The organism is Bacillus sp. FF-1, assembly GCF_028548245.1.
GTDB classification, from domain to species: domain Bacteria; phylum Bacillota; class Bacilli; order Bacillales; family Bacillaceae_G; genus Bacillus_A; species Bacillus_A paranthracis.
On record NZ_JAQQGG010000001.1, the window covers coordinates 575878 to 691220 of the forward strand.

At 34.5% G+C, this 115343-nt stretch carries 112 protein-coding genes, 4 pseudogenes, 1 riboswitch and 1 other annotated feature (2 of these 118 only partly in view); of the genes and pseudogenes, 84 read left to right on the top strand and 32 right to left on the bottom strand.

What is annotated here, in order from left to right; translation table 11 throughout:
• Positions 1-280, bottom strand: the 5' portion of a protein-coding gene (locus tag PQF83_RS03090; protein WP_001219678.1) for a flagellin N-terminal helical domain-containing protein. Its footprint begins 521 nt before the window's first position; the window shows 280 of its 801 coding nt (coding positions 1-280); it begins with the start codon at positions 278-280; its stop codon lies off the left edge, out of view.
• Positions 281-520: 240 nt separating this feature from the next.
• Positions 521-1861 carry a flagellin N-terminal helical domain-containing protein gene (locus PQF83_RS03095; protein WP_001222362.1) on the bottom strand — a complete coding sequence of 447 codons (1341 nt, stop codon included), beginning with the start codon at positions 1859-1861 and terminating at the stop codon, positions 521-523.
• A gap of 424 nt (positions 1862-2285) precedes the next feature.
• Between PQF83_RS03095 and PQF83_RS03100 the strand changes: the two are divergent.
• The 16 genes and pseudogenes from PQF83_RS03100 to PQF83_RS03175 all read left to right on the top strand — a co-directional run.
• Positions 2286-2882: pseudogene (locus tag PQF83_RS03100) on the top strand (lytic transglycosylase domain-containing protein); the annotation flags it as partial.
• An 84-nt stretch (positions 2883-2966) separates the two neighbouring features.
• Complete coding sequence (locus tag PQF83_RS03105; protein WP_000775712.1) at positions 2967-3191, top strand: flagellar motor switch protein FliN; 225 nt, start codon at positions 2967-2969, stop codon at positions 3189-3191.
• Between the two features lie 14 nt (positions 3192-3205).
• Positions 3206-4192: a flagellar motor switch protein FliM gene (fliM, locus tag PQF83_RS03110; protein ID WP_000012188.1), complete on the top strand. Its 987-nt coding sequence runs from the start codon at positions 3206-3208 to the stop codon at positions 4190-4192.
• 10 nt (positions 4193-4202) lie between these two features.
• A complete protein-coding gene (fliN, locus tag PQF83_RS03115) occupies positions 4203-4562 on the top strand; it encodes a flagellar motor switch protein FliN (protein WP_000680025.1) in 360 nt (119 codons plus the stop codon).
• 12 nt (positions 4563-4574) lie between these two features.
• Positions 4575-4895 carry a hypothetical protein gene (locus PQF83_RS03120; protein WP_000121176.1) on the top strand — a complete coding sequence of 107 codons (321 nt, stop codon included), beginning with the start codon at positions 4575-4577 and terminating at the stop codon, positions 4893-4895.
• Positions 4892-5650: a flagellar type III secretion system pore protein FliP gene (locus PQF83_RS03125; RefSeq protein WP_001220586.1), complete on the top strand. Its 759-nt coding sequence runs from the start codon at positions 4892-4894 to the stop codon at positions 5648-5650. The genes PQF83_RS03120 and PQF83_RS03125 overlap by 4 nt, the downstream gene beginning before the upstream one ends.
• A 33-nt stretch (positions 5651-5683) precedes the next feature.
• Positions 5684-5959, top strand: coding sequence for a flagellar biosynthetic protein FliQ (locus PQF83_RS03130; RefSeq protein ID WP_001098085.1), 276 nt, complete (start codon positions 5684-5686; stop codon positions 5957-5959).
• A 15-nt stretch (positions 5960-5974) separates the two neighbouring features.
• Positions 5975-6736: a flagellar biosynthetic protein FliR gene (locus PQF83_RS03135; RefSeq protein ID WP_001055694.1), complete on the top strand. Its 762-nt coding sequence runs from the start codon at positions 5975-5977 to the stop codon at positions 6734-6736.
• Positions 6737-6746: 10 nt separating this feature from the next.
• Entirely contained in the window at positions 6747-7793 is a 1047-nt protein-coding gene (gene flhB, locus PQF83_RS03140; protein ID WP_001030101.1) for a flagellar type III secretion system protein FlhB, read from the top strand.
• A 23-nt stretch (positions 7794-7816) separates the two neighbouring features.
• Positions 7817-9883, top strand: coding sequence for a flagellar biosynthesis protein FlhA (flhA, locus tag PQF83_RS03145; protein ID WP_000472546.1), 2067 nt, complete (start codon positions 7817-7819; stop codon positions 9881-9883).
• A gap of 14 nt (positions 9884-9897) precedes the next feature.
• Positions 9898-11208, top strand: a complete 1311-nt coding sequence (flhF, locus tag PQF83_RS03150; RefSeq protein ID WP_000446188.1) for a flagellar biosynthesis protein FlhF — start codon at positions 9898-9900, stop codon at positions 11206-11208.
• Between the two features lie 42 nt (positions 11209-11250).
• A complete protein-coding gene (locus PQF83_RS03155; RefSeq protein WP_001013943.1) occupies positions 11251-12024 on the top strand; it encodes a flagellar basal-body rod protein FlgG in 774 nt (257 codons plus the stop codon).
• 160 nt (positions 12025-12184) lie between these two features.
• Positions 12185-13021, top strand: coding sequence for a TrmB family transcriptional regulator (locus PQF83_RS03160; protein WP_000343379.1), 837 nt, complete (start codon positions 12185-12187; stop codon positions 13019-13021).
• Positions 13014-13739 (top strand): AzlC family ABC transporter permease, encoded by a 726-nt coding sequence (locus tag PQF83_RS03165; RefSeq protein ID WP_000029966.1) that lies wholly within the window; start codon positions 13014-13016, stop codon positions 13737-13739. Before PQF83_RS03160 ends, PQF83_RS03165 begins: the two co-directional genes overlap by 8 nt.
• A complete protein-coding gene (locus PQF83_RS03170) occupies positions 13730-14041 on the top strand; it encodes an AzlD domain-containing protein (RefSeq protein WP_000425940.1) in 312 nt (103 codons plus the stop codon). The genes PQF83_RS03165 and PQF83_RS03170 overlap by 10 nt, the downstream gene beginning before the upstream one ends.
• Before the next feature lie 62 nt (positions 14042-14103).
• Positions 14104-14274 (top strand): DUF3951 domain-containing protein, encoded by a 171-nt coding sequence (locus tag PQF83_RS03175; RefSeq protein ID WP_000602230.1) that lies wholly within the window; start codon positions 14104-14106, stop codon positions 14272-14274.
• Positions 14275-14299: 25 nt separating this feature from the next.
• Here PQF83_RS03175 and PQF83_RS03180 read toward each other — a convergent pair.
• The 3 genes and pseudogenes from PQF83_RS03180 to PQF83_RS03190 form a co-directional block, all read right to left on the bottom strand.
• Positions 14300-14658, bottom strand: a pseudogene (locus PQF83_RS03180) (hypothetical protein).
• A complete protein-coding gene (locus PQF83_RS03185; protein ID WP_000727634.1) occupies positions 14659-15264 on the bottom strand; it encodes a dienelactone hydrolase family protein in 606 nt (201 codons plus the stop codon).
• Positions 15265-15266: 2 nt separating this feature from the next.
• The gene (locus tag PQF83_RS03190; RefSeq protein WP_000794574.1) at positions 15267-15602 is read right to left on the bottom strand and encodes an antibiotic biosynthesis monooxygenase family protein; all 336 of its coding nucleotides are present in this window, start codon (positions 15600-15602) and stop codon (positions 15267-15269) included.
• A gap of 286 nt (positions 15603-15888) precedes the next feature.
• On the opposite strand from PQF83_RS03190, the gene PQF83_RS03195 reads away from it, so the two are divergent.
• From PQF83_RS03195 to PQF83_RS03210, 4 genes are all read left to right on the top strand, one after another.
• Complete coding sequence (locus PQF83_RS03195) at positions 15889-19215, top strand: isopeptide-forming domain-containing fimbrial protein (RefSeq protein ID WP_000556177.1); 3327 nt, start codon at positions 15889-15891, stop codon at positions 19213-19215.
• Between the two features lie 40 nt (positions 19216-19255).
• Positions 19256-20917 carry a SpaH/EbpB family LPXTG-anchored major pilin gene (locus tag PQF83_RS03200; RefSeq protein ID WP_000821081.1) on the top strand — a complete coding sequence of 554 codons (1662 nt, stop codon included), beginning with the start codon at positions 19256-19258 and terminating at the stop codon, positions 20915-20917.
• 91 nt (positions 20918-21008) lie between these two features.
• A complete protein-coding gene (locus PQF83_RS03205; RefSeq protein ID WP_000827791.1) occupies positions 21009-21809 on the top strand; it encodes a class C sortase in 801 nt (266 codons plus the stop codon).
• 21 nt (positions 21810-21830) lie between these two features.
• Complete coding sequence (locus tag PQF83_RS03210) at positions 21831-22655, top strand: class C sortase (RefSeq protein ID WP_033671938.1); 825 nt, start codon at positions 21831-21833, stop codon at positions 22653-22655.
• A 58-nt stretch (positions 22656-22713) separates the two neighbouring features.
• On the opposite strand, the gene PQF83_RS03215 is transcribed toward PQF83_RS03210, so the two are convergent.
• Positions 22714-22893, bottom strand: coding sequence for an H-type small acid-soluble spore protein (locus tag PQF83_RS03215; protein WP_001025740.1), 180 nt, complete (start codon positions 22891-22893; stop codon positions 22714-22716).
• A 66-nt stretch (positions 22894-22959) separates the two neighbouring features.
• Positions 22960-24171 (bottom strand): helix-turn-helix domain-containing protein, encoded by a 1212-nt coding sequence (locus tag PQF83_RS03220; RefSeq protein ID WP_000212358.1) that lies wholly within the window; start codon positions 24169-24171, stop codon positions 22960-22962.
• A gap of 117 nt (positions 24172-24288) precedes the next feature.
• On the opposite strand from PQF83_RS03220, the gene PQF83_RS03225 reads away from it, so the two are divergent.
• Both PQF83_RS03225 and PQF83_RS03230 read left to right on the top strand, forming a co-directional pair.
• Positions 24289-25557, top strand: coding sequence for an MFS transporter (locus tag PQF83_RS03225; protein WP_000390434.1), 1269 nt, complete (start codon positions 24289-24291; stop codon positions 25555-25557).
• Between the two features lie 105 nt (positions 25558-25662).
• Positions 25663-26187: a DUF4398 domain-containing protein gene (locus PQF83_RS03230; protein ID WP_000736435.1), complete on the top strand. Its 525-nt coding sequence runs from the start codon at positions 25663-25665 to the stop codon at positions 26185-26187.
• A gap of 40 nt (positions 26188-26227) precedes the next feature.
• Here the strand turns inward: PQF83_RS03230 and PQF83_RS03235 are convergent, their stop codons facing one another.
• Positions 26228-27121 (bottom strand): LysR family transcriptional regulator, encoded by an 894-nt coding sequence (locus tag PQF83_RS03235; protein WP_001050628.1) that lies wholly within the window; start codon positions 27119-27121, stop codon positions 26228-26230.
• 160 nt (positions 27122-27281) lie between these two features.
• Between PQF83_RS03235 and PQF83_RS03240 the strand changes: the two genes are divergently transcribed.
• From PQF83_RS03240 to PQF83_RS03260, 5 genes are read left to right on the top strand one after another with little or no spacing between them, the layout of a single operon-like run.
• Positions 27282-28274: an ABC transporter ATP-binding protein gene (locus PQF83_RS03240; protein ID WP_000351825.1), complete on the top strand. Its 993-nt coding sequence runs from the start codon at positions 27282-27284 to the stop codon at positions 28272-28274.
• Positions 28252-29277 carry an ABC transporter substrate-binding protein gene (locus PQF83_RS03245; RefSeq protein WP_000714696.1) on the top strand — a complete coding sequence of 342 codons (1026 nt, stop codon included), beginning with the start codon at positions 28252-28254 and terminating at the stop codon, positions 29275-29277. Before PQF83_RS03240 ends, PQF83_RS03245 begins: the two co-directional genes overlap by 23 nt.
• A 12-nt stretch (positions 29278-29289) precedes the next feature.
• Positions 29290-30960, top strand: coding sequence for an ABC transporter permease (locus tag PQF83_RS03250; RefSeq protein ID WP_000248129.1), 1671 nt, complete (start codon positions 29290-29292; stop codon positions 30958-30960).
• The gene (locus PQF83_RS03255) at positions 30957-32219 is read left to right on the top strand and encodes an MBL fold metallo-hydrolase (RefSeq protein ID WP_033671937.1); all 1263 of its coding nucleotides are present in this window, start codon (positions 30957-30959) and stop codon (positions 32217-32219) included. The genes PQF83_RS03250 and PQF83_RS03255 overlap by 4 nt, the downstream gene beginning before the upstream one ends.
• Before the next feature lie 20 nt (positions 32220-32239).
• Positions 32240-33073, top strand: a complete 834-nt coding sequence (locus PQF83_RS03260; RefSeq protein WP_000843592.1) for a hypothetical protein — start codon at positions 32240-32242, stop codon at positions 33071-33073.
• Between the two features lie 285 nt (positions 33074-33358).
• Here PQF83_RS03260 and PQF83_RS03265 read toward each other — a convergent pair whose 3' ends face one another.
• Positions 33359-34807: a serine hydrolase domain-containing protein gene (locus PQF83_RS03265; protein ID WP_000751379.1), complete on the bottom strand. Its 1449-nt coding sequence runs from the start codon at positions 34805-34807 to the stop codon at positions 33359-33361.
• A gap of 268 nt (positions 34808-35075) precedes the next feature.
• On the bottom strand, positions 35076-35522 hold the full coding sequence (locus PQF83_RS03270) for a YfmQ family protein (protein WP_000214587.1): 447 nt from the start codon (positions 35520-35522) through the stop codon (positions 35076-35078).
• A 198-nt stretch (positions 35523-35720) separates the two neighbouring features.
• Between PQF83_RS03270 and ucpA the strand changes: the two genes are divergently transcribed.
• The 7 genes from ucpA (at position 35721) to PQF83_RS03305 (ending at position 40760) form a co-directional block, all read left to right on the top strand.
• Positions 35721-36515: an SDR family oxidoreductase UcpA gene (gene ucpA / locus PQF83_RS03275; protein WP_000517016.1), complete on the top strand. Its 795-nt coding sequence runs from the start codon at positions 35721-35723 to the stop codon at positions 36513-36515.
• Positions 36516-36726: 211 nt separating this feature from the next.
• Entirely contained in the window at positions 36727-36888 is a 162-nt protein-coding gene (locus PQF83_RS03280; protein WP_000109006.1) for a hypothetical protein, read from the top strand.
• A gap of 159 nt (positions 36889-37047) precedes the next feature.
• Positions 37048-37683: a cupin domain-containing protein gene (locus PQF83_RS03285; RefSeq protein WP_000098971.1), complete on the top strand. Its 636-nt coding sequence runs from the start codon at positions 37048-37050 to the stop codon at positions 37681-37683.
• 98 nt (positions 37684-37781) lie between these two features.
• The gene (locus PQF83_RS03290; RefSeq protein ID WP_001023517.1) at positions 37782-38873 is read left to right on the top strand and encodes a serine hydrolase; all 1092 of its coding nucleotides are present in this window, start codon (positions 37782-37784) and stop codon (positions 38871-38873) included.
• Positions 38874-38923: 50 nt separating this feature from the next.
• Positions 38924-39565: a DUF3885 domain-containing protein gene (locus tag PQF83_RS03295; protein WP_001239358.1), complete on the top strand. Its 642-nt coding sequence runs from the start codon at positions 38924-38926 to the stop codon at positions 39563-39565.
• Between the two features lie 158 nt (positions 39566-39723).
• A complete protein-coding gene (locus PQF83_RS03300; RefSeq protein ID WP_000208295.1) occupies positions 39724-40299 on the top strand; it encodes a histidine phosphatase family protein in 576 nt (191 codons plus the stop codon).
• Between the two features lie 89 nt (positions 40300-40388).
• Complete coding sequence (locus tag PQF83_RS03305; protein WP_000461770.1) at positions 40389-40760, top strand: hypothetical protein; 372 nt, start codon at positions 40389-40391, stop codon at positions 40758-40760.
• A gap of 18 nt (positions 40761-40778) precedes the next feature.
• On the opposite strand, the gene PQF83_RS03310 is transcribed toward PQF83_RS03305, so the two are convergent.
• The 3 genes from PQF83_RS03310 to PQF83_RS03320 are packed head-to-tail and all read right to left on the bottom strand — an operon-like array spanning position 40779 to position 42399.
• Entirely contained in the window at positions 40779-41615 is an 837-nt protein-coding gene (locus tag PQF83_RS03310) for an alpha/beta hydrolase (RefSeq protein WP_001997188.1), read from the bottom strand.
• Between the two features lie 60 nt (positions 41616-41675).
• Positions 41676-42005 (bottom strand): DUF3147 family protein, encoded by a 330-nt coding sequence (locus tag PQF83_RS03315; RefSeq protein WP_000545628.1) that lies wholly within the window; start codon positions 42003-42005, stop codon positions 41676-41678.
• Positions 41989-42399, bottom strand: a complete 411-nt coding sequence (locus PQF83_RS03320) for a MarR family winged helix-turn-helix transcriptional regulator (protein ID WP_000651920.1) — start codon at positions 42397-42399, stop codon at positions 41989-41991. The genes PQF83_RS03315 and PQF83_RS03320 overlap by 17 nt, the downstream gene beginning before the upstream one ends.
• 124 nt (positions 42400-42523) lie before the next feature.
• Here PQF83_RS03320 and PQF83_RS03325 point away from each other — a divergent pair, with 124 nt between their 5' ends.
• The gene (locus tag PQF83_RS03325; RefSeq protein ID WP_002163702.1) at positions 42524-43351 is read left to right on the top strand and encodes a protein phosphatase 2C domain-containing protein; all 828 of its coding nucleotides are present in this window, start codon (positions 42524-42526) and stop codon (positions 43349-43351) included.
• Positions 43352-43392: 41 nt separating this feature from the next.
• Here the strand turns inward: PQF83_RS03325 and asnB are convergent, their stop codons facing one another.
• Positions 43393-45216, bottom strand: a complete 1824-nt coding sequence (gene asnB / locus PQF83_RS03330) for an asparagine synthase (glutamine-hydrolyzing) (protein ID WP_000334039.1) — start codon at positions 45214-45216, stop codon at positions 43393-43395.
• Positions 45217-45480: 264 nt separating this feature from the next.
• On the opposite strand from asnB, the gene PQF83_RS03335 reads away from it, so the two are divergent.
• Positions 45481-46047 (top strand): sigma-70 family RNA polymerase sigma factor, encoded by a 567-nt coding sequence (locus PQF83_RS03335; protein ID WP_000840044.1) that lies wholly within the window; start codon positions 45481-45483, stop codon positions 46045-46047.
• On the top strand, positions 46044-47150 hold the full coding sequence (locus PQF83_RS03340; protein ID WP_000653152.1) for a DUF4179 domain-containing protein: 1107 nt from the start codon (positions 46044-46046) through the stop codon (positions 47148-47150). Before PQF83_RS03335 ends, PQF83_RS03340 begins: the two co-directional genes overlap by 4 nt.
• Positions 47151-47189: 39 nt before the next feature.
• Here PQF83_RS03340 and PQF83_RS03345 read toward each other — a convergent pair whose 3' ends face one another.
• Entirely contained in the window at positions 47190-48263 is a 1074-nt protein-coding gene (locus tag PQF83_RS03345) for a WD40/YVTN/BNR-like repeat-containing protein (RefSeq protein ID WP_000825336.1), read from the bottom strand.
• 189 nt (positions 48264-48452) lie between these two features.
• Here PQF83_RS03345 and PQF83_RS03350 point away from each other — a divergent pair, with 189 nt between their 5' ends.
• Positions 48453-49352, top strand: a complete 900-nt coding sequence (locus PQF83_RS03350; protein ID WP_000510072.1) for a cation diffusion facilitator family transporter — start codon at positions 48453-48455, stop codon at positions 49350-49352.
• Positions 49353-49546: 194 nt separating this feature from the next.
• A complete protein-coding gene (fbpA, locus tag PQF83_RS03355; RefSeq protein ID WP_000098302.1) occupies positions 49547-49717 on the top strand; it encodes a Fur-regulated basic protein FbpA in 171 nt (56 codons plus the stop codon).
• A 56-nt stretch (positions 49718-49773) separates the two neighbouring features.
• Here fbpA and PQF83_RS03360 read toward each other — a convergent pair whose 3' ends face one another.
• Both PQF83_RS03360 and PQF83_RS03365 read right to left on the bottom strand, forming a co-directional pair.
• The gene (locus PQF83_RS03360) at positions 49774-50445 is read right to left on the bottom strand and encodes a GntR family transcriptional regulator (protein WP_002163700.1); all 672 of its coding nucleotides are present in this window, start codon (positions 50443-50445) and stop codon (positions 49774-49776) included.
• Positions 50446-50461: 16 nt separating this feature from the next.
• Positions 50462-51427 carry a DMT family transporter gene (locus PQF83_RS03365; RefSeq protein WP_033671993.1) on the bottom strand — a complete coding sequence of 322 codons (966 nt, stop codon included), beginning with the start codon at positions 51425-51427 and terminating at the stop codon, positions 50462-50464.
• Positions 51428-51680: 253 nt separating this feature from the next.
• On the opposite strand from PQF83_RS03365, the gene PQF83_RS03370 reads away from it, so the two are divergent.
• From PQF83_RS03370 to fumC, 3 genes are all read left to right on the top strand, one after another.
• The gene (locus PQF83_RS03370; RefSeq protein WP_001104685.1) at positions 51681-52340 is read left to right on the top strand and encodes a class I SAM-dependent methyltransferase; all 660 of its coding nucleotides are present in this window, start codon (positions 51681-51683) and stop codon (positions 52338-52340) included.
• A gap of 332 nt (positions 52341-52672) precedes the next feature.
• Positions 52673-54076, top strand: a complete 1404-nt coding sequence (nhaC, locus tag PQF83_RS03375; protein WP_000843974.1) for a Na+/H+ antiporter NhaC — start codon at positions 52673-52675, stop codon at positions 54074-54076.
• Positions 54077-54330: 254 nt separating this feature from the next.
• Positions 54331-55719 carry a class II fumarate hydratase gene (fumC, locus tag PQF83_RS03380; protein ID WP_000456628.1) on the top strand — a complete coding sequence of 463 codons (1389 nt, stop codon included), beginning with the start codon at positions 54331-54333 and terminating at the stop codon, positions 55717-55719.
• 64 nt (positions 55720-55783) lie between these two features.
• On the opposite strand, the gene PQF83_RS03385 is transcribed toward fumC, so the two are convergent.
• Positions 55784-56206 carry a PH domain-containing protein gene (locus PQF83_RS03385; protein ID WP_000669080.1) on the bottom strand — a complete coding sequence of 141 codons (423 nt, stop codon included), beginning with the start codon at positions 56204-56206 and terminating at the stop codon, positions 55784-55786.
• Between the two features lie 688 nt (positions 56207-56894).
• On the opposite strand from PQF83_RS03385, the gene PQF83_RS03390 reads away from it, so the two are divergent.
• Both PQF83_RS03390 and PQF83_RS03395 read left to right on the top strand, forming a co-directional pair.
• Positions 56895-57659 (top strand): DUF2087 domain-containing protein, encoded by a 765-nt coding sequence (locus PQF83_RS03390; RefSeq protein ID WP_001280289.1) that lies wholly within the window; start codon positions 56895-56897, stop codon positions 57657-57659.
• A 98-nt stretch (positions 57660-57757) separates the two neighbouring features.
• Positions 57758-59167 carry an MATE family efflux transporter gene (locus tag PQF83_RS03395; protein ID WP_000804168.1) on the top strand — a complete coding sequence of 470 codons (1410 nt, stop codon included), beginning with the start codon at positions 57758-57760 and terminating at the stop codon, positions 59165-59167.
• Between the two features lie 55 nt (positions 59168-59222).
• Here the strand turns inward: PQF83_RS03395 and PQF83_RS03400 are convergent, their stop codons facing one another.
• On the bottom strand, positions 59223-59921 hold the full coding sequence (locus tag PQF83_RS03400; protein ID WP_061184843.1) for a peptidase E: 699 nt from the start codon (positions 59919-59921) through the stop codon (positions 59223-59225).
• Between the two features lie 393 nt (positions 59922-60314).
• Between PQF83_RS03400 and PQF83_RS03405 the strand changes: the two genes are divergently transcribed.
• The 5 genes from PQF83_RS03405 to PQF83_RS03425 all read left to right on the top strand — a co-directional run bounded on the left by PQF83_RS03405 (position 60315) and on the right by PQF83_RS03425 (position 63360).
• A complete protein-coding gene (locus tag PQF83_RS03405; RefSeq protein ID WP_001983153.1) occupies positions 60315-60713 on the top strand; it encodes a DUF3942 family protein in 399 nt (132 codons plus the stop codon).
• A 107-nt stretch (positions 60714-60820) separates the two neighbouring features.
• Positions 60821-61234, top strand: coding sequence for a BlaI/MecI/CopY family transcriptional regulator (locus PQF83_RS03410; protein WP_000495066.1), 414 nt, complete (start codon positions 60821-60823; stop codon positions 61232-61234).
• Between the two features lie 4 nt (positions 61235-61238).
• On the top strand, positions 61239-62051 hold the full coding sequence (locus PQF83_RS03415; protein WP_000871912.1) for a M56 family metallopeptidase: 813 nt from the start codon (positions 61239-61241) through the stop codon (positions 62049-62051).
• Positions 62052-62107: 56 nt separating this feature from the next.
• Complete coding sequence (locus PQF83_RS03420) at positions 62108-62662, top strand: TlpA family protein disulfide reductase (RefSeq protein WP_000733159.1); 555 nt, start codon at positions 62108-62110, stop codon at positions 62660-62662.
• Positions 62663-62679: 17 nt separating this feature from the next.
• Positions 62680-63360 carry a prolipoprotein diacylglyceryl transferase family protein gene (locus PQF83_RS03425; protein ID WP_000454864.1) on the top strand — a complete coding sequence of 227 codons (681 nt, stop codon included), beginning with the start codon at positions 62680-62682 and terminating at the stop codon, positions 63358-63360.
• 50 nt (positions 63361-63410) lie between these two features.
• Here the strand turns inward: PQF83_RS03425 and PQF83_RS03430 are convergent, their stop codons facing one another.
• A complete protein-coding gene (locus PQF83_RS03430; protein WP_000427635.1) occupies positions 63411-63956 on the bottom strand; it encodes a helix-turn-helix domain-containing protein in 546 nt (181 codons plus the stop codon).
• A gap of 149 nt (positions 63957-64105) precedes the next feature.
• On the opposite strand from PQF83_RS03430, the gene PQF83_RS03435 reads away from it, so the two are divergent.
• Positions 64106-65437 carry a D-serine ammonia-lyase gene (locus PQF83_RS03435; RefSeq protein ID WP_000675900.1) on the top strand — a complete coding sequence of 444 codons (1332 nt, stop codon included), beginning with the start codon at positions 64106-64108 and terminating at the stop codon, positions 65435-65437.
• Between the two features lie 156 nt (positions 65438-65593).
• Positions 65594-66841 carry a DUF445 domain-containing protein gene (locus PQF83_RS03440; protein WP_000058287.1) on the top strand — a complete coding sequence of 416 codons (1248 nt, stop codon included), beginning with the start codon at positions 65594-65596 and terminating at the stop codon, positions 66839-66841.
• 30 nt (positions 66842-66871) lie between these two features.
• On the opposite strand, the gene exsE is transcribed toward PQF83_RS03440, so the two are convergent.
• Genes exsE through PQF83_RS03460 form a run of 4 tightly spaced genes read right to left on the bottom strand, consistent with a single transcriptional unit; the run spans position 66872 to position 69816 of the window.
• A complete protein-coding gene (gene exsE, locus PQF83_RS03445; protein ID WP_001261402.1) occupies positions 66872-67834 on the bottom strand; it encodes an exosporium protein ExsE in 963 nt (320 codons plus the stop codon).
• A complete protein-coding gene (locus PQF83_RS03450) occupies positions 67831-68901 on the bottom strand; it encodes a hypothetical protein (RefSeq protein ID WP_001039081.1) in 1071 nt (356 codons plus the stop codon). The genes exsE and PQF83_RS03450 overlap by 4 nt, the downstream gene beginning before the upstream one ends.
• On the bottom strand, positions 68894-69337 hold the full coding sequence (locus PQF83_RS03455) for a hypothetical protein (RefSeq protein ID WP_000972367.1): 444 nt from the start codon (positions 69335-69337) through the stop codon (positions 68894-68896). Before PQF83_RS03455 ends, PQF83_RS03450 begins: the two co-directional genes overlap by 8 nt.
• Positions 69334-69816: an RNA polymerase sigma factor gene (locus PQF83_RS03460; RefSeq protein WP_001195469.1), complete on the bottom strand. Its 483-nt coding sequence runs from the start codon at positions 69814-69816 to the stop codon at positions 69334-69336. Before PQF83_RS03460 ends, PQF83_RS03455 begins: the two co-directional genes overlap by 4 nt.
• 283 nt (positions 69817-70099) lie before the next feature.
• Between PQF83_RS03460 and PQF83_RS03465 the strand changes: the two genes are divergently transcribed.
• The 6 genes from PQF83_RS03465 (at position 70100) to cls (ending at position 76521) form a co-directional block, all read left to right on the top strand.
• Positions 70100-70738 carry a response regulator transcription factor gene (locus PQF83_RS03465; protein WP_000694106.1) on the top strand — a complete coding sequence of 213 codons (639 nt, stop codon included), beginning with the start codon at positions 70100-70102 and terminating at the stop codon, positions 70736-70738.
• A 4-nt stretch (positions 70739-70742) separates the two neighbouring features.
• The gene (locus tag PQF83_RS03470; protein ID WP_000397646.1) at positions 70743-71843 is read left to right on the top strand and encodes a sensor histidine kinase; all 1101 of its coding nucleotides are present in this window, start codon (positions 70743-70745) and stop codon (positions 71841-71843) included.
• Between the two features lie 123 nt (positions 71844-71966).
• Positions 71967-72905: an ABC transporter ATP-binding protein gene (locus PQF83_RS03475; protein WP_001093819.1), complete on the top strand. Its 939-nt coding sequence runs from the start codon at positions 71967-71969 to the stop codon at positions 72903-72905.
• Positions 72906-72942: 37 nt separating this feature from the next.
• On the top strand, positions 72943-74052 hold the full coding sequence (locus PQF83_RS03480; protein ID WP_001020164.1) for an ABC transporter permease: 1110 nt from the start codon (positions 72943-72945) through the stop codon (positions 74050-74052).
• Position 74053: 1 nt separating this feature from the next.
• On the top strand, positions 74054-75199 hold the full coding sequence (locus tag PQF83_RS03485; protein WP_000651873.1) for an ABC transporter permease: 1146 nt from the start codon (positions 74054-74056) through the stop codon (positions 75197-75199).
• 110 nt (positions 75200-75309) lie between these two features.
• Positions 75310-76521 (top strand): cardiolipin synthase, encoded by a 1212-nt coding sequence (gene cls / locus PQF83_RS03490; protein ID WP_000591919.1) that lies wholly within the window; start codon positions 75310-75312, stop codon positions 76519-76521.
• A 54-nt stretch (positions 76522-76575) separates the two neighbouring features.
• On the opposite strand, the gene pyrH is transcribed toward cls, so the two are convergent.
• Positions 76576-77319, bottom strand: a complete 744-nt coding sequence (gene pyrH, locus PQF83_RS03495; RefSeq protein ID WP_001248049.1) for a UMP kinase — start codon at positions 77317-77319, stop codon at positions 76576-76578.
• A 376-nt stretch (positions 77320-77695) separates the two neighbouring features.
• Between pyrH and PQF83_RS03500 the strand changes: the two genes are divergently transcribed.
• The 6 genes from PQF83_RS03500 to PQF83_RS03525 all read left to right on the top strand — a co-directional run bounded on the left by PQF83_RS03500 (position 77696) and on the right by PQF83_RS03525 (position 87830).
• Positions 77696-78967 (top strand): cation:dicarboxylate symporter family transporter, encoded by a 1272-nt coding sequence (locus tag PQF83_RS03500; RefSeq protein ID WP_000713289.1) that lies wholly within the window; start codon positions 77696-77698, stop codon positions 78965-78967.
• Positions 78968-78991: 24 nt separating this feature from the next.
• On the top strand, positions 78992-80431 hold the full coding sequence (aspA, locus tag PQF83_RS03505; RefSeq protein WP_000224209.1) for an aspartate ammonia-lyase: 1440 nt from the start codon (positions 78992-78994) through the stop codon (positions 80429-80431).
• Positions 80432-80507: 76 nt separating this feature from the next.
• Positions 80508-82220 carry an oxaloacetate-decarboxylating malate dehydrogenase gene (gene malS / locus PQF83_RS03510; RefSeq protein WP_002163698.1) on the top strand — a complete coding sequence of 571 codons (1713 nt, stop codon included), beginning with the start codon at positions 80508-80510 and terminating at the stop codon, positions 82218-82220.
• Positions 82221-82284: 64 nt separating this feature from the next.
• Positions 82285-83583: a sensor histidine kinase gene (locus PQF83_RS03515; protein ID WP_073541813.1), complete on the top strand. Its 1299-nt coding sequence runs from the start codon at positions 82285-82287 to the stop codon at positions 83581-83583.
• A gap of 2 nt (positions 83584-83585) precedes the next feature.
• Positions 83586-84518 carry a response regulator gene (locus tag PQF83_RS03520; RefSeq protein WP_000500307.1) on the top strand — a complete coding sequence of 311 codons (933 nt, stop codon included), beginning with the start codon at positions 83586-83588 and terminating at the stop codon, positions 84516-84518.
• Between the two features lie 117 nt (positions 84519-84635).
• The gene (locus tag PQF83_RS03525; protein WP_000011077.1) at positions 84636-87830 is read left to right on the top strand and encodes a DEAD/DEAH box helicase; all 3195 of its coding nucleotides are present in this window, start codon (positions 84636-84638) and stop codon (positions 87828-87830) included.
• Between the two features lie 91 nt (positions 87831-87921).
• Here PQF83_RS03525 and PQF83_RS03530 read toward each other — a convergent pair whose 3' ends face one another.
• A complete protein-coding gene (locus tag PQF83_RS03530) occupies positions 87922-88056 on the bottom strand; it encodes a DUF3934 domain-containing protein (RefSeq protein WP_000047591.1) in 135 nt (44 codons plus the stop codon).
• A 100-nt stretch (positions 88057-88156) separates the two neighbouring features.
• Here PQF83_RS03530 and PQF83_RS03535 point away from each other — a divergent pair, with 100 nt between their 5' ends.
• The 4 genes and pseudogenes from PQF83_RS03535 to PQF83_RS03550 all read left to right on the top strand — a co-directional run.
• Positions 88157-88330, top strand: coding sequence for a hypothetical protein (locus PQF83_RS03535; RefSeq protein WP_033670848.1), 174 nt, complete (start codon positions 88157-88159; stop codon positions 88328-88330).
• A 131-nt stretch (positions 88331-88461) separates the two neighbouring features.
• Positions 88462-88720 (top strand) — a binding site (T-box leader).
• Between the two features lie 70 nt (positions 88721-88790).
• Positions 88791-89774, top strand: coding sequence for an aspartate--ammonia ligase (gene asnA, locus PQF83_RS03540; protein ID WP_000284909.1), 984 nt, complete (start codon positions 88791-88793; stop codon positions 89772-89774).
• Between the two features lie 142 nt (positions 89775-89916).
• The gene (locus tag PQF83_RS03545; RefSeq protein ID WP_000051967.1) at positions 89917-90030 is read left to right on the top strand and encodes a helix-turn-helix transcriptional regulator; all 114 of its coding nucleotides are present in this window, start codon (positions 89917-89919) and stop codon (positions 90028-90030) included.
• A gap of 128 nt (positions 90031-90158) precedes the next feature.
• A pseudogene (locus tag PQF83_RS03550) lies at positions 90159-90500 on the top strand (helix-turn-helix domain-containing protein); the annotation flags it as partial.
• A 207-nt stretch (positions 90501-90707) separates the two neighbouring features.
• Here the strand turns inward: PQF83_RS03550 and PQF83_RS03555 are convergent.
• On the bottom strand, positions 90708-91163 hold the full coding sequence (locus PQF83_RS03555; RefSeq protein WP_000041939.1) for a VOC family protein: 456 nt from the start codon (positions 91161-91163) through the stop codon (positions 90708-90710).
• Positions 91164-91512: 349 nt separating this feature from the next.
• Entirely contained in the window at positions 91513-92742 is a 1230-nt protein-coding gene (locus PQF83_RS03560; protein WP_000448048.1) for an aspartate kinase, read from the bottom strand.
• Between the two features lie 199 nt (positions 92743-92941).
• Positions 92942-93128, bottom strand: a riboswitch (Lysine riboswitch).
• Positions 93129-93319: 191 nt separating this feature from the next.
• On the opposite strand from PQF83_RS03560, the gene PQF83_RS03565 reads away from it, so the two are divergent.
• From PQF83_RS03565 to PQF83_RS03575, 3 genes are read left to right on the top strand one after another with little or no spacing between them, the layout of a single operon-like run.
• Positions 93320-94228, top strand: coding sequence for a DoxX-like family protein (locus PQF83_RS03565; RefSeq protein ID WP_000676654.1), 909 nt, complete (start codon positions 93320-93322; stop codon positions 94226-94228).
• A gap of 3 nt (positions 94229-94231) precedes the next feature.
• Entirely contained in the window at positions 94232-94837 is a 606-nt protein-coding gene (locus tag PQF83_RS03570; protein WP_000002644.1) for a DUF4166 domain-containing protein, read from the top strand.
• Positions 94838-94842: 5 nt separating this feature from the next.
• Positions 94843-96468, top strand: a complete 1626-nt coding sequence (locus tag PQF83_RS03575) for a YndJ family protein (RefSeq protein ID WP_000789550.1) — start codon at positions 94843-94845, stop codon at positions 96466-96468.
• A 29-nt stretch (positions 96469-96497) separates the two neighbouring features.
• Here the strand turns inward: PQF83_RS03575 and PQF83_RS03580 are convergent.
• Positions 96498-96987: pseudogene (locus PQF83_RS03580) on the bottom strand (8-oxo-dGTP diphosphatase).
• Positions 96988-97157: 170 nt separating this feature from the next.
• Between PQF83_RS03580 and PQF83_RS03585 the strand changes: the two are divergent.
• The 4 genes from PQF83_RS03585 (at position 97158) to PQF83_RS03600 (ending at position 101837) form a co-directional block, all read left to right on the top strand.
• The gene (locus PQF83_RS03585; RefSeq protein ID WP_000797229.1) at positions 97158-98402 is read left to right on the top strand and encodes an N-acetylmuramoyl-L-alanine amidase; all 1245 of its coding nucleotides are present in this window, start codon (positions 97158-97160) and stop codon (positions 98400-98402) included.
• Between the two features lie 255 nt (positions 98403-98657).
• Positions 98658-100070 carry an S-layer homology domain-containing protein gene (locus PQF83_RS03590; protein ID WP_000756004.1) on the top strand — a complete coding sequence of 471 codons (1413 nt, stop codon included), beginning with the start codon at positions 98658-98660 and terminating at the stop codon, positions 100068-100070.
• Positions 100071-100266: 196 nt separating this feature from the next.
• The gene (locus PQF83_RS03595) at positions 100267-101529 is read left to right on the top strand and encodes an MFS transporter (protein ID WP_001161150.1); all 1263 of its coding nucleotides are present in this window, start codon (positions 100267-100269) and stop codon (positions 101527-101529) included.
• A gap of 29 nt (positions 101530-101558) precedes the next feature.
• On the top strand, positions 101559-101837 hold the full coding sequence (locus PQF83_RS03600; RefSeq protein WP_000905834.1) for a hypothetical protein: 279 nt from the start codon (positions 101559-101561) through the stop codon (positions 101835-101837).
• 19 nt (positions 101838-101856) lie between these two features.
• On the opposite strand, the gene PQF83_RS03605 is transcribed toward PQF83_RS03600, so the two are convergent.
• From PQF83_RS03605 to PQF83_RS03615, 3 genes are all read right to left on the bottom strand, one after another.
• Complete coding sequence (locus tag PQF83_RS03605) at positions 101857-102321, bottom strand: hypothetical protein (protein ID WP_000823326.1); 465 nt, start codon at positions 102319-102321, stop codon at positions 101857-101859.
• Between the two features lie 602 nt (positions 102322-102923).
• Positions 102924-104027 carry an ABC transporter ATP-binding protein gene (locus PQF83_RS03610; protein WP_000829437.1) on the bottom strand — a complete coding sequence of 368 codons (1104 nt, stop codon included), beginning with the start codon at positions 104025-104027 and terminating at the stop codon, positions 102924-102926.
• A 102-nt stretch (positions 104028-104129) separates the two neighbouring features.
• Positions 104130-104993 carry a PucR family transcriptional regulator gene (locus tag PQF83_RS03615; RefSeq protein WP_000615934.1) on the bottom strand — a complete coding sequence of 288 codons (864 nt, stop codon included), beginning with the start codon at positions 104991-104993 and terminating at the stop codon, positions 104130-104132.
• A gap of 435 nt (positions 104994-105428) precedes the next feature.
• On the opposite strand from PQF83_RS03615, the gene PQF83_RS03620 reads away from it, so the two are divergent.
• From PQF83_RS03620 to PQF83_RS03665, 10 genes are all read left to right on the top strand, one after another.
• A complete protein-coding gene (locus PQF83_RS03620; RefSeq protein WP_000758671.1) occupies positions 105429-106679 on the top strand; it encodes an ABC transporter substrate-binding protein in 1251 nt (416 codons plus the stop codon).
• A 53-nt stretch (positions 106680-106732) separates the two neighbouring features.
• A complete protein-coding gene (locus PQF83_RS03625) occupies positions 106733-107677 on the top strand; it encodes a carbohydrate ABC transporter permease (protein WP_000389885.1) in 945 nt (314 codons plus the stop codon).
• Positions 107670-108503: a carbohydrate ABC transporter permease gene (locus PQF83_RS03630; RefSeq protein ID WP_002163696.1), complete on the top strand. Its 834-nt coding sequence runs from the start codon at positions 107670-107672 to the stop codon at positions 108501-108503. Before PQF83_RS03625 ends, PQF83_RS03630 begins: the two co-directional genes overlap by 8 nt.
• Positions 108504-108529: 26 nt before the next feature.
• Entirely contained in the window at positions 108530-109795 is a 1266-nt protein-coding gene (locus PQF83_RS03635; protein WP_000626886.1) for a Gfo/Idh/MocA family protein, read from the top strand.
• A gap of 164 nt (positions 109796-109959) precedes the next feature.
• Entirely contained in the window at positions 109960-110679 is a 720-nt protein-coding gene (locus tag PQF83_RS03640) for a GntR family transcriptional regulator (protein ID WP_000560690.1), read from the top strand.
• Between the two features lie 77 nt (positions 110680-110756).
• The gene (locus PQF83_RS03645) at positions 110757-111944 is read left to right on the top strand and encodes an SIS domain-containing protein (protein WP_000924264.1); all 1188 of its coding nucleotides are present in this window, start codon (positions 110757-110759) and stop codon (positions 111942-111944) included.
• 6 nt (positions 111945-111950) lie between these two features.
• Positions 111951-113114, top strand: coding sequence for an N-acetylglucosamine-6-phosphate deacetylase (nagA, locus tag PQF83_RS03650; RefSeq protein ID WP_001110428.1), 1164 nt, complete (start codon positions 111951-111953; stop codon positions 113112-113114).
• Between the two features lie 4 nt (positions 113115-113118).
• Positions 113119-113964: a tagatose-bisphosphate aldolase subunit GatY gene (locus PQF83_RS03655; RefSeq protein WP_000961489.1), complete on the top strand. Its 846-nt coding sequence runs from the start codon at positions 113119-113121 to the stop codon at positions 113962-113964.
• 12 nt (positions 113965-113976) lie between these two features.
• Positions 113977-114900, top strand: coding sequence for a 1-phosphofructokinase (gene pfkB / locus PQF83_RS03660; protein WP_000562120.1), 924 nt, complete (start codon positions 113977-113979; stop codon positions 114898-114900).
• Between the two features lie 19 nt (positions 114901-114919).
• A protein-coding gene (locus PQF83_RS03665; protein ID WP_000521671.1) for an ROK family protein crosses the window boundary here: on the top strand, positions 114920-115343 show its beginning. It continues 518 nt past the right edge of the window; only the first 424 of its 942 coding nucleotides appear in the window; its start codon is at positions 114920-114922; its stop codon lies beyond the right edge, outside the window.

A 115343-nucleotide genomic window follows, 5' to 3' on the forward strand; every position in this document is an offset into this window, starting at 1 on the left:
CTAAATCACGCATACGCTGTAAAACATTCGTCACAGTTTGAAGTGCAGCTTCCGCTGTACGAAGCATCGATATCGCATCCTCATTATTACGAATTGCTACGCGCATACCACTCGCTCTCGCATGCATACGAGTTACAATTGCAACATTCGCAGGATTATCAGAAGCATGGTTTAACTTCTTACCAGTCGCCAAATGCTCCATCGCAACATTCATACGCTTCTCATTCTCATACAACGACTGCCTAGCATTTATACTTAAAACATTCGTACCAATACGCATAATAGACACTCCTTATAGATTGATATAGTTAGTGGTTTAAAGCTAATAAACGGTCATGAAAAGATAAAAGGCTTATGCTTATTTGCTATTTATGTTTTAACTTAAGAGGGGGATTAAAATAGGCACTGACCGCTTCTACGCCACGCAGATGCTCTCTTCCATCAAAAAAAGGAAGGTTTTACAAAAAAATAAACCTCTCCGCAAGCAGAGAGGTTTATTTAAGAAACTAACTCAAATGGATTATTGTAATAATTTAGAAACCATTTGTGGAGTTTGGTTTGCTTGAGAAAGCATGCTGATTCCAGCTTCGTTCAAGATTTTGAACTTAGTCATTTCAGACATTTCTTTCGCCATGTCAGCGTCTTCTACTTGAGAAGCAGCAGATGCCATGCTAGATTGTTGGCTCTTAAGGTTGTTTACGTTAAAGTCAAGACGATTTAATGTAGCACCTAGAGTTGCACGATTGTCAGCAATTGTTTTTAGAGCTGCATCAATAGCTCTAATAGCTTGTAGTGGGTTTGCTGCAGAATCATCACTTGACTTAGCTACAGACAAATCAGTTGCTGGGAATTTACTTGCAATATCACTACCTTGTTTACCAGAAGTTCCAGCTGTTGTGTCCGTTCCGTCAAACGCTTTAAATGCATTTTCTAAGGCTGTTCTATTAGGTTTTGATAAATAATCTTTAATTTTATCAAAATGTTCTCTAGCAGCCGCAACTTCTTTACCTGTAGAAGTTGCTTTTAAACCTTTGATAGCAGTCTTAGCATCAGTGTATACATCCTCAGATACCTTAGCCATACTAAAGTTTGTAATAGTGTCGTATACGTTTTTAATCTCTGCAGCTTTAGCACCTTTCTCTCCAGATGCAGCGTTATCATAATTTTCGAAAGCTTGTGCAAGAGCCTGTGCATCAGCGTTGCTTATTGCACCTTTAATTTGATCAAAGGATTTTTTCGCAAGGGCAACCGCTTTATCGTCCGAACCACTTGTTAATCCTCCGATAGTGTCAGTGGCATGGTCTTTTGTTGCCTCAGTTATTTTACTTGAGCCAATATTTAATGTATCAATGCCTAATGCTTTAGTAGAAGCACTACCTAACTCAATGCCGATTTGTCTTGAACCGTCTTCTGAATCAAGAGTTTGGATGTTAATTGTTTTGTTAGAACCATCTAATAGGTTTTTATCGTTAAATTGTGTATTACTTGAAATATAATCAATCTGTTTTTGTAATTCACTAAATTCTTTTTGTAGTGCAGCTTGGTTTTTGTCAGTATTCGTACCATTTGCAGATTGGTTAGCCAGGTCACGCATACGAAGTAAGATGTTAGATACTGAGTTCATTGCTGAGTCAGCTGTACGGATTAATGCCATACCGTCTTGTGTGTTGTTAGCAGCTACGTTTAGACCGCTTTCACGTGCACGCATACGAGTTGCGATTGCAAGACCTGCTGCATCGTCAGAAGCGTTGTTGATACGTTTACCGCTTGATAAACGGTCCATAGCGTTACTCATTTTAGCTTGGTTTTGGCGCATGTATTCTTGCGTACGCATGCTATTAATGTTTGTATTAATTCTCATGTTAAGAACCCCCATTTTTTTATATTGAGTTTTCTGCAAATTGAAAAACGGTAATATGCAAAAAAAACAATTTCGAATTTATTGTAAGCCTTGCTATAATGGGTGTCAACTGAAAATTTGAATTAATAAATATAAAAAAATAACAGTTTAACAATTTAGTCGTTTTTTTATTACAATATAATTGCAAAGGATTATTGCAAACTTTACGAAAAAACTCTAATATTAGATTATCTTTGTTTACCGAAAAGGTGATATTATGGTAGTTGGAAATATAGTAAAAGAAGTACTTGCATATAAAAAAGGACAGTTTCAGCAAAAGTTAAGTAGTCCGGAGGCTTTCGTTAGTAGTCGCTTTCAAGAAAAGTTGCAGAGCGAACCTATGAAGGAGACGAAGGCTACTACGCAGCCGGCTAAAGTAGAAGATATGAGTCAGCCGGTACAATCTACGAAAATAGAAGCGGTTGTGAATAAACCGGAAGCATCTATTCATAAAGTAGAGGAAGTAAGTAAGCCGGAAGAAAAGCCTGAAACGAAGAAAGTTGATGACGTGCAAGTCGCGCAAAAAGAGTTTGAACGACGTTTCACGGAAACGAAAAATGAGGCAGTTGATACGTGGGGATTAACGAAGAAGTATAATATTCAAAAAATACGTTCTTCAAATGAAGGGAAGTATGAGGATATTATAGATAGAGTAAGTCGTACATACGGAATTCCGAAAACGTTAATTCAAAAAATGATTGAAGTAGAGTCTAATTTTAATCCGAAAACGGTGTCGCATGCAGGGGCGATGGGCCTTATGCAGCTTATGCCGGCGAATGTAAAAGAGATGGGTATAAAAAATCCATTTTCACCAGCTGAAAGTATTGAAGGCGGTGTGAAAGAGTTAAGCGGTTATTTAAAGAAAAATAACGGTGACTTAGTATTGGCGCTTGCTTCTTATAATGCTGGTCCTGGTAATGTGAGAAAGTACGGAGGGGTGCCTCCATTTAAAGAAACGCAAGGATATATTAAAAAAATATTAAATATCGACGTTTCAAAATAAGAGATTTCATTATATAGAGAGAACATGAAATTTTCGTGAACATGATATGGGAGTTGGCTAGATTTGAAATTACAAGATGATATTCCGTTAACAATTTATTTTGAAATCGGAAATACGAAAAAGAAAATTGAAGATCTGCTTCATATTACGAAAGGTACATTGTATCGTCTTGAAAATTCAACGAAAAATACGGTGCGTCTTATGCTTGAGAATGAAGAGATTGGAACCGGGAAGATTTTGACGAAGAATGGAAAAATGTACGTTGAAATCGTTGAATTGAAAAGGTAGGGAAGGGGATTTTCATGAGTGGCGATAAATTAAGCCAAGAGCAAATTGATGCCCTGCTGAAGGCGGTAAATGAAGGCGAGGAAATGCCAGCTTTCGCACAAGAAGCAGGGAAGCAAGATAAATTTCAAGAGTATGATTTTAATAGACCAGAGAAGTTCGGTGTTGAACATTTACGTAGTTTGCAAGCGATTGCTTCTACGTTTGGTAAACAGACGTCACAGACGTTATCTGCGCGTATGCGTATTCCGATTGACTTAGAGCCTTCGACAGTGGAGCAAGTTCCATTTACGAGTGAGTATGTGGAGAAAATGCCGAAAGATTACTATTTATATTGCGTCATTGATCTCGGACTTCCAGAGCTTGGAGAAATTGTTATTGAGATTGATTTAGCATTTGTTATTTACATTCATGAGTGCTGGCTTGGCGGAGATAGTAAGCGTAATTTTACGATGCGTAGACCACTGACGGCATTCGAGTTTTTAACGCTTGATAATATTTTTGCGCTTCTATGCAAAAATTTAGAGCAATCGTTTGAAAGTGTTGTAGCGATTAAACCGACATTTGTAACGACAGAGACAGATCCAAATGCACTTAAGATTACGACAGCGAGTGATATTATTTCATTAATGAACGTAAATATGAAAACAGATTTTTGGAATACGACAGTTCGTATCGGTATTCCGTTCTTATCTGTTGAAGAAATTATGGATAAGTTAACGTCTGAAAATATTGTTGAACATTCTTCAGATAAACGTAAAAAGTATAGGTCTGAAGTGGAAGTGAAAGTAAATCAAGTGTACAAACCTGTTCACGTTGCAATTGGTGAGCAGAAGATGACAATGGGTGAGATTGAGCAAATTGAAGAAGGCGATATTATTCCGCTTCATACAAAGGTTTCAGACCAGTTGCGTGGTTATGTAGATGGAAAGCATAAATTTAATTGTTTTATTGGAAAAGACGGAACGCGTAAGGCGCTCCTATTTAAAAGTTTTGTAGAGTAGGAGGATCCATATGAAACATGAAGTATCTCCTGTGTCATTAATGGGGTTAGAAGAATTTGCAGGAAAGCGAAATGAAGCAAGTAAAGCACATATTGATACTGTTTCAGATATTTCGATTGAACTTGGTGTAAAGCTTGGGAAAACATCTATTACGCTCGGTGATGTGAAACAGTTAAAAGTGGGCGATGTTCTGGAAGTAGAGAAAAACTTAGGACATAAAGTAGATGTATATTTAAGTAATATGAAAGTCGGCATTGGGGAAGCGATCGTAATGGACGAGAAGTTCGGTATTATCATTTCTGAAATTGAAGCTGACAAGAAGCAAGCTGCGCTTATGAAAGCGCAAAGTCAAATGCAAGATAAAGAGTAGAGGAGGAGTCATATGTCGTATATGACGACCTTATTTCAAGTCGTTTTACTGTTTGGTGCGCTCGGCTACGGTGCATATTATATGACGAAAAAGACGCGCAAACAGCAGTTTTTTAAACAAGGTGAAAATGGCCATATTCAAGTGAAGGACGGTGTTTATTTAAATCATCAAACGAGCGCCTTTTTATTTGAAGTGGATGGTAAGCAAGTGTTCACTGTTATTAGTAATAACGGTGTTCAATCTGTGCAATTAACAGGAACAGGAAATCAGTTTCAACAAGCGCTAGAAGACGCGGTGAAGAGTGAAACGAAAAAAGTAGAGGATCCATCATGAGAATAAAGAAACAGTTATCGTTATTAGCCGTTATTTTCGTATTTTCTATCGTTTTTTCAATTATTTTTGTAAATCCAGCGTATGCAGCCCAAAACGGTTTTATTAATTTCGAAAATGGAAAAGAGTTTACGAGTAACTCAAGTGTACAGTTATTTGCGCTCGTTACCCTTTTATCATTATCTTCATCTATCGTTCTATTATTTACACATTTTACTTATTTTATGATCGTTCTTGGGATTACACGTCAAGGGCTTGGGGTAATGAATTTACCGCCGAACCAAGTGCTCGTTGGACTTGCCTTGTTTTTATCACTCTTTACGATGCAGCCTGTTCTTGGGCAGCTAAAGAGCGATGTGTGGGATCCGATGACAAAAGAGAAAATAACGGTAAGCCAAGCTGCGGAAACGACAGCGCCGATTATGAAAGAGTATATGTCAAAGCATACGTATAAGCATGATTTAAAAATGATGCTGAAAGTACGCGGAGAAGAGTTGCCGAAAGATTTAAAAGATCTTTCACTATTTACGCTCGTCCCATCCTTTACGTTAACGCAAATCCAAAAGGGATTATTAACGGGGATGTTCATTTATTTAGCGTTTGTATTTATAGATTTGATTATTAGTACACTGTTAATGTACCTCGGGATGATGATGGTACCGCCGATGATTTTAAGTTTACCATTTAAAATACTCGTTTTCGTATATTTAGGTGGATATACAAAAATCGTCGACATTATGTTTAAAACGGTCGCCTGAAGCGTTTGATGCTATGTGATAGGAGTCATATAAATGAATACGTCACCAATTATAGATATTTTTCAAACCTTTTTTTATAAAGGGGTTATGATTTTAATGCCGGTTGCCGGTGTTAGTATGATTGTCGTTATTATCATCGCTGTCATTATGGCGATGATGCAAATTCAAGAACAAACGCTGACGTTTTTACCGAAAATGGCGAGTATTGTACTCGTTATTATCATTTTAGGTCCGTGGATGTTTCAAGAGTTAACGACGCTTATTTTAGATTTATTTGATAAAATTCCATCGCTATTGCGTTCGTACTAAGTTAGGGGAACTGAAATGAATATGGAATTATGGGCGGCGACGTTTTTTGCGTTTTGCCGCATTACTTCATTTTTATATTTTTTACCGTTTTTCTCAGGGCGATCCATTCCAGCTATGGCGAAGGTTACATTTGGACTTGCTCTTTCCATTACTGTTGCCGATCAAGTGGATGTCTCTCACATAAAGACAACTTGGGACGTTGCAGCTTATGCTGGTACGCAAATTGTAATTGGATTATCACTTTCAAAAATTGTAGAAATGCTGTGGAACATTCCGAAAATGGCCGGGCATATTTTAGACTTTGATATCGGTTTATCACAAGCAAGTTTGTTTGATGTGAATGCAGGTTCACAGTCTACTTTACTATCAACCATTTTTGATATATTTTTTCTCATTATTTTTATTTCACTTGGCGGCATTAATTATTTCGTTGCCACGATTTTAAAGTCGTTTCAATATACAGAGGCGATTTCAAAATTGCTGACGACTAGTTTTTTAGATAGTCTACTCGCAACGTTATTATTTGCGATCACATCAGCGGTTGAAATTGCTCTTCCGCTTATGGGAAGTTTGTTCATCATTAACTTTGTTTTAATTTTAATCGCAAAAAACGCTCCGCAATTAAACGTTTTTATGAATGCGTACGTTATTAAAATTACGTGTGGTATTTTGTTTATTGCAATGAGTGTACCGATGCTCGGTTATGTATTTAAAAATATGACGGATGTATTGCTTGAGGAATATACGAAACTATTTAACTTTTTCTTAACGAAGTAGGGGGACGCGCATGGCAAAGGATAATAAAACAGAAAAGGCCACCCCGCAGAAGCGTAAAAAATCGCGTGAAGAAGGGAATATTGCCCGGAGTAAAGATTTAAATAATTTATTTTCCATTCTTGTATTAGCAGTTGTCGTTTACTTTTTTGGAGATTGGCTAGGGTTTGAGATTGCCAATTCCGTATCGGTGCTGTTTGATCAAATTGGAAAAAATACAGATTCGACCGAGTACTTTTATTTAATGGGGATTTTACTATTAAAAGTATCAGCTCCCATATTAATACTCGTATACGCTTTTCATTTATTCAATTATATGATTCAAGTCGGTTTCTTATTTTCTTCTAAAGTTATTAAGCCGAAAGCGTCACGTATTAACCCAAAAAACTATTTTACGAGATTGTTTAGTCGTAAAAGTTTAGTAGATATTTTGAAATCACTATTTTATATGGGATTAATCGGTTATGTTGCTTACGTTCTTTTTAAAAAGAATTTAGAGACAATCGTTAGTATGATTGGATTTAACTGGACAGCGTCACTTACTGAAATTATTAGGCAAATTAAATTTATCTTTTTAGCTATTTTAATTATATTAATCGTTCTTTCTATTATTGATTTTATTTATCAAAAATGGGAGTACGAACAAGATATTAAGATGAAAAAAGAAGAAGTAAAACAAGAGCATAAAGATAATGAAGGGGACCCGCAAGTAAAGGGGAAACGAAAAAACTTTATGCATGCCATATTGCAAGGAACAATTGCGAAGAAGATGGATGGCGCAACGTTCATTGTAAACAATCCGACTCATATTTCGGTCGTACTCAGGTACAATAAACACGTTGATGCAGCACCAATTGTCGTTGCAAAAGGGGAAGATGAACTCGCATTATATATACGAACGCTTGCCCGTGAACAAGAAATACCAATGGTGGAAAACCGTCCGCTTGCTCGTTCTTTATATTATCAAGTCGAGGAAGATATGGCGATTCCAGAAGATTTATACGTAGCTGTAATTGAAGTTATGCGCTATTTAATTCAAACGAATGAACTTGAAATATAATAGCGCGTTTGGAGGAGATCTCTTTGTTTAAGATAGATTCTGCAAGAACCTATTTTTCTATCTTTTTAGCAGCGTCATTCGTAGTGGCGCTCTTAATTCCACTTCCACCATTTATACTTGATATCATTATCGTTTTTCTACTAAGTATGTCAGTGCTTATTTATATGCGAGCGACAAGTATTAACGAGTGGGATGAATTAAAGTCATTTCCGACGATGTTGTTATTAATCGGAATTTTCCGCGTATCGATTAACGTATCGACGACGCGAGCGATTTTGACAAACGGAAATGCCGGTCATGTTATTGAAGAGTTCGGTCAATTCGTAATTGGCGGGAACTTATTAATTGGTATCGTTATTTTTACAGTATTAATCATATTCCAGTTTATCGTTGCAAATGGTGCATCTCGTACAGCTGAAGTTGCAGCTCGTTTTACACTTGATTCTTTACCAGGGAAACAAATGTCAATCGATGCTGATTTAAACCAGCGTATTATTTCAGAAAAAGATGCACAAGCGAAGCGAAAAAAATTAAATATGGAAACAGAGTTTTACGGAGCGATGGATGGTGCCGGAAAGTTCATTAAAGGGGACGTTATTTTCGGGATCGTCATTTTATTCGTAAACATTATTTTCGGTTTAATTGTCGGCATGATGCAGCAAGGAATGAGCTTTGGTGAAGCAGCTCTTCATTATACACAGCTAACTGTCGGTGACGGAATTGTAAACCAAATTGGTTCGTTAATGCTTGCGATTTCAACTGGTATTATCGTAACGCGTGTATTTGACGGCTCACCGGATACGGTAACGGAAGGTATCTTTAAAGAGTTATTAGCGCATGAAGTCGTTGTATATGCGCTTGGCGGTTTATTTATCGCAATGGGTATTTTTACTCCGCTACCATTTCTACCATTCGCACTCGTTGGTGGAACAATTATCTTCTTAGGAATTCGAAATAAAAACCGAATGAAGAAAGAAAAAGAAGATGAGCTTCAAAAAGAATTAGAAATGATTCAAGGCGAAGATGAGCAACTGCAACAAGTGGAAGATTCATTTGGCGTATTTACAGATAAATATCCAATTATTGTAGAACTAGGTTTAGATTTAGCAGCACTTGTAAAGCAGAAAATTAACGGGGAAACAGCTCGTGATAAAGTTGTTCTTATGAGGAAGTCAATTATTACCGACCTTGGTATTAACGTTCCTGGAATTAATTTTAAAGATAATACGAGTTTTAGACCACGCGGACGTTACATTATTCGCATTAAAGGTGCGAAGGCAGCTGAAGGTGTTTTGAAATCAGGTTACTTATTAGCACTGAAAACACCGAACGTAATGGCCGATTTAGATGCAGAACCAGCGAAAGATCCGATTTTTGGCGAGGATGGATATTGGATTTTAGAGCATATGGTACAAGATGCACAAATGAAAGGCTATCAAGTATTAGAGCCACTTAGCATATTAATTACGCATTTAGATGTTGTCGTTAGACGTAATCTTCATGAGTTAATTCAGCGTCAACATGTAAAAGACTTAATTAATTCGCTTGAAAATGATAACGGCGTTTTATTAGAAGAGATTAAGAAGAAAGAAATTGACTTATCACTCGTTCAAAATGTTATTAAACAACTACTAAAAGAAGGTATTTCTATTCGTGATTTACCAACCATTATTGAAGGTATTATTGACGGAAAAGAAATTTATCAAAATCATGTTGACGGCGTAACGTCATTCGTCCGTGAATGTATTTCAAAAGTTATTTGTGAAAATGCGAAAAATCCTGACGGTAAAATATATGCGGCACTCTTCTCAGATACAATTGAGTTAGACGCAGACGTTGTGAACAATTCTTATCAAGGTTATTTATTAAACTGGGATTTAGATTTAGAAACGCGAGTCGTTGAGCAAGTACAACGCGTATTGAAACAAGCGAGGTTAATGGGAAGAGAACCAGTATTATTAACGCGTAGAAAAGATTTCAGATTTGCGATTGTAAGACTTCTTGAGCGCTATCAAGTAGAAGCGCAAGTACTTTGTATTAGCGAATTAGCACCAGAAATTGTTGTAGATCAAATTGCCTATATTGAATAGTAGGGGGTGAAGTAATGGAAAGTACAGAAAAGAAAGAAGCGTTAATGCGAATAAAAGCAGCTTCGAAAAATGAATTGTATCGAAAGTTATTTGACCAATATGGTACAGATTATTATTACGTTGTCGATGAAAGTGTAAAACGAAATATCCCGTTTTTTTGGAAAAAGAATTATGAAATGTTAGTTGCTTTTCCAGAGGATAAACAGGAAGAAGTGAACGAAGGTACAGCTGAATTTCATGAACAATTAATGGATGTTGTGAATGATCCTTCAGAACAAATTGTGAAGGCGAACGGAATTCAATCGGTACTGCACAATTTAGAAAACGTGACGACTCCTATGTCGTACGCGGCAATGCAAACAGGAAATAGTGAAGAATGGGCAAGAAAGAAAGAGAAACTATTAAAGCTGTTTGAAAAAGGGATCGTCGTTGTGAAACAGACGGAAGAAACGAAAGTAACGAAAAAGCAAAAAGCTGTGAAAAAAGTCGTTCCTGTCAAGAAAGAAGAAGTGGTTGTAAAAAAAGAAAAGCAAGAATCTGTACCATTTATTATTCAAAAAGTAATTCGCATGCTAGAGCAAAACGATGTAGAACAATATTTCATTCATGCATATGCTGAAAAGCTAAAAGTGAAGTTTGAGAATGCAACGATGATTACAGAAGAAGAAGTAATCGAATATATATTGGAAGATATGAGATCTCATTTCAACACAGAAAACGTATTTGAAAAAGAAGTACAAACAATTGCATTAATCGGTCCAACTGGTGTTGGAAAAACGACGACACTTGCGAAAATGGCGTGGCAATTTCACGGTATGAAAAAAACGGTTGGTTTTATTACGACAGACCATTCGCGCATTGGAACAGTGCAGCAACTGCAAGATTACGTAAAGACAATTGGATTTGAAGTAATCGCTGTGCGTGATGAAGCTGCAATGACAAGAGCGCTTACGTATTTTAAAGAAGAAGCGCGCGTCGATTATATTTTAATTGATACAGCTGGGAAAAATTATCGTGCGTCAGAAACTGTGGAAGAAATGATTGAAACGATGGGACAAGTAGAGCCAGATTATATTTGTTTAACGTTATCAGCTTCGATGAAAAGTAAAGACATGATCGAAATCATTACGAACTTTAAAGATATTCATATTGATGGTATCGTCTTTACGAAATTTGATGAAACAGCAAGTAGTGGTGAATTGTTGAAAATTCCAGCAGTATCATCAGCTCCTATTGTATTAATGACAGACGGACAAGACGTGAAGAAAAACATACATATCGCTACAGCGGAACATTTAGCGAAACAAATGTTACAAACATCATAGAAAAGAGGTGAAGGATAAGGCGATTGCCTTATTCAAACGAGTATGAACGGTCTTTATATAGGTTCTATGGGTATGATGAATTACATGCAGCGCATTAATGTTCATTCAAATAACGTTGCAAATGCTCAAACGACAGGATTTAAAGCAGAAAATATGACTTCTAAAGTATTTGATGTACAAGATACATATCGCCGAGGAGATGGTGCTGTAACAAATATCGGTTCGGTCGATTACGCTGTAGTACCAGCCGCAACGCATGTGAATTTAGTACAAGGAAATATACAAATGACAAATAGTGCTACAGATTTCTTTTTAGATGACGGTGCAAACGGTACAACATCATTTTTCGTTACATCTAAAAACGATGAAACGTTTTTAACGAGAGATGGTAGTTTTACAATAAATAGTGATCGTTACTTGCAAACATCATCTGGTGCTTTTGTTATGGGAGAGAATAATGAACGTATTCGTATTCCTGAAGGAGCAAAGGTAGCTGTACAAGCAGATGGTACATTATATGATGAAGTAACACAAAATAATATTGCTCGCCTGCAAACAAAAACAGTAGATGCAGAAGCGAATTCTCGTCTAATGCAAAGAGAAAACAAAAGCTTTACACTAGCAGAAGGAAACATTGCTGATTTACCGAACGGAACAGGATTAGTAAAAAACCATATGCTAGAAAATTCAAATGTAGATATGACGAAAGAGATGGCAGATCTTATGACGGATCAAAGAATGATTTCAGCATCACAACGCGTTATGACTTCGTTTGATAAAATTTATGAAAAAGAAGCGAATGAAATATTGAGATAGGGACTTCCGTTAGCGGAAGTCTTTTTTATTTTTCATTTAAATTTCAGAATTCTCAATTGACTTTGCAGGTCTGTTTTTTTATATTAGTAGGTATACTAATAACTACTAATGTGCATACATCGTTTTGAAATGAGAGTTATATAGATTGTGAGGGGTACTGATGGATGAAATTATAAAAGAATTACAAAAGTTAGGTTTTTCCCAGTACGAATGTAAAGCGTATATTGGACTACTAAAACATTCCCCAGTAACTGGGTATGAAGTGAGTAAACAAACAGGAGTACCTCGTTCTATGATTTATGAGGTACTCGGTAAGTTAATGGATAAAGGAGCGGTGCATATTGTACCTTCTGAACCAGTTAAATATGTACCAGTACCAGCTACCGAATTAATGAATCGAATGCGAAAAGACTTTGAAAAGTCCTTTGAATTTTTAGATGAGAAATTAAATAGTTTAGAACAAGAGCGACAAATAGATGTAATTTCGCATATTCGCTCAAATGATCGGGTTTTGAAGGAAATATGCAATATAATTAATAGAGCGAAGAAAGAGTTATGGATTTCTGTATGGGAAGATCAAGTGCATGAAATTGAGCCATACATTCATCAAAAGGAAGAGGAAGGTGTACATATATTTTCAATCTTATTTGGCGCTCCTGATACAAAAATAGGCGCGACGTTTCACCATAATTATATGACGCCTCACGTTGTTGAAAAGAGAATGGGTGGTCATTTAACTGTAATCGCGCGTGACGGGGAAGAAGTATTAATTGCGAACTTCTCAAATGATAGCACTTCATGGGCTGTTACAACGTATGACCCAGCTCTAGTTCTCGTTGCTACAGAGTATGTGCGACACGATATTATGGTTGAAGAAATTACGAAGGAATTTGGAGCTGATAAGTTAGATACGTTGTGGCGTGAAAATATAGATTTAGTTCATGTCGTAACAGGAAAACGAACTTTAGAAGAAATGGAGGATGATAGAGATGAGTAAAGCTGAGGCTCATGTAGCTTTGCAGAGCGATGATACATTTCAGCAAGGAGTAAAAGATTGTTTACCAACTGTATTTGGTTATTTAAGCATCGGCATAGCAGCTGGTGTAATTGCAAAAACAGCTGGTTTCTCCATTATTGAAATTGCGTTTATGTCCACTTTAATTTATGCAGGTTCTGCCCAATTTATATTAGCTGGTATGTATGCAGCTGGTGCTCCTGCTTCTGCAATTATTTTTACCGTATTTTTTGTTAACTTGCGTCACCTTCTTATGAGTGCTGCACTTGCGCCGTACTTTACGAAACTGCCTCTATTTAAAAACTTACTAATCGGTTCGCAAATTACAGATGAAACGTTCGGCGTTGCAGTACAGCATGCAGCGCAAAAAGGATATTTAGGTGAAAGATGGATGATTGGGCTAAATGTAACGGCTTATTTAAATTGGATTCTTGCTACTATTATCGGCGGGCTATTTGGTGAATGGATACCAGATCCGCATACGTACGGTATGGATTATGCATTACCAGCGATGTTTATCGGATTATTTGTACTTCAGCTCATAAGTAGTAAACCGAAACTGGCAATTCATCTTACTGTTGCAATTGTAGCGATTATAATTGCGTACGTTTCACACTTATTTATGCCAGATAGTATAGCGGTTATTATCGCAACATTATTAGCTGCGACGATTGGAGTAGTGATTGAAAAATGGAAATGAGATTAGACGTATTATTACTTTTATTAGCAGCAGGAGCTGTCACACTCGTGCCACGTATTTTACCTCTACTCGTATTTAGCAAACTACAAATTCCAGACTGGGGTTTAAAATGGTTAAATTACATACCAATCGCGATATTAGCAGCACTTTTAGCGCAAGTTTTATTTATGCATGACACGATGCAGTGGGATTACTTGATTGCAGCAATTCCAACATTTCTTGTAGCGATATATACTCGTAGTTTATTAGGTACAGTATTAACTGGTGTGATTGTGATTATTTTGTTACGTTTCTTTTTCTAAAAAGGATTACGCTCATATAATAGCGAAAAGTGTAATAACATGAAAAATATAGGGGTGGTGTTATGATACTTTTAACGATAGGAGCAATTTTGTTAACGTTGTTTATTTTCTTTATTATCGGCTTCATTACGTTTATGATGTTTGTTGATAAGGCGACACCTCAAATATATTATACACCTTGTGAATCAGTGACAGTGAAAGCTAAAGGTAAACATAAAAGGAAGAAAAGTTGAAAGTTGACTTTTCTTCCTTTTTCTATCACATCCCCGAAAGAACTAACAACAATAACCCAAATACAAAACTAATAAAGGAAAGAAAACCGATACATATCGAGAACACACGATTGTTTCTCCATTCGCGCCAAAAAGTGATAAAACCTAAAATACAAAGGAAAAACCAAATGGGCAGGAATAGGAACTCGCTAATTTTCTCAGGGAATAACGTATAAAAAGTTGATAAATATAAAATCCAATTTGTAAAAAATAAAATGCAAACGATAATAGATTGTAAGTAGGGGCGTTTGGAAAACGCTCCCTTTTTTACGGTTACTAAAATAATAGTTAGCACGAGAAAAAGGCAATGAATAGGAAAATAAGTAAGAGTAATGTAAGTGTCATTTACATCTCCTTTATAAGAGTGTTTTTTACAAGAAATGAATCTATTATATTGTATGCTTGATTTGTAGAGTGCCCGTTATATTTTTCGGTGTACGGATTTAGAAAACCATGTTCACCGTGTAGTTGGTGTATTTCTAATAAAGGATTTTTTTGTTGCTGCAACGATTGAATGAAAGAGGGTACTGAAAAACTAGCTTCTTTTTCAGGGAAAATAAGTAAGGTAGCACATGATGGTTTCATATGAATATAGTCACGTATACGAGAACCGTAACATCCGATAATAAAATCTATGTTCGGATTGTTACTACATAGCCATGAGATGGTAGCACCAACACTAAAGCCGATAAGTCCAATATGTGTGTAACGACTAGAAAGATGAGTAATGAATGTTTCAATTTGCTTTTTTCCATCTTCAAATCCAATATGATTCATAAAAAAATGATATGCTTTTTCTTCATCACTATAAGGAAATGCAGGTTGCGATTGTAGCAGATTAGGACAAAATACATCTATATGAGATGAAGTGAAGTGGTCGGTAACGTGATGCATATGGTCGTTCACACCATATATCTCATGAACAACAACGAGAGCTAATTTTTTCTTCATCGTTATAAAGTACCTTTATGAAATTTAAATTCTTTCTCAACAAGGCAGATACGAAGGTGGAAGTTTTCATACCATTGCTCACGGCCCCTTTCTTTCGCTTCTTTATGTAAGGCATTCTGTTTCCAATTTTCAATCGCCTCAAGTGATTCCCAATAAGAAATTGTGATTCCGAGCCCTGAATGATTTCGTGCACTTTCTACACCTAGAAATCCAGGTTGCTGCTTTGCAAGTTCCTCCATTTTGTCAGAAGTGGCATTATAGTCTGTTGTATCATTTGATAAATTAGAAGTGAATATAACTGCATAATAATGACTTGTTTTTTGTAAATTATTTTTCATATACATTCCCCCTTTTCATCTAGTTTAGCATGTAATAAATAGAAAAGAAGTTATGGCTTCTTATTAATATTTCGTTTTTTTATTGTCACTTGAATGAAGTAAGATGGTTTCTATATTGATATTCGAAATTATTTATCATTAGATATAAATATCATTATATATAAATGTTTAAAAAAGGAAAAAATCACATATTTTGTTAACAAAATATGTGATTTATATTAGAATAATACATATAAAGTATATATATATAATATGTTAGTAAAATTTATTGAAGGAGGTGATCTCTTTGCACAGTAGGATAAAAGAAAATAAAAAAGTATTAAATGCATTTGTAGTTGTTATGAGTTTACTCTTGCTATTATCCCAATTACAGTTTTTAAGTCCGATTGATACAGCAACGGCAGCAGTTACAGATGAAGAAGGGTTTGACACACCAACTTATCAATCCATTCATAAAGGTGATATGTATTCTACTGGTAATGTCAATTTAGGTATTAAAGCCACTGAAGCTCAAAAGAAAACGGCGTTGTATTCTGATATAACGAATACTGCGTATACAGCACCGAATGGCTATACCCGTGAACTCATTGATGTAGATGATGACCCAACAACTACAAATTCATCTAAGGCATATATTCCTGTTCCAGAAGATGCTGAAATTGAATGGGCTGGATTATATTGGAGTTCCACACGTTATGAATTAACGCAGCAACAGTATGTAGCACCAGTTAAGTTCACGACTCCGGCGGGGAAGAGCTTTCAAGTAAAACCAAGTAATACGTATTACGGAAGTGGCTTGCTTTATGGTTTCGGTATTGATGGTACTTATTATTCTAACTATGCAGATGTTACAAAGCTTTTACAGTCCTCTAATTCAAAAGGAGGAAGCTATACTGTAGCAAATATTCCTTATCCAAATACAAAGCTTGCGTATAATTATGGATATTATTCTTTTGCCGGATGGTACATGCTAGTGATCACGAAAGATAAGTCAAAAACAAGAAAAGCATTTACTGTTTATGATGGTGGATTGAAAAGAGCTACTGGATCTGGTGAAAAAGAATTCACTGTGAAAAACTTTCTTGCTTCCAAAACTGGAGATTTAGATCCAAAAGTTTCTGTTTTTGCTGTCCAAGGTGATAGATATTGGCAAGGTGATAAACTCTTTGTTCATACAGATAATACTTGGAAGGAAGTTACTGATAAGCTGAATCCAACAGGTAATATATTCAATTCCACTATTTCTGAATATGAGGAACATATGCGAGATAAGTATCCAGGTACATTTAATCCAGATTATAAAAATAATTTGGGAGTTGATGCAGATTTAATCAAGTTACCAGCAGGATATATTAAACCAGAGCAAAAAGAAATACGCCTAAAAGCTGCGACAGCTGGTGATGACTACGTATTAAACACATTAGCCTTTGCAGTAAATGCAACAGCGCCAGAGCTTGTAATCGATAAGGAAGTAGTAGATGCAAAAGAAAAGTATGAGCCAGGTGATGAGGTTACATATCGTTTAAGGGTGAAAAACATTGAACCGAATTCGAGTTCTGTTGATACAAAAATTGAAGATGTTTTAGATTCACGTCTAGAATTTGTACCAAATTCGGTGAAAATCATTTCTGGTCCGAATGCTGGAAATGAAACAGAACAAGTTGACTATGATGCAAAGACAAGAAAGTTAACAATAAGAATTGGTGAAGGAGCAATTGCTACAAAAGGTGGAATCTATACGGATAAAACACCTGAGACAATCATTGAATTTAAAGCGAAACTAAGGGGAGAAAAGGTAGAAACAGAAATTCCTAATATCGCTGTCGTTCAAGGGATTGATGAGTTAACAGGAAGTCAGGTTGAAGCTAACGATTCTAATAAAGTAGTGGTTAAAGTATTACCCGAGCGAGAAGAGAAACCTGGGAAGTTAGTAGCTACTAAACTAGCTAAAGATATAAATGGTGGTACGCTGAAAGTTGGCGACAAACTAGAATATACAATTCATGCTAAAAATAGTGTTCCAGATTCTATCTTAAAGGCAGTTAAAATTACGGATAACCTTCCTGAAGGAGTAGAGTATGTTCCGAACACGTTAAAGATAAACGGAAAGGAACAAACGGATGTTGAAGATGAAGATTATGCACATATAAAAGATGGAACGATTTATGCTCATTTCGGCGATCTTAAAGGTGAGGAAGAGAAAGCAATTACGTTTGAAGTTGTTGTAAAGCCGGAGATGGCAAATAAGAAAATAAAAAATATAGCAATAGTTGAGACTGATAGTTCGAAAGATAAGGAAAAGCCTGAAGTTGAAACACCGGTTGATCCGTTGTCTGGACAACTAGAATCGAAGAAAGAGATTATTGGTATTAAGCAAGAAAAATTCCATGTCAATGATGAATTAGAGTATCAAATTAAACTTCGAAATAAGGTAGAAAATGGGCTTATTAAAGATATGCGTCTAACGGATAAGCTTCCTGAAGGTATAGAGTATATAACTGGTAGCATGAAGTTAAATGGAAATTTATTGACAGATGCAGTTGACGAGGATGAGGGGTCGTATGAGGATAACACGATTAAATTAAACTTTGGTGACGTACTTGATACAGAAGAACGAACGGTAACTTTTAAAGTGAAAGTTACGCAAGATGCATTAAAAACGAAGGAAATTGAGAACATAGCGGTTGTTGAGGGAAAAACACCAGATAATGAAGATTTACCTCCACAAAAACCGAATGTAAAAACGAATGTGGAAGCAAAGGAACCTAAAGTAAGAAAGATGGTTTCGGATGCAGATGAAAAAGAAGTGGAAAAAGCGACATTACAAAGCATAGATGAAGAGTTTACATGGCATGTAAACTATCATTTTGGTAATGACATTATGAACCTTGAAAAAGTAGTATTGCAGGATGACTTAGAGGATATTTTAACTATCTTACAAGTAAAACTTGTAAACAGCGATGGAGAAGAAATAGAAGTTATACCGCAAATTGATGAACAATTAAAGAAAGTAAGTATTGAGTTACCGAAGCAGGACGGAAATTATGCTTACCTTGCGAATCAATCGTATACAATGCATATTAAGTCAAAATTAAGCGCGAATGTAAATGCAGATATACTAACGAAATACAATGCGAATGATGGTATTCCAAATAAAGCAGAGTTACTGTTTGACCAGAAGAAATTCGTATCAAATGAAGTGTTGGTAGTACCGCCAGCATTAGGGGAATTTGAGATTGAAAAAGTAGATGCGAATGATGAAAATCTCAAATTGGAAGGCGCAGTATTTGAAGTGATTAGTAAAGATGGAAATATAGTATGTAAATTAACAACCGATAAAGATGGTTTGGCAACTTCTATGCCATTAATCGTTGGCAAATATACATTAAAAGAAGTACAAGCACCAAAAGGATATATGTTGATGAGGGAACCAGTAGAAATAGAAGTGAAATCTGGAATGGATTCACAAAGAATAAGAGTAGTAAATAAAAAGAGTGAATTTGTTATTCCAGATACTGGTGGAATAGGGACAATAATTTATTATGTAATTGGTGGAATATTGATGTTTGTTACATTGTTCCTCTTTGTTAGAAAGAGAAATAATGAGAGATAGAAAAAACAAAAGTAATACAAACAATAGGGAGTGGACAACAATGAAAAGGATTTTTAGTTTATTTTTAATCTGTATGTTAGCTTTTTCGACGTTATCTAACATGATTGTTAGTGCGGAATCAAAAAGTACAGGTACTTTAACGATTCACAAGTTTGAACAAAGTAAAGATTCTAAAACAACTACAGAAGGTAATGGAAAAGAAGGACAAACTGTTCCAGAAGATGCAAAACCTTTAGAAGGTGTAACTTTTGAAATTAAACGAATTGAGTCATTTGAAAAAATTTCAAATGATGGAACTGTTATAAAAGAAGATGCAAAGCCAGTAAAAGACGCTGCAATAACAAAGGTAACAAACGCAAAAGGGGAAGCTGTTTTTTCAAATCTTCCGCTAGGACGTTATGAAGTAAAAGCAATTGAGGGTCCAAAACATATTGCGTTGGATAAGACTACTTTTATTGTCGATATTCCAATGACAAGTACAGACGGTAAAGATTTAAATTACGATGTTCATATTTACCCTAAAAATGAAACAAAAAGAGGTTCAGTAGAATTCGTAAAAATAGGTGAAGCTGGTCAAGTGTTAAAAGATGCAGAGTTCCATTTGTTTAAAAAGAATAAAGATGGAACAAGCACACAAGTGAAGACACCAAGTTCATTAGTAACAGGGGAAGATGGTAAAGTTCGTGTAGATTCTCTAGAATATGGGGATTATTATTATTTTATTGAGCATAAGGCTCCAAACGGTTATATAACTAGTAAAGAAGAGCGTCCTTTCTCTATTAAGGAGTCTGGTGAAGTGGTTAAGCTAGAAGATATAAAGAACTATAAAGAACCTACCATTACTAAAAGTATAAATAATGGTTCAAAAGTAGCTGGAATCAATAAAGAGACAGATTATACGTATGATATCAAAACATTACTTCCAGAAGATATTAAATTATATAAAAAATATGTCGTAACAGATATTTTAGATGATCGTTTGGAAATAAAAGGCCAACCAATTGTTATGGTTGATGGAAAGAAAGTTGAAGATGGTAGTGTAAAAGTAGTTGTAGAAGGTCAAAAAGTAACCGCTACAATTGAAGATTTTTCAAAAATAAATGGAAAAGAGCTTCATTTACAAATTACTGCAAAAATTAAAAGTGATGTTGAATCTGGAGTGAAAATTCCAAACAAAGCAGTACTTGATTTTGTAAACAAAGATGATGTTTCATCAGAAAAAGATGGAAAGCCATCTAATGAAGTGGTGGTCACACCGACAGCGGGAAATATTAAAATTGAAAAAGTTGATGGTAAGGATAAGACGCTTAAATTAGAAGGTGCGAAGTTCCAATTACAAGATAAAAAAGGTAATGTTATAAAAGTTAATGGGAAAGAAATGAATGATATAACAGATGCAAATGGTATTATTACATGGAATGAAATCCCGTACGGTGAATATCAAATTGTTGAGACGGAAGCACCAAAGTATAAAGATAAAGACGGTGCAGTCGAACACTATCAAAAGTTAAGAGATCCGATTAATATTACACTTGATGAAAAACACCAAAAAATAGAGCTACAAGTTGAGAATAATAAGAGCGGTTGGATTATTCCAGCAACAGGTGGTATGGGTACAATTCTCTTCACAGTAGTGGGCCTTATACTAATGGCGGTAGCGACATTTATTTTCTTTAGAAAAAAACCTGTAAAAAATTCTTAATTTATATGTTTATAATAATTGAGTTTAGAAAAGAGGAAAGGCATATTGCTTTCCTCTTTTCCACATTTTATCCGTAGTGAAAGAGGCTATTATGAAACGAAATATAATTTTTGGAAGTATTTTTTTACTAGGATTAAGTATATTTCTCTATCCAACTGTAAGCAATTGGTTTGCAACAAGAACACATTATTCAGAAGTAAGTACATATGATGAAGCGATAAAGAGGCTGGAGCAGGAAGAGATTGATCGTAAAGAAATGGAAGCACGAGAGTATAATAAGAAGGTCCAAAATACAACGCAAACATTTTCAGACCCGTTTCATGAAAAGAGTGATGAGGAAAAAAGTTCATATGTAGATATGTTAAATATAGGGGATGTTATGGGGTATGTAGAAATCCCTAAAATTAATGTGAATCTTCCAATTTATCAAGGGACGACGGAAGAAGTACTAAGTCGTGGAGTTGGACAACTGAATGAATCTTCACTACCAGTAGGAGGAGAAAATACGCATACAGTTTTAACGGGACATCGCGGTTTACCTTCAGCGCTAATGTTTACTCATTTAGACAAAATTGAAAAGAAAGATATATTTTATATTCATACATTAGATAAAGTACTTGCCTATCAGGTAGATCAAATAAAAGTTGTGTTACCAAATGAGACAGAAGATTTATTAGTAGTACAAGGACAAGATTACGCAACATTAATTACGTGTACCCCTTATGGAGTGAACACGCACAGGTTACTAGTGAGAGGACACCGTGTTCCATATGATGCTGGTGAAAAAGAAATGATTACAAAACCTTTCATTTTAGAAGATTGGATGATCGTTTTTCCTATTGGTATTATTTGCATTATCCTTCTAATAATCTATTTAAAAAAACGAAAATAGTATGTATTGTGTGGTGAGTGTGTGAGAAGGGGAGTTATAAGCGTAGTATTGTTTCTTACAGGATTATCCCTATTTTTATATCCAATAATTGCTAATTATATAAACAAGTATGTATATAAGACAGAAGTGATACGTTATGAAAAAATGGTTGATGATTTAAAAATAGAAGATGTAAATGAGAAGTTTCGAAAGATGGAAACATATAATAAATCGTTAGGGAAAACTATTTTCAAAATGAGTGACCCATTTGTACAGGATGATGAAATAAGTACGGAACCGTTAAATTTTATAAACAAAGATGAAATATTTGGTACGATTTCTATTCCGAAAATAAATGAGGAATTGCCAATTTACTTAGGAGCAAGTCAAGAAAACTTAAGTAAAGGAGTAGGGCAAATTGAAGGGACTTCTTTACCGATTGGCGGGAAAGATACACATGCTGTATTGGCAGGACATCGTGGATATCACGGAGCAACGATGTTTCGTCATCTGGATCGGTTAAGTGATGGAGATGTATTCTATGTAAAGGTATTTGGAAAGAAGCAAGTGTATAAAGTAATTGGCCGTGAAATTATTTATCCAAATCAAGTGGATAAATTAAATGTAATAAAAGGAAAAGACAAAGTTACACTGCTTACATGTGAGCCATATACATCAAGTAAATATCGTTTGTTAGTATATGGGGAGCGAGTAGAAAGTGAGCAAAAGGAAATGGAACGTCTTAAAAAGAGTGTAGTCGAAGTTAGAAGCTATGAAACAAGAGACATATTTATAAAACTAGCTTGTGGAATAGTAGGCTTCATTGTAATTTGTATTGGTTTGTATGGATTACTAAAGAGAAAATAGGAATGACATTTATATAGAAAAAGAAAAATGCCACTTCAAAAAAATGAAGTGGCATTTCTTATATTTCCTCTAAGCTATTAACTGGAACTGTTAATTCGCGTCCTGGGTTTTTTACTTCATATATGCGGGCGGTTTCATTGCTTTCGTCGACGTGTTGAATCATAACAGGCATGCCTTGAAAACTAACATTCGCTTGCTCCGCTGACACAGAAAGCTCTTTTGCACGTTGAATATTCATTTATATTCCTCCCATCATTATTATCTTTGCTAAAAAAGAGGAATAATATACCATTTCGAGACATTCTTAAAGTTTTTGTATTATTTGTAATGTTTCTTTAATAAATGAAGTGAAGATGGAGTCGGGATAACCATCTATCGTTTGAACTGCTTCTTTTGCTTCTTGCAAAGCAGCTGGTTTATCTTGCAGTTCTATATGGCACAGGGCACGATAGGATCCAGCTGTTAATAACCACGATTGATCAAGTGGATGACTCATATAATCTGGTATGGTAGCGTGTTTTAATGTTTCCAAAGCTTCCTCGTAACGTTTTAAACCATACAGAGATTTTCCTTTTTCAAGATAATACAATCCATTGTCTTGAAAAATTGGTTCGTCTTTTAGTTTTTCGCGAAATTGTTCTAGATGTTCTAATGCGATTGTATATTCATTAGTAATTGTATTGTAGTAATAAGCTTTTAATATATCTATATTTGCAGCGGATAAAGTATCTTCTGTAAAAATGGCAAATTGCTCTGACTTTTTTATGTAATATAAATATCGTTCTTTATCAGTTGTAATGATTTTTTGATAAGATAAAATACGGTAAAATTCATCTGTTTTATAATACACTTGATGTTTTTTTGAAAATGCAAGTGCATCTAAAATGACTTTTTCACATTTATCATAATTGCCGTATGCGAGTAAAATAATTGCTTCTTTTAAATATAATTGTATATGTGTAATCAAATCCATTTCTAAATTCTTCGTTTTATATTCATCGCGAACTTTGGTAATCAACTGTAAACATTCTTTATATTTTTTCCGTTTGTAGAGCATATAGTAAAACAGTAGTTTCGTTTCAGTACTTTCGCGATACAAAGTATATTTTTCAAATATAGAAACAGCTGTTTCAACGTAATATTCAATATTATAATCGTTCATAACAGCTGCTGCTGTTATGAACTGTTTATATAAACGAGCTGTATTTAAAGTTGGAGGTAAATCTGTTTGAACGATAGGTAGTAAAGTTTTGTATACTTCATCGCCATTTGCCTTTATTAGTGGCTCCATTTTTTGAATGAGTTCTACAATTTTTCCTTCATCTTCTTCTAATAAAAAGCTCGGTTCACATTCAAGTTTTTCTGCAATATATTGTAATGTTTTCATAGAAGGTGTAGCTTTTCCATTTTCAATTTGACTAAGCATACTTTTTGTCAATTCTGAACCTGCTAGCTCAGTTTGTGTAAGTTTTTTTTCTTTACGTAATGCTTTAATTTTTTCTCCGAGAGTTGCCATATTGTAGCTCCTTTATAATCAAAAGTTAAATACAATTAAACTTTTTGTTGTAATAATTGGAAAGTTGATTATATAATAAGTTTAACACAATTTAACTTTTAAAGGGAGAGTGTCATAATGGAAGATGTAAGTATAGATCAAAATGATTCAAGAATGAAGATTGCAACGAGAAATATCATTTTAATGATGATTGGAAAAATGACGTCTTTATTAGGCGCAGGTATTTATACGTTCGCAATGGGGTTATATGTATTAAAGACGACTGGTTCAGGGATGGGGTTTGCAACTACGCTCGTTTGCGGATCACTTCCAAGGATGATCTGTGGTCCGATTGCGGGTGCTGTAGCTGACCGTGTGAATCGAAAATGGCTTGTCATTGGTACTGATTTATTAAGTAGTTTAACGATGCTTATCATGTTTATCCTTGCTACTATATTTGGACCATCACTTCTTTTTATTTATGTTTCAGCAGCATTATTATCAATTTGTGCAAGTTTTTATTCTGTTGCATTAACTTCGTCTATTCCTAATTTAGTAGATGAGGGGCGTATTCAAAAAGCGAGTGCTTTAAATCAAACGGCAGCTTCTTTATCAAATATTTTAGGACCAATTATTGGCGGAGTAGTATTTGGTTTCTTTTCCATTCAGTCGTTCTTTTTGTTAAATAGTATTACGTTCTTTTTAGCGGTTATTTTGCAATTATTTATTGTATTTGATTTATATAAAAAAGAAGTGGCTGAAAGAAAAGAACATTTCTTGACGAGTATAAAAGAAGGTTTTTCATATGTAAAACGACAACATGAAATATATGGTTTAATGAAAATAGCATTGTGGGTAAACTTTTTTGCGTGTGGGCTAACCGTTGCACTTCCATACATTATCATACGTACATTGCATTTATCTTCAAAGCAACTCGGTACTGTAGAGGGAATGTTAGCGGTCGGGATGCTAATGGGGGCGATTGCTTTATCAGTGCGTAAAGAAGTGAATAATCCGTTTCGTTCTATTTATACTGGACTGTTTTTGTTTGCAGGTTTGAGTTTATGTACAGTCTTCCCGTTGTTAGTTACCATTCCAAAAGTGGCAAGTTTTATTTACTATATTGCCTTTATGATGTTAACTGGTATAGCAATTATGATTGTCAATATTCCGATGCAAGTACATATGCAAAAAACGACAGATCCGAGCTACTTAGGGCGTGTGTTTGGTCTACTTGAAACAATTGCGACTGCAATCGCACCGCTCGGTATGATTGTATATGGATTATTGTTAGACATGTTGCCAACTAGCATTGTTATGATGACAATAGGCGGAGGTTTATTGTTAGTTGTATTAGTTGGAGTAAGGCAACATATGGCGAAAAAACAAGTGAATGTGTCGGCTTAAAAACAAGAAAATAATAAAAATGACCAAATTAGTATTTTAGTTTTTGAAACTCTTTTTCATGTATGTTACAGTATAGTGAGCAGGTAAAGAAAAGGAGACAACAGCATGAAAAAATTAAGTTTTGTTATGCTTTTTCTGTTAGTCGTAATGGCTGGATGTAGTAATTATGACACATATATTGAAACAGGTATGCAATCATTGAAAGATGAAAAATATAGTGATGCAACAATGTGGTTTGAAAAAGCAGAAAAAGAGAAATCGGGAAATGAAGCGAAATCATATAAAGAAATGGCCGAGAAAATGGATAATGGAGCAACGGCATTAAAAGACGGTAAGTATTTAGAAGCGAAAGACATTGCAAATGAAGTGTTACAAATGAAAAAAGACGATGCACTTGAAACAGCTGTAACATCAAATGCAGAGAATATGCTTCAAAAAGCAAAAGATGTAGAAGAGAAAGTAAATGAAAGAGTAGCAAAGCGGAGAAAAGTAGAAGAAGAAGGAATTGATAAACTCATTAAAGCTGTAGATAGTATAGATGATGTGAAAGAAAAGGAGAAAAAAGTTTCAGAAGCATTAGATAAGGCTGAAGAAGCGCAAGCAAAAATTGAAGCGAAGAAAAATAAATAGAGTTATAGCTTAAAAGACTGTCGTGTAAAGCGACAGTCTTTTAATTTTTTGTTGCATAAGAAGTGATGTTATGTAGTAAAAAAGAAATAATTTTAGAATTCCACCTGTCCTCATGATGAATCGTATAAATGTTACGTTGAAATTCAAATTCAGGGATGGGTATGTAGCGTAGTTCATTTCGTTGTACTTCTTGTTCAATAGCAAGTTTAGAAATAAAGGCAACCCCATTACCGTATTTTAAAATTTGTTTCATCGTTTCTAATGAATCTAATTCAATTTCTGATTGGAATGTAATGTTATGAGCTAATATCCATTTTGTAAGTAAATCTCTCGTTGTAGATGGATTACGATGTAGTAATATGCGTTCCTTTTCGATATCTTGTAATGATACATTTTCTTTTTTTGAAAAATGATGTTCTTTGGAGAAAGCAAGAACAAGTGTATCAGGCATTACATTCGTCTGTTTTAAAAGTGATTCATCAAACGGTGCTGCTGAAATTACACCGAGATCAATTTCATGATTTTGTAGCATCGTTCGAATTTCAGGAGCTGTTTTTACCATGAGTGTTATTTTTATATTTGGAAATTCACATTGAAATTGATGAACAATTTCTGGTAAAAGATAAGTCGCTGGTACATAACTAGCTCCAATTGTTATAGCTCCTTTATGAAAATCTTTAAACTCTTGCGTGACTCGCCTAGCTTCTTTCATAAGCGCATCTATTTTACAAGCATAATGATGCAATGCCTCACCAGCCTCTGTTAAGAAATATCTTCCAGAACGTAATTCAAATAAAGGTACACCGAGTTCCTCTTCTAAGCTTTTTATATGGAATGTAATAGTAGGTTGTTTAACACCAAGCTGTTCTGCAACAATCGTGAGCTTTTTGTATTTCTTAATAAGCACTACAATTTCTAATTTTAAGAGATTCATGGCAAGTTGCCCCTTTTTCTTCTAACTATAGAAAAAATCTATAGAAATAAATAGTTTATTAGAAGTTTTTTAATTTAATCTTTACAGTACATTAACATTCAGTATAAATCTTCCATATAGAATGAAAGCAGGTTAAGAGTGAGGGGAGAGGGGTGAAACGATGGATATTAAAATTAGTGGATTAGAAAAATCATTTGGAAAAGTACAAGCGTTAAAGCCGTTACAAATTATGATGAAACAAGGTGAATTCACCACACTGTTAGGACCTTCGGGATGCGGGAAAACGACATTACTTAGAATGATTGCAGGACTGGAAGAACCAGATAAAGGTGAAATATATTTTGGAGATACGTGCATGTATTCTTCTTCTAAAAAAATAAAAACATCTCCTCATGAACGTAATATCGGTATGGTATTTCAAGATTTTGCTTTATGGCCACACATGACTGTATTTGAAAATGTTGCATTTGGTTTAAGAGCTACAAAGCAAACGAATCAATTACGGGAAAAAGTAGAAGAGGCAATAAAGCGAGTTCGCTTGCAAGGGATGGAGAAAAGATATCCGCATGAACTCTCTGGCGGACAGCAGCAACGTGTCGCATTTGCGAGAGCAATTGTAACGAAGCCACATTTCATTTTGTTTGATGAACCGCTCAGTGCACTCGATGCAATTTTGCGAGAAGAAATGCGGTTAGAGCTTATGGATATCGTTCATTCCATTGGTTTAACGGCATTGTATGTAACGCACGATCAAACAGAAGCTATGTCAATGTCAGACCAAATTATTGTCATGAAACAAGGAGAAGTATTACAAAAAGGAACACCAGAAGATATTTATGTGAAGCCATCTCATGAATTTGTTGCAAAATTTGTTGGTAAGGCAAATTGGCTTGTAGAGGGTAAACAAATGGTTCGTCCAGAGCATGTGAGCTGGACAAAAAATGAAGTGTGTGAAATGTATACAGGTGAAGTCCAGCACGTTACATATGTAGGAGAGCGTTATGAAGTGAAAGTAAATATGGGGACACTCGGAATATGGACAGCTTATCACAATAGTAAGATAAGCATCGGAAAGCCAGTATCGTTATATGTACCGAAAAAATGTATTCATCATATAGGGGGAGAATCGTATGAAGAAATTCAGTTCGCTTAAGTCGTTATTTGTATGTACTTTATTATTTTCTGCCGTAGTAACAGGGTGTAGTTCAAAGACAGGTAATGCAGATGCAAAAAGTAAAACTACGAATGAAAAGAAGATTGTTGTATATAGTGCAGGACCAAAAGGATTAGCAGAAAAAATTCAAAAGGACTTTGAAAAGAAAACGGGTATAAAAGTGGAAATGTTTCAAGGAACAACAGGTAAAATTTTAGCGAGAATGGAAGCCGAAAAGAAAAATCCAGTCGTTGACGTAGTCGTACTTGCATCTTTACCAGCGATGGAAGGATTAAAAAAAGATGGACAAACGTTAGCTTATAAAGAAGCGAAACAAGCTGATAAGCTTCGTTCTGAATGGTCGGATGATAAAGGACATTATTTTGGATATAGTGCTTCAGCGTTAGGAATTGTGTATAACACAAAAAATGTGAAGACAGCGCCTGAAGATTGGAGCGATATAACAAAAGGAGAATGGAAAGGGAAAGTGAATCTTCCAGATCCAGCACTTTCAGGTTCAGCTTTAGACTTTGTGACAGGATATGTGAAAAAGAATGGAAAAGATGGATGGAATTTATTTGAACAGCTTAAGAAAAATGAAGTTACAGTAGCAGGGGCAAACCAAGAAGCGTTAGATCCAGTTGTAACAGGAGCAAAAGATATGGTCATTGCGGGTGTTGATTATATGACGTACAGTGCAAAAGCAAAGGGTGAACCAGTTGATATTGTTTATCCAAAAAGCGGAACAGTTATTAGCCCACGTGCAGCAGGTATTATGAAGGATAGTAAAAATGTAAAAGGTGCAAAAGAGTTTATTGATTATTTATTATCAGATGATGTACAAAAACAAATTTCTAAAGCGTATTTATTACCCGGTAGAACAGATATAAAAGCGGAAAATAGACCAAATGTGGAAGAGATTCCAGTATTACATATTGATTGGAAAACAGTTGAGAAAGAACAAGATGAAATAGGAAAACAATTTAAGAAAGTATTTCAATAAGATGGTGATTACATGGTAAATCGATTTGGATCAGTAAGGCAAGTTGGGATGACGGTAGCGTTGTTACTTGTGGCGATGTTAATCGTCATTCCGCTTTTTCTCATTTTACTTTCTAGTGTATATGAAAATAGTAGTTGGAATTTTTTAAAGCCGTTTGAAGTGATGCAGAGTGGTGGATTAGCTGGGATTTTTCTGAATTCGATGCTTCTAGGTGTACTCGTAGTAATAGGGGCAACTATCTTTGCATTTCCACTAGCTTTCATTATGAGCAAAACAGATGTTGGAAAGCATAGCAAGTTAGATATTGTTTTTATGATTCCATTTATGACACCGCCGTATATTGGATCGATGGGCTGGATTTTGTTCATGCAACCGAACGGATATTTTGAACAGTTTTTTCCGATGCTAAAGACGATTTCATCTTCGTTTTTTAGTTTAGGAGGTATGGTTTTAATTATGAGTCTGCATTTATTCCCATTTCTTTACTTCATGTTGAAGAATACATTACTTCAAATTGGGAGTAGTAAAGAAGAAGCGGCAGCAGTTCATGGTGGAAGCTTTTTCTATCGTTTAAGAAAAATAATATTACCGTTATTAGTATCAAGTTATGTAATGGGTGCTTTACTCATTTTCGTAAAGACGATTGCTGAATTTGGAACACCGGCTACATTTGGACGAAGAATCGGATTTCATGTGTTAACATCAGAGATTCATAAATTTATTTCGAGTTGGCCAATTGATTTTAGTAGTGCAACAGCATTATCTTCTTTATTACTTAGTGCATGTATGCTCATTTGGTATATGCAAAACGTATTAAATCGAAAGTATTCATATGCAATGGTTAGTGGAAAAGGTGTGAAATCTAAAAGGTACACTTTGTCTATATATGTGCGCGTTGTAGCATGGGTTTATGTAATTGGTTTATTAATCGTATCAATTGGAATCCCGTATTTTTCTATACTGATTGCTTCTTTGTCAAAATTAAGAGGCGGAGGCTTACAGTTACATAACTTTACAACGAGTCATTATGAAGCATTATTTACAATCGGATCTCCAGGATTAGAAGCTCTATGGAACAGTTTTCTTTTTTCACTTATAACAGCGATTATTGCTGTTATGATTGGCGTCTTTTTAGCACTTATGATTCGAAAGGGGAAAAAGTCCTCTGAAAAATGGCTGGATATGTGCGGTATGTTACCGAACATGGTACCAGGAATCGTAATGGTTGTAGGGCTTATTTTATTTTGGAATTCCCCCTATATGCCCCTGTCCATTTACAATACACCAGTCATGGTAATCGTAACGTACGTTGTTCTTTTTTTACCTTATACAGTGCAGTATGTAAAAGCATCGCTCGGGCAAATTGATGATTCTCTCGTGCAGGCAGGAAGTATTTTTTCTGGGAATTATATGTATATTTTTAGAAAAATAATATTCCCTCTTATTATCCCGGGTATTCTTGCCGGATGGGCGATGACATTTACAATCTCGATAAGGGAGTTAGTAGCATCGCTTCTCGTACTACCTCCATCGGTAGAAACGTCAGCAACATTTATTTTTGCTCAATTTGAACAAGGAGAAGTATCTATTGGAATGGCGATGGCTGTCGTTTCAGTTGGACTTACAACACTATGTTTATTACTTCTGCAGCATATGGAGCACAAACGAAAAGGGGTAGCATGATGAGGGTAGAAGTATGGGGAGGAGCGGGAGAATACGGTCGCTCCTGCTACTTCGTAAAAAATAAAGAGACAAAAATATTATTTGATTGTGGTATTAATCGGTCATATAAGGATAGTTATCCAAAAATAGAACGAGAAGTTGTACCGTTTTTAGATGCAGTATTTTTGTCACATATTCATGAAGATCATACGATGGGCTTACCTTTATTAGCGAAGTATGGATATAAGAAAAAAATATGGACAACTCGTTATACGAAGGAGCAACTCCCAGCTTACTATGAAAAATGGAGAAACTACAATTTGGCGCAAGGATGGCATGTACCTTATACCGACCAAAATGTGAAAGATTTAAATTATGTATATATTGATGAGATTAGCAATCCGAATGAATGGGTACAGATTACTCCTACATTGCGTTTTCAATGGGGGTATAGTGGGCATGTATTAGGAGCTGTTTGGTTTTTAGTGGATATGAGTCATACATATGTATTCTATTCTGGCGATTACTCAGCAGAGTCTAACATATTGCGAGCTAATTTACCTGAGAAGTTGCACGGCGATATAAAAGTCGCAATCGTAGATGCCGCTTATCATACTGATGATGTTTCGCAACATGAACGAATAAACGAACTATGTACAGAAATTGAACGCGCCGCCGGGAATAAAGGGATAACATTACTACCATTGCCCCCCCTTGGTAGGGCGCAAGATATCGTATTGTATTTATATAAAAAATATAAAGAACTCCCTATTATAGTAGATCAAGAAATTTTGGATGGATTTCAACAGATGTTCGCATATAAAGATTGGATCAAAAATAATGAAGAACTTGAAGAGCTAATGGAGAGTTTAAAAAGAAACATAATAGTTATGGATGATGACAGCGGTACGCAACATAGTTATGGAATAGTTGTAATGAGTGATGCGAATATGCAAACGAAGCGAGCGCAGTTATATTATGAACAACTTCGGCATGACGAACGAAATTCTATTATCTTTACTGGACATATTGCGAAAGGGAGTTTTGCAGAAAAAGTTTTGAAGGAACGTGTAGGTAAAGAATGTAGGGTGAAGCGAGTTCCATATAAAGTTCACCAAAGTATAAGAGATGTGAAAGAGATGTTAAATACATTATCACCAGAACATACGGTGTTAGTACACGCTTTGAAAGAGGATACGGATCGATTACAGAAAAAGCTTAGCACCGCAGGGTATGAAAATGTATATTCACTTACTATGGAACGAATAGAAGTCATTTGAAATGTAAAGGGGATAGGTATATGAAAAGCGTATTTGTATTCGTAAGTATTTTCTTTTGTTGTTTCCTTTATAACGTTAAGGAAGGATTTGCCGCTAGTCCAATGACACCTAGTTTTGAAGTGAAGTTATTATTAAAGCCAGAACAAGTACTAGGTCCTAACAAAGAGATGAAGCAAGATGTACTAGAGCATTTCCAGGCTGGTACAAATTATGAAAGAATACAAGTACAGTTTTTAGATACTGCAAATAAAAATTTAAGTAATGAAGGCTGGTTTGCCAGAATACGAAAGAAAGAATTTAGTAAAGATTTTGAGCTAACATATAAAAAAAGATATCCTATTCCAAATGGTGTAATTCAAGATGCACTAGAAGTAGCTAAAAAAGAAGGATTCGATAGTAATACGGATAGTTATGAGGCGGAAATAGACTGGGGATTTGAAAAGAAAACGTTAAGTATTTCAAATAAGAAAAGTTACAGTGCGAAAGGATATGGAGTACTTGATTTACCAAACGAAAAAGCTGCTCAAAACATGTTAGTAGAAAAGTTACCAGGGAAAATGAACAAATGGTTGTATACGAATTGGGGAGAAGAGATGTTAAGGGATTCCCGTATTTACGGTCCTGTATTAATGAAACGGTATACAGGGGAGTTTGAAAATAGTAAAACGAATATTGAAGTGTGGCCACTAAGTAATACAGGGAAAATAGAAGATGATTTCGTAATAGAAGTGTCGTTTAAAACAAATGAGGAAAGTATTGCAAAAGAAAAAAGAGAATTATTAATGAAGAGTTTAGAACAAAAAGGATGGCTGTTACCAAAAGATAGTTTGAAGACAGAGCTTATTTTTCAGTAAATAGTAAAAAGGAATCCATATGCCATGGATTCCTTTTTATATATGAGTATTAAGCTAAATCATGTACAGAGATAATAAAGTTGTTTAATTTACAATAAAGTCATTTAAAAAATAATATAGTTGTTTAAAAATCCTTCTTCTACTAACGAGGCAGGTTAGTGGAAGAAATAGCAAGTGGGTTTAACTAGGAGAAGTGTCGATGACATTAAAGAAGACACCGAGGTGTCTTCTGTTTTTTAAATTAAAAATATCGATAAATTAGGATTTATTTACTTAACATTATACTTATTTTTGGACCGAGGCATCTAATCGCTGAGTATATACAAACCAAGTAATGCTTGTTGTTAATAATGTTGACGAAATTAAAGCTGTAAGAACACTATATGTTTGCCAAATAAGTATCGTTGACCAATCGAAGGCAAAAAACATTATACACTGGGCAATCGTAGCGATTAGGAAAATAATTGTTACGATTGTTCTCTTTTTTGTCATCGGCTGCTGCTCATTCGTTTTCCTTTTTCTTAATCCTAAGAAAAATAACAGAACGGCTAATAGGCAAAGAATAATTGTGGTAGACGACAAAATGATGTCCAAAAGCTGTGTGCCGCTTATCTCATATGACTGAGTTAGATTGCCGTTTAATATATTTTTAACTTTTAGTACCAGGTTTATATTGGTATTTGCGCCGTTGCTCAGTAAGCAGATGGCTGTTCTTTCATTTGGCAGTATGGCTACTTTGGTACTAAAATTTGGATTACCCCCATTGTGTTCTATAAACGTTTGTTCGGCGTTTACCGACCAACCTGCCGCATAATACATATCATTGACAGCCGAAACAGACATATCACCCCTATGTGATTTTTCGATGGCCCTGTGAAATATTTCGGGTATGTCCTGCACGATACCCATCTGTATGCCCATCCAACGCGCCATATCTTTTGTATTAGAAATGATATAGCCGGCAGGTTTATTCCCAGCATAATCCGGAGCGTTAAATGGAGTTGTTATAAAAAAAGAAGAACGGTAGCCCTGTGCTAACTGTCCAGTGGCTTGAGCATCTTCTTTATAAACATACGTCTGGTGAAGACCTAAGGGTAGAAATACCTGTTCCTTCATAAAGTCTTCATAGCTTTGTCGTGATACAATCTCAATAACTAAACCCAATACATCATAATTAACGGTTCCATAGTTATATTGTTCACCGGGAGAGAACGCCAATTCTGCATCTACCAGCGTTTCCACAGTCTTTTGCAACATATCAGGCGTATTACCTTGTGGAATATTTTGAGTATGTCTAATATTTGTTAGGCCGCTGGTATGGTGAAGAAAATTATTTAGTGTAAGGTTTTGCATATCAACAGGTTTACCTTGATACTTTAACGTAAACCAAGGTAAATATTTTTGGATAGGATCAGTCATTGATAGCAGCCCTTGCTCTTCCAATAGCAAAATCCCCATACCAGTAAAAGCTTTACTCACCGAGGCCAACTCATAGAGTGTATTTTCACTTGCAGACAATCCCTTTTCAAGATCTGCATACCCAGAAGAAAAGTAGAACACTTCACCATCAGCAAGTATTGAGATTGACATTCCAGGCACACCTGATGTACGACGGGCATCATCTAGCAATGCTTGTATTGCCTCAGATTTCGAATCTGACAACGCATAACTTTGTGATGCGAATCCTGGGAATAATATAAATATCGTTAATACAAAAACAATAGTCTTTTTCATACACTCTCCTTTTTGAAGAATTATAAGGATATAAATAACTTATTTTTATAACTATAAACTAAATTCTAATTTACCTTTCTATTTACCTATATAATATGAAATAATTGTGAAGAGTTACACTTAAACTAACGGGGGCGTTAGTTCAATAAGAAGTAAACAACTTTATTATTCGTTTTTTAAGCATTACATAAGCAGATGGATATAATTTGAAACAACTTTAAAGAGGCTTGCTGCATATAGAATGTAGTAAGCCTCTTATCTTTTTTAGTCAAAATTCAATAACTTTATTATCACTATACAAATCAGCTGACACGAACATATCACTATTTTGAAGATTTTTAGAGCGTAAACTATAAGCAACTACCTTCTTTTTATATTGTTTTACAACATCAACATGCTCTTCATGACTGTAAATATAAAATGTGAAATCTTTTTTACCACGTTTTGCATGGATAATTAAAGGAGTGCCTTCATTATGGGGTGGTGCATAATAGCGATCTAAAAATAAACCTTCGTTAAAATCATGAATAATTTTTGATTTCTGTTCGCCTTCTACGTTATTTCCGTGAATTGTAATAGTCACATTCTCTTCTTCAAGTTTTGGATGTGTTTCGTACTTGCTAATAATGGATTCAATAACAGTGTTAGGAAGGCTAGAAACGATAATTTTAAATGCTCCAAATACAACTAACATTACAATAAACCAAGTCGTCATAGTATATCATCCCCTTTATTCTATTTAATAATATAACTCATATGGTAATAGTACATATGGTGAAGTTTTGTATAATTTGTGAAAAATTTTCCTGTTTTTGAACGTTTTTTAACAAATGGAGCTTTGTAAAGAATGAGAGGGAATATTTGGTATGATAAAAGTGTAGAAGCTTTCTATATATTATAAGGGGGTTATGAAATGGGGAAATTAGATGGTAAGGTTGCTTTTGTTACAGGAGCTGCGATGGGGAACGGAGCTGGAATTGCTCATGTATTTGCAGAGCTAGGGGCGAAAGTATTACTTGTTGATATTTCAGAGACAGTTCATGAGACAGCCAAAAATATTGTAAGTAAAGGGTTAGATGCTGCAAGTTATGTAGTCGATGTAGCTGATATGGATGCTGTAAAAGAAGTAGCGAAAGATGCATATGAGAAGTACGGAAAGATTGATGTGTTAGTAAATAACGCCGGTGTTATTCGACTTGCAAATTTTTTAGATATGTCAGATGAAATGCGTGATTTTCAATTTCAAGTAAATATTAATGGGGTATGGAATTTTTCTAAAGCGGTATTGCCATATATGGTTGAGAAAAATTACGGAAAGATTGTGAATATGTCTTCTGTAACAGGAACATTGGTTGCTGATGAAGGTGAAACTGCATATGCAACGACGAAAGCAGCAATTTGGGGATTTACAAAAGCGTTAGCACGAGAAGTTGCAAAACATCATATTACCGTAAATGCAATTTGTCCAGGTTACATTATGACACCAATGGCAGAGCAAATAGCAAATGAATCTGATCCAAATGAGCCGAGTAATGTAATCGATGGAATTGCTTCAGGTGTTCCTTTAGGACGTTTAGGGAAAATTGAAGAAGTAGGTCAGTTAGCAGGTTTTTTAGCATCCGATGAATCAAGCTACATAACAGGTACACACATTGTCATTGATGGTGGTAGTACATTGCCAGAAACGGTTTCAGTGGGTGTAAAGTAAAAGGATTATGAATGAGAGTTTTAGTTCTTTGAATGATAACGCTAGAAGAAATCTGAAAGAGATTTCTTCTAGCATTATCATGTTATGTAATATTATTATTAGAAAAATCAATTTTGTTACAAAAAGTTGAAATTGAAGTATTTTAAAAGAAAAAGGTTTATAATAAAAATATAACTAATAACCACATTACTAATTATAAGGAAGTGTAACTATGAGTACTGTAACAATCGTGTATGGTATTATTCTTTCCACAATTATCGTTTTATTTTTCGTTGGGGTTTCACGTTACATTCACAAATGGAAAGAAGGCGTTGCGAAATTAAATCACATTGAAGAAGAACTTAGTGATTTAATGTTACATCATGGTAAGTAAAAGGTTTATTTTTAGCTAAATAATGTGAAGGATATCACAAAACATGTTCTCATTATGAGGCATGTTTTTTTGTTATGTGAATGATAGGCACATTCATACATTTTTTCCATACGATACAGTGTGAAAGCCGAAATGTTCGGAGTGGAAAAGAGGGATAAAATGAGTAGTTCAGGTTATGTTCCAGATAATAAAAATTTAAAGAAAAGTTCAGGAACTCCAAATCTTTTCTTTGATTCACGAAAAAATATCTTTTTTAAGAGGAATGAGAAAAACGTTGCATATGAAGTTACGTCAACGCAGTTACCAGCAATGATAGGTGGTGCGTTTGTTGATTTATTTATGACAAAAGGGCATATGCGGGAACCACATTGGCATCCGAATGCGTGGGAATTGGATGTTGTAGTATCAGGAGAAGCAGTTACATCCATCTTAAATCCCGAAACGAATCAATTGCAAAATTATCATGTGAAAGCGGGGCAAACTGTCTTTATTCCAATGGGATGGTGGCATTGGATCACAGCGGTAACAGAAGAAGTGCAATTACATTTGTTCTTTAATAACGATCAGTTTGAAACAGCAGAAGGATCAGACATACTTAGATTAACACCGCCAGAAGTATTTCAAGCTGCATATGGTGTAAGTGCAGAAAAATTAGAGAAGGACCTTTCGCCAATTAAGGAATCAGTTGTAATTAGTCCTACTAACTCAAATCGAATAAATAGTGTGAAAAAAAGTGACGAATCAAATATAGTCGTTACGTTAAATGGACAAATAACATCATGTGAAATAGAGTAACTCTTTCTTTTTAGGAAGAGTTACTCTATTTGTATAATTTTGTAATTTAATTCGTTATAATTATGAGATAGAAGGGAATGTATTAGAGGGGGTATATTGTGAACATATTAAAGGTTATAGGAATAATTGTAGGAGTCATTATAGTAGCTGTTATAGCTTTCTTCGTTATTATGAATTACTATTTGTCAAAAGAAGATCCTGATTACGTATTAAAGTACATAAAAGAACATAAAGAAGATGAAACATGTTCATTACTTATTAAAAGAAATGGAGAAGTATTAACTTCTATAAATGAAAATAAAAAATTGCCATTAGCGAGTATGGCAAAAATCGTAATAGCAGTTGAATTTGCTAAGCAAGTGTCAGAAGGAAAAATAAGTCGTGATGAACAAATTTCATTGCACGAGCTAGAAAAATATTACGTTAAAGATACTGATGGTGGAGCACATCCTGACTGGTTAGAAGATGCTAGAGAGAGAGAATTAGTGAAAAATGGACAGATTAATTTAGAAGAAGTAGCTAAAGGCATGATTCATTATAGTTCTAATGCAAATACAACATATTTGTTAGATAAGCTTGGAATAGAAAGAGTAAATGAGAGTATAAAAGAGTTAGAGCTTACTAGTCATGATAAGTTTACTTCTTATACGGCTGCACTATATATGAGAGGATACGTAGAAAAAGAACTTCATGTGCCAGAAAATCAGTCATTAAAAACGTTACGTAACATGTCAAAAGATGAATATAATAAACATGTGTTACAAATACAGGAATGGATGAAAGATGAAGAAGAATGGAAAAAACGGGATATTCCATTAAAGGTAGATATGGAATTTCAGCGAATTTGGTCAGATCGATTAGTGGGTGCAAACGCTAAAGATTATATGAGTATAATGGAAAAGATGAATAGTAGAAAGTATTTTCCAAAATCAATGCAAGAAGAAATCGAGAACATTTTCCAAGGAACAGTTAAAAATAGTAAGTTCGAATATGCTGGTCAAAAAGGTGGTTCTACCGCATTCGTATTGACAAAAAGCTTGTATACTACAGATAAGAAAGGGAATAAAGTAGAAGTTGTCATTATGTTTAACGATATAGAAGATCAAGTTGCATATCAAAATCTGCGAAATAATATAGATTATTTTATTCGAGACATTATAACAAGTGAGGAATTTAGAATAAAATTATAATAGAATAATTTTATTATGTAAACAAGATGCTATTAAAGGTAGGTGTTGAGATGAGGTTGAGGGAGTATATGCTTGAAACGTTTCCAAATTTAGAACTTAGACCACCTCTATTTTATAATGGGGATATTGGTATTCGCTTTAAATTAGGTGTGAACTATGATTGCACTAATATTTATGAAAACTGTCCATATTTAGAAGGCGTTTATAATAGAGCCATTACTTTATTTCAGTCTTTACATTCCAAAACAGACGATATTTATATTGTAGTGGATGTAAATGATTTTGCAGACGGTGAAACTTTCAAACACAAATTGAATATCTTTTCTAAGTATGTAAAAGAGAAGTCTGATTTGTTTAAGTTACAGAAAAATACAATCCCTTATGTTTTTCCAGAAGATGATGAAGATGGATTGTATAAAACACATAGATTTACTTTGAAATGTAAAGTTTCAGACTTGAAATATATTCCTATGCTAAAAGCAATTTGTAATCAAGATATGGGAATCAAACCGCGTATTTTTCATATGGTGTATTTCATAAATGTTAACAAGAATACTATATTTCACATTTATGATGATAGAGGTTGTGATGTATTAGCTACCTCTCCTAATACAATTAGGGATATGTATCATACATATAATGATTGGATATTAGATTACGATCGAAATAAAATCGATAAAGTATTTAATTGAATGTAGTCTATTTTAAATGAGGGAAACACCATATGGGGTGTTTCCCTTTTATTAATATGAAAATCAACATTTAAAATTGACAGCACTTATTATAAAGGTAAAGGGATTTGATAATAATGTATTGAATTTGGGTAGAAACGGAAAAAGGAGATGAATAAATGACAACAATATATTTCGTTCGCCATGCCCATTCTACCTATACAAAAGAAGAACGGGAGCGACCTTTATCTGAAAAAGGACAATTGGATGCAGAGAATGTAACACACTTATTAAAAGATAGACATATTGATGTAGTGATTTCTAGCCCGTACAAAAGAGCAATTCAAACTGTACAAGGAATTGCGAATACATATGATGTATCGATACAAATAGAAGAAGATTTACGAGAAAGGTTATTAAGTTCAGAGTCAGTAACAGATTTTAATGATGCAGTCCAAAAGGTGTGGGAAGATTGGGATTTTGCACACGAAGGCGGAGAATCGAATGATGTAGCGCAAAGGCGTGCTGTAATATGTATGCAAAATATATTAAAAAAATATAAAGATAAGAATATTGTAATAGGAACTCATGGGAATATTATGGTATTACTCATGAATTATTTTGATTCAAAATATGATTTTCGATTTTGGAAAACAATTCGTATGCCTGATATATTTAAGTTGAATTTTCATAATGAAGATTTAGTTTCTGCCGAAAGGATAGAGAATACGGGTCATCAGATAAATAATTTGTAAAAGTTTATCAAAAAAAGAGGAAAGAGAGATGTTATTGTAGAAGTATGACTTTGTAACATAAAAAATATATGTTAAAGGAGGCTGTTTACATGTTTGAGAAAGAGAAAGAAGGGCTTATTGAAGTTCACAACGTATATGAAATTGCACCAGCAGATGGAACAATTATAGGTATGGCAACGGAAGAAGAAATGGAAATTGCTGCTGAGCTAGAGCTGCAGTACTATGCCCATTCTCGTTTGTTAGAAACAAATATTCAGTTAGACGGTTCCTCCTACAAAGAGTTACTTCAGGAGTTCCAGGAGTACGAAAGAAAATCAATGAGCTTTTGGCGAGCAATACATAAGCGTTTAGCTGTGCCATGGGCATGGGTATTACGTATTGACGTTGCGAATGGTCCTATATATGTAAGTAATGGGAATGCGTATTACGAAGAAATCGATGATGAAGAAGATTATGAATAGATAAGTAAGGAAGCAACTTTAGTTGCTTCCTTTTTTTATTCGTACAGATTGAACAGCCTCAATAATAATATCTGGTCGATCATTTTCTATTCCGTGACCAGCATGTTCAGCAAGTATATATTGGCTGTTTATTGAGAGTTGTAATTGTTCATGAATCAGTTCTTGCCACATTGCTTCAAGTTGTGTCGCTTCCTCTTTTTGCATGCCGCCCTCAGTCAACTGAGTAATAGAATATTGAGGGTCTCTACCGATAACGATTAAAGGTACTTCTAATGTTTTATAGAGTTCTTTTATTGAGCGAGCACAATTTTTCCACGTAGATAGTTCAGAAGCTGTCGCTTTATATAATGTAGGAGAGGTAGAAAATTCAATGTACTGTCTTGATTGATTAGCGAGTATTGGCTTTAGTTCATTAGAAAGCATGTCTACATCCATTTTAGAGTATGTATTATATTTTTGAAGCCACATATCATCCGAATCAGTCTGATCAGAAATTGGTAAATGAAGTTCATCTAATCGGTGTAAGTTCATGGATGTAGAATCAACTAAAATAAGTGCTTGCAACTTATCTTCATGTAACATCGCAAAATGTTGTGCACATAAACCTCCATAGGAATGACCGATTAGAATGATTGGCTCGTGAATATCCAATTTTTGTAGCAACAAATGAAGTTCTTTTGTTACTTGTAACGTAGTACGTGAATAATTCCCTAGTTCACTTTTTCCGTAACCTGGGCGATGGTAGGAAACGACTGTAAAGTGCTGTGAAAGCTTTTCTATAATAGGAAGCCAATCATAAAATGAACAAGTCATTCCGGTTTGAATGACTACAGTTTGTTTACTACTTCCTTTCATATATACTTCTATAGTTTGCCCCAATACCTCTACAAATTTATAAATAGTAAACCCTCCTAACTAAGATTGAAGTAATTTTTGACAAGCGAAAACAATACACCAGACACCTATACCGAATAGGACAGATGTACTAAGTGCAAATGAGTTTTTTAAACCGATATAAACGATAAATAATAGTAGTGCGGATGCAGGAAATCCATATAATACACCTAAAGCAAATTGATTTAATTCTTGTTTGTTCCCGCCTTCGAAAGAAATCCAAAACAGGCTCAGTAAACTAACGAGAGGAAGGGCAGCGATAAACCCGCCAATCGTACTATAATGTTTAGCTACTTCAGTAATAACACCGATAATAAGTGCCGAAACGATTACTTTAACGAGGAAATGCATACTTTGCCTCCTTCGCTAATAATGAAAAAGCTTTTTCAATTAATTGTTGTTCTTCTTTCGATAACTGCGATTCTAATATTTTTATCTTTTCTTTATCTAGTAAAGTATGCTTTTCTAATACTTCAATGCCTTCTTTCGTTAAAGTAAGGTTCACAACTCTTTCATCTTGTTTGTTTCTTTTTTTCATGATATAGCCTTTTTGAATAAGGCGCTTTACGTGTTCAGAAGCTGTGTTATGAGAGAGAGTAAGCTCAGTAGCGACTTTTCCAATTGTTATTTCTTTCTCACGAGAAACGATTTGTAAAATACGAATAGCTTGGTGAGAAAGATTGTCTTCATATTCATATCGTAAGTGATAATAAATGTTCTCCCAATGCTGATTGATGTCTTTCATAATAATAAATCCTCCTGTTTTTATATCGTATAGTAAGATATATTCGTTAGTGTAGAAATAAAATCCTTTTATTTGGATAAAAAATGTTGAAAAAGTTTATTTTTATTGAAATATAAGGTAATCTATGTGTAAAGGTATACATTTAGCAAGAGAGAGGATGATAGCTGTGAATACATTCAAATGGATGAGTCATGAACAGATGTATGTAGATGAAATACATGTTGAAAAATGTGGTCCTCTTTCAGTCGGCGTATATGGGGGAAATCAAGAGAGTGATGCATATGAACGAGGAGATGCGGTGCTTGCTTGGTGGGATCCTGAATTACAATTTGAATTTGTTATGATTTTTGATACACATCACAAAACAAAAAATATAGATTATATAGTAGAAGCAATTTCGGAAAGAAAAGAGAAACTAAAAGAGTTATTTTCCTACCCGATACATTTAGCTTTTCATCATACACATATGTATTTGTTAGCTTTATTTACAGATGAGCTGTTTATTGAAAAATGTGATCAAGATGATGAGGAACTCGCATGTTTAATATGTTTGCGAAAAGGCGAATTTTTATATTGGTTATCAGTTGGTAATTGTTTCGCATATTTATTCCATTCTGAGAAAACGAAGAATGGGAAAGGGCGATTAAATAAACGGAAGAATTACGAATATATCGGTAGGAAAAATATTTTTGCAGCAAATACACCTTGCTTTACGTCAGGTGTAAGAGGATTAGAAAAAGGAATGAATCACATCGTAATGGCAACGGACGGTATTTTAGAGTGTGATAAACGAAGGTTTGATGATGACCAATCTTTAATAGAAATATTACACGACGGAAGTTGCTTACAGATTGAGCCAGTATTAACAAATGTACTGCAGTGGAAAGGTAGAGATTGTGCCACAATTATTGGATGGTCCATTGACACTGAAAATAAACGATGTGCTAATTAATATAAAAGGAGTTCAAGGTTTTTATCCTTGAACTCCTTTTTTTAAGCAATATGGATGTGATACGTTTTTAACCATTCATTTACTTGTAGCATGTATTCCATAGCACTTCTTGCTTCGAAATTGTTAATTTCTTTATTACTCTGATCGGCAATAGCAAGTAATGTGGAATGATTAATAAGTGAGAAAATAGGATTGTTTTTATTACTGCACATGTCGAGTGATAAATGACGAATTTTTTGTAAATAATGTGGGTCTTGTGAAGTTGGATACGCACTTTTTCTTCTATTGCGTACATCGTCAGGTAAAGCAGGTTTCAGTGCTCTACGTAAAATGCCTTTTTCAATATTATCAATGCTTTTTATGTTGAAAGGAACGTTCCATAAATATTCAACTAATCGATAATCGCAAAACGGTACACGAACTTCAAATCCTACAGCCATACTCATACGGTCTTTACGGTCAAGTAAGAACGGAAGAAATCTCGTTAAAAATAAATAAAACATTTGACGTTGTTTCGCGGATTTTTTACTTTCACCTTCAAGAGTAGGTACTTCAAGTATTGCTTCTTGGAATCGTGTATCAATATAGTTTTCTAGATTACATTGGTTACTTACTTCATGTAGTAGAAGAGGAGATGTATTTTTCCAATTTGTTAGCCAAGGAAATTTATCTATATATAGTAATTCTTCTTGATGAAACCAAGGATATCCACCGAATACTTCATCAGCAGATTCTCCCGATAAAGCTACGGTCGCATCTTTTTTCATTTCGCAAAATAGTAAATATAGTGAAGTTTCCATTTCACCAGCACTCGGTAAATCTTTTGCACGGAGGGGAACGAATAAGTGATTTGCTAATTCTTCAGCATTCACGATAATATCATGATGAGATGTCCCTACATGTTCAGAAACGCGTTTTACCCAAGGAGCGTCTAAACCTGTGCGAGCAAAGGTCAGCTCGAAATCTTTTGCACTATTTACAAAGTCAACGGAATACGTATGAAGTGTTTTATTTTCAGCAGCAAATTCTTTCCCCGCTAGTGCAGTAATACCGCTAGAATCTAATCCTCCTGATAACATGCAAACGAGAGGGACATCGGCAATTAATTGTCTTTTTACTGTATCTTGTAAAATAGATAAAATATGCGATGATGTATCTTCTATAGAATCTGTATGGACCTTACTTTCTAAATTCCAATACTTCGTAACTACTTTTTTATCACGTGTAAACGTTATAGAATGTCCAGCACGCACTTCTTGAATATGTTTAAAGACGCCACATCCTGGAGTTCGAAATAACCCTAATCCAAATATTTCATTTATGCCATCCGTATCAATTTCAGCAGGGACAGATGGATGAGCTAATAATGCTTTAATTTCAGATCCGAAAATAATACTGTCATTTCTTTCTGTATAAAAGAGTGGTTTTACGCCTAAATGATCACGTGCTAAAAACAGTTGTTGCTTCTGATCATCCCATAAGGCGAAAGCGAAAATGCCGTTTAAATGTTGTACGCAGTCTTCTTTCCATTCTAAATAAGCATGTAGTAACACTTCTGTATCTGAATGCGTTTCAAATGTATGACCACATTTCCTAAGTTGTTCTCTCAGCTCACGGAAATTATAAATTTCTCCATTATAAGTAAGAGCATACGTATAATCACCAGCACGAAATGTCTTCGGTTGTGTTCCGCCTTCTGGATCAATTACAATTAAACGCCGGTGTGCAAAGGCCGCGCGAGGTGAAAACCAAAATCCTTCAGCATCCGGACCACGATGCTGAATACGATTTGCCATCTCTTTTAAAATAACATGTTCATTAGAAAGATCCTTAGTCCAATTTACCCAACCTGTAATTCCACACATACACATCTCATCTCCTAATTTTAAATAGTAGGTTAACGAAATAAAATGTACACTAAGTTAAAGAATGACTATATAAATAGTGTACTACATGAATCAAATTGCAGACTTGAGAAAATTTTCTTTGAACGCATAGTTACGTGAGACAATGGCTAAGGGAAAGTATTCCATTACATATAAAAAATAATAAAAAGATGAGAGAAAATATTTTTTTAGACGTTATATAGGGTGTAAAAGCTTTTACAAAAAAATAAGGGGAATCGCTACATGAAATCAAATGAGAAAAATTATATAAAAAGATTACAGCGACAAAAAGAAGATGCGCTAGAATTTGTTGTCGATACATACTTACCGCTCATAAAAGGGATAACCCACAAAGTTCTTCTTCCAGTTCAAAATGATGGACTCATAGAGGAATGTGTAAACGATATATTTCTTTCCATATGGAATAACGCAAATAAATTTCATGGAGAACCAAATGATTTTAAAAAATGGATTGCGGCAATTGCGAAATTTAAGGCGATTGATTATTACCGGAAGGCAACTAAAAAAGTAGAGATTATTTCGGATGAGTTTCATATGAGTACGGAAAAGTCAGCAGAAGATGAATTAATCGTTATGGAAGATAGGGAAGAGTTATTGAAGCTTATTAATCAATTAGAACCGTTAGATCAAAAGGTGTTCATTATGAAATATCTTCTTGGTATGAAGACAGAAGAAATAGGAGACAAGTTAGGGTTAACTCGGGCAGCGATAGATAATCGTGTGTATCGTGGAAAAAAGAAACTACAACAAAATGCTACGAAAATTAGTTTTGGAGGTAGTGTCATATGAAAGACATTTATGAACTATTAAATGATATTGATATAGATGAGAAAGAACTTGAGGAAATTGAGGCTTCTGAAATTGAAAAAGAAAAAGTAAAGCGCAATGTAAAACAATCGATGCGTACGAAGAAAAAGATGAAAAGTTGGAAAAAAGGCGTTGCTGCTGCATCTATTTTAGTCGGCGTATCGGTTGCCATGCTTGGCATCGGATTTCCGACATACGCTGGAGGATTACCAATAGTAGGTGACATATTCCGATTTTTAGATAATGGTAGAACAGGGTTATATGAAAATTATAAAGAGTTTTCGACTGAATTGAATATGACGAGGGAGAGTAATGGGGTTAAGGTTACCATTAATGATGCTGTGTTCGATGGTAGAACTATTACAATCACATATTCTATTGAGAGCGAAAAAGATTTAGGAGAGAAACCGTTCCCATTTGGAAGTCCGCAAGTTATGGGCTTTGATGGCGGAGGAGGTAGTTCAAACGTTACAAAAGTTGGAGAGGGGAAATATGTAGGTATGACTACGATGAGTGGTCATGGTAGTGAAAGATTAGATGTTGCAAATGTTTGGTGGGATATAGAGGCAATTGAGTTGGATTATGAAGGTAATGTAATAAAGGGAAACTGGAATTTCGCACTTAGTTTAAAAGCAATGGATAGTAAAGAAGTAAAGGTTAATGGGGTTTCTGAAAATGAATTAATAAAAGTAAATATAGACAAAATGGAAGTAACTCCGATGTCATTTATCGTTTTTTTCAATCAGGAAGAATCTAAAGTATTAAGAAGTATATGGGATAGCGCTGATGTGGAATTAGAAATAAAAGATGATTTAGGAAATAAATATGCTGGTGAAGGAAATGGCGGAACTAGTACAGTAGCAGAACCGCACAAAAGTAGTTGGAGTTCCACATTCCAAAAGTTAAATAAAAATGCAACAAAGCTTATCGTTACACCTCACGTGCACTTGCGAGTTCATACACCTGAAAATCATGGTGGAGTGGAGTATGTGAATGGGAAAGAGAAGAAAATAGAAGTACCGAAAAAAGAAGCGAAAAAGAAAGATTTTGTGTTAGATGATATCGTTATTGATTTAAAGAAATAAAAGAGAGACCGCCTAAAACATTAGGCAGTCTTTTTTTCGTTAAGGAGTAGTAACAAGTAATGCATGCGGATGCTGCGTTTTATATTCCTCTTTCCAAGGAATATTTAGTTGTTCCCACGATTCGCCGCTATCATTGGATTGAAACACGCCATTGTTATTTAAAGTGTAAAATGTATGTGGTTCGGCTTCGTTTGTCGCAAACATCGAAATGACTGTACCGATTGCAGATGGTAGTCCTTGTTGTACTTGCTGGAACGGAGTATCTTTCGTTTTACGATAAATATAAGATTCATAAGGAATACGGTGATGAGCGAGATCTGCACTCGGTGCGGCAGAAACGAGAATTGTATTACAATCAGCTGGATCGATAGCCATGCTATATAAATAATGATGTTCAAGTCCATCACTACATGAAATCCAGCTGTTTCCACTGTTATAACTTTCAAGATATGCGCGATCAGGTCCGCCCATAAATCCGTCACCACATGATGCATAAAGGCGATTTGGGGCTTCAGGGTGCATAAGTAATTGATGAGCATCGATAGGAGCACCGAATTTTTTATCAATCCATGTATGCCCTTTATCGTTACTTTGAATAACGGCACCAGCTTCGATTGAAACGTAGATTGTATTTGGATTGTTTGGATCAACTGTAATCCAGCGTACGTGATGAGTAAAAGGTCTAGGAGGGAAAGCCCACGTATAAGAAGATAATAATGATTTCATATTTTTTAGTTCCGTCCACGTTTCCCCACCATTTTCTGAACGGAATAAAGCGCTCGGTTCTGTGCCGACATAAACGACGCCATATCCGTTAACTTGTTCATTCGGGCTTATCGTAATGGAAGTGATCGAAGAATGTAAAATACCATCTTCTTTTGGAAAATCAAAGTAACGATAAGAATCTCCAATTGGTCTCCATGAAACTCCGCTATCGTCACTTAACCAGAGACCTCGTCCAAAAGTGCCGCAATATACACGATTTTTTTGAAATGGATCAACAGCGATACAGGTAGGTTGCATATTTTGTAAGTGATACGCCGCTTCATAGTTACCATATCGTTCTTTCACTACAACAAGTTCACGTTCCATACAGAGAAATAAACGTTTCATTTTCGTAACCTCCTTAAAAATTCTTTCATTAGTAAACAATATGAAGCTGAAAAAGAAGTAGTCTTATTTTTTGTTGAGAAAAAGGACTTGTTTGAAATGTAGCGAAGTGTTTATACAGAGGAAGCGGGATAAAGATGGGGAGTTTGTTTCATACTAATGTACAGATATTATCCTTAAAGGAGCATTAGTATGGGGCATTCACATAATCATGGTAATTCTAATAATAAGAAAGCGTTATTACTTGCATTTTTACTAACAACAAGTTTTATGATTGCTGAAGTTATTGGGGGATTTGTAACAAATAGCTTAGCACTACTATCTGACGCGGGGCATATGCTAAGTGATGCAGTATCTTTAGCTTTAAGTTTACTTGCGTTTAAACTCGGAGAAAAAACAGCAACAACTGCGAAAACATATGGATATAAGCGAGTCGAGATGTTAGCGGCATTATGTAACGGTGTTGTCCTTATTGTCATTTCAATATACATTTTTATTGAAGCAATTCGCCGTTTTAAAGAGCCAGTTGAGATTGCTAGTAATGGGATGCTTATTATTGCTGTACTTGGTCTGCTTATTAATATTTTATCAGCTGGGATATTAATGAGAGGCGGAGATGTGAAGGGTAATTTAAATTTAAGAAGTGCTTTCTTACACGTATTAGGCGATTTATTAGGATCAGTCGGAGCGATAATTGCTGCGTTACTTATTAAATTTTTCGGATGGACTGCTGCAGATGCGATTGCTAGTATTCTTGTGTCTATTTTAGTCATTATTAGTGGATGGCGTGTAACACGTGATACGGTCCATATATTAATGGAAGGTGCACCGCAGAACATAAATGTTGAAGAGGTAAAAAGTACATTGTTAAATATTACGATTGTAAAAGAAGTTCATGATTTGCACATATGGTCTGTCACATCGGATTTTCAAGTATTAACTTGCCACTTGATTATTAAAGGAAATGAAACACAAAGTGTATTAAAAGAGGCTACGGAAGTATTAAAAGAGAAGTTTCATGTAGAACATGTCACCATTCAAGTAGAAATAGATGGTGAATTTCATCATAGTGAGACAACTTGCAAAGTATGAAAGAAAAAGGATAAGAAAAAGTGTCATAACATTTTTCGCGCGGCATACATATATATAATGTGGCCACAAATACTTTGTAAGGTAAATATTTCATGAAATTACTTTACTTATAAAGAGTCATCTTTTATAATCAAAAGTGGTAATTGATAAAGATTATCATTTTCAATAATCGTAGAAAGGAGTTTTTTTAAAAGATGAGTAGTCAACTCCGTTTTGCTGTTGAAAATCGTAAGAGGCATTTAATTGATGAGTTAATTGGAGCAGGTGTGTTTAAAATTCGCGATCGACAATTATACGAGCTGTCTTTAGAGGAATTGGAAAAAGAATACGAAGATATGGAAGATTATGCAAATATTCAGGCATAACTATATATATTAGTAAAAAGAGAGCTGGTTACGATTTTATGTAGCCAGCTCTCTTTCTATTTCGTAGAAATTATTTTTTGTATTTCTTTCATTGGACGGAGCCAGTTTTGAGTCATCATTTGTTCCATTTGTTTTTCATCCTGCTTCTGCAGTGCTTGAATGATAGCGTGATGTTCATCAATAGATTGACTTGCTGGAACAAAGTTTTGGAAAAATAAATATTCAAGGCGTAAAACGTGAAGTTGCATATTTTCTAGAAAGGGTTCAATATATTGATTTTTAGCAATAGAAGAAATTGCATTGTGAAATTGTATATCTAATTCTAAAGCTTGTTTTGCGTTTTTTTTCTCTATAGAATACTGAAAGTCATCATTTATTTCAGAAAGTAGCTTCAGATCAGCGTCTGTAATGTTTTGAAGTGCTTGCTTACCTATAATAGAGTGAAGACCAGCCATCGTTTCATAAATAGTAGGTATGTCGTCTAACTGAATAGGAGCAATTTTTGTTTTTTGCCCAGGTACCATTTCCACTAATCCAGAAAGCTCTAATATTTGAAGTGCTTCTCTTACAGGTGTTCTACTTACTCCTAGTGCTTCAGCCAGTTCCCCATCATTAATTTTTTCATCGGGCTTCAGTACACCTTCAATAATCCAATCTTGTAGTTGATTTAAAACGAGTGATTTTGCTGAAACTCTTCCTAGTTTTTTATTATTTTGAGGGATAGGCATAGTGAATTCAATCCTTTCATTGTATATTTTTCTTTTTCTCATGAACAAGCTTTAATTCGGGTTTCCCTTCATCCGGTTTTTGGCTTAAGATAAGCACCATTACAATGACACAAAGGGCCCCTAATAACTGAAAAGATTGAAATGGTACATGTAATATAAGTACAGAAGAAATAATAGCTGCGAGTGGTTCTGTACAACCGAATAATGTCGTTTCTTTCGGGGTTAAGTATCGTATGCTGTCTAAGTATAAATAAAAGGCAATAAGTGTCCCAAAAATGACGACAAATGTGATGAGCGGTAGAGTACTTAATTTTACATATTTCACAGTTGATAATAAAATAAATTCTTTCGTAGAAATAAAGTGTACAATCGTTACACCAATACCCCCAATAATCATGCCCCATCCAACGATAACTGAGGAAGACCATCTATCTAGTAATTCTTTTGAATATAAACTATAAAAAGCAAGAGATAATCCGGATAAAATCCCCCAAATAATAGCTGGTGTAGAAACAGCTAAGTTATGCACAGACCCGTTTGTTAGTAAGAGAAAAGTGCCTACTAATGAAAGGGCAATTGAAATAAAATCAATTTTTGATGGACGAACGTTCCATTTGAAAAGTAAGTATACAGTAATAAATATAGGAGCTAAATATTGCAATAATGTTGCAACGGCAGCATTTCCTTCTTTAATAGAAGCGAAGTACGTGTATTGTACAGCAAGCATACCGAATAGGCCAAACAATATCATTTTAGTAGCATCAGATCTTTGTTTCCATATGCTGAATATTTCTTTTTTTCTCGTTCCGAATGATGAAATAATGAGCAAGATAACGCCCGATATAAGCAATCGAATTGTAACTAACCATTCAGTAGAAATATTGTCATATTGAAAAAGTTGTTGTGCAGCTGTTCCGGACAAGCCCCATAAACAAGCACCGATGACAACCATAATGATTCCTTGTAAACGATTTGGATCCATCATGTAGAGAGTCCTCCTTCCAGAAAATATATTGTATACAATATGCAATATATCACGAAATGAATGAAAAATAAACTGAAATTTCTGTACTGTGAAGTAGGAATTATAGTATTTTCAGTTACGTTTACGATACAAGTGAGTAGGTTAAATAAAGAGAGATAAAATTATAAAATTAAATCATAATCAACAGGATAAAAAAATAAAGATAAGAGTAATTTGGTTTGTTAAAAATATGTGTAGAAGGAGATACGCGATGAACTGGGTTACTCATAAACCAACATTTGAATTTGATAATTTTAGTCCATTTATTCGTGCGAATACTGCGTGGCTTGGGCATTTGGAGTTCGCATACGATTTAGTAAGATTTGAAAAACCAGAAATATTAGTTGAGCTAGGTACACATCTAGGCGCTTCTTTTTTCAGTTTTTGTCAAGGGGTAAAGGATGGGGGATTATCTACAAAATGTTATGCTGTAGATACTTGGACTGGAGACGGGCATACAGGTCCATATGGAGAAGGTGTTTTCCAAATCGTAGATAAAGTGGTGAAAATGAGCTATCCCAATATAGGTAATTTAATTCGATCTACTTTTGATGAGGCTGTTGATCAATTTCAAGATGGAACGATAAACTTGTTGCATATTGATGGCTATCATACGTATGAAGCAGTTTCTCATGATTATAAAACATGGTTACCGAAACTTGCGAATAACGGTATTGTGTTATTTCATGATATTGAGGTGAAAGATCGAAACTTCGGCGTGTATAAGTTTTGGGATGAAGTCACAGCAAAGCACCCTCATTTTCAGTTCCAGCATTCATATGGACTCGGCGTATTATTTCCGAAAGGTTGTAGCGATAAGTTTGTGGAAATACTTAAAAATAAAGAAGAAATACAAAATATGTATAAATAAAAGTGGAGCATGCATCATTTGAATGATGCGTGCTTTTTTGTGTGGGGAATAATGATATTCCTTTAAACGGTGAGGATAATAGTAAAAAGTTTTATGTTGGCAAATATTAAAAAAGTTACTCTTTGATTGTTAAATATAAAAAATGTAACATTTTTTATATTTTCCATTGCGAAAAGTAGCATCTACTTTTACAATAGAAAAGGTGTCCAATATATTATACTGGAAAAATAAATCGAAATAATATGAAAATTTTGTTTTGTCTTCGCTAATTGTATATTACATACATGTAAGACGACACACGTCATGTTATCGACTTGTAAGGAGAGAAAAAAATGAAAAGTGTAAGATTACCATCGATGCTAGAAATCATAGTTCTTTTATTATTATTTCTTGCTGTTGTCTTTTCCTTCCAAACGATTTTTGATCTCCCAATTCAATTAGCGCTATTTATTTCATGGTTTTTAGTAATTGCGCTTGGATTAAGATTAGGATTTCGTTATCAAGAATTGCAAGATGCAATTACGAAAGGGATTTCTAACGGATTAGAAGCAATACTCATTTTAGTTGCAGTAGGTGCTTTAATTGGAACATGGATTGCTGGTGGGATAGTACCAACATTAATTTATTATGGATTAGAATTTATTCACCCTAGTATATTCCTATTAGCAACATTAATTATTTGTTCGATCACTTCTATCGCAACAGGAACATCTTGGGGAACGGTAGGAACAGCAGGTATTGCTATGATGGCGATTGGTGAAGGTCTTGGGTTACCATTACCACTTGTTGCTGGTGCAGTTCTTTCAGGTGCTTATTTCGGGGATAAATTATCGCCACTTTCTGATAGTACAGTACTTGCAGCATCTATGGCAAAAGTAGATGTTATTGCACACGTACGAGCTATGCTTGTATTAGACGTTCCAGCGTATATTATTACTAGCATTATGTTTACTGTAGCTGGTTGGATGTATGGCGGAGATAACGTAGATTTAAATCGAGTAGAATTTTTAAAGGAATCATTATTAAAACACTTTGATATTAAAATATGGATGTTAGTTCCGGCGATTATTGTCATTGTCCTATTAGCAATGAAGAAGCCTTCTATGCCTACAATTGCAATGGGAGCTTTACTTGGCGCAATTTGGGCAACTGTTTTCCAAGGAATGCACTTTGGAGACGCAATTGGAACAGCATATAACGGATTCTCAATTCAATCAGGCGTTGAGTTTGTCGATAAGTTATTAAACCGTGGCGGAATTAACGGTATGCTCGGTTCAGTAGCCGTAATTATTTTCGGTTTAGGGTTTGGTGGATTACTTGAAAAATTAGGTGTTTTAAAAGTAATCGTATCAAAATTCGAAAAGAAATTAAATTCTGCTGGTAATGTAACATTATCTACATTAATCGTTGCATTTTTAGCGAACATATTTGGATGTGCGATGTACGTATCACTTATTTTAACACCGAAAATTATGCAAGAAAGTTATGATAAACTAAAAATCGACCGCCGCGTATTAGCGCGTAACTCAGAAGTAGGTGGAACATTAACTTCAGGTATGGTTCCATGGTCGGATAACGGTATTTTTATGGCTGGTATTTTAGGTGTTGCGACGATATCATACATTCCATTTATGTGGTTAAGTTTCGTATCGTTAATTTTAGCAGTTATTTACGGATATACAGGCAAGTTCATTTGGTATGTAGATGATGCTGAAAAAGGAAAAGAAGCATCATAAATAAAAAATCACCTTCTACGTGTTGTAGAAGGTGATTTTTTATTATGAAAACATACTTTTTCATATTGAATTCCTCCAGTATTGTTATAGTAGGTTACAAAGGAAAGAATACAACCTAAACTTAAGTTTAGGTCAAGAGGAGTTTTTAAAATAAATATAAAATATCTATTTATATGAGTGAGAATTCTTATCATTTAAAGGGAAGTCTGTTATTATAAGAAATGTAGGTATTATATTTTCAAGGGGATGAAAACATGGAGTACAGAATTGAAAGAGATACATTAGGAGAAATTAAAGTTCCAGCTGATAAATTATGGGCAGCACAAACACAACGTAGTAAAGAAAACTTCCCGATTGGAACAGAGCAAATGCCGCTTGAAATTGTAAAAGCATTTGCCATTTTAAAGAAGAGTGCAGCACTTACTAATAAAAAATTAGGAAAGCTATCAGAAGAAAAAGCAGAAGCAATTGTGACAGCAGCTGACGAAGTGATAGCAGGGAAATGGAATGAACATTTTCCACTTGTCGTATGGCAAACAGGTAGTGGTACTCAGTCAAACATGAATGTGAATGAAGTAATTGCAAACCGAGGGAATCAAATTTTGAAAGAGAAAGGATTTGACGTACATATTCATCCGAATGATGATGTGAACATGTCTCAAAGTTCAAATGATACTTTCCCAACTGCGCTTCATGTAGCATGTGTACTCGCAGTAGAAAATCACGTGTTACCAGCAATTACGAAATTAAAAGAAACGTTAGCAGAAAAAGTAAAAGCATTTGAACATATTATAAAAATTGGTCGTACACATTTACAAGATGCGACACCGTTAACATTAGGACAAGAAATTAGTGGATGGCACCGTATGCTTGAAAAAACAGAGCGTATGATTGCAGAGAGCAATACATATATGAAAGAGCTTGCGATTGGTGGTACTGCAGTTGGAACAGGTATAAACGCCCATCCTAAATTTGGTGAGATGGTATCTGAGGAAATTAGCCAATTTACAGGTAAGCAATTTATTTCTGCACCAAATAAATTCCATGCATTAACGAGTCATGATGAAGTTGTATATACGCATGGGGCATTAAAAGCATTAGCAGCGGATTTAATGAAAATTGCTAACGATGTGCGCTGGCTGGCAAGTGGTCCACGTAGTGGGCTAGGAGAAATTATTATTCCAGCAAATGAGCCAGGAAGCTCTATTATGCCAGGTAAAGTAAATCCAACGCAAAGTGAAGCGTTAACGATGGTTGTAGCACAAGTGATGGGAAATGACGCAACAATCGGATTTGCAGCGAGCCAAGGCAATTTTGAGTTAAATGTATTTAAACCTGTTATTGCATATAACTTCTTACAATCTGCTCACTTATTAGCAGATGCAATTGTTTCATTTAATGATAATTGTGCAGTTGGTATTGAAGCAGATGAAGAAGTCATTAAAGAGAATGTGAATCGTTCATTAATGCTTGTTACAGCATTAAATCCGCATATCGGATATGAAAATGCAGCGAAAATTGCGAAGCATGCTCATAAACAAGGGTTAACTTTAAAAGAAGCAGCATTGCAATCTGGATTACTAACAGAAGCACAATTTGATGAAATTGTCGATCCGAAAAAAATGATTGCTCCGAAAGAGTAATAAAAACGCCAAGATTCTTTGTTTAGAATCTTGGTTTTTTTATTACTGTAAATGCCAAAATATATTATTTGTTAGCAGACATATTCAATATTTTCATATGTGGGCAGTTTTCTTTTAAAAGTGCAATGAATTTTTCTTCTTCTTGTGGTACGAAAGTTGTCACAGAGTCGAATAAATTATAATGGATTTCTAATTGCTGTCTAGTCCATTTCTTTGAATGAAGTTTTTTACCAGAGTATTTAATGTGGCGAATATCTTCAAAGGGAATTTCAGTACGTAGTATGAAACCATGTTTTACGAAAAGAGATGATTCTGTTACGTTGTAGTGAGAGAAATAGAATGAAGAAAGATTCACGATATTTAGCAGCATCATGAGGGTGAAAAAAATAGAATTTTCATTTTGGAAAAATAGTGAAATGAAAAAAATCATGATAAATAATGTAATAAAAATGACGTGAAATGGATTTTTTTTCGCTTTAAATTTCAAGTTAGTCACCTCGGTATACGTGTACTTTAACTAAATTAAATCATAACATTGTAATAAAACGTGTGAATATGCATAATTGCATATTCACACGTTTTATTATTCATGTAAAATTTCTTGATGGGATACATTCAAAAGAAGTTTTGTAATAGTGGAGTGGCATGAAGTGACTTACAAGAATAGAAAGATAGTGTTAGTCATAATTAGTTGTATGATGATTATGGGGAGTTGTGCTAATACATTTGTTGAAGATAGAAACCGAAAGCATACATTTGTACAAGCAAGTAAGGTTTTAGTTGAGACTTTAAATAGAATATATAAAAAGTAAAAGGTGTTTTCTTATACGGAAACACCTTTTTTTAGTTAAAATTGAATGTACTTTCTCCCAATGTCCATATTCACTAATTGCATATGTATTTTGGGCAATTTGTTTAACAGTAAACCAAGGGTCGTGCAGAATAGTCATGTTTTGTTTCACATCCTATCGTAATTTATTTATTAAATACATTCGCTTTTTATTGCTTCATGTCCTTTTCAAAGAATATTTTATAGACATTTTTTATAAAGGTTTGAAAAATAGGTAAACGAAACATTGAAATGTTTATTTCGTTTATGTTAAGATGATGAAGTGATAATAAACGTTATTGAAATTTGTTTATTTTAAAACGGACATTTTAAAGGAGTGTTTAGTATGAGCGATATTTCAGAGAAGTTTTGGGATGCGTCGGTAGAGGAATTGAAAAAAGGGTATGTGTTTGATGAGGAAACGGAAGAGTATATTTGTTTAGCTTGTGGAGAAACGTTTATTAAGGGTGTTATTTATCAAGATAATCAAGTTTTGTATGAAGCAGAGAAGTTTGTACAATTGCATGTGCAAAACGAACATACATCTATGTTTGACTATTTATTAAACCTTGATAAGAAGTATACGGGTTTAACGGATTTGCAAAAGAAGATGGTTCAGTTTTTCCATATGGGGCTGAATGATAAAGAGATTGTGAAAGAGATGGATGGCGGAAGTACTTCAACCATCCGCAATCATCGGTTTACACTTCGAGAGAAAATGAAGCAAGCGAAAGTGTTTTTAGCGTTAATGGAACTGTCAGAAGAAAAATCAAAAGTACAAACGAAATTTGTACCCATTCATAGAACAGCAACGATGGTAGATGATCGTTACAATATTACAGAAGAAGAAAATGATGAAGTGTTAAAAACGCATTTTACAGAGGGATTAGATGGACCGCTTTCTAAATTTCCAAAAAAGCAAAAGCGTAAATTAATTATATTACGTCATTTAGTGACGAAGTTTGATAGTCATAAAAAGTACACTGAAAAAGAAGTAAATGCTATTATAGAAAGCGTATATCCGGATTTTGTAACTTTGAGAAGATATTTAATCGAATACGGGTTTTTAGATAGAACAGCTGATGGAAGCCAATATTGGGTGAAGTTATAATATAGGGACAAGAAAATGAATAGAAGCACATCGTTATAACAACTATACAAAGAGATAGAAGTTGAAAAACAGATTTTTAATAAAAGGAGAAATGAAATTTGAAACCACCTACAAATAACAATAAAGAAGGTGCGGAGTCACATAAGTTAGAAAGTGAGAGTAAACCGATTTGGAAATCGATGTCCATGTTTTTAGTACCGTTACTATTAAGTAATGTACTACAATCAGTTGGACAATTATTCGGTATGGTAGTAGTAGGAAGATGGCTTGGAGTGAATGATTTAGCGGCCATATCGGCATTCTTTCCTCTATTTTTCTTACTCGTTTCATTCGTAATTGGTATTGGTTCAGGGAGTTCTATTTTAATAGGTCAGGCGTTTGGGGCAAAAAACGAAGATCGTTTAAAAGCGATTGTTGGTACGACGCTAACATTTACCTTTATTATTGGAGTTGTGTTAGCGATAGTAGGTAGTATTTTTGCAATGGATATTATGCGCCTTATGGGGACGCCAGAAAATATTATTGAAATAAGTGTACATTATGCACGTATTTTATTTATATCGATGCCAATCTTATTTTTATATTTCGCATACACAACGTTTATGAGAGGTACAGGAGATTCTAAAACGCCATTTTACTTTTTAATTGTAAGTACAGCGCTAAATATGATCTTATTACCAATCCTTATTTTTGGATGGTTAGGTGCTCCAAAATTAGATGTGTATGGAGCAGCCTATGCTTCTGTTATATCTACAGTTATTACGTTTATTGTCATGTTAGTGTATTTAAAGAAAAAAAATCACCCACTACAATTAGATAGTACGGTAAGGAAATATCTTCGAATGGATTGGGGGTTATTAAAGCTTTTACTACGACTTGGTATTCCAGCGAGTATTAATATGATATTAGTTTCATTATCAGAAATTGCGGTAATCGCGTTTGTAAATCGTTACGGTTCGGATGCAACAGCAGCTTATGGCGTTGTGAACCAAGTTGCAAGTTATGTGCAAATGCCAGCAGTTAGTCTTGGTATTACAGTCTCCATTTTTGCTGCCCAATCAATTGGTGCGAATCAATTTGATCGATTGCAGAAAGTTGTGAAGGCCGGAATTATTATGAACTACGTCATCGGTGGTGTGCTAATATCTCTCATTTACTTGTTCTCAAGAGACATTCTATCACTATTTTTAACGAGTCAAACTACAATTGAAATTGCTCATAGCCTAGTTATGATTACATTATGGAGTTATTTAATTTTCGGGCATGCGCAAATTATTAGTGCGACAATGCGAGCGAGTGGTACAGTATTATGGCCAACTGTTATCGGCGTCGTATCAATATGGCTTGTAGAAGTACCTGTAGCGTATTACCTTTCTTACCATACAAGTCTTGGCATAGAAGGGATATGGATTGGGTACCCAGCAGCGTTTATTGTCAGTTTAATACTACAATATGCATATTATAAGCTTTCATGGCAGAAGAAACGAATTACACGATTAGTGAGTTAAATATTGAAAATGTCCCTAAGTTATTATACTTAGGGACATTTTTTGTAAGTGTAGGTTACAAATAGCTTTTTAAAGTAATATCAAAATGTTGTCTAATGAGTTTGTTATCACTCATATAAAACTCCCACGCTTTTTCTGGTTCACCGATAATTTCAAAAGATTCTTCTGTAATATATAAGGCACAATTATCCTCTAGTGCAATGCCTTCTATATTCCCTTGATGATTTTGTAAAAAGGAATGGAAGGCGTTCATTCTATTTAATTGATTATAATGTGGACAAAACCTTTTGTTCACAATTCCCCAGCCGTTGCTCTCTATATAACCGGAACCTTCATAATCTGAGCGGATGCTAGATGTGAACCAGCACATAGCACCAGCGCTGTATCCTGCAATGAGCGTTCCTTGCTGCAGAGCCAATAGTAATTTTTCATCGAGCTTATGTTCTTTCCATTCTGAAATCATTTGAATATAGTTTCCGCCACTGAGATAAATTAAATCAGCAGACTGAATCATTTCGTCTATTTCATATTTAGAAGGTGTATCGGCTATAATACGTAAAATTTGTACGTCACAGTGTAATTGTTTTTCGAATGTGTCTAAAAATAATTTTATATAGCTTTCATCATCATGACTAGCTGTAGGAATGAATAATACTTTCGGATACTGTTTATTTGTTAATTCTATAAGTCGCTCATTAATAGGCGAGTGATTTGAATCTTGTAAATCACCGCCACCAATGACAGCTAATTTCATAGTAAAGCACCACCTAATCATTTTCGTTATATAAAAATTCGATAGAAGAGAGTTACATTCCTTCTGCGATGTAATGATTAAGTAGAAAATATAGTTTGAATATATCGGAATAGTAAAGCAAAGGCTGGTTATATTGAGAAATGAATTAGAAACAATTTATTAATATATAATACTTCATACTATTGTTTCAAAATATGGAAACAATATGTTTAAATGGATATAAAGAAGCATGTATTCATATTGAATGAGTACTTATCCTTTAAAAAGGAATCGGAAATAATAGAGATTTTACAAATGAGTTTTTACTTTTAATAGGAACTTGTATTACAATATGGTAAAATTATTTCAATATATTTATTTAATATAAAAATACAAAGAGGGAGCGTGAGAAAAGTGGATTTTCGATTCGAATTTACAACGAAGGTGAAGGAATACTTGGATGATGAGAAGGATGAAAAAATAATAAAAGATGGACATAGAGATATCATTTTTCAGTATTTATATCCGCTAGAGAGTGAAATTGGTATTTATAAAAATCCTAACTTTACTTTTTTTGCATCAGGAAGACGCTCGCATATCGTATTAGAAAACATTGAATTTAAAACAGAGGTAAATGTAAAAAGTAACATCATTGAAATTACAAAAATAGTGGATAATGTCGTTATCCCGTTAGATACGATCGTAGCGAAAGATCGGGAATTGTTTGCACTTGGACGTAATGAGAAGTTTAGTGTACAAATATTAGAGCAGTATCTCTTTGATACATTTGGAGAAAAATTAGGTTTAAAATGAATGGAATTGCCTATGTATTTATAGGTAGTTCATTTTCGTATATATCATCTACGTTTGACCTTTCAATTAATTTATACTACAATTCGTAGTGTGAAAGGAGACGCATGATGTTTACTCAAAACTATAAGCTAAATGAGCAAGGGTTAAATCATTTCTTTGGACCGCTTGAAGCGAAAATTATGGAGATTGTTTGGTCTAGCGAGGGTATTACGATTAAAGAAGTACAGCAGAAATTAAGTGAAGAATCACCTGTGAATTTTAATACCGTTATGACAGTTATGAACAGGTTAGTAGAGAAATTACACTTAGAAAAGCAGACTGTGAAAAGAAGTGGCATATATCGTGCTGTACAAACAAAAGAAGAGTTCTTATCTAATCAAACGAAGAAAATGACGCAGGAATTAATGGGGGAATTTGGAGATTTAGTTGTAAATCATATGCTAGATGAGTTAGAGCAGGTTGATCCGACTTTAATAAAAAAGTTAGAAGATAGATTGAGTCAGTTAAAAAAAGAGGATTAATGAAATGAAATGGCAAATGCATAAAATCGTATTGTTAGCAATAATTGTTAGTACCGTCTTTTTCAGTATGTTAGTGTATTACGTTACATATCCATTTCTTTTTCAAAATAAGGCGTTCTTTCTTTCAAATTTTTGCTTGTTTCAGTTAGAAAAACATATGAAAGAATTATCGCTCATTCGTATTATAATCGCTGGATTTCTACTACTTACATTGTTTATCGTGTGCAAAAGAATGTGGCGACAATTTTTTGATACTAAAAGATTACAAAAAGTACTTATTCCTTTCGTTCGAAAAGGAAAACAAATATATATATTGCCGACTGCGGAAGTTGCGGCATTTACAATTGGATTATTTCGTCCGAAAGTTGTCGTGTCAGAAGGGATGCTTCAAACATTTTCAGATGAAGAAATGGATGCGATTATTTTTCATGAAGAATATCATCAAAACAATCGAGATCCGCTAAAATTATTTTGTTTTACGTTATTAGCAGAAGGAATGATGTACATACCGATATTAAAAGGATTGTTACAGCGGTATCACACGTATCAGGAGCTAGCTGCTGATAAATATGCGATGCAAAAAATGGAGTCTTCGTTTGAGTTAGGTAGCGCGTTATTAAAATTAATTAAAATAAAGGCAATGGAAAACCGATGTGTGACAGCTTCATTTGCAAAAACAGCAATAAATTTACGAATTGAGCAAGTGTTACATGAAAAAGTTGTTAAGCTTACTATTCCGTTACATACGAATTCGGTATATGTAACAGTAGGTTTATTCTGTATGTCGGTTGTACTGATTGTCGGAGAGTGCATATAGCCTCTTTTTTTTTAAGAATTAACACTACTTTATGTAGTGTTTTGGGAGGAAGAAAAGTGAAGAAACTAATTGCTATTATACTAGCCGGAGCACTAATTTGGGCCGGAGTTAATTTTTATAATGCAAAGAAAGAAGAAAAAGAAAGAAAAGCGAAACAAGCGGAATTACAGAAAACAGAAGTATTACCACAAGTAGGATTTAAAGCACCAGACATAACATTAAAAGGATTAGACGGGAAGCTGTATTCGTTAAATGATGCAAAAGGTAAACCATATCTTATTAATTTTTGGGCATCATGGTGTGGTCCATGTGAAATGGAGGCACCTGACTTAGTTCGTATGTATGATAAATATAAAAAGGATGTTGAAATCTTTGCGGTAAATGCAACAATAGGAGATCCAGTGCAAGAAGCGAGCGCTTTTGCGGATCGTCACGGATTTAAGTTTCCTGTTTTACTAGATATGGACGGAGTAGCCGGATTAGATTATAAAGTGTTTTCTTTACCAACGACATTTTTTGTTAATAAAGATGGAATTATCGTAGAGCAAGTACGAGGCGTACTACCTCCAGATCAATTAGAAGAGAAATTCAAGAAATTAATTGAGAGTTAAGAGGGGATTTCATAGTGATGGAGTGGATCGTGAGGTTACAACCCGTATCTCTTATAATTGGAAGTTTATTTGGATTTATGTTGATGAAACGAAAGATGAAGAACGAAAGTGTACCATATGAAAAAATGATGGATGCAGTAACAAATGCTTTTCTTATCATCGTATTTGTATGGAAATTTGCACCGGCAATTTTAAATCCAGTATGGGCTATTAGGTCGCCACTGCAAGCATTATTAGCTATAGGAAGTACGAAACATATTGTAGTAGGATGCATAATTGCAAGTGTATACATTGTTTCGAAAAGTAAAAAGGGGCAATTTTCGCTTCGTACTTTACTTGATGCATTACCTATTGCGCTATGTATGAGTATTATTTTTTATTTTCTATTCCACCAAAAAGTAGGAGTACAAACGACATTGCCTTGGGGTGTGAAAGTATATGAATCTAATTTTTTATATCATCCTATATTCGTATACGAGATCATTCTGGCTCTTTGTATAGTGGGCTTGTTATGGATGAAAAATGAAAGGCTTGGAAATGGAAAGAATATAAGTGTTTTTCTAATTATTGAGGGGTTTGCTCATATTATTATTTCGCTTGTTAGTGAACAGAATTCGGTTCTATTTGGTTTATCGATGCAGCAAATACTAAGTTTTTGTGTTATGAGTTTAGGGATTTTGTTCGTGCCGAAAAGATAAAAATAGCCATGTACGGAGGAATCCGCACGTGGCTATTTTTATTACATCTATTAAAAAATCGGCGGAGTAACAGAAAATAAAACAATGGCATTTTTCTCGAATTGATTTACCCATTTATGTTTTAAATAAGCGGGTATTTTTACGCTATCACCCGTTTCTAATATGTACTCTTCTTCATTTAAATGTAATGTGATTTTCCCTTCTAATACATATGCTAATTCTTCACCTTTATGTTCTAGCACATTTTCTGACGAAGCTGTATTCGGCGGGATGGTCATAATTGCTGTTGCTAAATTTCCTGTGAAATCAGGTGATAGCATTTCATATGATAAATTATCGATAATCATTTTTTTTCGTTTATGAGAACGTACAATTAAATCGTCTGTATTTGTATCTTCAAGTAAAAAGCTAAATGTTGGAACATCAAGAGCTTTAGCGAGTACTTTTAATGTTTGGATAGAAGGGTTAGCAGATCCACGCTCAATTTGACTTAACATAGATGGTGTAATATCAGCCATCTTTGCAAGTTCTTTACTCGTTAAACCTTTTTCTTTTCTTTGTTTTTCAATTTTTTTACCAATATCTATATTTTCCATAATGAAAATCTCCTTACTAATTATTAAATTATATTTAAATAAATTAAATTAAAATTAACTAAAGTGAAAAATTTATGTTAAACTATATTAAAATTAATTTAATTATAATTTATTAAATCGTAAGCTACAAGGTGATGAGGAGGAAGAGAATGAAGGGAATAGAGAAATTAAAAGAGGGATATCCACTCTTAAATAAATTAATCGCAACAGAAGAAGTGTTTTGGGTGAATCCGAACATGGAAAAGTATGAAACGGCAATAAAAGATTCGTCACTGAATGAAGAGAATGTAAAAGATGCGGAAGAGAGGTTAAAGCGTTTTGCATCATACATTGCGAAAGTTTTTCCTGAAACGAAAGAGACGAAAGGCATCATTGAATCACCTTTATTGAAAATCCCTTCTATGAAACAAGCTTTAGAGAAACATTACAAGCAACCTATTTTAGGAGAATTATTATTAAAATGTGATAGCCATCTCCCAATATCAGGATCAATTAAAGCTAGAGGCGGCATTTATGAAGTGTTGAAACATGCTGAACAATTAGCTTTGCAGCATGGTATGTTAACAGAAGAAGATGATTATTCCATTTTAGATAGTGATACATGTAGAGAGTTTTTTGCCAAATATTCAATTGCGGTCGGTTCAACAGGGAATTTAGGGCTAAGCATTGGGATTATGAGTGCGAAACTAGGTTTTAACGTAACGGTTCATATGTCAGCAGACGCGAAACAATGGAAAAAAGATTTATTAAGAAGCAAAGGTGTAAATGTTATTGAATATGAAGCTGATTATAGTAAAGCTGTAGAAGAAGGAAGAAGGCAAGCAGATGCTGATCCTAGCTGTTATTTTGTAGATGATGAAAACTCGCATGATTTATTTTTAGGATACGCAGTCGCAGCCTCGCGTTTACAAAAACAATTAGACGAGTTAGAGATTGTAGTAGACGAAGAACATCCCTTATTCGTTTATCTACCATGCGGAGTAGGGGGCGGGCCTGGCGGAGTCGCATTTGGTTTAAAGTTATTGTATAAAGACAACGTACACTGTTTCTTTGCCGAGCCTACGCATTCTCCATGCATGTTACTCGGTTTAATGACAGGACTTCATGATAAAATTGCCGTTCAAGATATCGGGATTGATAATGTAACAGACGCGGACGGACTAGCGGTAGGAAGACCGTCTGGATTTGTCGGTAAAACGATAGAACCATTTTTGAGTGGAAATTACACAGTAAGTGATGAAGAGTTATATAGATTATTAAAAGAACTAGCTGATACGGAAAAGATTTATTTAGAGCCTTCTGCATTAGCTGGTATGATAGGACCAGTGAAAGTATGTGCAGAAGATGATTATTTACAAAAACAACAGTTAACAGAGAAGATGAAGAAAGGTACTCATATTGTGTGGGGAACTGGCGGTAGTATGGTTCCAGAAGATGTGATGAATGGGTATTATAAGAAAGGTTTAGAATTAATACTGTAAGGAAAATGAGGCTAGTTATAGTCTCATTTTTTCATGTACATAAAAATCTTTGTTATTTTCACATATGTTCTTTATAGTATAGATATAAAGGATTACTAAGATCGAATAAATATAACAAAAAAGCTTTATTTTACATAATAAGAGGATGTGTATACGATGTCATTACAGACTAAATATATAGCGGGTATTTCGCTTGGGGTTATGGGGGTAGGTTTTGCGGCTTCTATTCCTTTTCAAGGGTCGGTAGCTGGTGAGATTATTCAAGGTGGATTTGAAGCTGGGTTAGTTGGTGGACTTGCGGATTGGTTCGCAGTTACAGCATTATTCCGTCACCCGATGGGAATTCCAATTCCGCATACAGCTTTGTTACCGAAAAACCGTAAACGAGTAACGAAAGGGCTCATCAATACGTTAGAAAATGAGTGGCTAACGAAAGAAAGTATTACGAATAAAGTAAAAGAAATGCAATTAGCACAAATGGTGCTGCAAATTGCAGAGAGAGAAATGCAGTCTGATGCTGTGAAAAAAGGGATTGTAACGATTGCGGAGAAAGCGATTGTTTCAATAGATACGGAAAAATTAGCGGTTATTATTGAAAAAGAATTAAAAACATATTTGCACACAATGAATACAAGTAACATTTTACAAGTGCTTGTTGATCAATTAGTTGTGCAAGAATATGATGAAAAGACACTTGATTACATATTAGTAAAAGTGAAAGACTGGACAGCGCAAGATGAAGCGCGTTACCAACTCGGAAGCTTAGGTATGAAGGCGATGGAAAATATAAAAGTAGATGGATTCTTGCAGTTTACTTTGAAATCATTTATGAATATTGTAGATGAAGATAAAATTGGCGGTATTTTGCAGAAGTTTATTATTAGTAATATTAGCAGCTTACAAGATGCTGATAATAGCACGAGACAACTTATATTAGCGAAAATTCGTCAAGAAATTATAAATGTAAAAGAAAATGAAGCGTTGCTACAGGAATTAGAAAAATGGAAAGAAAAGTGGATTGCCAATTGGGATGGTACTGACAAAATTAAAGAGATGCTGGAACAAGTGCAGCAAAAAGCAGTTGCCTTTGTAAACAATGAAGAATTTGCAGATAAGTATGTTATTCCATTTTTACAAAAACAAATGAATAAAATAAAAGATGACGAAGTGACTGTTCAAAAAATAGAAGATTGGTTACAAAAACAAGTTGTGAAGCTTGTTGAGAATAACCATTCGAAAATCGGAAAGCTTGTGCAAGAAAATCTTGATAAGTTAGATGATAAAACGTTAATTGAAATGATTGAAAATAACGTCGGTAAAGATTTGCAATGGATCCGAGTAAACGGAGCTGTTTGCGGATTTATGATTGGCTTAGTGTTAGAGGGAATTAAAGCGATTATATGAGAAAAACCTTCCGCAATTGCGGAAGGTTTTTTATTTTTCAATAACGCTCATATTTAAATTGTAAGCTTTCTCAATATTTAACTTGTACGTTCCATTCCCGGTTTTAATCGAATTTTTATACCAATGTTCTTGCCCGTTTAATTCTGGATTTTCTTCTGAAGAATTATTTTCTTTTTTCGTTAAATCTTCTACGTGTTCCCAAGGTGTATTTCCGATAGCTTCTTTTTGGTTTGTTACTGCTGTTAGAGAGATGTCACTTTCTTTTATTAAATGAACAGATACACCTGAGCTTTCTTGTACAAACCAATTGTTTTGTAATTGACCTGGATAAAGAGAAAGATCGCGATTAGAAGCACGAATTTCTACATATTTCGTTTGCGGTAGTACAAGTGTCGGCTTTACGCGTGGTTCATGACCAAACAGTCTTTGATGAAACGGTAACGACTTTAATGTTATATACATTGTTTCTCCGGTCGTTTGAACTGAAAGAAAATCTTCTTGTTTTAAATTTGGTTTTTCATTTCCTTTTGTTGTCATTTCGTATGTTCCAAGAAGGCTAACTTCATTTGAGTTTCTTCCGTCTATCGTTAGAGGATGGTTGTCTGTACCTGCATCTACGACAATTTTATTGATAGATTCAGGAATGCTAAGTTTGCTTTCTGGAATCGTGTTCGTTTGTCTAGTTGTATGAATGGCGTAGCGAACTTCTTCTAGCAATCCAGTTGATAATAAACAGTAAAAAGCAATGCCAACACTTCCTAAAACACCGATAAAGAAAATACTAAAAATATCATATTTAATAAATGATTGTTCCTTCTTAGAAAATAGTAGGTAAAGTAAAATTTCCACGCCAAGTATAATAAGTAAAACAGGCCACCATGCTGTTAAGGAATCTAATACCTCAGTACCTTTTATAACTGAAAATAGTAAGAAGCAACCTAATGCAATAATAGAAAGCCCCATTGAAAATGTTCCAACGCGCCATGTTCTCATTCTTTTGTACCACCTTTATTTTCTTTATTTCCAAGTAATAATTTAAAGCCGCCACCAATTAAGAGGAGTGCAACGATAGATGTTTGGAAATAGCGATAATACAGCTCGCTAAGATGAATGTTAAATATACTTGCGAAGTAATCATTCAAAATAGGAAGGACTGTTTGATCTAATAAATAATAACCACCGAGTGTAATTAATCCAATACCGATCCACCTTTGATGATTGATAAAATAATCAATGATAGGTTCATCATTTACACGTTCTTTTCCATATTTTGCAGTTTGTTGTAAAGCGTCAAAAAAGCTATAGAACCAAATGATGGGTACTAAAAATAAAAACGCTGAAAGTCTTAATAAATCGAGCAAATATATTGAAAGTAAAAAGGCTGCCATAAGCTGAAGACCACGGCGCTGTAAGCCTAAATACATATGTCCTGCTCCAGGAAACATCGCTAAAATAGAAGCGAATGTTTTACTTTTTTTTCCTTGTTCACGGTGCTCTTCAAAATCTTCGAAAATGGTACGATCAATTAATTGCTCACCACGTTCTTTTTTCTGGAGTTGCTGAACAACATCGAAGAAATTATAAATCCATAAAACAGGTAACGTCATGAGAAAGATAAGAAAACTTTCTTGAGATGTTAAAAGAGCAACGAAAATGATCATACTTCCGATTCCTGTACAAGCTACTAAAAATGTAAGGCCACGTTGCATAAGTCCTAATTGAAAATGACCAAGTCCAGGGATGATGGAAAGAAGAATGATATAAAATCGTTCGCTCTCTTTAGAGGACTCTGTCAATTCTCCGGTTGCTTGTTTTTTCGATTGGTTAATAATTGTGATAACTAAATCTAGTAAGTTGACCACCCATAACACGGCTAGTAAAAATAGAGAAAGAAAAGCAAGTTCGCGCGCTATTAATTCTACTACGCAAAAAACTGCAATGGAAAATAGTAATAAAGCTCCTCCACCATATAAAATAAACCGTCCAAACTTCTTTAAATATAAATGTCCAAGCCCAGGAATTAGCCCTAATACAAGTGCTAAAAAGGGATTTTTATTCATGCTTTGAACCTCCGTCCTTTTTTGATGTGTCTACCGATTTGTTTACAATTTGTTGTGAGATAGAAGACTCGTTATGTTTTGAAGATTTCTCGAAATTTGATGTCGCTGTGAAAATATATTGGAATAAACCACTTACCATAAAAATAATTGTAGCCGCAGTCGCAATTATGTAGTGAACGATGGTGCGCTTTAGTGAGTTTGTTTTTATATTTTCATTAGGTTGTAGCGTTTCAAAATTAATTTGCGTCATAACTTCGTTCGTAAATGAATCATCATTTATCATTGGAAGGTTTTCCTGTTGTTCATCAATACTTTCCATATAAAGTGCTAAACAATGATCACATTCATAAAGATGTTCTTCCATAGATTCACGTTCATTGCTTTCTATAACATTTAATGTATAATTGCGCCAATCTTCTTTTGAATAATGCATCATAGAAACTCTTCCTCCTTCCAATGTTTTTTAATCCATTTTCTTGCCCGATACAGTTTCATTTCGACTGTTTTCACTTCGATGTTTTCCTGTAAAGCAATTTCTTGATAGCTTTTTTCTTCTAAGTAATGTGCGAGAACGACGTCACGGTAATTATCGGGAAGTTCTCTCAGTTTTTGAGCAATGAGTAATTTTTGCTCTTTCGTCAATAATAAAGCCTCAATATTATGAGAGGATTTTATATTTTCCTCAGTTTCTTTACATAAAGAGAGCTCTTCGTTTTCTCTAGCTTTCTTTCTCTTATAATCAATAGCGTGATTGGTGGCAATACGCGCCATCCACGTTTTTAATCCGCGAAATTGATAATTTGGGAGAGAGGCGTGAATTTTTACGAATACTTCTTGTGTAACATCTTTCGCATCTTCTTCATGTCTTAAAATAGAAAAGATAACTTGAAAAATATAATGACGATATGTTTGCACAAGGATACGAAAAGCATGTTCGCTTCCTTGCTGTGCTTTTTCAATTAATTGTTTTTCCTCAATGGGTCTCTCCCTCCTTTTTGACGCATTCTATTATATAGACGTAAAGAATGATAAGTCACCCTACACATGTTGTAAAAAAAGAATAATATATTTTTAGGAAGGGGGCTAGATGAAAAAAGGTGTGAAAAAATGGTAAAGAGAAGTATATAATGAGCAAGTAAGAAATGTTACGGGAAGAAAGGATGTGAATGTTAGTAGGGGAAGGTCCATACTAACAAACATGAAAATTAAAATATTAATAGCAGATGATAACTCTTTTATAAGAGAAGGTATGAAAATTATTTTAAATACATATGAAGAGTTCGAAGTAGTAGATACAGTAAATGATGGGAAAGAAGCAGTGGAATATTGCAAAAAGAACGACGTTGATATCGCTCTTTTAGATGTTCGTATGCCGAACATGAATGGGGTAGAGGCGACGAAATTCATTTGTGAAGAGACGAAAACGAAGCCGCTTATTTTAACGACGTTTGATGACGATGAATATATTTTGGATGCAGTAAAAAACGGAGCGAAAGGTTATTTATTAAAAAATAATGATCCAGAGCGTATTCGAGATGCGATTAAAGGAGTATATAACGGTCAAACCGTTATGCAAGATGTAGTTCTCGATAAAATTAAGTCTAATTTAATGGAAAGTAAAGAGGAAGAATGTAAAATAGATAAAAGTCTTTTTACTGAAAGAGAGCTGAGTATTATCGCATTAATTGCAAAAGGCTTTTCGAATAAAGAAATCTCGAAGCAACTTTTCATATCAGAAGGAACAATTGCAAATTATATTACGTCAGTTTTAGGGAAAACTGGACTGGAACATCGTACACAAATCGCGATTTATTATTTAACAGGGAAAGTAGATTAAAGATATGGAATTTTGGTTAATTGTAAGTAAATTAATTGTCTTTATATATATTGTGTTTAGTTACATGTATTTAAATGTTGCGAACTTACCATGGATTATACTTACTTTGCTTTTATATCTTTCTGTAAACGTGCTGATTTCTATATGTAAAAAAGATACGTACAAAAACATATTAACTTGCGTATCAATTGGTCTAGTTATGTTATTTACATGGAAGATTCATCCGTTTTTTATTTTGTTTTTGCCATTGAACTTATATGAAGTTATATTCCGTTATATAGAGAAGAAATGGCAGCTATTTATCATTATGATGATTCCTATTATCTTTACAAATGAAAGTATTAGAATGACATATGGATTAATTGTTGCATTTTCCTTTCTCGTATTAACTATGGCAGAACGGTATATATCGCGCGTATTAAAGCTTGAATCACAAAATGATCAGATGCGAAAAGATATGCAGCGGCTGACGAAAAGCTTAAATGAAAATAAAGAGTATATAAGACAATCAGAGTACACATTTAAGTTAGAAGAGAGAAACCGGTTATCACAGGAAATTCATGATAAAATTGGCCACTCGATGACAGGGGCACTCATTCAAATGGAAGCAGCAAAGAGGTTAATGGAGATAGATAAAGAAAAATCAGCTGAGTTATTACAAAATGCAATACATATTTCAAAAGATGGTATTGAAAGCATTCGGATTACATTAAAAAATATGAAGCCACCAACTGAGCAAATTGGCATTCATCGTATGAAATTATTCATAGAGGAATTTGCCGGTAAGCATGATATAAATATTCCTTTCGTATATAAAGGGAATTTAGATATGATTTCACCGATTCAGTGGAAGATTATCGGTGAAAATGTTACGGAGGCATTAACAAATGCGATGAAATATGCTGATGCGACAGTCATTTCAATCGATATTCATGTACTTAACAAGATGGTGAAAGTGCAAGTGAAGGATAATGGAAAAGGTGCAACACTTGTTAAAAAAGGTCTCGGGATTATGGGGATGGAGGAACGAACGGCGTCTGTAAATGGTAAAATTATTGTAGATGGAACAAGTGGTTTTTCAGTAACAATGTTGCTACCGATATGAGGATGAATCATCTCATATGAAAAAAGTGAATAATCTCATGTGAAAAGAATGAACTTCTGCACTGAGCAGGTTCATTCTTTTTGTTTATACTAAAAGCAGAGAAACCGAAATAGGGGTGAAACGATGAATACTTTAGAAATTAAAAATTTAACGAAAAAATTTGGTGATTTCATCGCAGTTGATAATATGTCTTTATCTATTAAAGAAGGAGAAATATTTGGCTTTTTAGGATCGAATGGTGCTGGTAAGAGTACGACAATCAACATGATTGCTGGTTTGTTAAGAAGTAATGAAGGTGAAATTAGCATACTAGGAAAAAATATAAAGAAACATAATCGATTTGCGAAGATGAATATCGGTATTGTTCCGCAAGATATTGCAATTTATGAAGAGTTAACAGCTTATGAAAATGTGAAATTCTTTGCTGGATTGTACGGATTACGAGGAGCTGAATTAAAAGCTAGGGTCGAGGAAGCTCTTCAATTTGTAGGACTTAGCGATAAACAGAAAAGCTATCCAAAGAACTTTTCAGGCGGGATGAAGCGAAGACTGAATATCGCTTGTGCAATTGCTCATAGACCGAAGTTAATTATTATGGATGAGCCGACAGTTGGAATTGATCCACAGTCAAGAAATTATATCCTGCAGTCTGTTCGGAAATTAAACGAAATGGGAAGTACGATTATTTATACGAGTCACTATATGGAAGAGGTAGAAGAGATTTGTACGAAAATAGCGATAGTAGATCACGGTAAAGTGATTGCAGAAGGAACGAAAGAGCAGTTAAAAGCGATTATTACTGATACGAAAGATATTTGGATTGAAGTGAAATCGGTAGAGAATTTAGATGTAGAAAAATTAAAAGAGATAAACGGTGTGAAAGCTGTTCAAATTGAAGAGAACGTAATTAAAGTAAATTCTGATGCAGGATTAAATAATTTAAATAAAATTGTTCAGCACTTCATCAATCATGACATTGAAATCCGTTCGTTAGAGGAGCAGGCTCCTAACTTAGAAACGGTATTCCTTACGTTAACTGGAAGAAACTTACGAGATAAATAAAGAGTAAATGAAGAAAAGGTAAAGGGAGGTTCATCAATTGAACATCTTCAATATTGCAATTATGCATATGAAAAGAGATTTCAGAGACGTAAGAACTTTAGTTTTTATGTTAGCTTTTCCGATTGTGCTTATGCTTGTGTTAGGTACAGCATTAAGTAATGCGTTTAATAGTGATAGTCATTCAATTAAAGATATACAGGTGCTATATAAAGATGAAGCGAGTAGCACGTTTTCTCAAGCATTTGAAGCATTTGCGAAAGAAGTTGATAAATCGGGGATTCATTTTAAAAAAGCTTCTGAAGGTATAGATGGGAAGGAAGCAGTGAAGCAAAATAAATATGCTGCTTATGTAGAATTAAATAAAGATGGTGCAAAAACTTACGGAAGTGACAAAAGTAGTATTGAGGGAAGTATTGTGGAAGGTATGCTTATAACATTTGTTGATAAGTACAATGTAGCAGCCGAAGTTGCAAAAGTTGATCCTAGTAAGGTGAGCGCAGTTATTTCAAATGGAAATCATAATGATTATATAAAAGAAACATCTTTACAAGCTGCGAATAAACCGGGTTCTATGGATTACTATGCGGTTGTAATGACGACGATGATTGCGCTGTATGCTGCGATGGGAGCAAGTTTTCTAATTCGAGGAGAACGAATACGTAAAACAGGAGATCGCCTTATTGCTGCACCTATAAGTAAGGCTGAAATTTTCATTGGGAAAGTGCTTGGTAGTCTAGTAGCAAATGCCCTGTGCATATTACTCGTTATGTTATTTAGTAAATTTGTCTTTCAAGCGAATTGGGGAGATCACCTTGGAATCATATTTCTTATTTTATTAACAGAAGTCTTTCTAGCAATTAGCTTCGGTTTAGGGATTGGATATATTACAAAAACACCTGAATCGTCTAGAGCAATTATTATGGTGGTAGTGCAACTAGCTTCTATTTTTGGCGGTGCATATTTCGTAATAGAAGAAAATTTCGTTACGAATTTATCACCATTAACGTGGGCAAATACAGCTGTTATGAAAATTATTTATGCGAATGATGTAGGGGCAGCACTACCAGTCATTTCTTTAAATATTGGAATATCAGCACTCTTTTTATTAATTGCAATTATTGCATTACGTAGACGGGAGGGGCTATAGTATGAAAGATATTTTATGGCTCATACAAAAAACGTTATCTGTACTTTTGAAAAATAAAAAAGGGTTATTGATTATTATTAGTTTGCCAATAATCGGGACGCTCATCTCTTTTTCGATATACGGAAATGCAGGGCAAGGAACGTTAAATATCGGGATTGTAAATAAAGAAAATGAGCCGATAGCAAACGATACGATAAAGTTTTTAGAAGGATTAAATCATGTGAATGTGAGTAAGGTTAAGGAGTCTGAAATAGAAGATAAACTCACTTCTAAAAAACTTGATGGAGTTATTACATTAGCTTCTGGTTTTTCAAAAAGCGTTCGAGAAGGGAAACCAGATCATATTGAAATTGCATCGATTAAAGGTGATCAAGTAACAGGATTTATAAAATCATATTTATACAATTATATTGATAATGTAGCAGCTATTAGTAAAGTAGCAGGAACAGATCAAAGTGCATTTGATAAGATGTACGCAGGATATCAAAAAAGTTCATTTAAAATGAAAACGGAGACGCTAGAAGATACTTCGAAAAATAAAGATATGACAAATCAAACGATGGGTTATCTTATTATGTTTATGCTGTTTTCAGCAGTGAACTTATCAGGATTTATTTTAAAAGAAAAAGAGAATAGAACGTATTTTAGATTATTATCAACACCAATTGACGGAAAGAAATTTATATTGTCCAATGTGGCAGTAAATATGATGATATTAACATTGCAAATTGTCATTGCAGTACTATTTCTGACGAATGTTTTTCATACAAATATTAATATGCCTTTCATAGTAATGATTGGTGTGCTTATGATATTCGCTTTAATTGCAATTGGTTTATCATTAGTCATTGTGTCTTTTTCAAAAAGTTCAGCTGCTTCAAATGCAATGCAAAATTTAGTGATAGTACCAACATGTTTGCTTGCTGGATGTTATTTCCCGTACGACATTATGCCAAATGCAGTACAAAAAGTAGCTAATTTTCTTCCGCAGCGTTGGTTATTAGATACGATAGCAAAATTACAACAAGGAATTCCGTTCTCTGAGTTGTATTTAAACATATTAATTTTATTCGCTTTTGCGATTGCGTTCTTCTTAATTGCCATTTATAAATTTGGAAGAAATAATGATGCGAGAAACTTTGTTTAATACAAAAAGGGTGTGATGTAAAGTCACATCCTTTTTTGTATAAAGCATGAAATCTAAATTTGAATGACAAAATAGAAAGGAGGAAAGAAAACGAGCGGAAGGAAATTAAAATGATTAAAAAAATATTGCGAGTTACTTCTATTATTATTGCTATTTTCGTTTTTATTTTAATTTGGATGCATATTGACGTTACCTTAGGAAGGAAAATGGAAGCTGGCAAAAATATGCCGACAGAGTATGCTCCTCACTATAGTGATTTTCAATTATATGTAGAAGGGAAGTCGTTTTATAAACAGCTATTTACTGACATAAGAGAAGCAAAGCAATCTATTTACACGTATTTTTTTATTTTGTCGGATGATAAAAGTAGCCATACTTTTTTAAATTTATTAAAAGAGAAGGCAAAAGAAGGAGTAAACGTCTATTTATCAGTGGATCGCATTAATGATTTATCATTTGAAAGAAAGATGATAAGTGAATTGCGGGAAAGTGGTGTACATTTTACATATAGTAGAAAGCCTGAATTACCATTCGGGTTTTATTCACTTCACCATCGTAATCATCGCCGTATTACGACAATTGATGGGGAGATTGGCTATACAGGTGGTTTTAATATAGGGGATGAGTATTTAGGGAAAGATAAACACTTTGGGTACTGGCGAGACTATCATGTACGGATAAAAGGAGAAGGCGCAAAAGATTTAGAAGAACAATTTGCTTTAGATTGGAAACGAGATACGAAAGAAGAGATAAAGAGGAGTACGAATAAAGCTAGTAAAGGGAATACATTACATACTATGACGAGTTACAATGGGCATTACGTTGCTGAAAAATATATTGAGCTCATTAAACAAGCTCAGCACTCCATTGTAATTGCAACGCCGTATTTTATAGCGAAAAATAAAGAATCAATGAATGCTTTAATTGCAGCACAAAAGCGTGGTGTTACAGTAAAAATACTTTGGTCATATAAACCAGATTTACCTCTTATAAAAGAAGCGGCGTATCCATATATACGTCAAGCTGTTAATAATGGTATTACTGTATATGGGTATAAAAAAGGAATGTTTCATGGGAAGTTAATGCTTATTGATAATGAATTAACCGTTATTGGCACAACAAACTTTACTTCGCGTAGCTTCAATATAAATGATGAAATGAACTTGTATATTCATGGTGGAACTATTGTATCAGAAGTGAACGAAGCATTAGCCCAAGATTTTCATGATTCAAAAGAAATGACGAAAGAGTTTTTTGAGAAGTTATCTTTTTGGGAGCGTTGTAAGGAGAAATTTGCGGGATGGATTGATTTTTATTTGTGATGATAAAGGAAGAAAGGGTGTCTAGAAAAGACGCCCTTTTTTGATGGGAAATAATTATTTTTCATGCACAAGCAATGAAGCATCGTCATTAATTAACGTCCCCACATGCTCACCTAAACAAATTCTTTTCATTACTCCAGGCTCATCAAAGTTAAAGACGTGTGCTGGTAAATTATAATCACGGGCAAGTAGTAAAGCGGCTTGATCCATTACTTGTATGTTTTGCCTAACTATATCGTTATAGTTTAGTTTTTTGTACATTTTTGCTGCTTTATTATGTTTTGGATCACTAGTAAAGACGCCATCTACTCCTTGTTTTGCGACTAATATTGCGTCACTATTCATTTCAATGGCCCTTTGAACACTTGGATAATCTGTCGTAACAAATGGTTGCCCGTTTCCGCCTCCAAAAATAACGATATACCCGTTATCTAAATGGTGGACTGCACGTAGGCGAATGTATGGTTCAGCTACAGCATTAAACGGGATGGAGGTCATAACGCGCACTTCTTTATTTGTTTTACTTGTTAAAACGCCGCGTAGCATTAAGCTGTTAATGATTGTACCTAACGTCCCGATATTGTCAGCTTCTACACGATCGATTCCCCATTCTTCAGCTAGATGACCTCTAAAAATGTTACCGCCACCGATGACGATGGATACTTCGATACCTAAATCAACAATGGATAAAATTTCGTTTGCGATATGTTCTAATCGTTTGGAGTTAAAGCTATTTCCAGTTTGATCGGCAAGTGCACCGCCGCTTAATTTAATTAAGACACGTTTATATGGTCTCATAACAATTCCCCCTATATAGATTGAAATAAAAAAGGAACAAAGGCGAATGCCTTTGTTCCTTTTTAAGAAAATGAAAAAGAAAAGAAGAAGATAGAACGAATTTTTGCACATAATTTTTCATATCATCCACTCCTTTTCATTTTGAGTTGTTTTAAGTATATATCTTTTTGATTATACGAAATAATCTGATTACTTATCAAGTTTATTTTATCGTTTTTTAACAAAATGGTGTCAATGAAAAAAAGAAGAAAAATATTTGAATTTTTTGTGACGAACTTGTAGGTTTTTGTATGATTTTGTAGGTTCGCTTATAAGATGTGTGAGTAGCTTTTATAAATTCAAATTGAAAGCGTTCGCATGAAGGGGATGAACATAAATGAAAAAATTCGGATTGGCAACACAAATTTTTGTCGCGCTTGTTTTAGGGATTGTAGTAGGGGCAGTCTTTTATGGCAATAAAACGGCGATTTCTTATATTACACCAATTGGGGATATATTTATTCACTTAATTAAAATGATTGTAGTACCGATTGTTATTTCAGCATTAATTGTTGCGGTAGCTGGTGTAGGCGATATGAAGAAGCTTGGGAAACTGGGCGGGAAGACCATTCTTTATTTCGAAATTATTACGACGATTGCTATTTTAATGGGATTACTTGCGGCAAATATATTCCAGCCGGGTACTGGCGTTGATATGAATAACTTACAGCAAAGTGATATTTCTTCTTATAAACAAACAGCAGATGCTACAGAGAAGCAAGGATTCGCTGAGACGATTGTTCATATCGTACCGAAAAACGTATTTGAATCGATTGCACAAGGTGACTTATTACCGATTATTTTCTTCTCAGTATTATTCGGTTTAGGAGTCGCAGCAATTGGGGAAAAAGGAAAGCCTGTTTTTAACTTCTTTGAAGGTGTACTCGAAGCGATGTTTTGGGTTACAAATCAAGTTATGAAATTTGCACCATTTGGTGTATTCGCATTAATTGCGGTTACGGTTGCAAAATTTGGTGTAGCAACACTACTTCCTTTAGGAAAACTAGTGCTAGCTGTATACGTAACTGTTATACTATTCGTTGTGATTGTATTAGGTATTAATGCAAGAATGGTTGGCGTAAACATTTTTACATTAATGAAAATTTTAAAAGAAGAACTTATTCTTTCATTTACGACAGCAAGTTCAGAAGCTGTTTTACCTAATATAATGAGAAAAATGGAAGAGTTCGGTTGTCCAAAGGCAGTTGCCTCTTTCGTAATTCCGACAGGTTATACATTTAACTTGACTGGATCGGCTATTTATCAAGCGTTAGCGGCATTATTTGTTGCACAAATGTACGGTGTGCACATGTCACTGACAGAGCAAATAACGTTATTATTCGTTCTCATGTTAACATCCAAAGGTATGGCGGGAGTTCCAGGTGCATCGTTCGTTGTTGTATTAGCAACGTTAGGTTCAATGGGGTTACCACTAGAAGGTATCGCATTAATTGCGGGAATTGACCGCATTTTAGATATGATTCGCTCATCTGTCAATGTATTAGGAAATGCATTAGCGGCCATTGTTATGTCGAAGTGGGAAGGCGAATTCGATAATGAGAAAGCAAAACAATATGTAGAAACAGTCAAAGAAACAAAAGCAGCATAAGAAATCGTTAAGGAGTGAATAATCATGGCAACATTAACTGAAGTTAAAAATGGTGTTCGAATTGAAAAAGACTTTTTAGGTGAAAAAGAAGTACCAAACTATGCATACTACGGCGTACAAACAATGCGTGCAGTTGAAAACTTCCCAATTACAGGATACAAAATCCATGAAGGTTTAATTAGAGCCTTCGCAGTTGTAAAAAAAGCTGCAGCGCTTGCCAATACAGATGTAGGAAGATTGGAATTGAACAAGGGTGGCGCGATCGCAGAAGCTGCTCAAGAAATTCTCGATGGAAAATGGCATGATCATTTCATCGTAGATCCAATCCAAGGCGGAGCAGGTACTTCAATGAACATGAATGCAAATGAAGTCATTGCCAATCGTGCTCTTGAATTATTAGGAATGGAAAAGGGAGACTATCATTATATTAGTCCAAATAGTCATGTGAACATGGCGCAATCAACAAACGATGCATTCCCAACGGCGATTCATATCGCTACATTAAACGCATTAGAAGGTTTATTACAAACGATGGGTTATATGCACGATGTATTTGAATTAAAAGCAGAACAGTTCGATCATGTTATTAAAATGGGTCGTACACATTTACAAGACGCTGTGCCAATTCGCCTTGGACAAGAATTTAAAGCGTACTCTCGTGTACTTGAACGTGATATGAAACGAATTCAGCAATCACGTCAACACTTATATGAAGTGAATATGGGAGCAACTGCAGTTGGTACAGGCTTAAATGCAGATCCAGAATATATTCAAACTGTTGTAAAACATTTAGCTGCAATTAGTGAACTACCACTAGTTGGTGCAGAAGACTTAGTAGATGCAACGCAAAATACGGATGCATACACAGAAGTATCTGCAGCACTGAAAGTATGTATGATGAATATGTCTAAAATTGCGAATGACCTTCGCTTAATGGCATCAGGTCCACGTGTTGGTTTAGCAGAAATTATGTTACCGGCTCGTCAACCAGGTTCATCTATTATGCCAGGGAAAGTAAACCCTGTTATGCCAGAAGTAATTAATCAAATTGCATTCCAAGTAATTGGTAACGACCATACAATTTGTCTTGCTTCAGAAGCAGGTCAATTAGAATTAAACGTGATGGAACCAGTACTTGTTTTCAACTTACTACAATCAATTAGCATTATGAATAACGGTTTCCGTGCCTTTACAGATAATTGCTTAAAAGGAATTGAAGCGAATGAAGATCGCTTAAAAGAGTATGTTGAGAAGAGTGTAGGAATTATTACAGCCGTGAACCCTCATATCGGTTATGAAGCAGCAGCTCGCGTTGCGAAAGAAGCAATCGCGACAGGGCAATCCGTTCGAGAACTTTGTGTGAAAAATGGTGTACTGTCACAAGAAGACTTAGAGTTAATTCTAGATCCATTCGAAATGACGCACCCAGGGATTGCAGGAGCAACTCTTTTAAAGAAAAACTAAAAGAAGAGGGGGGGACAAGCCCCTCTTTTTTGTTTACAATATAGAAATGCTATATATGAATAGAGGTAGGGATGTTATGAGCAAGTTTACAGTAGCTTCTAATGGTTCATTAGAAACGACATTAAGAGGAGTAGAAGTATTATCAACACCACTTTTAAATAAAGGGGTCGCTTTCACGCAAGAAGAAAGAGAAGAATTAGGTTTAAAAGGATTATTACCGCCAGCAGTTTTAACATTGGAAGAACAAGCACGCCGAGCATACGAACAATTTTGTTCTCAGCCGGATGATTTATTAAAGAATGTATATTTAACAGCGTTACATGATCGAAATGAAGTATTATTTTATCGTCTATTAACAGATCATTTACGTGAAATGTTACCAATCGTATATACACCAACTGTTGGTGTAGCAATCCAAAGATATAGTCATGAATACCGTAAACCACGTGGTGTGTATTTATCAATTAACGATCCGTCAGGTATTGAAGAAGCATTCGCCAATATCGGTGCAACAGCAGAAAATATTGATTTAGTCGTTGTTACAGATGGAGAAGGCATACTTGGAATTGGTGACTGGGGCGTTGGTGGCATTAACATCGCAATCGGAAAATTAGCTGTTTATACGGCAGCAGTTGGAATCGATCCTAGCCGCGTATTACCGGTAATTTTAGACGTAGGTACAAATCGTGAGGAACTATTAAATAATCCATTTTATATTGGAAATCGTCACCCTCGTATAACAGGTGAAGCTTACGATGAATTTATTGATACATTTGTACAAGCGGTAAATAAACAATTCCCGAAAGCACTTTTACATTGGGAAGACTTCAGTTCTCGTAATGCACGAAAAATTTTAGATAAATATCGTCATGATATTTGTACGTTTAATGATGATATTCAAGGTACAGGTGCAGTTTCGCTTGCGGCTGTATTATCGGCAGTAAAAGTTTCTGGTGTACCGCTAAGTGAACACCGCGTTGTTGTGTTTGGTGCTGGTACGGCTGGAATCGGTATCGCAGATCAAGTTAGAGATGCGATGGTCCGCGTAGGCGTATCAGAAGAAGAATCATATAAGCGTTTCTGGTGTATTGATCGTAACGGATTAGTTACAGATAATATGGAAGATCTTCTTGATTTCCAAATGCCGTATGCAAGAAAAGAAGCGGAAGTAAGTGAGTGGAAACAAAATGGTGTGATTGGACTTGCTGAAGTTGTGAAACATGTGAAACCGACAATTTTAATTGGTACATCAACCGTTGCTGGTGCATTTAAAGAAGAAATTATTAAAGAAATGGCTTCTCACGTAGAAAGACCAATCATTTTACCAATGTCGAATCCGACGCCACTTGCTGAAGCAAAACCAGCCGATTTAATCGAGTGGACAGAAGGAAGAGCGTTAGTTGCAACAGGAAGTCCATTTGAACCAGTTACATATAACGGTGTAACGTATGTGATTGGACAATCAAATAATGCACTTATTTTCCCAGGTCTTGGTCTTGGAACAATTGTCGTACGTGCAAGCGTTATGACGGACGGAATGTTCGCAGCAGCAGCTGAAGCAGTTGCAAGTATGGTTGATACAAGTCAGCCAGGAGCACCTATTTTGCCAGAAGTTGAAGAGCTACGTAATATCTCGGAAATGGTAGCAATTGAAGTAGCGAAAGTTGCCGTTGCGGAAGGTGTTGCGAGAGAGAACTTAAGTGATAACGATATCAAGATTGCAGTGAAAGAAGCAATCTGGGAGCCTGAGTATCGCCAAATAAAAGCGGTAGAAAAGGTTAGAATATAGAAATAAAGCCCGTTTATAATATAAGCGGGCTTTCACTTTTATTACTGAAAAAAGAGTATAGGAAGTGGCACCTTTGAATTGGAATCAATTATGGAAGAAAGATATATCTCTTTTAATTATATTAATGGTTGTTGTTCCGATTGCTGGAGAGCTTAATTTTCATCCTTTTAATGATACGTTTCGTGTTAGCTTTGGGACACCGTTATTCTTCTTTTTATTACTATTTTTAAGAAGAATACCAGCAGCTGCTGCGGGTATTCTTGTCGGTATATGTGTAGTCTTATTCCGCGTATGCATTGACTGGGTCATGCAAGGCTCATTTCATATGACAGAATCATTTTATTTGCGTTATCCTGTGTTCTTTTATTATTTTATTTATGGAAGTCTTTTTTCGCTTTGTAGGGTGAATAAGTTTCATCAGAAGCCAATTGTTATTGGATGTCTTGGAATTTCAATTGAAATTGTTGCAAGTATGTCGGAACTTGCGTTTTATCACATGTTAGTACTAGGTACAACAATAACAATTTCTGAAGTAAATAAACTCATCATTATTGCTATTTTCCGTAGCTTCTTTGCACTTGGCTTTTTAAATATGATGAATTTATATGAAACGAAATTAAAAGAATCACAAGTTCGAAAAGAAAATGAAAAAATGTTCATGCACCTTTCAAATTTATATGTAGAATCTGTTCATTTGAAAAAAACGTTACAAAATGCAGAATTAATTACACAAGAAGCGTATCAATTATATCGGAATTTACAAGCGAATGATGATTCCAGCAGTAAAACAGCATTGAAAATAGCAGGAGAAGTGCACGAAATAAAAAAGGATAATCAAAGGATTTTTGCAGGATTATCTAAACTGTTATTAGATAAAAATGTGGCTGAGTATGTAGAAGGTCATGAGCTTACAGAAATGATTGTAAGAATAAATGAAAAGTATGCTGAAATGTTAGAGAAAGATATACGTTTTTCTAAACATATAGAAGGTGAACACGCTGCATATCACGTGTATACGGTGCTATCAATTTTTAATAACTTAGTTGCGAATGCAGTTGAAGCAATTGAAGATAGAGGCCTCATTCGTATTAAGTTATATAAACGAGAAAAAAATGTAATCTTTGAAGTGATTGACGATGGCCCAGGTATAACGCAAAAGTATAAGAAATTAGTATTTAAGCCCGGGTTTACTTCAAAGTATGATCAAACAGGAACACCGTCCACAGGTATTGGACTTTCTTACATAGATGAAATGGTAACAGAGCTCGGCGGAGAAGTAAGGTTAGAAGACAATGAAAATGGGAACGGGTGTAAGTTTATCGTTTGTTTACCGGAGTGCAGTTTAAAGCGGGAAGGGGAATAGGTTTGTTTTATTATATTGTAGATGATGATGAAGTTTTCCGCTCCATGCTTTCACAAATTATTGAAGATGGCGATCTTGGGGAAGTAATTGGAGAGTCGGAAGATGGAGCTTTTATTGAAGCAGATCAACTAAATTTTAAGAAAGTAGATATTTTATTTATTGATTTATTAATGCCAATGCGAGATGGGATTGAAACAGTTCGCCATATTGCGTCCTCCTTTACAGGGAAAATCATTATGATTTCTCAAGTTGAATCGAAACAGCTTATTGGTGAGGCGTATACACTTGGTGTTGAATATTATATTACAAAACCACTAAACAAAATAGAAGTAGTATCTGTTGTACGAAAAGTGATAGAACGTATTCGTTTGGAACGTTCTATATATGACATTCAAAAATCATTGAATAATGTGTTTCAGTGGGAAAAGCCGCAAATGCGTAGTGAAACAGTGCAAGAAGGGAAAAAGATATCAGATTCAGGACGCTTCTTACTATCAGAACTCGGTATTGCGGGAGAGAACGGAAGTAAAGATTTACTTAGTATGCTAGAATATTTAAATGGACAAGAAAAGGCGCAAACATTTGAGTTTGGATTTCCTGCTTTAAAAGATATCTTTCACCAAATAACAGTAAAAAAATTAGGGGAACTAGCTTCAGAAGCAGATATAGAGAAGGAGAAAAAAGCATCTGAACAACGTGTGAGAAGAGCAATTTATCAATCATTAAACCATTTAGCTTCTCTTGGACTAACAGACTTTTCAAATCCGAAATTTGAAAGTTATGCTCCGAAGTTTTTTGATTTCACTGTGGTTAGAAAACGGATGACAGAAATGACAAAGGATGGGGTAGCGACTTCTGGCCATATACGAATTAATACGAAAAAATTTATTCAAGTGTTGTATTTTGAGGCGAAACGATTGATGGAGATAGAGTGAAAAGGTGCTTATAAATAAGCATCTTTTTTTGTTAAATCAACATTTTATATTTTCTCGTGAAGCATGTAAAATGTTAAGTAAGAGAAAATGGTTTTACATTAAGGAAGTGTCAAAACAATGAGTTTTACATTAAATAAATCGATTATTAAAGAAGTATGTGGAGAAACCTCATATAAAAGAGGCGAAGCTTATTATAAATCAAATAAAGTAATCGTGAATTACTATGATGAAACGAAAGAAATTTGTGAGGCGACGGTAAAAGGGAACGAGGATTTTCATGTTACGGTAGAAAAAGCTAAGAAAGGTGATGTTGTTGCGAGATGTAGTTGTCCTTCGTTAGCGTCTTTCCAAACGTACTGTCAACATGTAGCAGCTGTATTGATACAAATAAATTATAACCAGCAAACGGGTGGAATGGGCTCTATTAGTAGCAGAAATGATCAATTAACAAACGGGATGTTTCAGTTGTTTGCAGATAAACCACTGAGGCCAAAAAGTAAACAACATCGGTTTGATACACGTGAAATATTAGATGTTGCGTTTATATGTTTACCAGTAGCGACGAAAAGCGGTGGGGCTCTTCTTGGAATTCAGTTAAAACTTGCGAAAACATATTTTATAAATCATATTAGAGAATTTCTTTCTAAAGTGGAGAAGAGAGAGACTTTTCATTGTTCCAATGAATTTACATATACGCCAGATGTACACAGTTTTAAACAAGAAACAGACGCGATTATACAACAACTTATTAAAATATATCATAACGAAAAAATGTATGAAGATGCACTAGAAGTACATGCGAAACAAGATAAAAGCATGATATTTATACCGCCAGCTTCGTGGAATGATATGCTCTCTGCACTTTCTAGAGCCGAGTATGTACAGCTGAAACAAAATGAGCAACTGTTTCAGGGATTACACATTTCAAAAGGGTTATTGCCATTACATTTTGAGTTTACGAAAGGGAATAATGGCGGGTTTACCCTTCATATAGACGGTCTAAATCGTGTTCGAGTTATGGAGATGTATAACAACGCTCTTTACGATGGGAAATTATATCATTTACCCATGGAAGATTGTATGCGACTTATTGAATTGCAAAAGATGATGAGTCGCTCAAATAGCAATCAATTTTATATTCCTGAAAATAAGATGGAACATTTCGTAGCGAAAGTTGTGCCTGGATTAATGAAACTTGGAACAGTGCGCATTGATGAAGTCATATCCGATCGTGTTGAAACGCCATCGTTAAAAGCAAAGCTATATTTAGATCGTGTGAAAAATCGTTTGCTAGCAGGTCTTGAATTTCATTATGGAAACGTCGTGATTAATCCGCTAGAAGAAGACGGGCAACCTTCTGTTTTTAATCGTGATGAGAAAAAGGAAAAAGAGATTTTAGACATTATGAGTGAAAGTGCCTTTGCGAAAACAGAAGGCGGTTACTTTATGCATAATGAAGAAGCTGAGTATAACTTTTTATATCACATCGTTCCAACGTTAAAAGGTTTAGTTGATATTTACGCGACAACAGCAATTAAATTACGCATTCATAAAGGTGATACCGCACCTCTTATTAGAGTGAGAAGAAAAGAAAGAATTGATTGGTTATCATTTCGTTTTGATATAAAAGGAATACCAGAAGCTGAAATTAAAGGTGTATTAGCGGCTCTTGAGGAGAAACGTAAATATTACCGATTAGCGAATGGTTCTCTATTATCACTAGAGAGCAAAGAGTTTAATGAAATTAATCAGTTTGTAAAAGAATCAGGTATTCGAAAAGAATTTTTACATGGGGAAGAAGTGAATGTTCCGCTTATTCGGAGTGTAAAATGGATGAACGGACTTCATGAAGGTAATGTTTTAAGTTTAGATGAGTCTGTTCAAGATTTAGTTGAAAGCATTCAAAACCCGAAAAAATTAAAATTTACAGTGCCACAAACTTTACATGCTGTAATGAGAGAGTATCAAGTATATGGATTTGAGTGGATGAAGACACTCGCCTATTACCGTTTTGGCGGTATTTTAGCAGACGATATGGGACTTGGAAAAACGCTGCAAAGTATTGCTTATATAGATTCTGTTTTGCCTGAAATTCGAGAGAAGAAGCTGCCTATATTAGTCGTTTCACCGTCCTCGCTTGTTTATAATTGGTTTAGTGAATTGAAAAAATTCGCTCCACATATTAGAGCAGTTATTGCAGATGGAAATCAGACAGAACGGCGAAAAATTTTAAAAGACGTAGCAGAATTTGATGTCGTAATTACGTCATATCCATTACTAAGAAGAGATATAAGGTCGTATGCGAGGCCGTTTCATACGCTATTTCTTGATGAAGCACAGGCGTTTAAAAATCCGACAACGCAAACTGCAAGAGCAGTGAAAACAATTCAAGCTGAATATCGTTTCGGACTAACAGGAACGCCTGTAGAAAATTCATTAGAAGAGCTATGGTCTATTTTCCACGTTGTATTTCCAGAATTATTACCAGGAAGAAAAGAGTTCGGTGATTTAAGGCGTGAAGATATAGCGAAGCGCGTAAAACCTTTCGTATTAAGACGATTAAAAGAAGATGTATTACAGGAGCTGCCAGATAAAATAGAGCACTTACAGTCATCGGAGTTATTACCAGACCAAAAGAGACTATATGCTGCTTATTTAGCGAAATTAAGAGAAGAAACGTTAAAACATTTAGACAAAGACACGTTACGTAAAAATAAAATTAGAATTTTAGCTGGCTTAACGAGATTGAGACAAATTTGCTGTCATCCCGCTTTATTCGTTGATGATTATAAAGGGAGTTCAGCTAAATTTGAGCAACTGTTAGACATACTAGAGGAATGTAGAAGTACTGGTAAGAGAATTTTAATCTTTTCTCAATTTACAAAGATGCTGTCCATTATTGGTCGTGAATTAAATCGTCAAGCGATTCCATACTTTTATTTAGACGGAAATACACCTTCGCAAGAACGTGTAGAGCTATGTAATCGATTTAACGAAGGGGAAGGGGACCTATTTCTCATTTCTTTAAAAGCTGGTGGTACGGGGCTTAACTTAACGGGTGCCGATACGGTTATATTATACGATTTATGGTGGAATCCAGCTGTTGAACAACAAGCAGCAGATCGGGCATATCGGATGGGACAGAAAAATACGGTACAAGTTATTAAGTTAGTGGCTCACGGAACAATCGAGGAAAAAATGCATGAACTGCAAGAGAGTAAGAAAAATTTAATTGCTGAAGTGATTGAGCCGGGAGAAGAGAAATTATCATCCATCACGGAAGAAGAAATTCGAGATATTTTAATGATCTAATAAAGAAAGCTATGCCTTCAAATATATGAGGGCATAGCTTTTTCGTTGTAATAATTATATTTTGTTTTGTACAAAGTAAAGAAACTAAATGTTATTTCTTTGTACCTTTACTTTTGTATGGCTTTGCAGCTTTCTTCTTTTTTGCACTTGATTGCCAACGGTTCCACCCTTTACTTCCTGTACCTTGTCCTACACCTTTTTTCGGTTTTGCTTTCGTTTTACTCATATAATCACTCCGTTATATAAAAATCTAATTTGATAATAGTCAATGATTTAGAAAATACTCTTTATAAATGACTATGTTTGCTTTAAGGAAAACAAACTGCTTGAATGCTATAGTATATCATGAATTTGCAAGTAAACTGAAAGGAATTACAAAGAAAATGAAAATAATACGAAATACTGCGGATTCTATATTTCGAACGATTACATTAATCGTCGTATATACGTTAGTTTCAGTTAGTGAGACGTTTTTTAGAATATCTAGGCAAAAGAAGTAAAGAAGGTATATTGGAAACAATCAATAAAGCCGTAAAATAAAGAATTGAAAAATATTTTAAAACTTTTTGTTGACTTTCTTTATTTTTTGTATAGAATAATCATTAATAAAATGTTTCAGAGATGTGACAACAAAACGACTATGAAAGGACGAGTAGTAGTAGGACGTAGTCTAAGCGAGTCAGGGGTGGTGTGAGCCTGATACGAAGCCTATTATGAAGAACCTCCTGGAGTTGCTAACCGAAATCCTTGATAGGAAAGTAGACTTAGCCGGGAACTTCGCCGTTACAAGAAGAACAGTATCGAGATATTTCATCTCCGTATTGTATAAGTGAGCAACCTCTGTTGCTAATTTGGGTGGTACCGCGGAACCAAAGCCTTTCGTCCCAGTTTTTTGGGAAAGAGGGGCTTTTTTTGTTGGCTTCTTTTCACAACATCCAAACATTTTAGGAGGAAACCACCATGTATCAATCATTAATGACAGTAAGAGAGACTCAAATCGCAATTAAGGAAGTTAAAACATTTTTCGAGGATCAATTAGCAAAACGACTTGAACTATTCCGCGTATCTGCACCATTATTCGTAACGAAAAAATCAGGATTAAACGATCACCTAAACGGTGTAGAACGTCCAATTGAATTTGATATGTTACACTCAGGAGAAGAATTAGAAATTGTGCACTCACTAGCGAAGTGGAAACGATTTGCACTCCATGAATATGGATATGAAGCTGGTGAAGGTTTATATACAAACATGAACGCGATCCGTCGTGATGAAGAACTTGATGCAACACATTCTATTTACGTTGACCAATGGGATTGGGAAAAAATTGTTCAAAAAGAATGGCGTACTGTAGATTACTTACAAAAAACAGTACTAACAATTTATGGAATATTCAAAGATTTAGAAGACCACTTATTTGAAAAGTATCCGTTCCTTGGGAAGTATTTACCAGAAGAAATTGTATTCGTTACTTCTCAAGAACTAGAAGATAAATATCCAGAATTAACACCGAAAGATCGTGAACATGCAATTGCAAAAGAACACGGTGCAGTCTTCATTATCGGAATTGGTGATGCACTTCGTTCAGGTGAAAAGCATGATGGACGCGCAGCTGATTATGATGATTGGAAATTAAACGGTGATATTTTATTCTGGCACCCAGTACTACAATCTTCATTTGAATTATCATCAATGGGAATTCGTGTTGATAGTAAATCACTTGATGAGCAGTTAACGAAAACAGGTGAAGACTATAAACGTGAGTATGATTTCCATAAAGGTATTTTAGAAGACATACTACCATTAACAATTGGCGGTGGTATCGGACAATCGAGAATGTGCATGTACTTCTTACGTAAAGCACATATTGGTGAAGTTCAATCTTCTGTATGGCCTGACGATTTACGTGAAGCTTGCAAGAAAGAAAATATTCATCTATTTTAATAGAAGAGAGAGAATAGCTTAAATATAGGGCTATTCTCTCTTTTTTTACTTTGTAAACGAATGGTTTACAGTGAATTTTACTAATGGTTTCTTTCTTTTATATCTCTTTTTATGTAATAATTTGTTAAAGGAGGGGGATGTTATGAGCTTAGGAGAGCAGTTAAAAAAATTACGAGAGTCAAAGGGGTTTTCACAAGAGGATGTTGCTAAAAAGATTGGTGTAACGAGGCAAGCGGTATATAAAGTGAAACTTTAATCAGTGGGCGATTTATCCTACTGATTATTAATTGAACCAATCGGGCTTTTATAGGCGGTTAATCGCATCTGGCTGCCTTGATTATGCTTAAAAGCTTTGATGAGATTTACTGCCTGTTAAAGCGGGGTAAATGGGAAAATGATAAAAGTTGTCCTGATATTGATAATTTAATTTTACTAAGCGAAATGTACAATGTTACGCTCGATGAGTTAATAAAAGGGAATCAAAACATTAAAGAAAAAATACATATTGATGAAGAAGATGAGGATTTTGAGAAAGAGAACGAGTTTGGTTTTTATATTGGATTTGGTTTACTAATTATGAGTGCGTTCATTGATTATGAAAAAATACAGGTGGTTGTATTAGTAATTGCACTATTCATGATGGTTTTTTATTCGGATGTGAAGAAAGTTATTTTGAATGAGTTCAGATCGTTTTTTAAAAGAAAAGATATATATGACAAAAAGTGAGAAGAGTAAGTTATATTTCCTAGGAAAGAGTATAACAAGAAACTAAATTGTTTTATAATAATTTTAGGATGTTAATAGTATGTTAAAAAGTTCAAACAAGCATAACCCCGTTCTCAAGCTAGGACGGGGTTTAAAATCTAAGTTTTATGAAGCGAGAATTTCTTTCAAATATTTTTACTTTAGTAAAGACTTCTTATAAAAAATTACTTATTTATTACCGAGTTCTTCCGCTAAACCGATTAAAATGCCTTCAGTTCCACGAATGTAGCAGAGACGGTAAGAGTTCTCGTATTGAACTACTTCGCCAACGAGCTGAGCACCATGCTTAGTAGTAAGCCTAGATACCATTTCGTCAATGTCTTCAACGGTGAACATGACGCGCAAATAACCGAGGGCGTTGACAGGAGCTGCCCGGTGATCTGCTATAGCGGGCGGGGTAAGAAATCGCGAAAGTTCAATTCGGCTATGGCCATCTGGAGTTACCATCATAGCAATCTCTACGCACTGCGAACCGAGTCCAGTTACGCGACCGGCCCATTCACCCTCTACAGTGGCACGCCCTTCGAGTTTTAACCCAATCTCCTCGAAGAAAGAGATTGCATGATCAAGGGATTCTACAACGATGCTAACATTGTCCATTCTGAGTAATTTATTTTTTGACATTGTCTTTATCTCCTTATATGTAAAAGTGTATTATCTAATCATCTTCTTAATTATACTATTAAAAAGTTACAAATTCCTTTCAAACAAAAAACAGCTTGTCACAGTATAGGAAAATGTGACAAGCTGTTTTTAAGTATGTCATATAGTATCTTGTTAACAAACAATACCGCGATTTCCCCGAAAAATGTTTCTACGCTGTATGCTCTTAAAGGGCCCGATCGTTGTATAGAATGAAGTGTATTATTTAAATGATAAATACATTTCTTATTACTCTATATGCAAATAGCTTTCTGTTTATATAGGAAGGAAGTAGATTCATATAATTTGTTTTAAGTTTTACTAGTAGAAATTAGCTCATCTGCACTAAAGGCTCAATTTTCGCCATAAATGATTGATGCAGCGCCTCGACACCTGTTACTAAATGAAGGCGGTCAATAACGACAGACACTTTAATTTCTGATGTACTTACCATTTTAATATGAATATCTTCTTCTTTTAAAGTAGTGAACATATTCGCAGCAACACCTGGATTAGAGACCATACCAGATCCTACAATTGATACTTTTGCTAAATGATTTTCATATTCTACTGATTCATAGTGAAGTGCCTCTTGATTTTGTTCCAATACCCCTAATGTTTCTTTTAAATCATTAGAATGGATGGAGAAGGAGAGATGAACAGTTCCTTCATTTGTAATACTTTGAATGATGATATCTACATTAATATGTGCCGCTGCTAATGTAGAGAAAACTGTTGAAAGCGAGCCTTGTTCCAATCCTTTCACTGTGATGCGTGTAATATTATCTTCAAATGCAATACCTTTAACGATTGATTGTTGTTCCATGTTACATTCTCCTTTTACAATTGTTCCATTTTCTTGTTCCATACTTGAGCGAACTTCTAAAATGACATTATGATTTTTAGCAAACTCAACAGCACGCGGGTGTAATACACCAGCACCGAGGTTTGCAAGTTCTAACATTTCGTCATAAGAAATTTCATCTAATTTATAAGCATCTTTTACAACTCGTGGATCCGTCGTATATACGCCTGTCACATCTGTGTAAATATCACATTTTTTAGCTTTCAGTGCAGCAGCTAATGCAACCGCAGTTGTATCAGAACCACCTCGTCCAAGCGTTGTAATTTCAAGATCTTCACTGACTCCTTGGAAACCAGCTACAATAACAATGGTACCTTTAGTAAGATAAGACTGAATTCGATCCGTATGAATGTCAGTAATCCGTGCACTACTATGTACAGATTCTGTCGTAATACCAGCTTGCCATCCTGTTAATGAAATTGCGTTATAACCTTTTGCTTGTAATGCCATCGTTAATAATGAAATAGTCACTTGCTCTCCTGTTGATAGAAGCATATCCATTTCACGTTTACTCGGATTTTCTGTAATCGCGTTAGCGAGTGCTACAAGTTCGTCTGTACTTTTCCCCATTGCTGAAACGACAGAGACGATACTATGTCCTCTTTCATATTCTTCAATAATTAAATTTGCTACATGTTGAATGCGCTCAACGCTTCCGACAGAAGTGCCACCAAATTTTTGTACAATCGTTTCCATTACGAATTCCTTCTTTCATCCATTTTTAAGAATAGATTAGGACATATATAAATCCCAATATTCCTGTAGTTACCAGAGAAAAACAAAAAACACCATCTCAAATAAGTGAGGATGGTGCTGTTACAGGAAAAGGGAAACAGAAAACGGAGCTAATAAAAAAACCGCCAAAAAAGGAATACCATAAAAATGATATCTCTTTTTTGTAGATAGCTCTTCATACGTACACGTCTGTACATATGACAGTTCTGTTTCTATTCGAAAACAGCCCCAATCGATACATACAGAGAAATATATCGATTTCGGCAATACTTCCTTTCATCTAATTTCATAGACATCTCTGTGTCTCCATTAGAATACTCATAAGTATCGCAACCTCTATCTCACGTTTTAGGCGAGAGTGTTTGATTTATGAAGTTGTTGGTAACATTTGTTTTATAATAATTTAAATTTTTCGAGGAATCAAGTGTTTTATATATATTTTAAAAATTCTATCTTTTTACGAGGAAGTTTGTGAAAAATGTAGCAAAATAAATTTATTACATGTACATTAAAATTATAGTTCATTGGAGGTGGAAGAATGAAAGGGAAAAAGCCTATTTATGTTTCAGCAGAAATGAACACAACAATGGAAAAATTATGGGAATACACGCAAGAACCACATATACATACAGAATGGGATGCCCGCTTTACTGAAATTTCGTATGTAGAGAAAAAAGAAGGAGAACCACAGAAATTTTTATATAAAACAAAAATCGGATTTGGACTTGAAATAGCTGGAGAAGGTGAATCGATAGGTGAGATAAGAAAAGAAACGGGAGAACGTATTTCTTCTTTAAAATTTTGGACAGAAAATCAATTATCACTTATTCAAATAGGGCGTGGTTATTGGAAGTATACACCCCGTAAAGAACACATTCATTTTGAGACGCAATATGATTATGATACGAGGTTTGGTCGTATAGGGAATGTAATAGATTTCTATATGTTTCGGCCGTTATTAGGCTGGGCGACTGCTTGGAGTTTTGATGCTTTAAAATTATGGTTAGAAAAGGGGCTTCATCCTAGGTTGCTAATTAGAAGAACAATGACATATTGGCTCGTATGTTTTTTATTTGCATTTGTATGGATGTATCAAGGGATCTTCCCAAAAATAATTTTCAGTCATCCAGAAGAGATGAAGATGCTTTCTGCGATTATTGATTCAACTGGAAATAGTATTGCAATTCTTAAAGTAATAGGGATGTTAGAAATTATTTTTGGTATCATATGGCTATTTCCAGTTCCAAAACAAAAATTATTTATACTACATATTTTTATGTTAATAGCTTTAACGATAGTGGCAGGATTTACGAATATCGTAAGCTTTACAGAGCCGTTTAATCCAATCACATTAAACGTTTTACTAATGGGGGTATCGATTGTCGGTTATATAAATAGTTTTGATTTACCAAGTGCAAAAAATTGTAAGAGGAAGAGAAAGGGATAATGTATGGCTAATATGTATGAAAGACTATTAGGGGATTCTTATAACAAACTTCATCCAAAATTACAGAAACGCTATGAGATTACAGAAGAAAATAGCTTTACTGGAGAAGGAAAGATGGATGAAATTTACGGAGGTTCTTTTTTCGTAAAATTGATATTAAAAATTGCATCGAAGTTTCGAATGTTTTTCCCTGAGCGTGGGAAGAAAGTGCCATTTACAATACATAATACCGCTGAGCGAGATGAACATGGAAATGAACTTGTGCGGTGGAATCGTACTTTTTACTTTCGTAATAAGAAAAGATATTTTAATGCGGTAATGAAATTCGATGAAAATGAAATTGTAGATTATTTTGGTGAACCACACATACTTGTTTCTACACTGAATTTTCATATTGATGAGATGGGGGCGATGCATATTTCTTCAAAGAAACAATGGTTTTACATGTTTAGAAGAAAAATCCCGTTACCTAGATTCTTATACGGAGAGGCCAACATTGTAGAAAGTTATGATGAAACAAAACAGTGCTTTCGAATTCATGTACAAGTATGCAATCCGTTAATTGGTTCATTATTTTCATATAGGGGAACATTTGTGGAGAGGAAATAAATGATATGAAAAATATAATAGTTGGGCTTGCTTGTTATATTATTTTTCTAATATGTGAGTGGTCAAATGTAAACCCAGTTGAAGCAATTATTTTATTATCTATTTTGTTATGTATACCGATGTCTTTTTGTATTATTGATAAAAGAGCACGAAATGGATTGTATTTATTATTTTATAAATCCGTATCGTTTTTATATCCGATAGCAGCGATTTGTGCAATGTTAGCTTTCGTAACAAATCAATATATCTTTGCGATAATTTGGTTTGTATATACGGGGATCGTTGCGTTATTTGGTATAAATAGATTACTAGAAAGAGGATGGACACCGTTAGAAGAGACAGCTATCGATAGTGCGTTTATTTATTTGTTTTTAGGTGGTTTTTGGTTTTTTGCTTCTGTAGCAAAACTCTCCATTATGCACTTTAGTTCTGACATCATTTTGCTTACCGCTGCACATTTTCATTACTCTGCATTTCTATTGCCATTATCAGCTGGTTTAATAGGGCGGAAGAGAGAAAAGAGCAGTAAAGTATATGATGCAATTATGTTTATTATAGTCATTTCACCGATGACAGTTGCGATTGGAATTACGTACTCAAGGGTATTTGAATTTTTTGCAGTGTTCCTATATTTATGTGCGATTTATGGGTATGGAATTTATGTTTGGCGGGCGAAATTTAATGCTATCAGCGCAAAAATCCTCCTAATCATATCGTCTAGTACGCTCATGGTAACAATTATGTTTTCACTTATATATTCGTATGGGAATTTGAAACATGTAATGACGATTACAATTGCTCAAATGGTTTGGATTCACGGTGTTGTTAATGGAATTGGAGTAGCGTTGCCGGCATTTGTCGGCTGGATGATTGAAAAGAGTGTTCCGAACTATAAATATTACGGGAAACCAATGAGCAGATTAAGAGGAGAGGCGACAGTTGGTGAAGCATTTTTACATAACAGAAATGTAATAGATAGCAAGGAATACAAAGGTTTAGTTGATAAAATGAATGATTTCCATAGTGGGATATTTGATAGGGCCAAGATTCCTGTAAGTATTATTCGTTTTTATGAAAATACAACAGAGTATGAATTACAATCGCATATTAAATGGACTCGCTGGTTCCGCCCGTTTGCATTTTGCTATGAGAAAATGAGTAAGCGTGTAGGACAAATACATTTAGGAATGGGCGGCAAGTGGGAAACGATGCACGGCTCTATCATAGGGATAATGGATGAGAAGGATGGAAGGGAGAATGTAAGAGCTTGGTTAAGGAAAAATGAAGCAGGAGCATCTATTTTTGTAGCTCTTTACTCAAAACATACGTATAAGAATGAGACATATATGAATATCGCATTGCCTCTACCATATTCGAATATGACGGGGGTTTTAAAATTACGTAATGATAATAATAATTTAATTATTACTAGTAAGCTGAGAAGAAATGGTAAGGGAGATGAGGGAATCTATATACATACTCGTTTCTTTACAATCCGTTTACCGTTAGCTGAGACGTTTATTATTAAAGAGGGCACCAATCAAATGTTAGAAGCTAACCATAAAATGTGGATATTTGGAGTTAAGTTTTTAGAAATTGATTATGAGATTAAGAAAATAGAGGAGAAGTAAGAAAAGCTTGGAGAGATTCCAAGCTTTTTTTACGTATGGGTAATTGTCATAGCGACTTGTTTATCTAAGTCTCGGTCCCAAACACGTTGAATTTCAAACGTACCTTTTTCAAAAAATAATGGAAATCTTTCTTTAAACCAATCTTGCATAGGAAGATTTAGTGCTGTATCGATTGGTACCCATAATAATTTACCTTCAGGAGGATTCGAAAGGAGTTCACCTTCAAATGAATCTGTCCAATAGTTAAATACCATATATCGAACATTTTCTTTCGGATTTACGTATTCATCTAATCCCTTAAAGGTTAAAGTTGAAACAAGTAATCCAGTTTCTTCTTTTACTTCCCGTTTAGTAGCTTGAACGATACTTTCTGGAAAATCTACTTTTCCGCCGGGAGCGATGTAACCAGGGAAGCCAAGGTGATTGGGGCGCTGTATTAACAATAAATACTTTGTTATTCCGCTGAATCATACACATTGTATACATACGGTGCTCTATATCTTTCCAATTGTTGCTCATATGAATCTCTCCTCTTAATAAAATCTTATAGTTTTTAACTATAGTTATGTATGACAAAAAATACAATAATAATACAAAATTATACAATTTTCAATTGACTATTACTAATTTTCAGAACTATAATTAGTCTGTTACATAAATACATCGTACTTGAGAGGGGAATATATTCTATGAAAAATAGAATAATCGCAGCAGGAGTAATTGCAGCTAGTATATTATCTTATTCATCTAGTAGTTTCGCGCAAACGAAAAAATTTCCAGATGTCCCAGCTAAACATTGGGCAGAAGACTCTATTTACTATTTAGTAGAGAAAGGTGCAGTTACAGGTAACGAAAAAGGAATGTTTGAGCCAGGAAAAGAAATCACTCGTGCAGAAGCAGCTACAATGATGGCTCAAATCTTAAACTTACCAATCGATAAAAATGCTAAACCATCTTTCGGTGATTCTCAAAACCAATGGTATACCCCATTCATCGCAGCTGTAGAAAAAGCTGGCGTTGTAAAAGGGAAAGGAGCGGGCGTATTCGATCCAACTGGGAAAATTGACCGAGTTTCAATGGCCTCTCTTATTGTAGAAGCTTACAAATTAGATTCTAAAGTAAATGGTACTCCAGCAACTAAATTTAGTGATCTAGAAAAAAGTTGGGGTAAAGCAAAAGCTAACATTCTAGTTGAATTAGGGATTTCTATTGGAACTGGTGACAAATGGGAGCCCGAAAAAATTCTAACTAAAGCAGAGGCAGCTCAATTTATAAAAAAGGCAGATTCTCTTAAAATAGGTAACCCTTTAGTAGAAAAGGTAGTTATTATTGATCCTGGTCATGGAGGATTTGATCCAGGGAATCCAGGGCAAGGTGTAGAGGAAAGTAAAATCGTATTTGATACATCTTTAAGATTACAGAAGTTGTTAGAAAAAAATACACCTTTAAAAGCTTTATTAACACGTGAAGAGAACGGAAATCCAGGAAGTAACAAAAATGAATCTCTTGCGAATCGAGTGAAATTTGGTCAAGAGAACAATGCAGATATATTTGTAAGCATTCATGCAAATTCTTCTGAAAATCATGATGGTCATGGAACGGAAACGTATTATTATAAAAAATCCAAGCGTGGAGAAGAGACACAGATTGAAAAGGATAGTGAAGTGTTAGCAAAGAAAATTCAAAATAGAGTAGTAGAAGCACTACATACAAGAGATAGAAATATAAAAGACAATCACTCACTTTATGTAGTAAATAATAATACAGTACCAGCAGTTTTAACAGAGCTTGCCTTTATTGATAATGATATAGATAATGGTAAATTAGCTACTGAATCAGGAAGACAAATTGCTGCTGAGGCAGTTTATGCTGGGATTTTAGATTATTATGAGTGGAAAGGTTTCGAGGTTGAAAAATATCGTTTAGCTAAATAACAATATTGATTGCTAAGTCCATCGTCTACATAAAGATGGGCTTTTTATGTGATTTTATGTAATTTTGTATCGAAATAAAAAGATATATCGTATTATGTTGATTATAAATAAAATAATGGTAGATTAGTTGATTTTTATCACGTATACTTTTACTGTTGACTATTTAAGAGTTTGTTAGTTTAATAGGGAAAATTATACGATAAAGGGAGGCAAGTTAACACGGGACAAGCATATAAAAAACGTGTTAAAAAATTTATGAAAAAAGTTATTTCTAATGTGTTAGCAGTGACAGTCGCGCTTCAAGTAGTGATGGCTCCAGCAACTTCGTTTGCATCTACAAAAGAATTTCCAGATGTTCCAAAAAATCATTGGGCACTTGAAGCAATTAATGATTTAACGACAAAAGGGATTATTGCAGGTTACGATAATGGTAAATTCGGCTTCGGAGATGTTGTAACTCGTGAGCAAGTAGCAGCATTAATGTATCGCGCATTAAAACCAGAAGCAAAAAGTGATTATAAAAATCCATACTCTGATATTAGTGCAGGAACGACAATGTTCCCAAAGGAAATTTTAGCATTAACAGATATGGGGATTTTCGTAGGTGATGATAAAGGAACGTTTAGACCGAAAGAATCATTAACACGTGCGGAGATGTCTGTTATTTTGCAAAAAGCATTTAAATTAGAAGTAAAAGCACCACATACATTTGATGATATAGATGCAACATATTGGTGGGCAAAGGAAGCAATTAGTGCATTGCAATCTAATGGTGTAGCGGCAGGGAATGGACTTGGAGGATTTGATCCATCAGGTGTATTAACGCGTGAAGGCTATGCACAACTTTTATATAAAGCGATGCAAATAAAAAAGGATGTTCCTGTTGAACAACCATCATATATTAATCTAGATGTGACATTACCATCTAACGTAACAGCGCAAGAGATTGATAATTTTATTAAAAAATCCCATCCAGATAGCCCACTTGTTGGGAATGGTAAAGATTTTATTCAAGCGCAAAACGAGTATGGTGTGAGCGCATTATACTTAGCTGCACATGCAATTTTAGAATCTGGTTACGGTAAATCAGAAATTGCATATCGTAAACATAATTTATTTGGCTTAAAGGCATTTGATTGGGAGCCATTTGCCAATGCGAAATACTTACCATCTTACGCGCAAAGTATTTCATACAATGCTGATTATGTACGAAAGAATTATTTAGAAGAAGGTGCTGATCATTTCCATGGCTACACATTACCTGCTATGAATGAAAAGTATGCAACAGATAAAGAATGGGCTGGCAAAATCGCTAATATTATGGAACGTATTAAACCGTTTAACAAGAAAGACTATGAAAATGTAAAACGATTACCAAAAAACCCTAATACATTAAATGTAAATGCATTAGACGAAGCGATTCCATATAAAGATTATGCAAAAGATGCAACAGCTACTGTTCAATTAGTAGGCTCTTACTATCAAGTACCATATCCATTTGGCTATACAATTAAGAGCGTACCAAATATTACGCAAAATGAAGTTGGAAAATTAGAAAGTGGCAAGAAAGTAAATGTATATCGTGAAGATCCAAACGGCTGGGTAGAATTTTCATTTGAAAATGCTCAAGAAAAATATTGGACATTAAAGAAGAACTTAAAAATATAAATAAAAAGGGTGTTTTCATTTATGAAAACACCTTTTTTATTTATATTTAACATGTAATATTTTTAGATTCAGTATGAGTTTCTTTTTTATGTTTTTACCAATAATTAAACCGTTTCATATATAATTAAAAGTGTTGAAGATTGAATTTTCTGTTTTTGGTTTTATTGTTAACTTAATTTGAAAAGAGGAGAGGTATATGCAAGGAGAAATACCAACAGAGAAAAGTTTAAGTTATATCGGTAAATTGTTATTGCCGGTTAAAGCGTCACCACATTTTAAATTTTTATGGATCGGGCAATTGCTATCGACTTTAGGTAGTTCGATAACGATGGTTATTTTGCCAGTCGTTGTATATTCATTAACTGGATCAACAGTTGTAATGGGAATGACTATGGCAATGTACATGCTTCCTAATATTCTTGCGTTACCGTTTGCGGGATTAATCGTAGATCGAATGGATCGAGTGAAAGTAATGTTATTTACAGATATAGTTCGCTGCATATTAATGCTATTACTTGCAACACTTATATTTATGGATGATTTAACAATTCCGCTTCTATATGTCCTCATAGCATTATATGGACTTATGGAAGGGATATTTCAGCCAGCATATGCGGCTGTAAGAGCGAAAGTATTTGTACCAGAAATTCGAAATGCAGCTAATGCATTAACGCAAATGAGCAATCAAGGTATACGACTAATTGGACCGGCTCTTGGAGGATTAATCGTTTCAGTTGCATCTGCTGGAATAGGGTTTGGACTAGATGCAGTAACATATTTGTTATCATTTTTTTGTTTATTATTTTTAAGGGAAATAAAGTTTAAAAAAGTAAAAACGATTGAAAAAAGAAAAATCGATTACAAACAAGAGTTTATGGAAGGTGTTTTCGTTTTAAAAAGTCATCCGTGGCTATGGATTACAATTTTAGTTTTTTCTTTTATCAATATTTGTTATGCAGGAATTATTGTCGTATTAATTCCATGGTTATTTAATGTTCATCATCATTTTGAAGCATACGTGTATGGATTAGGAATGGCATCCTCTGGTGTTGGAGCTGTAATTGCCGCGCTAATATTTGGCGGGAGAGAACGGTGGTATAAGCGGGGAATACTTGCCTATGGTGGTGTTTTAATAAGTGGTTGTGCGCTTTTAATAATGCCGTTCATTACTTGGGCACCTGCTTTAATCGCATTAATGGCAATTGAAGGGTTCGGTATGATGATATTTGGACTCATTTGGGAAACGAGTTTACAAGAGCTCGTGCCAGAAGAAGCATTTGGAAGAGTGGCAAGCCTTGATATGTTAGGTTCATTTGCTTTATTGCCACTAGGTTATGTAGTTGTAGGATGGTTAGCTACTGTCATAGGTGGTGAGATAACGATTATAACATTAGCTATTTTAGTACTTGTAACAATTGGAGTAGCATTATGTGTGCCGAGTATTCGAAGATTTGATTGATGATATAAGGGAAGGTGGGAACGACTTATATGCTTATAAAAAATTTGAACGATATAGTCGCAAAGGAATGGGACAACCAATATACTTTGCAGGAAAAGATCTTTGAAGCAAAAAATTTCACAGTCTATATTGCTACCCATAGAGAAAATAAGCTAGCATATAATCAACTAGTATTAATAAAACATTTTTGTAACGAAAAGCCTTCCGTGCATATTTGGCATAAGAAAATTAGCACCGATGCAACAAAACTGGACATAACAAAAGAAGTGACAGAAGCCATTCAAACTGGTTTTGTAAATGAAGAGTAAGCCCTAATTAAATTAGGGCTTACTCTTCATTAAATACAAATGTTTGTTTCATTTTTTTACTTTCATTTACTGGATGGCCGTTGTAAGAAAAGTTCTTTTCTTCCCAAGTAATCACAACTTTAAAATTATGGCTATTAAAGTCTAATGGGAATACCATGTAGTCAAAGCTTGTATGACTTTTAGAAATATTTTCATTAGGGGTAGTAGGTTTAAAGGTAGCTTTAGAGGTAGGATTGTTATCAAGTATTTCCACGGATACGTTTGATACATCATGACCGATGTTTTTTACGAGTAAACTATATGTATCAAATACACCTTGTTTTGGCTGGATTGCTTGCTTGTTTACGTTATGAGATTTATCAATTTCGATATACCATTGTTTAGACTTTGATGCAATTGGTAGTGATTGAAATGTGTATGCACTAGCTTGTATTGGTAGTGCTAAGCATATAAGCGTAAAGAGAGTTAATATTTTTCGTTTCATTTTTTGAGAGCTCCCATTCTGTAACGGATTTATTTATTATTATCTTCTCTTTATGTTAAGTTATACCATATAATGTAAGGGATTCGTTTTATGAATATTGGGTTAGGAGTTATTATATTATTTGCTATGCTTGTACTTAGTTTTATTACATCTTTTTCTAAACAAGAAAGCCGATCCGCCTTTAGGCATGGAATGAAATGAAAGGGAAGTTGGATCCGAAATACTACTAAAAACCGTAAGGATCGTGGTACTTTAAGTATCCGAAGTTTAGATAGTGTCTTCAGATTTTTTATTTTAATTTTTCGGAAATAAATGATAATAGAAGAATGTTTTAAGGTGTTGGTTGAAGGGATATGTAACGAGTTTGATATGGCAATGGTATGTGATACTAACAGCGTTCATTTGTTTTTAATTAAACGGACGGTCATCCCCTTAACCCTACAAATAAAATGATTAATATCAAAATGTTTAAGAGAAGAATTCTCTCATCATAAGGTTAAATAGTAATAGTATGTTTAAGGGATTAAAGAAGGAAGCTGTGTAAAGGTCATACTACACAGCTTTTTTGTACATCTAATTTTAGAATAATCAATTAAGTGTATTTAATTGTTACGTATACGTAGTTCTGTCTCACTATCAAAAAAATGTGCTTTTGTTAAACTAAAGGCTACTGAAAGTTTATCGCCAGCTTTCAGTTCTGATCGAGCATTAATTCGTGCGACAAAACTTTGATTTTCAAGTTTTCCATGTATCATAGTCTCAGCACCTAATAGTTCAGCAACTTCAACATTAATTTCGACAGTTGAATCGGGAGAAGATTGAAGGACAATTGGTTCATCGTGAATGTCTTCTGGACGAATACCGAGTATAAGTGTTTTTTTATTGTATCCCTTTTTCTGCAATTTTTTTAATTGCCCTTCTGGTACTTTAAAACGAATGTTTTCTATATGAAAATAGTTATCTTTTAATGTTCCAGTAAAAAAATTCATAGCTGGAGAACCAATGAATCCGCCAACAAAAACATTTTCAGGAGTATCATAAACTTCTTTTGGTGTACCAACTTGTTGTATGATACCATCTTTCATCACAACAAGGCGTGATGCCATTGTCATTGCTTCCGTTTGGTCATGTGTTACATATATAGTAGTTGTGTTTAAGCAGCGATGAAGCTTAGAAATTTCTGAACGCATACTTACACGTAATTTAGCATCTAAATTGGATAGAGGCTCGTCCATTAAGAATACTTTTGCATCACGAACGATAGCTCTTCCTAATGCCACACGCTGGCGCTGTCCACCCGATAATGCTTTTGGTTTTCGCTTTAAATAATCTTCAAGACCTAATATTTTTGCTGCCTCAGTTACACGACGATTAATTTCATCTTTTGGTAGTTTTCGTAATTTTAAACCAAACGCCATATTATCGTAAACAGACATATGTGGGTATAGTGCGTAATTTTGAAATACCATTGCAATGTCACGATCTTTTGGAGCGACGTCATTCATAAGTTTACCATCAATATAAAATGAGCCGTCAGAAATGTCTTCTAAACCTGCAATCATCCGTAGAGTAGTTGATTTTCCACAACCAGAAGGGCCAACAAATACAATAAACTCTTTATCTTGAATATGTAAATTGAAGTCAGAAACAGCAGTTGTTTTATTATCGTATAATTTGAAAATATGATTTAATACGAGTTCGGCCATTATACATCACCCCTATTTTTATAATTAACTGAATTATAAGTTTTATTTAATGTAAGGTGAATTGGTAAGTTGCACAAAAAAAGTTAATTTTTTTATGCAAAATTACGAGATGTTCAAAGAAAGAAAAGCCAAATAAACAGCCACAGCACCTTCAAATGTTTTTATATTCAATCCTGTTTTTTCAATAAATTTGTCAATTCGATACTGTAAAGTATTTCGGTGTAAATATAATTGTTTAGCCGCAAGTGATACATTTAAATTACATTGGAAGAATACTTTAATACTCTCTATTAGTTCTTTATCATTGGAAACATTTTCCAATAAACGATTTGTATATTTTTCTCTTTTTTCTTTTGGTAATAAGGTCATTAATTGATAAGGGAGAAGTTGTTCAATGTATGTAATTTTCTTTGATAAATAGGGAGAAAGATAAGAAAATAAATTTCGTTCCCATTGATACAAGTGAGAAACTTGATTGGTTTGGGTGTAGTGTCTGCCGACAAAAAAGGATAAGGATATAAAAAAATCTGTTTCTAGCGTATCAAGGGCTGTTTGTAATCTATATTCAGATATATTTTCTGTTAAGATGAGGACTCCAGTTTGTGAAGTTTCCCATATTGTAGGAGTATCAAAACCAAGTATTGAATGTAAAGCATTATGAAATTCTTCTCGTTCCGTTATAGGATGCGTTGTGAAGAAATGTAAAAAGCGTACAGATGTTATTTGAATATCTTTACTCTGATATAACGCTTCGTACCAATACTTTTCTATTTTTGTTTCGTAGCATGTGTCAGTATGGATGGGAGTTAAGAGGGATGAAAGCAATTGACACTCCCGTTTATGTAAGCGAGATTTACGAATTCCTACTCTATTCCCGTCAATCAAAAACCAACTGTAATCTTCAGAAAGTATGGCTTCATTAATTTTTATATCTTTAGCGTAATATTTTTTTAATTGTTGAATCATATCAACACTCCTTATCTTTATATTATTTATTAATAACAAATTATATAGGGATAATGGATTAATACAGTTCGTGATGAAAATTTAAAAAATTCAGAAAATATATTGCAGAGGAAAAAGTGATAGTGTTATACTTCATAACAACTGGTAATGACAACATCATGTCGTGATCAAATTGGTATATGTATAAATAATATATCAATGATAGTTTATTCCTTCAACTGGTAATGACATAAGTCTACTAAAATTGATAGGGAAGGGAGAGACGAGCATTGTTTTTATAAATGAATAAAATTCGTTTGTAAACGCTTTATTTACAAGGTGCTCCAAATCTTTTGTAAAGTTGATTATATTAGTTTAATTTGTCGTCAGTGAATTACAAGAAACATAAGTAAAGATTATGTTATATAGATGATTGTTTCTAGAGGAGGAAAAGGGATGAAAAAGTGGTTTATTATCTTTTTGTCAACATTGCTATTGGCAATAGTAGGATGTTCTAACAGTGGCGAAAAAGTTAACACGTCATCTAAAGATGAAAAAATAGAATTACGGTATGCACTTTGGGATAAGAAACAACTACCAGCAGTGGAAAAAGTGGTTCAACAGTTTAATAAAAAACATCCGAATATTAAGGTGAAAATAGAATTAACAGCGTATGGGCAGTATTTTCAGAAGCTTGAAACGGCAGCAACAGGAAATGCATTGCCGGATGTATTTTGGATGAATGGACCAAATGTTGTGAAATACGCTTCGGGGAAAGTATTGATGCCTTTGGATGATAAAGCGAAAAAGGATAAGTATAAATTGGAAAATTATCCGAAATCTTTAGTTGATTTATATACAGTAGATAATAAAACTTACGGTATTCCAAAAGATTTTGATACAACGGCACTTTGGTATAATAAAAAATTATTTGATGAAGCTGGAGTAGCATATCCAGATGATTCATGGGATTGGGAGAAAATGAAAGAAGCTGCAAAAAAATTGACGAAAAAGGAAAAAGATGTTTGGGGATTTGCAGCAGCAATGGGAAATCAAGGTGGCTATTATGATCTCATTTACCAAAATAAAGGGTATGTTCTTTCTAAAGATAAAAAAACAGTAGGATTTAATAAACCACAAGCAATTGAAGCGTTTAATTATAACATTAGTTTTATTAAAGAAGGATTATCACCAACATTTGCTCAAATGACAGAGACAACAGCATCTGATTTGTTTTTATCAGGTAAAGTAGCGATGATTTTTGATGGGCCTTGGATGGTACCAGAATATAAGAAAAATCCTGATTTAAATATTGCTGTTATGCCAAAAGGGAAAGAAAGAGCTGTTATGATTCATGGTCTAGCAAATGTCATCTCAGCGAAAACAAAATATCCGGATGCAGCTTGGGAATTTGTGAAATATTTAGGTTCTAAAGAGGCAGCAGATGTGTTTGCAGAAACTGGAACAGTTATTCCTGCTTTTAATGGAACACAAGAAGCATGGGTTAAATCCGTTCCAAACTTGAATTTACAAGCGTATATCACTGGTCTTGAATATTCTTACCCATTACCGAGTGTGAAAAATACAGGAGCTTTATGGGAGCAAGAAACAAAAGTATTAAAAAGGGTATGGGGAGGAGAATTGAATGTTGAAGATGCAACAAAAGAATTAACAGAGAAGGCAAATGAAGTTCTTTCTAAAAAATAAGGAGAGGGATCCTCTCCTTACTTTAAATCAAAAATTATGGGAGGAGTGAAGAGATGGAGGATCTATCAATAAAGGTAGTGGAGCAAAAACACACACATATACAAAAAAAATATAAAAAGAAAAAGAAATTAGATTATATATGGGCATATGTCATGATTGCCCCAACTATGCTAGGGTTATTCATTTTTTATATGTGGCCAATTTTGCAAAATATTTATTTTAGTTTTACAGCGTGGGATGCGTTTGGTAGCTATGAATGGATTGGATTAGAAAACTATAAAAAGATGTTTACTGATCAAGATTTAGGAAAGGCTTTTCAAAATACATTTATTTATATCGTGCTTACTGTTCCAATCAGTATATTTTTATCCATCATATTAGCGGTGCTATTAAATCAAAACATTAAAGGGAAATCCCTGTATAGAACATTATATTTTTTACCTGTTATTACAATGCCTGCTGCAATCGCGATGGTATGGAAATGGATCTATAATTCTGACTATGGGTTACTCAATTACATGTTATCATGCTTTGGAATTGATGGTCCTAATTGGCTTACCAACCCTAACATTGCATTATATTCAATTATTATAGTTGCGATTTGGGGTGGGATAGGATATAACATGGTTATTTTTCTATCTGGTCTCCAAAACATCCCTAAAACATACTATGAAGCAGCAATTATGGATGGAGCCCGGCCAATTACAATTTTCTTTAAGATTACATTGCCACTTTTATCGCCAGTTATTTTCTTTGTAACGATTATGTCTTTAATTGGGGCATTTCAAGTATTCGATCTCATCTTTATGATGATTGGTAGAACAAGTAATGTAATTGAAAATACACAATCTATTGTTTATTTATTTTATCAAAATGCCTTTATTTTGAATGAAAAAGGATATTCGGCAGCCATAGCAGTTGTATTATTAATTATTATATTAATCATTACAGCGATTCAAATGATATTACAGAAAAAGTGGGTGCATTATGATGAATAAAAGAGTAGGTGCAGTCAATAAAAATAAAATTATGATTCATACAATACTTATCATAGGTGCCTTATTAACCATTGGTCCTTTTATTTGGATGATATTAACGTCTCTAAAGACTTATGCAGAATCTGTTCAAGTTTCACCAGTTATTATCCCATCTCAATTTATGTGGAGTAACTATACGGAAATATTCAACTTATTACCATTTTTAAAATTTATGATGAATACTGTAATTGTTACAATAGCTAGAACGATTGGGCAGTTGTTTTTATGCTCATTAGCAGCTTATGCTTTTGCTAGAATACAATTTCCGGGTAGAAATGTACTGTTTTTACTAACTCTTTCCGTCCTAATGGTTCCAGCTCAAGTGTTTTTGCTTCCACAATATTTAATTATGGTAAAACTGGATTGGTTGAATACATTACAAGCGGTAATTGTACCTGGGTTATTTAGTGCATTTGGTACCTTTTTATTGCGTCAGTTTTTTATGGGCGTTCCAAAGGAACTAGAAGAAGCGGCGAGATTAGATGGTTGCAATCACTTCCAAATTTATTGGTATGTTATGCTGCCTCTTGCGAAACCAGGTTTAATTGCACTTGGTATATTTACAACACTCTGGTCTTGGAATGAATTGATGTGGCCGATGATTGTAAATAATTCACCAGATATGATGACATTATCAGTTGGTTTATCTTCACTACAAGGGCAATATGCAACAAACTATCCTGTACTAATGGCGGGATCATTTTTAGCGATTTTACCAATGTTGTTATTGTTTATTTTTTTACAAAAACAATTTATTGAAGGAATTACAATTACAGGTGGAAAATAAGAATAATAGAATAGGAGAGGATATGTATGATTACGGCGGCATTAATTGGGGCAGGAAGTCGTGGAATGTACGCTTATGCTTCTTACGCGTTAGAACATCCAACAGAGATAACTTTTGTTGCGGTTGCAGAATTGGATAATGCAAAAAGACAGAAATTCTCTGAAATGCATAACGTTTCGGAAGATATGCAATTTGAAACATGGGAAGAGTTATTAGCGAAAGAAAAGCTTTGTGATGTATTGCTTATTTGTTCGCCCGACCGGTTTCATTATAAACCTGTAATGCAAGCGATTGAGAAGGGATACAAAATTTTATTAGAAAAACCAATGTCACCAAGTCCTAAAGAGACATTGGAAATTGCAGAGGCTGCCACGAGATATAACGTGTTATTAACAGTATGTCACGTGTTAAGGTATGCACCATTCTATAGGACTTTAAAAGAAATTGTTGATCAAAAGAAGATAGGGGATATCGTTTCAATTCAATGGAATGAAAATGTCGGTCATTGGCATCAAGCACATAGTTTTGTAAGAGGGAATTGGCGTAATAAGTCTGAATCAAGTTCAATGATTTTGCAAAAATGTTGTCATGATATGGATGTGCTACAATGGCTTGTGGGTGCAGAGTGTGAAAAGATTTCATCTTTTGGAAGTTTGACTCATTTTAAATCCGAACATGCACCTAAGGGTTCGACGTTACGTTGTACAGATGGTTGTGAAGTTGAGGGAAACTGCCAATATTCTGCTTTAAAATGGTATTTACATGAGAGAGATGAATGGCCAGCGAATGTAGTTTCTATTGATACAAGCATTGAAAATAGACTGGAGGCACTAAAAAAGGGACCTTATGGGCGTTGTGTGTACCATTGTGACAATGATGTTGTGGATCATCAAGTAGTAAATTTGCTGTTTGATAATGATGTAACAGTTGCTTTTACAATGTCTGCATTTACAAAAGAGTGTTGCCGTACGTTTAAAATTATGGGAACACATGGTGAAATTCATGGTCATGATGTATTAAATGAATTGAAGGTCAAATATTTTTCAGGTGAAGTTGAAACGATTTACCCAAAAACAATAGAAGGTGGACATATGGGAGCAGATAATGCAATTATGACTGATTTTATCGAAAAGGTAAAAAGCAATAAAACAGAAAGTTTAACGTCTGCAATGATTTCGGCAAATAGTCATTTGATTGCATTTGCTGCTGAAAGATCAAGAATAACGGGTGAAACAGTAAATCTTAAGCAATATGTGACAGAGTTACAACAATCGATGAATCTAGCAAAGTAAGAAGAGTGCATATAAAGAAACAAATTAAATATACGATTCAAGTAAATTTTAACAGATAGAATAAGCTTATCTTTCTCTGTGAGAAAGTAATGGTAATTCCTATTTTCATTCGATATAATAGCCATAAACTGGTCATAACAACTTTATAGATGAGGGAGTAAAACATGATTGCAAAAGATAATCGAACACCATTATACTACCAACTAATGGATATTATTGTGGAGCAAATTGAAACTGGGAATTTACAAGAACATGATAAGCTTCCATCAGAACGTGAACTATGCGAGATTCATGATGTAAGTAGAACAACAGTAAGGCAGACGATGCAAGAATTAGAAAAAGAAGGATATATTTATAAAAAACATGGTAAAGGGAGTTTTGTCTCACCTCGTGTATTTAATCAAAGTCTTGTCCGTTTTTATAGTTTCACAGAAGAAATGAAAAAATTTGGAAAGGTTCCATCATCAACAGTCGTATCATTTTCCATAATTCATTGCGATAAAAAAATATCGAAAATTATGAATCTTAACAATGGAGAAGAGGTATATCAAATTACGAGATTAAGGTTAGCTGATAAAGAACCCATGCTATTTGAAACATCTTATATTCCTGTAAAGTTCTTTCCATATTTAACGAAGAAAGAATTAGAAGAAACACCAATGTACGAGATTTTCCGTACAAAATACCAAGTTCATATCACACGTGCGGTGGAAAGTTTCAAAGCGATTGCAGCAGAAAAAGAGCATGCAACATGGCTACAAGTTGAAAAGAATGAACCATCTTTATCTCTAGAACGTATTGCATATGCGAAAGAAAATATAATTGAATACACACAGACCATTGCAAGAGGAGATAAATTTACTTACACAGTTGAATTACAATAAGTATAGTTATACTTATTGTAATTCAACTGGTAATGATGACGTGATAAGATGTGGACTAATATTAAGGGGGTTCTGAAATGTTATTACATGCAAATGATGAAATAAGAGAAACATATGGAGCGTGTTTTACAGCGAAAGAAATTGCACAACAGCCAGATCTTTGGGAGCAAGTATATTTGAATTTTCAAAGCAAACATCATGAAATTATAGACTTCTTTTCACGTATTTCAAGAGATCATGAACAAGTGAGGGTTATTTTCACTGGTGCAGGGACATCCGCTTTTGTTGGAGACACAATTGTTCCATATGTAAAAAGGATTACGAATTTAAAGAAAATGCATATTGAAAGCATTCCAACAACAAATATAGTCTCAAGTCCTTATTACTATCTTCAGCCAGACATCCCAACAATTTTAGTGTCTTTTGCTCGCTCAGGCAATAGTCCAGAAAGTGTAGCGGCAGCGCAATTAGGAGAACAAATTATTCATTCAGTTTATCATATTATTATAACATGTAATGAAGAAGGAAATTTAGCGAAGCAATTTCAGCATAAAGAGAACGCTTTTGTTATGTATATGCCACAGGAGGCAAACGATCAAGGGTTTGCAATGACAGGAAGTTTTACCTCTATGATGTTAACTGCACTTATGTTATGTAACTATAATCAGACCCATCTTTTAGAACCTAGCATTATGGATATTGTAAGATTAGGAAAAGATGTAATCAAAAAACAAGAACAGGAAATTCAACGAATTGCAGAAAAAGAATTTCGTAAAATTGTATTTTTAGGATCAGGCGTATTCGAGGGACTTTCTCGAGAGGCTGCTTTAAAATTTTTAGAGTTAACTGCTGGTCGTATCCCAGTTACGTTTGACACAACACTTGGGTTTAGGCATGGACCGAAATCAATTTTAGATAAGGATACAGTTGTTGTATTATTTTTATCTAATGATGAGTATACGAAAAAATATGATCTTGATTTATTAAAAGAGCTTTTTCAAGAGAAAGAAAGAAGCGAGATTATTGTTATAGCACATCAAGATAATCAGGAAGCAAGGCGAAATTCAAATACATTTTTATGCAATGACGGACGCAATCTGAAAGATGACATGTATATTACGTTTATTTATATATTATACGGACAAATTTTAGCGTTATATAAATCTATTGCATTAGGGATTACTCCAGATAACCCTTGTCCAAGTGGAAGTGTAAATCGTATCGTTCGAGGGGTAACAGTACATCCTTATAAAGGAAAGGAATAGCAATTTATGAACTACTATGTCAAAGCATCTATGTATCTACTAGAAGATGGTGTTCGTGAGGGTGGATATTTACATATTGTAAATGGCTACTTTCTAAAACATGTTGAAGAAATAGTAGACGGAGCGTTAGTAATGGATTTTGAAGGAAGTATTATTTCTCCAGGATTTGTGGATACACATATTCACGGTGTAGCGGGACATGATGTAATGGATAGCACATATGAATCGTTAAACAATATTTCTATTATGTTATTGGAAAATGGTGTTACGAGTTTTTTACCTACAACATTAACTGATTCTTCGGAAAATATAATGAAAGCTTTAAAAAATATAGCTCATGCAAAAAAAAGAGGAGTGGATGGGGCCAATATTATTGGAGCTTTTCTGGAGGGACCTTGTTTTACGGAGGTCTATAAAGGTGCACAAAACTCTAAATATTTTATTGATCCAACCATTGAAATGTTAGAGGAGTGGATTGTTGCATCAGAAGGGACAATTAAAAAAATTGCCATGGCACCAGAGAGGAAAGGTGCTATTGCGTGTATACATCATGCTGTGAAAAAGAATATTCATGTAGCAATTGGGCATACGAATGCAAACTATGAGATATGCCAGAATGCGATTCAAGCAGGAGCGACGATTTTTGTGCATACGTTTAATGGAATGAAAGGATTACATCACCGTGAACCTGGCGTTGTTGGAGCGGTACTCTCAACTGAGCATGTGTATGGTGAAATCATTGTAGATGGACATCATGTACATCCAAGCGTAGTGAATATTTTATATAAATGTAAAGGATACGACAAAACTTGTTTAGTTAGTGACTGTATGCGAGCGGGCTTATTAGGGGATGGCACATATAATTTAGGAGAATTTGTTGTCCAAGTGCAAGACGGCATTGCCCGAACAGAGGCGGGTTCTTTAGCAGGAAGTACACTTCGATTTATTGATGGTGTGAAGAATATAGAGAAATGGACAAATGCATCGTTATGGGAATGTGTTCATATGGGATCGTTAATTCCTGCTAAAAGTATTGGAGTTGATAATGAAATTGGAAGTATAGCACCAGGGAAAAGAGCTGATTTTCTTATATTAACAGAGGATTTAGATCTTATAGGAACAGTTGTAGGGGGAGAAATGAAATATAAAAAGAATAAAGAGAGGATTTGAGAGTATGCTTGTTTCAACTCAATTTATACTGAGAAATGCACAAGAACAGGGTTATGCGGTTCCGGCTTTTAATATTCATAATTTAGAAACTTTAAAAGCAGTAATTGAATCCGCAGTAGAGCTTAGGTCACCTGTTATTATAGCTGCTACACCAGGCACAATAAAATATATGGGAAAAGAATATCTTTTGCATATGATTGAAGCAGCGAGAAAGCAATATGAAATACCAATTAGCCTACATTTAGATCATCATGAGGATATAAGTGATATTAAAAATTGTATTGATTCAGGAGTTCGCTCTGTTATGATTGATGCATCGCATCATCCATTTGAAGAGAATATTCAGATTGTTCAGGAAGTTTCGTTGTATGCAAAACAATATGGAGTAACAGTAGAGGCTGAATTAGGGCAATTATCAGGAATAGAAGAAGATATAAAAGTAGAAAACTCAATTTATACAGATCCTTACCAAGCGAAAGAATTTGTAGAACGCACGAATATTGACTCATTGGCAGTTGCAATTGGAACGGCACATGGACTATATAAAGGGGAACCAAAATTAGATTTACAAAGATTAATAAATATCAGAAAGCAAGTCAATATTCCTCTTGTACTACATGGGGCATCTGGATTATCAGACAGTTTAGTGCAAGAAACGATTCGTTTAGGAATTTGTAAAGTAAATATTGCAACAGAGCTAAAAATTGCATTCGGAACAGCATTACGCCATTATCTACATTCTCATCCAGAAGAAAATGATCCGCGTAAATATTTTTCAGATGCAATTATGGCGATGAAACGGGTTGTTGCAGATAAAATAAAGATGTGCAAAAGTTTAAATCGTGTGTAAGGAGATATTCTTATGATTGCGACAATTACATTGAATCCATCTGTTGATATGCGATATGAATTAGGAGAATTAAAACTAAACAAAATACATCGTACGAAAGACTATGAAAAAACTGCGGGTGGAAAAGGCATTAATGTATCGAGAGTACTTCGTTTGCTTGGAGAAGAAGTAACAGGAGCTGGGTTACTTGGTGGTAGTAATGGTGAGTTCATAAGAAAAAGATTGAAAGATTTATCGATTATTGATGAGTTTGTTTCCGTTAAAGAAGAAACTCGCAATTGTATAGCGTTAATCACAAAAAAATCTGCGTCAGCTACTGAAGTATTAGAAGCAGGACCAGCTATTTCAGAGGATGAAATAGCTCTTTTTATAAAAAAATATGAAAGGATAGTAAAAGATTTTGAGTTTATTGTTGCATCGGGAAGTTTACCTAAGGGTATTCCAAATTCATTTTATCAACAGTTGGCACAAAAGGCGGCTGAAAACGGTAAAAAATTCATATTAGATACAAGTGGAGAACCATTATTGCATGGCATACAAGGAAAACCATTTTTAATTAAACCAAACAGGCAAGAAATTTGTCAGTTGCTTCAAAAAAAACGTGTGTCACAGGAAGAAATGATTGCGGAAGCAACTAAAATCTGCGAGGGGGGCGTGCAGTATGTTTTGTTATCACTTGGAAGAGAAGGAGCGATACTTATTACGAAAGATGAAAGCATAAGGGCAATTATTTCAGAAATAAAAACAATCAATGCCGTTGGCTCAGGTGACGCAATGGTTGCAGGAATAACGTTAGCACTCGCAAAGGGGTATGGGATAAAGGATGCACTTCGTTTTTCGGTGGCGTGTGGAATGGCTAACGCAGCTGAGGAAATAACAGGTTACATACAGCTTAAAAATGTAGAGAATTTCTATAATGAAATTACAATTGTCTAAAAGTAGGAAGGGGAGAAATATGGGGAAGTACGTTGCTTGTTTTGATATTGGAGGAACTTTTATAAAATATGCAATGATTGATGAACAAGGAATGGTACATGAACAAGGGAAAATAACAACACCAGTACAAAATCAAAAGAAAGAAATTTTGTATCGCATTTGTGAAGTAATATATGAGTTTGAAAAGAGCTATAAAATTCATTCTGTAGGTGTATCATCGTGTGGGATTATTGATAATATCAAGGGGGAAGTTCTGTATTCTGCCAATATTTCGGGATATAGCGGTACAAAAATAGCAGATTACATTTATAGTGAGACAGGGTATGTGGCGAGTATTGAAAATGATGTTCGTTCAGCTTGTCTCGGTGAAATGTGGAAAGGAGTAGGGCAGGGGAAAGAACATATTGTTTTAATCACACTTGGAACCGGAATTGGTAGTGGAA

Coding starts and splice junctions, on each gene's coding strand:
- PQF83_RS03370 (WP_001104685.1), top strand. CDS start 51,681: ATGAACTGGGTTACTCATAAACCAACATTTGAATTTGATAATTTTAGT.
- PQF83_RS03610 (WP_000829437.1), bottom strand. CDS start 104,027: ATGGCCGAACTCGTATTAAATCATATTTTCAAATTATACGATAATAAA.
- PQF83_RS03565 (WP_000676654.1), top strand. CDS start 93,320: ATGAAAGGGAAAAAGCCTATTTATGTTTCAGCAGAAATGAACACAACA.
- PQF83_RS03415 (WP_000871912.1), top strand. CDS start 61,239: ATGAAATGGCAAATGCATAAAATCGTATTGTTAGCAATAATTGTTAGT.
- PQF83_RS03325 (WP_002163702.1), top strand. CDS start 42,524: ATGTGTAAAGGTATACATTTAGCAAGAGAGAGGATGATAGCTGTGAAT.
- PQF83_RS03260 (WP_000843592.1), top strand. CDS start 32,240: ATGAAAAGCGTATTTGTATTCGTAAGTATTTTCTTTTGTTGTTTCCTT.
- pyrH (WP_001248049.1), bottom strand. CDS start 77,319: ATGAGACCATATAAACGTGTCTTAATTAAATTAAGCGGCGGTGCACTT.
- PQF83_RS03595 (WP_001161150.1), top strand. CDS start 100,267: ATGCAAGGAGAAATACCAACAGAGAAAAGTTTAAGTTATATCGGTAAA.
- PQF83_RS03205 (WP_000827791.1), top strand. CDS start 21,009: ATGAAACGAAATATAATTTTTGGAAGTATTTTTTTACTAGGATTAAGT.
- fliN (WP_000680025.1), top strand. CDS start 4,203: ATGAAACATGAAGTATCTCCTGTGTCATTAATGGGGTTAGAAGAATTT.
- PQF83_RS03605 (WP_000823326.1), bottom strand. CDS start 102,321: ATGAAACGAAAAATATTAACTCTCTTTACGCTTATATGCTTAGCACTA.
- flhF (WP_000446188.1), top strand. CDS start 9,898: ATGGAAAGTACAGAAAAGAAAGAAGCGTTAATGCGAATAAAAGCAGCT.
- PQF83_RS03470 (WP_000397646.1), top strand. CDS start 70,743: ATGGAATTTTGGTTAATTGTAAGTAAATTAATTGTCTTTATATATATT.
- PQF83_RS03365 (WP_033671993.1), bottom strand. CDS start 51,427: ATGGATCCAAATCGTTTACAAGGAATCATTATGGTTGTCATCGGTGCT.
- PQF83_RS03215 (WP_001025740.1), bottom strand. CDS start 22,893: ATGAATATTCAACGTGCAAAAGAGCTTTCTGTGTCAGCGGAGCAAGCG.
- aspA (WP_000224209.1), top strand. CDS start 78,992: ATGGCAACATTAACTGAAGTTAAAAATGGTGTTCGAATTGAAAAAGAC.
- PQF83_RS03170 (WP_000425940.1), top strand. CDS start 13,730: ATGGAAATGAGATTAGACGTATTATTACTTTTATTAGCAGCAGGAGCT.
- PQF83_RS03155 (WP_001013943.1), top strand. CDS start 11,251: ATGAACGGTCTTTATATAGGTTCTATGGGTATGATGAATTACATGCAG.
- PQF83_RS03320 (WP_000651920.1), bottom strand. CDS start 42,399: ATGAAAGACATCAATCAGCATTGGGAGAACATTTATTATCACTTACGA.
- PQF83_RS03190 (WP_000794574.1), bottom strand. CDS start 15,602: ATGAAAAATAATTTACAAAAAACAAGTCATTATTATGCAGTTATATTC.
- PQF83_RS03230 (WP_000736435.1), top strand. CDS start 25,663: ATGAAAAAATTAAGTTTTGTTATGCTTTTTCTGTTAGTCGTAATGGCT.
- PQF83_RS03240 (WP_000351825.1), top strand. CDS start 27,282: ATGGATATTAAAATTAGTGGATTAGAAAAATCATTTGGAAAAGTACAA.
- PQF83_RS03485 (WP_000651873.1), top strand. CDS start 74,054: ATGAAAGATATTTTATGGCTCATACAAAAAACGTTATCTGTACTTTTG.
- PQF83_RS03465 (WP_000694106.1), top strand. CDS start 70,100: ATGAAAATTAAAATATTAATAGCAGATGATAACTCTTTTATAAGAGAA.
- PQF83_RS03255 (WP_033671937.1), top strand. CDS start 30,957: ATGATGAGGGTAGAAGTATGGGGAGGAGCGGGAGAATACGGTCGCTCC.
- PQF83_RS03400 (WP_061184843.1), bottom strand. CDS start 59,921: ATGAAATTAGCTGTCATTGGTGGCGGTGATTTACAAGATTCAAATCAC.
- flhB (WP_001030101.1), top strand. CDS start 6,747: ATGGCAAAGGATAATAAAACAGAAAAGGCCACCCCGCAGAAGCGTAAA.
- PQF83_RS03185 (WP_000727634.1), bottom strand. CDS start 15,264: ATGAAGAAAAAATTAGCTCTCGTTGTTGTTCATGAGATATATGGTGTG.
- pfkB (WP_000562120.1), top strand. CDS start 113,977: ATGATTGCGACAATTACATTGAATCCATCTGTTGATATGCGATATGAA.
- PQF83_RS03335 (WP_000840044.1), top strand. CDS start 45,481: ATGAAATCAAATGAGAAAAATTATATAAAAAGATTACAGCGACAAAAA.
- PQF83_RS03640 (WP_000560690.1), top strand. CDS start 109,960: ATGATTGCAAAAGATAATCGAACACCATTATACTACCAACTAATGGAT.
- PQF83_RS03425 (WP_000454864.1), top strand. CDS start 62,680: ATGGAGTGGATCGTGAGGTTACAACCCGTATCTCTTATAATTGGAAGT.
- PQF83_RS03220 (WP_000212358.1), bottom strand. CDS start 24,171: ATGGCAACTCTCGGAGAAAAAATTAAAGCATTACGTAAAGAAAAAAAA.
- exsE (WP_001261402.1), bottom strand. CDS start 67,834: ATGAGAACATGGCGCGTTGGAACATTTTCAATGGGGCTTTCTATTATT.
- asnB (WP_000334039.1), bottom strand. CDS start 45,216: ATGTGTGGAATTACAGGTTGGGTAAATTGGACTAAGGATCTTTCTAAT.
- PQF83_RS03265 (WP_000751379.1), bottom strand. CDS start 34,807: ATGAAAAAGACTATTGTTTTTGTATTAACGATATTTATATTATTCCCA.
- PQF83_RS03440 (WP_000058287.1), top strand. CDS start 65,594: ATGTCATTACAGACTAAATATATAGCGGGTATTTCGCTTGGGGTTATG.
- PQF83_RS03225 (WP_000390434.1), top strand. CDS start 24,289: ATGGAAGATGTAAGTATAGATCAAAATGATTCAAGAATGAAGATTGCA.
- PQF83_RS03585 (WP_000797229.1), top strand. CDS start 97,158: ATGAAAAATAGAATAATCGCAGCAGGAGTAATTGCAGCTAGTATATTA.
- PQF83_RS03345 (WP_000825336.1), bottom strand. CDS start 48,263: ATGAAACGTTTATTTCTCTGTATGGAACGTGAACTTGTTGTAGTGAAA.
- PQF83_RS03630 (WP_002163696.1), top strand. CDS start 107,670: ATGAATAAAAGAGTAGGTGCAGTCAATAAAAATAAAATTATGATTCAT.
- fumC (WP_000456628.1), top strand. CDS start 54,331: ATGGAGTACAGAATTGAAAGAGATACATTAGGAGAAATTAAAGTTCCA.
- PQF83_RS03635 (WP_000626886.1), top strand. CDS start 108,530: ATGATTACGGCGGCATTAATTGGGGCAGGAAGTCGTGGAATGTACGCT.
- PQF83_RS03430 (WP_000427635.1), bottom strand. CDS start 63,956: ATGGAAAATATAGATATTGGTAAAAAAATTGAAAAACAAAGAAAAGAA.
- PQF83_RS03390 (WP_001280289.1), top strand. CDS start 56,895: ATGAGCGATATTTCAGAGAAGTTTTGGGATGCGTCGGTAGAGGAATTG.
- PQF83_RS03530 (WP_000047591.1), bottom strand. CDS start 88,056: ATGAGTAAAACGAAAGCAAAACCGAAAAAAGGTGTAGGACAAGGTACA.
- PQF83_RS03245 (WP_000714696.1), top strand. CDS start 28,252: ATGAAGAAATTCAGTTCGCTTAAGTCGTTATTTGTATGTACTTTATTA.
- PQF83_RS03435 (WP_000675900.1), top strand. CDS start 64,106: ATGAAGGGAATAGAGAAATTAAAAGAGGGATATCCACTCTTAAATAAA.
- malS (WP_002163698.1), top strand. CDS start 80,508: ATGAGCAAGTTTACAGTAGCTTCTAATGGTTCATTAGAAACGACATTA.
- PQF83_RS03280 (WP_000109006.1), top strand. CDS start 36,727: ATGAGTACTGTAACAATCGTGTATGGTATTATTCTTTCCACAATTATC.
- PQF83_RS03615 (WP_000615934.1), bottom strand. CDS start 104,993: ATGATTCAACAATTAAAAAAATATTACGCTAAAGATATAAAAATTAAT.
- PQF83_RS03560 (WP_000448048.1), bottom strand. CDS start 92,742: ATGGAAACGATTGTACAAAAATTTGGTGGCACTTCTGTCGGAAGCGTT.
- PQF83_RS03450 (WP_001039081.1), bottom strand. CDS start 68,901: ATGAATAAAAATCCCTTTTTAGCACTTGTATTAGGGCTAATTCCTGGG.
- PQF83_RS03590 (WP_000756004.1), top strand. CDS start 98,658: ATGAAAAAAGTTATTTCTAATGTGTTAGCAGTGACAGTCGCGCTTCAA.
- PQF83_RS03350 (WP_000510072.1), top strand. CDS start 48,453: ATGGGGCATTCACATAATCATGGTAATTCTAATAATAAGAAAGCGTTA.
- fbpA (WP_000098302.1), top strand. CDS start 49,547: ATGAGTAGTCAACTCCGTTTTGCTGTTGAAAATCGTAAGAGGCATTTA.
- PQF83_RS03250 (WP_000248129.1), top strand. CDS start 29,290: ATGGTAAATCGATTTGGATCAGTAAGGCAAGTTGGGATGACGGTAGCG.
- PQF83_RS03285 (WP_000098971.1), top strand. CDS start 37,048: ATGAGTAGTTCAGGTTATGTTCCAGATAATAAAAATTTAAAGAAAAGT.
- PQF83_RS03200 (WP_000821081.1), top strand. CDS start 19,256: ATGAAAAGGATTTTTAGTTTATTTTTAATCTGTATGTTAGCTTTTTCG.
- PQF83_RS03575 (WP_000789550.1), top strand. CDS start 94,843: ATGAAAAATATAATAGTTGGGCTTGCTTGTTATATTATTTTTCTAATA.
- asnA (WP_000284909.1), top strand. CDS start 88,791: ATGTATCAATCATTAATGACAGTAAGAGAGACTCAAATCGCAATTAAG.
- PQF83_RS03305 (WP_000461770.1), top strand. CDS start 40,389: ATGTTTGAGAAAGAGAAAGAAGGGCTTATTGAAGTTCACAACGTATAT.
- PQF83_RS03555 (WP_000041939.1), bottom strand. CDS start 91,163: ATGTCAAAAAATAAATTACTCAGAATGGACAATGTTAGCATCGTTGTA.
- cls (WP_000591919.1), top strand. CDS start 75,310: ATGATTAAAAAAATATTGCGAGTTACTTCTATTATTATTGCTATTTTC.
- PQF83_RS03235 (WP_001050628.1), bottom strand. CDS start 27,121: ATGAATCTCTTAAAATTAGAAATTGTAGTGCTTATTAAGAAATACAAA.
- PQF83_RS03270 (WP_000214587.1), bottom strand. CDS start 35,522: ATGACGACTTGGTTTATTGTAATGTTAGTTGTATTTGGAGCATTTAAA.
- PQF83_RS03310 (WP_001997188.1), bottom strand. CDS start 41,615: ATGAAAGGAAGTAGTAAACAAACTGTAGTCATTCAAACCGGAATGACT.
- PQF83_RS03120 (WP_000121176.1), top strand. CDS start 4,575: ATGTCGTATATGACGACCTTATTTCAAGTCGTTTTACTGTTTGGTGCG.
- PQF83_RS03620 (WP_000758671.1), top strand. CDS start 105,429: ATGAAAAAGTGGTTTATTATCTTTTTGTCAACATTGCTATTGGCAATA.
- PQF83_RS03655 (WP_000961489.1), top strand. CDS start 113,119: ATGCTTGTTTCAACTCAATTTATACTGAGAAATGCACAAGAACAGGGT.
- nagA (WP_001110428.1), top strand. CDS start 111,951: ATGAACTACTATGTCAAAGCATCTATGTATCTACTAGAAGATGGTGTT.
- PQF83_RS03360 (WP_002163700.1), bottom strand. CDS start 50,445: ATGCCTATCCCTCAAAATAATAAAAAACTAGGAAGAGTTTCAGCAAAA.
- PQF83_RS03295 (WP_001239358.1), top strand. CDS start 38,924: ATGAGGTTGAGGGAGTATATGCTTGAAACGTTTCCAAATTTAGAACTT.
- PQF83_RS03645 (WP_000924264.1), top strand. CDS start 110,757: ATGTTATTACATGCAAATGATGAAATAAGAGAAACATATGGAGCGTGT.
- PQF83_RS03130 (WP_001098085.1), top strand. CDS start 5,684: ATGAATACGTCACCAATTATAGATATTTTTCAAACCTTTTTTTATAAA.
- PQF83_RS03455 (WP_000972367.1), bottom strand. CDS start 69,337: ATGATGCATTATTCAAAAGAAGATTGGCGCAATTATACATTAAATGTT.
- fliM (WP_000012188.1), top strand. CDS start 3,206: ATGAGTGGCGATAAATTAAGCCAAGAGCAAATTGATGCCCTGCTGAAG.
- PQF83_RS03410 (WP_000495066.1), top strand. CDS start 60,821: ATGTTTACTCAAAACTATAAGCTAAATGAGCAAGGGTTAAATCATTTC.
- PQF83_RS03625 (WP_000389885.1), top strand. CDS start 106,733: ATGGAGGATCTATCAATAAAGGTAGTGGAGCAAAAACACACACATATA.
- PQF83_RS03600 (WP_000905834.1), top strand. CDS start 101,559: ATGCTTATAAAAAATTTGAACGATATAGTCGCAAAGGAATGGGACAAC.
- PQF83_RS03175 (WP_000602230.1), top strand. CDS start 14,104: ATGATACTTTTAACGATAGGAGCAATTTTGTTAACGTTGTTTATTTTC.
- PQF83_RS03160 (WP_000343379.1), top strand. CDS start 12,185: ATGGATGAAATTATAAAAGAATTACAAAAGTTAGGTTTTTCCCAGTAC.
- PQF83_RS03315 (WP_000545628.1), bottom strand. CDS start 42,005: ATGCATTTCCTCGTTAAAGTAATCGTTTCGGCACTTATTATCGGTGTT.
- PQF83_RS03125 (WP_001220586.1), top strand. CDS start 4,892: ATGAGAATAAAGAAACAGTTATCGTTATTAGCCGTTATTTTCGTATTT.
- PQF83_RS03135 (WP_001055694.1), top strand. CDS start 5,975: ATGAATATGGAATTATGGGCGGCGACGTTTTTTGCGTTTTGCCGCATT.
- PQF83_RS03545 (WP_000051967.1), top strand. CDS start 89,917: ATGAGCTTAGGAGAGCAGTTAAAAAAATTACGAGAGTCAAAGGGGTTT.
- PQF83_RS03475 (WP_001093819.1), top strand. CDS start 71,967: ATGAATACTTTAGAAATTAAAAATTTAACGAAAAAATTTGGTGATTTC.
- PQF83_RS03525 (WP_000011077.1), top strand. CDS start 84,636: ATGAGTTTTACATTAAATAAATCGATTATTAAAGAAGTATGTGGAGAA.
- PQF83_RS03570 (WP_000002644.1), top strand. CDS start 94,232: ATGGCTAATATGTATGAAAGACTATTAGGGGATTCTTATAACAAACTT.
- PQF83_RS03340 (WP_000653152.1), top strand. CDS start 46,044: ATGAAAGACATTTATGAACTATTAAATGATATTGATATAGATGAGAAA.
- PQF83_RS03500 (WP_000713289.1), top strand. CDS start 77,696: ATGAAAAAATTCGGATTGGCAACACAAATTTTTGTCGCGCTTGTTTTA.
- ucpA (WP_000517016.1), top strand. CDS start 35,721: ATGGGGAAATTAGATGGTAAGGTTGCTTTTGTTACAGGAGCTGCGATG.
- PQF83_RS03095 (WP_001222362.1), bottom strand. CDS start 1,861: ATGAGAATTAATACAAACATTAATAGCATGCGTACGCAAGAATACATG.
- PQF83_RS03300 (WP_000208295.1), top strand. CDS start 39,724: ATGACAACAATATATTTCGTTCGCCATGCCCATTCTACCTATACAAAA.
- nhaC (WP_000843974.1), top strand. CDS start 52,673: ATGAAAAGTGTAAGATTACCATCGATGCTAGAAATCATAGTTCTTTTA.
- PQF83_RS03165 (WP_000029966.1), top strand. CDS start 13,014: ATGAGTAAAGCTGAGGCTCATGTAGCTTTGCAGAGCGATGATACATTT.